This is a genomic window from Alphaproteobacteria bacterium LSUCC0719 (genome assembly GCA_040839025.1).
Classification (GTDB): domain Bacteria; phylum Pseudomonadota; class Alphaproteobacteria; order Puniceispirillales; family Puniceispirillaceae; genus UBA8309.
Map to the genome: position 1 here is coordinate 57,672 of JBFPJN010000006.1, position 113,577 is coordinate 171,248.

Here is a 113,577-nt window from a genome sequence, read left to right on the forward strand (position 1 = left end):
TCTTCAGAGATTAAGGACAGTTGAGTTAGTCCAATCAATCGATGTGTCCAAAGAGACCTTTGTTCGGTCTTTCATAATGTAATTTAACCAACCATCCTCTCTTTGTTGGGAGGATGGTTTTTCTATATGGATTTGGTCATATCCAAAGTTTGTGGATCTCCAAATCCGATGAACCAATCTTTCGAACTCTTCGAATTGGTATCGGTTCGGTTGTTCGAAAATACAGTGGAGATGATGACGTTTGTTTGCACTCACTTCTCTGATGACCAACATTTGTAGTTGTTGACCAAAACGTCTGTAACTGTTTCCAAACACTTTGGTGTTAAGGACGTTTTTGAAGTGTCGAAAGTTTTGTTCAGACCTACAGTTATCAATCTCAAACCCATTGAAATGTTGTCGTTGGGTAAGGGTTATGTTGATTGGGTTTGTTACTCTCTTTGACCACAAATAGTGTCTGATTTCTTTATTAAGACGGTTGGGATTCATCGATCACTCTATTTCGTAATTTTTCTATATCTGTTCTATTCACCTCTAATTTATTTATATTTATGCAGTTCCCAACTAATCAAAATTCTTTGGGATAACAGTCACATAAGTCTTCTATCCCTTAAATTATCTTAAAGGATGAAGGTGCGTTGTTTTTCGGAGAAATGTGGCGATTCCGATAGGATTCGAACCTACGACCCTCAGATTAGGAATCTGATGCTCTATCCAACTGAGCTACGGAACCAACCACAAAAAGGAAAATATCACAGACCAAAATTTCTATCAATTTTAACAAACGAATTTTTAACAATTCATTAACAAACAATTTTATTCATTTTTCTTTGTTTATAATCAATATATTATGATCTATTGAAATATTAGGAATCTGTCGCTCTATCCTGATGAGCTACGGGACCACACCGCGCCAATATGCCGGAATTCACGACCGATTGCCAGCCATGCCGTGCGGCGGGCAGACAGCGCGCGGGCCGCCGGCACCCTGGCCCTCGTCCTCCACGTCACAGCTGTCATGCCGGGCCGATTCCCATCCGATAATGGCCTGTTTGCGGGATGCGCCCCACATATAGCCCCCCGCCTCGCCACTCTGCCGGATCACCCGGTGACAGGGGATCAGCAAGGCCACCGGGTTCGCCCCGATGGCGGTGCCGACGGCGCGTCCGGCGCCGGGCCTGCCAATGGCGGCGGCAACATCGCCATAGCTTGCCAGGCGGCCGGTCGGGATTTGCAGCAGCGCCTCCCACACCTTCATCTGAAAGGATGTGGCGCGCAGATGAAGCCGGATGTCGGCCACCGAGGACCAGTCCATCCGCAGCGCCGCCTGCACCGCCTCGGCCTGTGGCACTGGCCCGGTGGGCACAAAATCCGCCGCCGGAAAGGTGGCGCGCATTCGGTCCAGCGCCGCCTCGCGGTCATCGGCGAAAGCAAGATGACAGATCCCGCGCGGCGTCGCGGCGACAAGCACCTCGCCAAACAGGCTCTCGGCAAAGCCGTAGCCGATCTGCAGACCGGCACCGCCACGCCCATATTCACCGGGGGTCATCGCCTCGATCCGCACAAACATGTCATGCAGGCGGCCCGGCCCCGACAGACCGGACTCATAGGCGGCATCAAGGCAGCTGACGCCATCCCGGCGCAGCAGCGCCCGCGCATGGTCGAGGCTCAGATAGCGGGCAAAGCGTTTCGGGCTGACGCCGGCCCAGCGGGTGAACAGCCGCTGGAAATGGAACGGGCTGAGATGCACCGCCGCGGCCAGCTCGTCAAGCGATGGCGCGTGAAGATAATGCGCCGCGATATGGGCGATGGCCGCCTCGATCCGGCGGTAGTCGCGCTGCGCCTGCCTACGGCGCTTGGCGGTGGCGGGGCCGGGTTGATCGTGCCGGGATTTATCGTGCCGGGATTGGGTTCGCCGGGATTGGGTTCGCATGGGAGCCTCCTGCCAGAATGGCGTTGTCAGCCAACGTCACCCAGCAAGACTAGCCGCCGGTAACCAGCCCGATCGACCCGTTTCTTGCGGTGTTGAGATGTCCCTGGGCGCTCAATCACCCCGCCTCGGTTACCTTCTGGCGCAGCACGAATTTCTGGATCTTGCCTGTCGAGGTTTTTGGCAGTTCGCCGAACACCACCTGTTTCGGGCGCTTGAAGCCGGCCATCTGGCCCCGACACCAATCGAGGAATTCGTCCTCGCCGAGTGTTTCACCCGGCTTCAATTCAACAAAGGCACAGGGAACCTCGCCCCATTTTTCATCCGGCTTCGCCACCACGGCAGCCGCCGCCACCGCCGGGTGGCGATAGAGATAGCCCTCGACCTCGACCGAGGAGATGTTCTCGCCGCCCGAGATGATGACATCCTTCAGCCGGTCCTTGATCTGGATGTAGCCGTTCCGGTGCCACACCGCCGCATCGCCGGAAAAGAACCAGCCGTCACGAAGCGATTCGGCGGTCGCCGCCTCGTTCCGGTAATAGCCCTTCATAACCGCGTTGCCGCGAAGCACGATTTCGCCCTGCGTCTGGCCGTCACGCGGCACCATCTCGCCAGTGTCGGTGTTCATCACGGCGGCGCCCTCATGCATCGGAAAGGCAACGCCCTGCCAGCTCTGCAGGTCGGCCTGTTCATCAAACGGCAACCCGTCCCATTCCTCGCGCCAGACGCATTGCGTGACATGGCCATAGGTTTCGGTCAGCCCATAGACCTGCATCACCTCGAAATCCATCTCCGCCATCTTCTGCAGGATCGCGGCTGGCGGCGGGGCACCGGCGGTAAAGGCCTTGACCCGGTAATCCAGCTTCGGGCGCATCTCCTCGGGCGCGTTCACAAGCAGGCTGAGAACAATCGGCGCGCCGCCGAAATGGGTTACCCGGTGCGTGCCGATGGCACCAAAGATGGCGGCGGCGCTGATCTCGCGGATCAGCACTATGGTGCCGGCCATCATCGTCATCGTCCAGACATGGCACCAGCCATTGCAGTGGAACATCGGCACGATATAGAGATATGTCGGATGCTGTGGCAGCTGCCATCCGGTGGCGGTGCCCATGCTCATCAGATAGGCACCGCGGTGGTGATAGACGACCCCCTTTGGCCGCCCGGAGGTGCCAGAGGTATAATTCAGCGCCAGCGCCTGCCATTCATCTTCCGGCATCGACCAGGCGAAATCCGGATCGCCGGTGGCAATAAACGCCTCGTAATCCTCATCGCCAAGAGGTGGCAGATCGCCCATTGCCGGATCGCGAATGTCGATCACGCGGATCCGGGACCGCACCTCGGCAGACAGCGAATCCAGCGCCGCCCCGACCGTCGGCGCAAAGGCGGTATCGGTGATCAGCACGCGGCAATCGCCATGCTCGAGGATATAGGCGATGGTCTCGGCCTCGAGACGGGTGTTGATCGAATTCAGAACGCACCCCGCCATCGGCACGCCGGAATGGGCCTCGAACATCTCCGGCGTATTCGCGGCAATCACCGAAACCGTATCGCCAAGTCCGTATCCCGCCCTTGTCAGGGCCGAGGCAAGCCGCCGCATCCGGGCATAGCTTTCGGCCCATGTATAGCGGCGCTCGCCATAGATCACGGCGGTCCGGTCCGGAAACAGATCAGCGGTGCGGGTGATGAAACTCAGCGGTGACAGCGGCACGAAATTGGCATCGTTCCGCGGCATGGCTTCATAGTGCTGCCTCATGGATATCTCCCTTGGATCCGGCATGCAGGGTGGACCACATTATTTGGCGGCATATGATCCCGACAGTATGATGACGGCTGCATAGGGGGTGTCAAGCCATCCGGCGGCGGGCCGTTATCCGGCAAGTTCCACCGCCACAGCGCCGGCAAGCGCCGCATTGTCGATGATCAACCGCTTGTTGGCGGCAAGGCTTCGCCCGCTCGACCGGCGCGCGATTTCCGCCAGCAGCCAGGGCGTTGCCGCGGCGCCGGCAGGGGCGTCATCAATGCACCCCGCAATCCAGCCCTCAATCTCGTCAATCTCCAGCGCCCGCGACGGATCGACCGGATTGCAGATCAGCACCGCCCCGCCAATACCAAGCCCGGCCCTGGCCCGAACAATGTCGGCAAGTTCGCGCGGATCATCAGCCCGGCAATCAACGGCAAGTCCGCTATGCCGAGCCCAGAAGGCCGGCATGTCGTCGCTCCGGTAGCCGACAAGCGTGACACCCATCGTCTCCAGCACCTCGCGCGTTCGGGGCAGGTCAAGGATCACCTTTGGGCCTGAACAGACAACCGCCACCGGCGTGTGCGCCAGCTCGAACAGATCGGCTGAGATATCCATGCTGGCCTCGCCGCCGCGATGCACCCCGCCAATGCCGCCGGTCGCAAAAACGCCGATGCCGGCCCGCTCGGCAAGGATCATCGTCGTCGACACCGTCGTCGCGCCAAGCATCGGCGCCCTGGACACCCCGGACAAGGCGACGGCAAGATCGCGTCGCGACAGCTTTGCCACACCGGATTCTGTGGCAAGACGCATCATCTCTTCCTCGGCAAGGCCGGCATGCGCCCTGCCATCGAGGACCGCCATTGTCGCCGGCACGGCTCCAGCCGCGCGGACAGCCGTCTCGGCTGCCTGTGCCACCTCGATATTCTCCGGATATGGCAAGCCGTGGCTGATCAGCGTCGATTCAAGGGCGACAAGGGGCACGCCATCGCGGCGCGCGGCCGCCACCTCGTCAGACATCTGGAAATCAATCATCGGTTGTCCCGCCATCTTCACACCTCTGCCTCCGGGGCTGCCGCATACGCCGCGCCCGCGGCCAGCGCCGCCTGCAACAGATCGGTCAGGGTGGCACCGGGCTGGCGGACAAGGTCATAGAATAGCCGTGCAGCCATCACGTCGCCAGCACCGTTGGCATTCACAAGGTCAATCCGTGGTGGCTGCGCCGTGACCACCATCTGCCGGTCCGCCAGCGCCGCCATATCCGCGCCGTCACTGACCAGAACAACACCGCCATCCGAAAGCCTGGCAGCAAGTGCCCCGGCCATGACATCCACCGGCAGGCTGTCGCCAAGCAGTGCGGCCGCCTCGTCGCGGTTCAGTACCAGCGCATCGAGCTTTGGCAGCGCAGCGGCCAGTCTTGTTACCTTGGCGACCGAGGTACCGGCGGCCAGCAATGGCCGCATACCGGCAAACGCGGCGGCCATGTCGGCAATGGTGTCAGCCGGAAAATTCGCATCAAGGATCAGCGGTGCCAGCGGGGCCTCGATGCCGGGTCGGATCATCGGCACCGACACATGGTCATAGATGTCCATGGTCGCCGCGCCCATGATCAATTCGCCATCGGGGGCCAGCACCGCAGTATAGCTTGGCGGATCAGCTTCCAGCGAAACCATCCACGGGTCGATACCGGCTGCGGCAAGCCGTGCTTCAACAGCCGCAAGACTGCCCGCCGGCTGGACACCGACAAGCCGGACAGACGCCCCCTGGCGGGCCAGCTGGACAGCGATATTGGTTGCGACGCCGCCAAGCCGCTCGGAAAGCTGGGCGGGGTTGGTGCGGCCCGGCTGGGGCGGGGCTGTCAACCGCAGCTGCCGGTCGATATGGCATCCCCCACAGATGATGACATCAGGCCCGTCCGGCATCTGCGTACTAGACCCCATGCCCGCGTCTGCGCCAGGTCCGCCACTGGATGATGGCAACGATCGCCGAACCAACCCCCATGATCAGGATCGCCGAGGACCATGCACCCATCGAGCTGCCTCCCCCGCCAAGATCAAGCATCATTCCGACCGCCGGTCCGCCAAGCGCACCGCCGGTAAAGCCAATCATCGAATGTACCGCGAGAAGTGCGCCGCGTTCATGTGCCGCCGCCGCCGCCACCGTACCGGCCGTCAGCGCGCCGCTGTCGAGCATGATGCAGACATTGTAGATCCACAGACAGCCCAACGCGAGCCAGACCGGCCCGTCGAGCGCCAGTGCCGACAACACCGCAAAGCTGACAGACAGCGCCCCGATGATCGCAATCACCCGGTGGCGACCATAGGCAAGGCAGAAGCGCGCACCAATGATAGACGCCGCCATGCCTGTCAGGGTGAGCAGGCTGACCAGCGTCGTCACCACGGACAGCGACAGCGCCGGCTGTGCGGTGGCGCCGATAAAGGCGAACATGGCAAAGCTCCAGCCGCGATAGGCAAAAAGCTCGTAGGTATGCGCGCCATAGGCGAAGATGTAGCCAAGCGCCAGCCTGTTGCGAAACGCCGGCCGCAGGTCAAGCGGGTGGCGTCTGGCTTCGGCCTTGGGACGTTCGGCAGGTGGCGCCCCGCGAACAAGACACAACATGGCAAGCGCCGACAGCAACGCCCCGCCACAGCCAATCCAGGCGGCAACGAAATGATCAAAATGGATCAGTAGATAGCCATTCAGGTAGAAGGAGCCACCCGTGCCAATACCAAAACATGAGGTATAGAAGGGCACGGCCTTCAACCGCTGCTTGTCTGACAAACGGGCATTCAGGATCTGCAGACCCGGCATATAGGTGCCGGCAAGACCGGCACCGACCAGACTCCACGTAACCGCAGCCCCCCAGAAGCCATCCGTGACGGTGGCGAATCCAAGGCTACCGATGGCAGCAGTCAGACTGCCACCAATGAATATCCGCTTGGCGTCAATGCTGTCGGTCAAGCCGACAAGCACCGGCGTGGCCAGCACATAGCCAAAGAAATAGGCACCGCTGATCCAGCCGATCTCGGTATTGGACAGCCCCCATTGTGGCCCAAGGGACACAAGAAACACCGGCCAGATCGCATAGCTGACCATCGCCAGGACAGCGGCGACACAGGTGATGACGATCAGCGCCGTTGGCCGGGTTCCGTCAATGATCCCGAGAGCTGATCCCGGACGCACCGAACCGCCTAGCCGCCAAGGAACAGGCGACCAACATCCGGGTTTTCGAGGAGTTCGTCACCATCGCCGGCGATGGCCGTTTCGCCAGACACAAGCACATAGCCGAGATCGGCGAAGGCCAGACCCTTTTTCGCGTTCTGTTCAACCATGATGATGGTCTTGCCATCCTTGCGCTGAAGATCATCGAGAATTTCGAAAACCATATCGATGAACCGAGGCTCAAGCCCGATTGACGGTTCATCGACAAGCAGCACCTGTGGCTGCATCACAAGCGCCCGCGAAATCTCCAGAAGGCGTCTCTCGCCACCCGACAGCACACCGGCAGGCTTGTCCCGCCGGTCGGCAAGACGACTGTATTTCGAGAACACCTGCTCGGCCGCGGCTTTCGCCTCGGCAGGCTTGTTCTTCAGGAACCCGCCCATCAGCAGGTTTTCCTCAACAGTCATCTGCGGGAATACCGACTTGTCCTGCAGGATATAGGCGATGCCGGCTTCGGCAAGTTTCTGCGATGGCGTCAGTGCTGTCACATCCTTGCCGTTGACAATGATGCTTCCGGAAAAGATGTTGGTGAAACCGAAGATCGAATGCAGCACTGTCGATTTGCCAGCGCCGTTCGGCCCGATCAGGCAGAGCGACTGCCCCCGCCCGATCCGCATGTTGAAATCATGCAGGATTTCCATCTTGCCATAACCGGCGCGAAGGTTGTTGATCGTCAGGAAGGTATCGCCGTCGACCATCGAGTCGAGTTCACCCACCGTCGGCGCGTTGGCCGCGATCGAGGCGGCTTCCTTGGCCACCTGATCAACCGACATCACAACATCGACGCCGCCACTACCATAGCCGCTGACGCCGCCTGCTTTGGCGGCACCCTTGACTGAAGCCTTTTTCGCCACGGCCTTTTTGGCAACCGTCTTTTTGGCGGCAGCCTTCCTGGCGGCTTTCTTAGCAGCTTTCTTAGCGGCAGGCTTCTTTACGGCTTTTGCCTTTTCGTCCTCGGCCATCAATGTCCTCCAAGATAGGCGTCGATGACGCGCTGGTCATTCTGCAGTTCTTCGGGTGTGCCATCAGCCAGCATGCGGCCATTGGCAAGACAGTAGATATGCGAGGCCAGGTTCATGATCACTCGCATGTTGTGTTCAATCACACACAGGGTGATCCCCAGCTCCTCATTGGCACGGCGCAGCCTGTCGATCAGACCGTTGATCAGGGTCGGATTGATCCCCGCCGTCGGCTCGTCAAGGAGCAGTACCTTTGGCTCGTTCATCAGCGCCATCGCAAACTCAAGCAGCTTCTGCTGACCGAATGACAGGTCACCCGAGATCAGATTGCGCTTGGAATAGAGCCCGACAAACTCCAGCAGATGTTCGGCCCGATCCTTGATCTCACCGCTGCGGCTGGCAAACATCGAATAGTTCGAATCCTCGCGATGCGAGATCGAAATCTGCATGTTGTCGACACAGTTCATCTTGCCGTAGATGCGGGTTTGCTGGAAGGTCCGCAACATGCCGAGACGGGCGATATCACCCACCCGGAGATGCGATATCTCCTGGCCATCGAACTGGATCGAGCCATTGTCTATGGGATGATAGCCGACAATCGAGTTGAACAGCGTGGTCTTGCCACAGCCATTCGGCCCGATGATGCCGGTGATCGATCCGCGCTCGACGCCCATCGAGATGTCGACATTCGCCTTCACCCCGCCATAGGATTTCGAGACATTTGCTACTTTAATGATCGAATCCGACATCATGCAGCTCCCTTTTCATCCGCATCGGTGACGTTCGAGGAATCGACAACGATACCGAACCGTTCCGGGAACTTGCCCTGCAACCAACCCATGATACCCTGCTGGAAATAAACGATGTTGATAATCAACAGCAGCCCGAGCGCTATCCACTGGAACCCAAGAAGGAGGGTCCAGGCCGTATCCTTGATCACATGGAAGACGATGGCCCCCAGAACCGGGCCCCAGAGAGTGCCTTTGCCACCAAGCAGCGCCGCTGCGACCATGAAGATGCCAAAGGTCGGAATCGGATAGGCGACTTCCTTGTCGATGAAACCGATCATATTGCCCACTACAGCACCGATGCAGCCCATGAAGAAGGCAGCTATGGCCCAGCCAATCCGCTTGTAGGCCAGGGTGGGAATACCCATCGCCTCGGCCTTGTCCTCGTCATCGCGAATGGCGTTGCTCGCCAGTCCGAACTGGGTCGAATACAGCCAGCGCAACAGGAAATGTGCGGCGATCGCGAACCCGAAGCATATGAGGTAGAAGAAAGTGGACCGGAATTCGATATCACCCGGAAACAGCGGCATCTGAATGCCTGACGGGCCGCCAACATAATCTATTGTGATGGTGATTTCAGCCGCGGCAATTGCCAGGCCAAGCGAGCCAATCGCGAAATATGGCCCGCGAAGTCCAAACATGAACGAGCTGAACAGCAACGACAACAGCAACCCGACAATACCGGCCGCGATGATTCCGAAGAACAACCCCCAGAAATATTCGGCGGCGGTGAATTCGGGTTTGATCGATCCCATCGCCGAGGTGTATTCGCCGACGCCACCTTCATAGAAGAACGCAATCTGGACAATGGCCGAGACATACATCCCCACACCAAAGAAGGTGATGTTGCCAAGCGAGTTATACCCCATCTGGCCACCAAGCGTATCCCAGGTGGTGGCCATCAGTACCATCACCCACAGAAAGGCGATGGACAGGGTATAGGCCGGGAACAGAACCGGCCCCAGAATGCCCAATACCGCGAGACCGCCGTAAATCGCCAGAGAATTCTTGTCTTTCATCGTACCACCTGCCTGTTACGACGCATTGAAATTTGCCGCCACATCAGGACCGAAAGCAAAACACCAACGGGTGCCGCATATTCGAGGGCGGATTCGAAGAAGCCACAATATTTCGTGAACAGCCCGATACCAAAGGCCGAAACAATCACCGCTGGCAAATTGCCGAGGCCAGCCGCCGTGACGATGGCAAACGACCCCATCGAATAGGTGATTCCGTAAAAGGGCTGGATCACGAAGATAATCGAGACAAGAACACCCGCCGCCCCACACAAGGCTGAATTGAAGGCGAATGTAAAGGCATAGACGCGGTCGGTGTTAATGCCCAGCACACGCGCCGCACGCGGATCCTGCGCTGTGGCCCTGATTGCCTGCCCCATGCGCGAACGCTTCATGAAGAACACCACGCACACCGCAATGAAGGCCGCCAAACCAAGCGCCAGCAGCTTGGATGACGGCACAGTCACCATGCCATCAAACGCATCAAAGACCGGAAGCTGCATATCAATCGTCTGCACCTCCGGACCAAAGATCTGATTGATCATCTGCTGCATCACCAGTGACAGACCAAAGGTTGCCAGCAGCGACACAAACATGTCCTGGTCAAGGATACGCCTAATCATCAATACATAGACAGCCCATCCGAAAAAGAACATCACAGGCACCACGATCAACAGGATCACCAGCAGCGGCACCTGCATCTGGTGCAGTGCAAACGCCATATACCCGCCCATGATCACGAAATCACCCTGCGCCAGGTTCTTGATGTTCATCACACCCCAGACGAGGGCCAGACCGTATGCGCTCAGTGCAAAAATGGCACCGATAAACACGCCTTCCAAAATGAGCTGTATATTGACGACGGGCGCCCATACCAGCAACAGCTGTAGATCATCCCACATGATTTCCTCTTTTCAAGAGACAGTGATTTGTCAGGGGGTTGTCAGAAATTATTGATTAAGGTGTCTATTTTGAAACGGGGGGAAGCCATTGGCTCCCCCCCGCAAAAGGATCGGATGATTTAGTACGCCACGTTGCGTGGGAAAATCATATCGCTGAACTTTTCAACCAGCTTGTATGAGCCATCGGCCTGGATCTGGCGCATGAACATCGGCTTGGCGATATTGTTGCCAGCCTCGGAGAACTTGATGTCACCATAGAAGGTTTCCATCTCGACTGCCGAAATGGCGTCGCGCACCTTGTCCTTGTCAAAACTGTTGGCAGCCTCGAATGCCTCCTTGAAGACAATCACAGCGGCCGAAGCCTGAGCCGACTGGTAGGGCACCTCGGTTGGGTAGAACTCACCATAGTCACCCTTGAAGCCGGCATTCCATTCGGCTGCCGTTCCAAAATATTTGTCAGACTTGGACAGTGTTTCCACCCACTGCGTCGGGCACAGAAGACCGGTCGCCGTCTTCGGGAACTTTTCCTGAACCTTGGCGGCCTCGCAGTGTGTCAACGCGACGATTGGCACATTCACCTTCATTTCATCAAGTTGACGCACGGCCGTGGCGGCACCCTTTGAGTGACCAGACACAATCAGCATATCGGGTTTCAGTGCCTTGACCTTGGTCAGCGTGGTCGACATGTCTGACAGGTCGGCAGGAAGCTGATCGTCCACAATCACCTGCATGCCGAATTCCGCAAGCTTTTCCAGAACACCAATACGAATGTCGGCGGTGAACGGGTCTCCCTCGAAAGCTACCGCTACACGAAGCTTGGTCGGATCATTGGTGCTTGCTGCAGCCATTTCAATGGCAGCCGGCAGATACAGGTCAGTGGTCGACAGCACACCAAAAAGATACCGGTAGCCCTGGGTGAAGAGCGAGCGCGATGCGCCCTCTGCCTCGACCATCGGCACACCGAACTTTTCAGACACCGGCGCGATTGCCTTGGTAAGGCCCGAGCTGTATGGCCCAAGCATATATTCGACGCCATCCTGCTGGATCAGACGCTCTGCAAGCTGGGCGCCACGAGCCGGGGTCGATTCATCATCGTAATATTTGACGGCGAGCTTGTAGCTCTTGCCACCGACCGTCACGCCACCAGCTTCGTTGATCACCTTGACGGCATAATCGTAACCGCGCTGCGTATGCAGACCGTTGGTTGCGTATTTACCAGTTAGTGAAATTGCTGATCCGAGGATGATGGTGTCACCCTCGACCTTTGCCATAGCTGGCGTCGCAAGGCTGACCGCAAGGGCGATGCCTGCCACAATACCATGCTTCATGAACATTTGGTTTCCTCCGAGAAAATCCTGAAGTCATCGTTGAGCGGAAGAGTATGAACAAAGAATCACCACGCGCCAAACAATTTTGGGCAGATGTGACGATTTGAGCACATTTGTCGCGGCGGATGGCAGCCGGAGGTGGCAATATTTACCCGAGAAGCACCATGATGATCGACACCGCCAACAGCAGCATCGCGAACAATTCACGGCCCGAGGGACGCTCGCGGAAATAGAAGAACGAGATCGCCAGCGCCAGAAGCAGTTCGATCTGGCCAACGGCGCGGACCGGTGCCACGGCATATAGCGAAAAGGCGGTGAACCAGCAGGCTGTCGAAATCGCCCCTGACAGGCCAACAATGCTGCTGTCGCGCCAATGGACAAAGCTTGCCTTCAACTGGTCCGGCGCGCGGCGCCACATCCACAGCCCCATCAGCACCGCCTGAATCAATACCGCCACACCGGCTGTCATGCTGGCACGGGTAACCAGATTGTCGCTTTCCAGAGAATCACTTGCCGCCTTGTAGGCAACCGTGCAGAAACCGAGGAAGGCACCGCTGCCAAGACCGATTGCCGTCTGCCGTGTCAGAAGCGAGGCCAGCAGGTTGCGCAGGGTCAGGCTGCTTTTCGCCAGCGACAGCAGGAACACCGCGACAACGCCGATAAAAATGGCCAGCCCGACCTGAAAACTGACCACATGTCCGAGAATCAACGCCTCGAACAATGCTGCCTGGATCACTTCGGTCTTGGAAAAGGCGGTGCCGGCAGCAAAGGACCGGTGCGAAAACAGGGTCACCAGAAGCACGGTGAAGATGATCTGTGTCACGCCGGCGACGGTGGTCCACAGAAGAAACGGTATGTTCAGAGCTGGCAGCGGTTCGCCGGCCCAACTGCCATAGATGAAGACCCACATCCAGGCAAAGGGAAGGGCATAGGAAAATCTGACATAGCTGGCCCCGAGGTCGCCAAGCGGTGTCTTCAGCTTCTTCTGATAGGTGCTTCGTACCGTCTGCGACAGCGCGGCCCCGATGGTCACCCAGATCCAGAGCCAGGTCACACGCTATTCCCCCCCTATATATATGTGCAGGGTCACAGCCCTAGACCGGCCTGTCGCCCTTCAGGGTGATCCGATGCAGAAGACGCCGGTGCCCGTGATAGTCATTCAATGGATAGTGAAGCGTACTGCGATTGTCCCAGATTGCGATATCGCCAACCCCCCAGCCGAGCCGGCACTGGAATTCCGGTGACATCTGAAACTGGAACAGATAGTCCAGAAGACCGGCGCTTTCCTCTTCGGTCCAGCCGTCAAAGCTGACGGCATGTCCGGGGCTGAGATAAAGCGATTTACGCCCGGTTTCGGGATGCGTGCGGACCACGGGATGGATCGCCACCAGTTCATTCACATCCGTTCCCTTGCCGGATTCCTCGATCCGCGCGGTCCGTGTTGCGGCAACCTTTGCCTTGTTGGCGGCGCAGACAACCCGCAGCCCCTCAAGCGTTGCCTTCAACCCGTCGGAAAGCTGGTCATAGGCAAGTTCCTGATTGGCAAACAACGTATCGCCCCCGATCGGCGGCAGTTCGATTGCCTGCAGCATTGTCGCCATCGGCGGCTCGTCCTGATAGCTGGTATCGGTGTGCCAGACGCCACCGAAATTGACCTTTTCATGTTCGCGCTTCAGCACGGCGGTGATTTCGGGAATGCCGTCGACACCTTCCAGAAACGGATAGATGGCCGGCTCGCCAAAGGCCCGCGCCAGCTTCAGCTGTTGCTGCGGGGTCAGGTTCTGATCGCGAAGCACAACCATGTGGTGTTCCAGCCAGACGGCCCGTATTTCACCAATCATATTGTCCGAAAAATCACTTTCGGAAAGATTGATACCGGTGATTTCAGCGCCCATCGCCGGCGCCAGCTTTGTTACCTTCACAGGGGATTCCTCACTCTTCACACATCGCAATCAGACAGTAGGACAACCCGGCTCGCCGACATTGTCAGCTTGTGACGCTATCGTGAAGCCGAGGGCGACGCAACCACCGCCACAGCGGGGCGACATTTGGCACCAGTGACATCATCACAAACTGGACCTATGTTTCCGTCTATCTGGCTCTAATGCTTGATCGAGATGCCTGCGATTGATTACCAACCGGGACAGAATTGGGGGACGGTGCTGGCGCCAGCTGGAAACGGGCGACGGTGTGCGGACTACCATATCGGACCCACAACCATACAGAACATACTATCAAAGCAAGACCACAACCGACGTAAGGGGTGACGCATCATGAAGATGACTACCGAAGAGGCTTTCGTAAAAGTCCTGCAAATGCACGGAATTCAGAATGCTTTTGGCATTATTGGGTCGGCGATGATGCCGATCTCGGACCTGTTCCCACAGGCCGGAATCACATTCTGGGACGCCGCACATGAATGCAATGCCGGCATGATGGCCGACGGGTTTACCCGCGCGACAGGCCAGATGTCGATGATGGTGGCCCAGAACGGTCCCGGAATCACCAATTTCGTGACCCCGGTCAAGACCGCCTACTGGAACCACACACCTCTTCTTCTGGTCACACCGCAGGCCGCCAACAAGACCATCGGCCAGGGCGGGTTCCAGGAAGTCGAGCAGATGGCGCTGTTCAAGGACATGGTCGCCTATCAGGAAGAGGTACGCGACCCGGTCCGGATCGCGGAAACACTGAACCGCGTCATCCTGCAGGCCAAGCGCGCCTCGGCACCGGCCCAGATCAACGTGCCACGCGACTTCTGGACCCAGGTGATCGACATCGAGCTGCCGGCCATCGTGGAATTCGAACGCCCGTCCGGCGGTGACGATGCCATCAACATGGCCGCAAAACTGCTGTCCGAAGCCAAGTTCCCGGTGATCCTGAACGGTGCCGGTGTGGTGATCAGCGGCGCCATCGGCGAATCGATGAAGCTTGCCGAACAGCTGGACGCACCTGTCTGCTGTGGATATCAGCATAATGACGCCTTTCCGGGCTCGCACCCGCTGCATGCCGGCCCGCTCGGCTACAACGGATCAAAGGCCGGCATGGAGCTGATCGCCAAGGCCGATGTCGTGCTGGCACTGGGCACGCGCCTGAACCCGTTCTCGACCCTGCCGGGATATGGCATCGATTACTGGCCACGCAACGCCAAGATCATCCAGGTCGACATCAATCCCGACCGGATCGGTCTGACCAAGCCGGTCAGCGTCGGCATCGTCGGTGATGCCAGGCAGGTTGCCGCCAGCCTGCTTGACAAGCTGGCCCCGAATGCAGGTGACGCCGACCGTGCCGCCCGCCGCGAGATGATCGCCAAGACCAAATCGGCCTGGGCGCAGGAACTGACCTCGATCGATCATGAGGATGACGATCCGGGCACCACCTGGAACGAGCGTGCCCGCAACCGCGAGCCGCAGAAGATGTCGCCACGCATGGCCTGGCGGGCAATCCAGAGCGCGCTGCCGAAGAACGCCATCATCTCGTCCGATATCGGCAACAACTGTGCCATCGGCAACGCCTATCCGACCTTCGAGGAAGGCCGCAAATATCTGGCACCGGGCCTGTTCGGCCCGTGCGGATATGGTCTGCCGTCGATCATGGGTGCGAAGATCGGCCGCCGCGATGTGCCGGTTGTCGGCTTTGCCGGCGATGGTGCCTTTGGCATTTCGATGAACGAGATGTCGGCCATCGGCCGCGAGGAATGGCCTGCCATCACCATGATCATCTTCCGCAACTATCAGTGGGGCGCGGAAAAGCGCAACACCACCCTGTGGTATGATGACAATTTCGTCGGCACCGAGCTTGACGAGCAGGTTTCCTATGCCGGTGTCGCCAAGGCGTGCGGGCTGGAAGGTGTTGTCGTACATTCACAGCAGGAACTGACCGACGCGCTGAACACCGCCGTCGATGCGCAGATGAAGGATGGCAAGACAACCTTTATCGAGGTGATGCTGAACCAGGAGCTTGGCGAGCCGTTCCGGCGCGACGCGATGAAGGCACCTGTTGCCGTCGCCGGGATCGACCCTGCCGACATGCGCACCCAGCCGCTGGCCTCGTAACCGCGCCGTCTGGTGCGCCATCTGGTGCGCCAAACAATAATGTGAAAATGCCTCGCCTTCGCGGCGGGGCATTTTTTATGGGCAACAGCCGGCGCGTTAACGTTCCCTTAGCCTGACACGGGCTAGAGTATCGGGATGATATCGACATTCCGACATGGTGTTTGTGTTTGCCTGACCGCGCTGGCTCTGGCGCTGTTCCTCGTGATATCGCCACCGGGCGCCGCAGCCGATGATTTTGAATGCGGCCTGAAGGCGTATATGGCGGGTGACTATGAATCTGCCATCGCCGAATGGTTGCCGCTTGCCGAACAGGGCGATGCAATGGCCGAGTTCGGGCTCGGCGTCATGTATCACAAAGGCGAGGGCGTTCCGCAGAATCAAACCGAGGCGATAAAATGGTATCGCCGCGCCGCAGAACAGGGTTATGCCAGTGCGCAATACAATCTTGGCCAGATGTATAGCAAGGGCCAGGGTGTTCCACAGAATTATGGCGAAGCGGTGAAATGGTACCGCCGCGCCGCCGAACAGGACGATGCCGACTCGCAGACCAATCTCGGCTTCATGTATAGCAAGGGCCAGGGTGTTCCACAGAATTATGGCGAGGCGGCGACATGGTACCGCCGCGCCGCCGAACAGGGCCATGCCAGTGCGCAACACAATCTTGGCCTCATGTATCACGAGGGCCGGGGCGTGTCGCAGGATCATGCCGAGGCGATGAAATGGTACCGCCGCGCCGCCGAACAGGGCCATGCCGACGCGCAGACCAATCTTGGCTTCATGTATGACAACGGCCGGGGCGTGCCGCAGGATTATGCCGAGGCGGCGACATGGTATCGCCGCGCCGCCGAACAGGGCGATGCCTACGCGCAATACAATCTTGGCTTTATGTATGACAAGGGCCGGGGTGTGCCGCAGAATTATGTGCTGGCGCATATGTGGTACAATCTGGCCGCGTCTCAGGGCGATGAAGAGTCGTCACGCTCGCAGAACGAGGTGGGCAATCGTGACAGGCTAGCTGCTGTAATGACCCCGGCGCAGATCGCCGCGGCACAGGCGCTGGCGGCGAAATGCCTTGCCAGCGATTACCGGGACTGCGGCGACTGACACCGCCGCCATCGCTGGCATATGCCTGACTGGCTGCAGTTTCTGATTATCAACAGGCTCGTCTTAACGATTTGTTAATCTTCCGGTGGCTAGACTGGGCCATGACCGGAAGATCAAAACCATTCTGGCATCTGCGTTGGCATGTGCCGGGTTTGCCATTCCTGCCAGTGCCGCTGGTCCTGTCGGCGCTGTTCGCGGCGCTGTGGACCGGGACAGCCGGCACGCATGCCGCGGCGCAGGAAACAGCAGACACAGCGATGGATTCGCTGGTCGAATCCTTTGTCATTCTTGGTGAGAATTACGAGGCCGGAGATTGGGTGCAGCAGAGCGATCTGCTGGCCTATATGTGGTATCTGCTGGCAACCACTGCCGGGTATGGGCCGGCCGATGCGGCGCGGCACCGCCTGTCACAGCGTCTGACAGCTGCCGAACGCGCCGCCGCACAGGCGCTGGCAAGACAATGCCACAATACCGGTTACCGGGAATGTGGAGAGGCCACCCAGGCCGAAGACCTGGCCAGCCTGTCCGAAGGCGAGGACGACGGGCAACCGTAATGGCGACCGGCGGCAATGGCGACCAGCCGGATATGACAACCCGGGCATGATTACAATCCTGACGGCCTATACCGTCAGCACGGTGCAGCCGGTTGTCCGGCGGGCGGCAAGTGCCGCATGGATTTCGGCCACCGATTCCAGCGGCGCGCGGTTGTTGATGCTGACATTCAGGGTGCCGTCGGCGACCCTGGCAAACATGTCGGCGCTTGCCGATTCCAGCCACGCGCGTTCGGTCGCGAAATGGAACAGGGTCGGCCGCGTCAGATAGAGCGAACCTGCCGCAAGATCCTTGATCTGGAAATCGGTATAGGCACCGGATGACTGACCGAAATTGACCACCGTGCCATGACGGCGGGCACAGCTCAGGCTTTTTGCCATGGTGTCGCGACCAACCGAATCATAGACCACATCCACGCCCGCGCCGTCGGTGAGTTTCATCACCTCTTCGGCGAAATCCCGGCTCTGGTAATCGATGACGTGATCATAGCCATTGGCGCGCGCCAGCGCGCATTTCTCGGCCCCGCCGGCGGTGCCGATGGTCGTCGCGCCACGCGATTTCATCCACTGGCCGGCAAGCAGCCCGACACCGCCTGCCGCAGCATGGAACAGCACCGTGTCACCCTCGCCAACGGCATAGCTTCGCGAGGTGAGATAGGCAACCGTCAGCCCCTTCAGCATGATGGCGGCGGCGGTGTCGCTGGCAATGGCATCCGGCAGCCTGACCACCATGTCGGCATTGATTGCGCGGTGTGTGGCATAGGCCCCGTTCGGCAGCGTGTAGGCAACCCGGTCACCAATCGACAGATGGGTCACGCCCGCGCCAACAGCAGTCACAATCCCGGCACCCTCGCTGCCGAGAACCAGATCCTTTTCGACAGGCCAGGGATAGGCACCGGTGCGGATATAGATATCGATGAAGTTGACGCCGATGGCCTCATGCTCGATCACAACCTCGCCCGCTGCCGGGGCGATGTCGCCAATCTCGATCCGGTGAATGACCTCGGCGCCACCCGGTGCCTTTGCTGCCATTGCATATCCCATATTCATCTCCATCCGAGGATTCCAGCCGATGTCGGCCAGCCTGTTTTCGTTATGGGAAACATATGGGACGCGTGCTACCTGTTGTCCAGTAACATCACATGGCACGATGATCCGGACATGCCTGTCAACACCCCTGCTGATCCCAGCCCTGAAACAAGATCCGATCTTGGCATAGAGCATGCCCGCGCACGCGACAATGCGGACCGGCTTGCCGGCCTTCGGGACAGGTTCATGGTGCCGGACGATGTGATCTATCTTGACGGCAATTCGCTGGGGGCGTTGCCACGCGCGGTGCCGGACAGGATCGCCAGAACGGTGACCGATGACTGGGGCACCGGGCTGATCCGAAGCTGGAATGACGCCGGCTGGATTGACGCGCCGCGCCGCGTCGGGGCCGCGATCGCCCCCCTTGTCGGTGCCGACCCGGACAATGTCATTGTTGCCGACAGCACAACAGTCAATCTGTTCAAGGTTCTGTCAGCGGCGCTGGCGCTGCGCCCGCAGCGGCGCAACATCATCACCGAGACCCGCAATTTCCCGACCGACAACTATATCGCCGAAGGGGTGATCGGGCAGACCGGCGGTCATCACCGGCTGATCCATGCCGATCATCCACAGAGCATCGCCGATCTTCTGGATGATGATGTGGCGGTATTGATGCTGACGCATGTGAATTACCGGGACGGCAGTGTTCACGACATGGCCGCGCTGACGCGCGCCGCGCATTCGGCCGGGGCGCTGGTGGTCTGGGATCTGGCCCATTCCGCCGGGGTGATGCCGCTCGACCTTGCCGGCTGCGACGTCGATTTCGCAGTTGGCTGCGGCTACAAGTTCCTGAATGGCGGCCCCGGCGCGCCGGCCTTTGTCTATGTCGCGCCCGATCATCTTGGCGGTGCCGGACAGCCGCTGACCGGCTGGTTCGGGCATCGCGATCCATTTGCCTTTGATTCCCGTTACCAGCCGGCAAGTGACATCACGCAATATCTGTGCGGCACGCCCCCCATCATCAGCATGGTGGCGCTGGAGGCGGCGCTGGAATTGTGGGACGGGATCGAGATGCAGGACGTCCATGCCAAGGCCCAGCAGCTGACCGGCTATTTCATCGACCTTGTGGAGGCGCGATGCGCCGGTCACGATCTGCAGCTGATCTCGCCGCGGCAGGCGGCACGGCGCGGGGCACAGGTATCATTCACCCACCCGGAGGCAAGCCATGCCATCATCAGCGCGCTTATCGCCGAAGGGGTGATTGGCGACTTCCGCGCCCCGGACATTATGCGGTTCGGGTTTGCGCCGCTCTATACGCGGTTTGTCGATGTCTGGAATGCCGTTGACAGGCTGGCCGGCATTCTTGCCGAACGGCGCTGGGACCAGCCCGTATTCCACGCCCGCCGGAAGGTCACCTGATGCCGACACCACGATCCGGACCAGCCCTGCTCGACTGGGGTTTGCTGGCGATGCTCGGCCTGATCTGGGGCGCCGCATTCCTTGGCGTAGAAGTGGCCCTTGAAAGTCTGCCGCCGCTTTGGGTCGCGGCGGGTCGTATTTCGCTTGCCGCCGCACTTCTTGTCGGGGTGGCCTATCTGACAGGTGACCGGCTTCCCGGATTTCAGACCGCCACCCAGCGTCGCATCTGGCTGCACTGTCTTGGCATGGGTCTGTTCACCAACGCGATCCCCTTCAGCATGCTGTCCTGGGGACAGCAGATCGTTACCTCCAGCTTTGCCGGAATCACCATGGCGGTGGTGCCGCTCTTTGTTCTTCCCTTGAGTCACTTTCTTGTTCCCGGAGAGCGGCTCAGCCCGGCGCGGGTGATCGGCTTTCTGACCGGGTTCGGCGGGGTGGTTCTGCTTGTCGGGGGCGACCGGCTGTTCGCATCCACCAGCCAGGGCGCAGACAGCAGTGACGGCATGATGCTGATGGCCCAGCTTGCCTGTGTCGGGGCAAGCTGCTGCTATGCCTGCGGGTCGATCATCACCAGACTGTGCCCGCCTGTCGGCACGCTGACCTTCGCGGCCGCCGGCCTGTTATGCGCCAGCATCGGCATTCTGCCGCTTGCCTATATCGTGCATGGCCTTCCAGCAGCGGTCAGCACCAGCAGCTGGCTTGGCATGGTGTTTCTGGCGTTGCTGCCGACCGGCCTTGCGACGATTCTGCTGACCATCATCATCAGACGTGCCGGTCCGCCCTTCCTGTCGCTGGTCAATTATCAGGTGCCAGTGTGGGCGGTGCTGATTGGTGTCGGCATACTTGGCGAGGCGCTTCCCGGCCATTTCGTCGCGGCACTGGTGACAATCCTGATCGGGTTGGCCGTCTCGCAACGGCTGCATCGCGCAAACGCTGTCTGATGACCGGCGTCAGACCGCGTCGAAATCCACCTTCACACTGTCTGTCTTCGGGCGCGCCTGACAGGACAGGATGAAGCCCGCCTCCATCTCCCATGGCTCAAGCGAGTAATTCGCGTCCATATCCACCTCGCCACTGACAAGTCGGCAGCGGCAGGTACAGCACATGCCGGCCTCGCAGGAATAGGGAAGTTCCACCCCGGCGGCCTGACCGGCGGCAAGAATGGTCTGACGGGCCGGATCCATGGCAAAGCTGCGGGTGATGCCATCAGCCCGCAATTCAACCATACAGTCACCTGCCGGCGAATCATCAACCGGTTGTCCTGACGACGGGCTGCTGGCGGGCGCCCCGGCGGGTGGCGAAGCCGGGGTAAAATGCTCGGTGGCGATCAAACCGCCATCCATGCCAGCAGCGGCCAGCGCATCGCGGCAGCCTGTCATCATGCTGTCGGGCCCACACAGATAGGCCGCCGAAAGATGTGATGGCGTGATCAACCCGGCATCGACAAGCGCCGCTATCTTGCCGGCATCGACACGCCCGTTCAGCAGATCCGTATCACGGGGTTCACGCGACAGTACGTGAAGCACGCGGCAGCGCTCGAGATAGCGGTCCTTGAGATCTTCAACGCGATCGCGGAACATGATCGAAGCGGTGGTCCGATTGCCATAGACAAGCGTGACGCGGGTGTCCGGATGACCTGTTGCCAGCGCCGTTTCGGCGATTGACAGGATCGGCGTAATCCCGGACCCGGCGGCGAGAAGCAGGACATCGCCAGCCGCGCCATCATCCTGGTCGGCATAGATGAACCGACCCTGGGGCGTCATCACATCGATCCTGTCGCCAACCGAAAGACCGGTCAGCGCGTGGCCGGAAAACCTGCCACCCTCGACATGTTTGATCCCCACCCCGAGCCGGCCGCCATGCGGTGTTGTGCAGATGGAATAGGGACGCCGTACCTCATCGCCATCAATGACGGCGCGAAGTGTCAGATACTGTCCGGGGACAAAGCGATAGGCCTCGACAAGATCATCCGGAACGGCAAAGCCGAGCGCCACGGCAAAATCACCGAAACGCTCAATGTGGTTGATTGTCAGCTGGTGGAACTTGGGACTCATCTGTGGGGGATCCGGCTCATTTCAGAGGCACTTGAAATAATCAAAAGGCTCGCGACAGGACAGGCAGCGATAATGCGCCTTGCAGGCGGTGGCACCAAATGCGGACAGCTCTGCTGTATCAAGGCTCTCACAGCGGGGGCAGGCAACCTGCGGGCGGGCGAAATATTCACTGGCATCCTGCCTGTTTTCGGCGCGGCGCGGCGGCGGTGCAATGCCGGCCTGCTTCAGCTTTTCCCGGCCAGCCGGGGTAATCCAGTCGGTTGTCCAGGCCGGTGCCAGCACACGTCTGATCCGCGCATCATATCCTGCCTTGGCAACGGCTGTTTCAATGGCAAGCTCGATGGCGAGTGTCGCCGGGCAGGCCGAATAGGTGGGGGTGACGTCAATCTCGACCACACCACCATCGCGGCGCAGGTCGCGGATGATGCCAAGATCGCCAACCGTCACCACCACCAGTTCCGGATCAGGCACAGATTCGGCGATGCCGCGCACCACCGCCAGTGACGGGTCATGAATGACGTCGTCGGTCCCTACCATGTCAGCCCCGGATAGGCTCTCTGCATGAACTGCATCTCGGCAAGAAGGTGACCAAGCACCTCGCCGTGACGGCCCCTGCGGCCACCGGAAATTCCGGCGGTGACATCAAGTGGCGGCAGCTGCGCCATCGCAAATGTCCGCGCAACCGTGCTGTCAAAGGCCGCCCTGACCACAGCCGGATCAGGCAGCAGCCCGGCCGCGACAAGCCTGTCCGACGTCTCGTCACGCTCGAACATCTCGCCCAGATAGGGACCAAGATCAGCCAGCGCCGCCAGCATCCGGTCAGCGCTTTCCTCGGTGCCGTCGCCAAGCCGCACCACCCATTCACCGCCATGCCTGACATGATAGGCCATTTCCTTGACCGCCTTGCCGGCATGTTCAGCAAGACGTTGATCGGCAGCGGCTGTCAGGCCGTCCCAGACGGGGTGCATGTAGGCGGCAAACAGGAACTGGCGAAGAATGGTGAAGGCGAAATCGCCATTTGGTCGCTCAACCATCAGCATATGGCGGAACGCGGTGCCATCACGAAGGAAGGCATAATCATCCTCGCTGCGGCCATCGCCCTCGATTTCGGCAGCATAGCCATAACACATCCGCGCCGTGCCGATCAGATCAAGTGCCATGTTCGGCAGCGCCAGATCCTCTTCCAGCATCGGCGCATGGCCACACCATTCGCTGAGCCTGTGACCCAGAATCAGATGGTCATCGCCAATGCGCAGAAGAAGCGCCAGAAGATCGTCACGGTCGGCCATTACATGTGACCCACATCATCGGGAATGTCATAGAAGGACGGATGCCGGTAGATCTTCGAGGCCGACGGATCAAAATTCTCGTCCCGCTGGTCGGGATCGGAAGCTGTGATGCTGGCAGACGGCACAACCCAGATCGAGACACCCTCGCCACGGCGCGTATAGACATCGCGTGCCGCCTGCAGCGCCATCACCTCGTCGCTGGCATGTACCGAGCCGACATGGGTATGGGCAAGGCCGGTCCGGGGGCGAATGAACACCTCCCATAGCGGCATCAGCTCCGAAGCTGCTGGATTCTGTCGATCGTCATTCATGATCTCTCTCCACCGGATGTCATTCCGCCGCCTGCGCCTGCCGTTTGGCAGCATGCGCCAGCGCCGCCTCGCGCACCCATGCGCCGTCATCCCAGGCCTTGCGGCGGGCCGCCACCCGTTCCCGGTTCATCGGCCCATTGCCCTTGACGACACGCCAGAATTCGTCCCAGTCGATGGGACCGAAATCATAGCTTTGCCGCTCTTCGTTCCAGGCCAGATCCGGATCGGGGATGGTCAGCCCCAGATATTCGGCCTGCGGCACCGTGGCATCGACGAATTTCTGGCGAAGCTCGTCATTGGTGAACCGCTTGATCTTCCATTTTACAGACTGGTCGGTATTCCGGGATTCGCTGTCAGGCGGGCCGAACATCATCAGCACCGGCTGCCAGAACCGGTTCAGCGATTCCTGCGCCATGGCCTTTTGTTCAGGCGATCCCTGGGCCAGCGTCATGACGATCTCATAGCCCTGGCGCTGATGAAAACTTTCCTCCTTGCAGATGCGGATCATCGCCCGTGCATAGGGGCCGTAGGAACAACGGCAGAGCGGTATCTGGTTCATGATCGCCGCGCCATCCACAAGCCAGCCAATGGTACCGATATCGGCCCAGCTCAGGGTCGGGTAATTGAAGATCGAGGAATATTTCGCCGTTCCGTCAAGAAGCTCTTCGGTCATCTGTTCACGGCTGACACCAAGCGTCTCGGCAGCGGAATAGAGATACAGGCCATGCCCGCCTTCATCCTGCACCTTGGCAAGAAGCGAGGCCTTGCGGCGAAGCGACGGGGCGCGGGTGATCCAGTTGCCTTCGGGCAGCATGCCGACGATCTCGGAATGGGCGTGCTGGCCGATCTGCCTGACAAGGGTGCGCCGATAGCCTTCCGGCATCTCGTCATTCGGCTCGATCTTCTGTTCATCGTCGATCCGCGCCTGAAAGCGGGCGAGAAACGCTTCATCCTCGACAGTGCGCCCGTCGGCGCCGATCAGTCCCTGCGAATACATAGCCGTTGGTCCTTTCCGATCTAGATGGCCACCATGGTCAGCAGCTCGTAACGCGCCACGAGGTCGCCCTCGTGATCGCGAAGTTCAACATGCCAGCGCACCTCGCCATATTCATCGGTGCGCCTGGTCTTGCGCTTTACCGTCAGATGGACGGTGATGTCGGTCCCCGGGGTCACCGGTTTTTCAAAGCTCAGCCCGTTCAGCCCTGTATTGGCCAGGACCGGTCCCGGCGCCGGGTCGACAAACATACCGGCGGCAAAGCTGAGAAGAAGATAGCCATGCGCGACAATGCCGGGGAAGAACGGGTTGTCTGCGGCGGCGGCGGCATCGGTATGGGCATAGAACTGGTCGCCCGTGAAATCGGCAAACGTCGTTATATCCTCGGCGGTGATCCGGCGTGGCGGTGTGACCAGCGTCTCGCCAAGCTCCAGATCGTCAAACCTGCGGCGGAATGGATGCGCCGGTCCCTGATGCGTCGGGCTGCCGGCAAGCCAGGTTTCACCGGCGGCCGACAGCAGAGCCGGCGGCCCCTGCAAGGCGGTGCGCTGCATATAATGTTTGACCGCACGGATGCCGCCAAGTTCCTCGCTGCCACCGGCGCGGCCGGGACCACCATGCACCATGTGCGGCAATGGTGATCCATGGCCCGTGGCCTCGGCCATCGAATCGCGATTGTTGAAATAGAGTCTGCCGTGATGACTGGCACTGGCGGCAACAAACCGATGCGCCACTGTCTCGTCCCGCGTGATCACCGACGTCACAAGCGCCCCGCCACCCCGATTGGCAAGTGCCGCTGCATGGCCGGGGTCGCGGTAAGGCATCAGACAGGCCACCGGCCCGAAGGCCTCTCTTTCATGAAGGTGGGTCGCGGCATCCGGATCGTCACAGTCAAAGATCGTCGGCGCCATCCAGGCACCGCCATCCAGCCCCTCGCCGGCAAGCTGCGGCGGCGCACCGCCGATGATGCAGCGCGCCTCGTCGGCAAACAGCGCGCATGTGCCAAGCACATCCTGTTTCTGACCGGCCCCGGCAAGCGCGCCCATGCCGACATCCGGCAGCCGCGGATCGCCAAGCGTGACCTCGCCAAGCCGTGCAGACAGCGCCTCGGCAATCGGACCACGAAGCGGCTCCGGCACCAGAATCCGCCTGACAGCGGTACATTTCTGGCCGGCCTTGGCGGTGATTTCGGTCACCACCTCGGTGACGAACAGGTCGAATTCCGGATCACCGCACGCCACGTCGGGACCGAGAACGGTGGCATTCAGACTGTCCTGTTCGGCCGCGAACCGGACCGAGTTGCGAAGCAGGTTTCCGGTTCCGCGAAGCGCCAGCGCGGTATCGGCCGAGCCGGTAAAGCTGACCGCATCCTGGGGGCCAAGCCTGTCAAGAAGCGGGCCGAGCCTGCCGGAAACGAATTGCACCGCCCCTTCGGGAAGACAGCCGGATTCCAGAATCATCCGAAAGGCCGCCTCGGCAACATAGCCTGTCACGGTGGCCGGTTTGACTATTGCCGGCATGCCGGCAAGCAATGTCGGGGCCAGCTTTTCCAGCATGCCCCAGACCGGAAAGTTGAATGCGTTGATATGAACAGCCACGCCCTGCATCGACGTGTAGACATGCTGGCCGACAAAACTGCCGGCCCGTGACAGCATTTCGACATCGCCATCGAGATAGACACGCGAATCCGGCATTTCGCGCCGCCCTTTCGAGGCAAAGACGAACATCGTGCCGATGCCGCCGTCAATATCGATCCAGCTGTCGGATTTGGTCGCGCCTGTCAGATAGGACAACTCATACAGCTCGTCCTTGCGGGCTGTCAGATATTGCGCCAGTGCCTTGAGCATGCGCGCCCTGTCATGAAAGCTCATCGCGCGGAGAGCCGGCCCACCTGTTGCCAGCGCATGGTGATACATCGCCATGACATCGGGCGCCGCGGTGCCAGCATGGCCAATCACAGCGCCCGTACAGGCGTTGTGAAGCGTTGCCAGATCCGATTCTGGCGCTACCCACCTGCCGGCGACAAATGACTGGACCTGCATCAGGCTCATGGCTTTGCTGGCTCTCTGTTCCGCGCCCCTGCCCCTGAAGCAAAGATGCCCCTGAAGCAAAGACGTCCCTAACGCAAAGACGTGGCGGCGACGTGCTGTATCCGAACGACGCCTATGGTTCCACATATCCTGTCACTATTATTGACCGACCGGTCAGTCTATGTAAAGCCGTAACTATATCTATGGGAGTGCCGGGACATGCGCCGGGGCGCGTGCCAGTGTGGGTAGCAGGGTGCGTGTTAGCTCCGCGAACAACTGCGGACATTTTTTGCTGGCCAGTCATGGGCCGGCTTGCCTAGGCTCTGCAGTCTGGAACCCTGCGGTTGATCACCCCACCACAGCGAGGCGGAGACAGCTTATGAGTGATACCATTCTGGTGACGGCAGATGGGCCTTTGAGAACGATCACGCTCAACCGGCCGGACAAGCTCAACGCCTTCAACGAGGACATGCATCTTGCCTTTCGCGCAGCGCTTGAAGCAGCACGGGATGATGACAGCTGTCGTGCGGTTCTGCTGACCGGGGCCGGTCGCGGCTTCTGCGCCGGTCAGGATCTCGGTGATCGCGATCCGGCAAAGGGCGAGGTGCCTGATCTTGGTGAAACGCTGCGCAACTTCTTCAACCCGAATATCAGGCTGATCCGCGACATGCCAAAACCGACCATCGCAGCCGTCAATGGCGCGGCGGCCGGGGCCGGGGCCAATATTGCGCTGGCATGCGATATCGTGGTGGCGGCCAAAGAGGCAAAATTTCTGCAGGCCTTTGCCCGTATCGGCCTGATTCCGGATGCCGGTGGCAGCTGGACCCTGACCCAGCTTGTCGGTCCGGCGCGCGCACGCGGCCTTGCCATGCTGGCGGAACCGCTGACCGGCGAAACAGCAGCACAATGGGGACTGATCTGGAAGGCGGTTGATGCCGAAATGCTGATGGCCGAGGCAACCGATATGGCAACCCAGCTTGCCAACGGCCCGACCATTGGGTTGACCCTGACAAAACAGGCCATTCTGGCAGCAACCGAATCGACGCTGGAGGAACAGCTCGACCGCGAGGCCGAGCTTCAGGCCCGTGCCGGCACGACCGCTGATTATCGCGAGGGCGTGTCCGCCTTTCTTGAAAAGCGCGCGCCCCGATTCACCGGGCGCTGAGCTGGTGTCGCCGTGCCATGATGTTTGACCTGACAAGACTTCCCGACGGTTTCATCGACAACCCGCATCCGCATTACGCGGCGCTTCGCGAACACAACCCCGTCTATGAACTGCCGGGGGGCGGCCTGTTTTTGTCACGCCATGCCGACCTTGTCCGCGTCTACAAGGACCGCAAGACCTTTTCGTCGGACAAGAAGATCGAATTCTACCCGAAATTTGGTGACTCGCTTCTCTATCAGCATCATACAACCTCGCTTGTGTTCAATGACGCGCCGCTGCATACCCGCGTCCGGCGGGCCATTGCCGGCGCGCTTGCCCCGCGCGCCATCGCCGGCATGGATGTGGTGGTGCAACAGCTTGTCGACAGGCTGATCACCGATCTTGAAGCCCGTGTGAAGACCGGAATGCCAATCGACGCGGTGGCGCATTTCGCGCAGAACATTCCCATCGAGGTCATTGGCAATCTTCTGGCCATTCCCCGCGCCGAACGAGACCCCCTTCGCGACTGGTCGCTGGCCATACTCGGCGCGTTGGAGCCGGAAATATCGAAACAGCAATTTGACGATGGCGAGACAGCGGTGCGTGAATTTCTGGCCTATCTGGAAGCACTTGTCGCCCGACGGCGCGCCGAAGGGCTGGATCAGGCCGGTGACATCATGGCGCGGCTGATCCGCGAAACCGGCGAGGCAGGTGAAGACGCCAACCTGCTGCCACACGAGCTTCTTCAGAACTGCATCTTCATTCTGAATGCCGGCCATGAAACCACAACCAACCTGATCTGTTCGGGAATCTTCCTGCTGGCGCAGCGACCGCAGATTGTCAGCCGTCTGGCTGACGCCCCGGAATTGTGGCCGGCCGCCATCGAGGAAATCCTGCGGATGGAGAGCCCAAACCAGCTTGGTAACCGAAGGGCCGTAGCAGATTTCGACATGGGTGGCCGGCGTTGGGCAGCCGGCACGCTGATCACACTTGGCATGGGGGCCGCCAACCGCGATCCCGAGATTTTTGATCAGCCCGATGAATTCCGGCTTGACCGTGGGGACAACCAGCATCTTGCCTTTGCCGGCGGGGTCCATGTCTGTGCCGGCAACAGCATCGCGCGAATTGAAGGGCAGATCGCGCTGGCAAGCCTGTTTCGCCGGTGGCCCGATCTGCAGGTGATGGACGGGCTGCGCCGGTCACCGCGGGTGCGGTTCCGCGGCTTTGAATCCATGCCTTTGCAGCTTGCCACCATCGCATGAGGAGGCTGGACTTTCGAAGGCGAAGCAGGGCATGTTGACGGGGTAGAGAATGCCGGAATATGCGGTGCGACAAAGCAGGGCACAGGGTCAGGAGGACAGCACGCAATGGACAAGCGAAATCTGATTGTCATGGTAAAATGCGAGATCGGGCGCACATATGATGTTGCCGCAACGCTGGCCGATCTGCCCGAGGCGCCAATCGTCTATTCGACCTCGGGAGATTATGATCTCTTCACCATGTTCAGGCTCGATAACAATGATGATATCGGCCTTTATGTGTGCGAAAGCATCCAGAAGATTGACGGGGTCAGGGATACCAACACCATCGTCTGTTTCAATCCGTTCACCAAGGACCGGGGCATCTGAGTGATGCCGGCCGATTCCGCCCCCGACGCCCCCATTGAGGACAATTGGCTCGACGCCTTTGTCGAATTGTTTTCCCTGTGTCGCGCCACGGCAGATGAAACCATCACCCTGATAGCCGAAACACAGAGCCGACAGGTGAATGTCACACTGGCGCGCCGCGCTCTGGACAGTATGAATCTGGCATATCAGACCATCACTGTTGCCAGCAAACAGACAACATCCGGCCCGATCATCAGGTCGACGGGTGCCTCGACGGCACTGACCGGCGAGGCGGCGGCTGTCCAGAGCCTGTGCCAGTCACATCTTGTGGTCGACCTGACGGTCGAGGGGGTGATGCATGCGCCGGAAACTGCCGGCATCCTGAAAGCCGGCGCGCGGATCATGACCATTTCGAACGAACATCCCGAAATCCTGTCACGGCTGCGCCCCGACCCGGCGATGAAGGATATTGTGCGCCACGCCGTTTCAGCCTGCCGCGCCGCCAGCAGGATGACGGTCACATCGCCTGCCGGCACCGACCTGACCATCGACATGACCGAGATCCCGACCGTAGGCGTCTGGGGATGGACCGACAGGCCGGGGACATTGGCACATTGGCCGGGCGGTCTTGTTGTCAGCTTTCCGCGCCAGGCAGCCTGCAACGGCACCATCATCTTTGCCCCCGGCGATATCAATCTGACCTTCAAACGCTATTTTGAGAGCGAAGTGCGCTGTGTGATACGAGATGATTTCATCACCGAGATCAGCGGCACCGGTACCGATGCCCAGCTGATGAAACGCTATCTTGACGGATTTGACGATCCGCTGGCCTTTGCCACCAGCCATGTCGGCTGGGGGTTGAACCCGGCGGCACGGTATGAAGCGCTGACAATGTATGACAAGGCCGATCTCAACGGCACCGAACTGCGCGCCCTTGCCGGCAATTTTCTGTATTCGACAGGTGCCAATGAATTTGCCGGCCGTTTCACCGAAGGGCATTTCGACCTGCCAATGATGGGATGCACCATCAGCCTCGACGATATGGTCGTGGTCCGCGACGGCGTGCCGGTATGACAACCACTCACCGCGGGTGGCGCAGATTGCAGGCCGCCGGGACAGGTTTTCTGGCTGCCGGAGACCGCGGCGGCACCGCGCCGACGCTTGTCTGTCTCCACGGCATTGGCGGTGATGCAACAAGTTTCCGGGCGCAGATCGACGGCATGGCCGGGCCACGGCAACAGGTACTGTCCTGGGATATGCCCGGCTATGGCGAATCAGCGCCGCTTGCCGGGATGGATTTTGCATCACTCTGCGCCCGGCTTTGCGCCGCGCTCGACGAGCTTGGCCTCAGCCGCGTCGTTATCGCCGGCCAGTCGATCGGTGGCATGATTGCCCAGGAAATGGCGATACGTCACCCTGAAAGAGTCGCCGGACTGGTGCTGATTGCCACCGTTCCGGCCTTTGGCGGACGCGATGACAGCTTCCGGGATTCCTTTCTTGCCGCAAGGCTGGCACCGCTTGATCGGGGAATCGGCATGGATCAGCTTGCCGCCGAGGCGATCCCGGCGGTGCTAGGCCCCGGGGCCGATACGGCCATGCGCCAGGATGCCATCGCCGTCATGGCGGCCATTCCCGAGGCCGCCTATCGCCAGGTCCTGGCGACGCTGGTCACCTTCAACAGGCGTGAGGACCAGCATCTGATCACCTGTCCATGCCTGCTGATCGCCGGCGGCAGGGACGACAACAGCCCCGCACGGGTGATGGAGACAATGGCCGCCCGGCTTTCAGATGCGGCATTGGTGGTGATTGAAAATGCCGGCCATCTGGTGAATAGTGAGGCAGGTCGGGAATGCAACAGGGCGATCACCGCCTTTTTACAGGATCTCGACCAGAATTTTTGACCACGCTGGCAATACTGATTTCGACGGGGACGGCGAAAGCCGGAAACAGCATGCATGATGGCAGCACATCACGACTTGATGAACAGCTTGTTGACGCGCCGATTTTCAATCCTGACAGCTGGAACCTGACCGATTTTGAAGCCGCGCTATGTGCAGAGACGCGCCAGCTTGCACAGTCGAAATTCGCGCCCCGTGCCAGCGAGATCGACCGCGAGGCGCGGTTCCCGACCGAGAACTACGCCGATCTGAAGGCGCATGATCTGCTTGGAATCTGCATTCCCACAGCGCATGGCGGGCGCGGCGCCGATCTGCGTGCCTATATGCTGGCGGCTGCCGAAATCGGCCGCTATTGCGGTGCCACCGCGCTGACCTTCAACATGCATGTCAGTTCCTGCCTGTGGACCGGCGTTCTGGCCGACGGCGTCGATATGAGCGCCGCACAGCGCGAGGAACACGCCCGGATGCGGGCCCGCCATTACAGGCGCATCCTCGATGAAGGCGCAATCTATGCCCAGCCCTTTTCCGAGGGCGGCGATGCGGCGGCCGGCAAGGCGGCGTTCGCCACCACGGCGCTGCGGACCGAGGGCGGCTGGATCGTCAATGGCCGCAAGATTTTTGCGTCATTGTCGGGCCATGCCGATTATTACGGGGTGCTGTGTACCGAGCTGGAGACGGCTGACAGCAGGCCATCACGCGCCAACACAATGTATGTCGCCGTGCCACGCGACGCCGCGGGCGTGTCTGTCGAGGGCCACTGGGACCCGCTTGGCATGCGCGGGACCGTGTCGAGAACGTTGATCTTCAAGGATGTCTTTATCCCGTTCGAAGAACAGCTGATGCCGCGCGGCGTCTATTTCAACGCCGCCAGGCAATGGCCACACATGTTCATGACCTTGACCCCAAGCTATATGGGAATCGCGCAGGCGGCCTATGATTTCACGGTCCGCTACCTTCGTGGCGAGATGCCGGGCACGCCGCCGGTGAAACGCCGCATGTATCCGACCAAACAGCTTGCCGTCGCGCAGATGAAAATCATGCTGGAACAGACAAAGTCGCTCTGGTTCCAGTCGATCAGCGAGGCGCGCCCCAATCCGGGCAAGGATTCGCTGCTGCGGGCCTGGGCGGCGCAGTACAGCGTGATGGAAAATGCCAATGAAATCGCACAGCTTGCCATTCGCACCTGCGGTGGTCAGGCGATGCTGAAATCGCTGCCTCTGGAACGGCTCTATCGCGACAGCCGCTGTGGCGCGCTGATGCTTCCCTGGACGGCCGAGCTGTGTACGGACATGCTTGGCAAGGGTGTCCTGTATGAAGCCGGCGAATCCGACGAGGATCAGGCCTAGGGTGCTGAACCGCAGGATTGACAGCCTGGTAGCGGCGCATGCCGCCGCAACCCCGAACCGACCGGCCCTCTCCTTCGAGGGTGCAACCCTCGACTATGCGGCGCTGGACCGGGCTGTCGGCGCGATGGCAGGGTGGCTGGCGGCACAGGGGATCGGCCCCGGCAACCGCGTTGCAATCTATGCCCGCAATCATCCCGACAGCTTTGTGACCCTGCTTGCCGTCTCGCGCCTCGGGGCGATGATGGTGCCGCTGAACTGGCGGCTGTCAGAGGCGGAGCTGTCATGGCAGATGCAGGATGCCACACCATCGCTGTTGATCCACGGGCCGGAATTTGCCGACATGGCAATCAGGCTGGCGACCCGTTCGACCTGCCCGCTGATCGAAATCGGCGATGCGCTTGCAACAGCCCGCAACGGCCACTCATGTTCCGAGGCGGATGGCGCCGGCGAGCCGAATTCCGAACTGATGGTTGTGTACACTTCGGGAACGACGGGCCGGCCAAAAGGCGCCGTGCTGGCCCAGCCGGCGATGATCGCCAATGCCGTGATGAGTCATGACGCCTATGCAATGACTGCCGATGATGTGGTGCTGAACATCCTGCCGCTGTTTCATGTCGGCGGGCTGAACATCCAGCCACTGCCAGCGCTGCTGTGCGGGGCGCATGTGGTGATCGCGCCGGCCTTTGATCCCGCCGCCACACTGGCGATGATTGCAAGGCATGGCGTGACCCAGATTACAGTGGTGCCGACGGTGCTGGCGGCAATGCTGGCCCAGGATGACTGGCCAACAGCGGATCTTTCCAGCCTTCGCATGATCGCCATCGGGTCGACCGATGTGCCGGTGCCGATGATCCAGGCCGTGCATGACCGCAAGATCCCGGTGGTCCAGGTCTATGGCGCCACCGAAACAGCCCCGACGGCAATCTACCAGACGGCCGAAATCGCGTTCCAGACCGCCGGTTCGATCGGGCGTGCTGGATGCGCCTGCGAGATCCGGATCGTCGGCCCGGACGGTACCGACAGGCCAGCTGGCGAGGTGGGCGAAATCTGGGTTCGCGGCGACAATATACTGACACGATATTGGAACAATGACGCGGCAAGCCGGACCAGCATCACCGACGGGTGGTTCCACACCGGTGACATGGCGCGGATCGATGATGACGGTCTGTACTGGTTCGCCGACAGATTGAAGCATGTCATCATTTCAGGCGGCGAGAACATCTATCCGGCAGAACTGGAACGGGTGCTTCGCGATATGGACGGGCTGGCCGAATTCACCATTGTCGGGCGCGACGACCCGCATTGGGGCCAGGTTCCCGTCGTCGTCGCGGTGCGCGATGACGACATGGTGACCGGTGCGGCGGTGCTGGCGCATTTCGACGGCCGGCTGGCCAGGTTCAAACGCCCCAAGGATGTGGTGTTTGTGGCAGCGTTGCCACGCAATGCGCTTGGCAAGATTGTCGCCGACGAGGTGCGGGCACTGCTGACGTGACGATGCGCGCCTAGCTCATCATCGAGGGCAGGAACAGCGCAATTGTCGGCACCGCCGCCAGCAGGATCAGGCGGATGATGTCAGCAACCCAGAACGGCGTCACACCCTTGAAGATGGTGCTGACCGACACATCCTTCAGCACGCCCTTCAGCACAAACACATTCAAGCCGATCGGCGGGGTGATCAGGCTGATCTCGGTCACCACCACCACCAGAATGCCGAACCAGATCAGATCGAAGCCGAGATTCGCCACCACCGGCGCAAAGATCGGCACGGTCAGAAGAATCATCGACAGCGATTCAAAGACGCAGCCAAGCAGCACATAAATCAACAGGATGATGAAAATCACCCCAAGCGGCGACAGGTCGAACGCTGTCACGATATTGATCAACCCGTCCGGAAGCCCGGCCCGGTTGACAAAATTCGAGAAGATCAGCGCGCCGAACAGAATGAAGAACAGTTTGGCGGTGGTGATTGTGGTTTCGCGGAGAACCTGCATCAGCGCGCCATCCTTCAGCGCGCCCCGCCGCCAGGCAATCAGCAGCGCGCCTGCCGCACCCATTCCCGATGCCTCGGTCGGGGTGAACATGCCGGCATAGATACCGCCGATCACGAAGATGAAGAGACCAAGCGTTGTCCAGACATCACGAAGGGCCATGAATCTGTCACGCCAGTTTGACCGTTCACCAGCCGGCCCAAGCGCCGGATTGCGTGTCACCACAAACACCACAGCCAGAATGTAGAACAGGATCCCGAGAATCCCGGGCAGCACGCCGGCGACAAACAGCTTGCCAACCGACTGTTCGGTCAGAAAGCCGTAGATCACCAGCATCACGCTTGGCGGGATCAGGATGCCGAGCGTGCCACCGGCCGCAATCGAGGCCGTGGCCAGCGAATCGTCATATTTATAGCGCCGCATCTCGGGCATCGAGACTTTCGACATCGTCGCCGCCGTCGCCAGAGACGATCCGCAGATGGCTGAAAACATGCCACAGGCCGCAATTGTCGACATCGCAAGGCCGCCACGTCGATGGCCAAGAAAGACATAGGCCGCGCGATACAGTTCACGCGCCATGCCACCGCGTTCGACAAGAAGCCCCATCAGGATGAACATCGGCAGCACCGACAATTCATATTTCTGGCCCGAATCGATGACCAGCCGCGCGGCGTTGGAGATGGCCGCCCGTTCGCTGGCCAGAAGCGAGAACCCGACACCGCCAACAATGCCAAGCGCAAGCCCGAGCGGCATCCGCAGGAACGCAAGGAACAACAGGGCCGCAAAGCCGATAAGAGATACGATCATGACCTATTCCCCCGGGACCCGGCTGCCGGTTTCATCCGGCAGGATCCGCCCCGGCCGCAACAACATACGAAGCCCGCGAAAGCCGGCAAAGACCGCCGACAGGTAAACCATTGCGGTAATCAGACCGACAATGAGATAGCGCGGGATGTGGAGATAGATCGTCTTGTCACCATCTTCCCATGCCCGCACCGCGTAATCGAACACCCGATCGGCAACAATAAAGACCGCGATGACGGTCACCACGCTGAAGATTATGCTGACCGCCCAACCGAACCAGCCCTTGCGGACAAAGCTGAAGAGATCGACCACCACCTGGTCATCACGAAGGAACATCGCCGGCAGCGAAAAGAAGATCGTGCCGGCCATCGCAATCTGCACCAGTTCAGTGGCGCCAACCACCGGCGCCCGGAAAAAATACCGGCCGATGACATCGACACAGGTCAGCGCCACAAGCCACAGCAGGACAAGACAGGCCAACATCAGACAGATATCGGCAATCTTTCCGGCGGCCCGGTTCAGCCGTGCGATCAGCGGGTGATCAGTTGCGGCATCATTCATCGTTATCCTTCTCCTCAAGCACGCATGCCCGACAGGCCCAACACTTTGCCTTCACACAATTCGAATAGCAATTGTTCGTCCGACAACCAAGCTGGATTTCCGACCTGTCTAGCGTGCGCGGTCTGCGCTTACCCTGGAAAAGCCCGCCTTTGCCGCATAGCCTGACACAATGGCCTTGCGATCATCGTAGCTGAGAACATCGTCGATATTGTCGAACCCGGCTGGCGCCCGTTTTTCAACCTCGTCGATCACACCCTCGGGACCGCCTTTCCTGTTATTGACCACAATGTCAGCGGTGACCGGCAGTCTCTGCTTTTCATAGAACCACAGCGCGGCCCGGGGATGTTCGGCCTGCTGCAGATTGTCACTCAGGCACCGCGCATCGAGAATCGCCTGGCTGGCCCCGTTGGAGCCAACCGGGTACATCGGATGCGCCGCATCGCCAAGCAGGGTTACCCGCCCGAACGTCCATCTTGGCAACGGGTCACGATCGGCCATCGGGTATTCGAAAATCCCGTCAGTGGCCCGCACCAGCCCTTCGATGTCAAAATCCGGAATGACGAAGCGAAGCGCATGCGGAAGCACCGTCGACAATGACACGCCGCGCGACCAGCTATTGTCAGGCGGCGGTGTGACAGCCGGGTCCTTGGTACGGATATTGACAACCCAGTTCATCAACTGCTTGCCATTCCTTGCCGTATCGATCGGATACAGCACGAATTTGCCGCCAAGCCCGCCACCGATGGCCATGCTTTCGCCGTCGCGCCATGATGGCCATTCGGCGGCACCGCGCCACATCATCACCCCGTTCCAGCTTGGACTTGCCTCGTCGGGATAGAAGAGTTTCCTGCCGCATGAATGAATGCCGTCGGCACAGACAAGGATATCCCCCTTGGCCGTAACCCCGCCGGCACCTTCCAGCGTATCGACAAAATTGGCGGTCACCCCGGCTTCGTTCTGGACAAAACCGGCAAGCCGCCTGCCGGTAATGACCGCATCGGGACCGGCGCGTTCGACAAACGCATCAAACAGAAGTTTCTGCAGCCTGCCGCGATGGATCGAAAATTGCGGCACTTCGTGACCGGCATGCATGCCGCGAAGCTCGGACCAGACTTCCTGGCCGGACTTTGTGAAATAGGTCAGGCTGCGGGTCCGCAGGCCGACCTTGTCCAGTTCCGCAAGCAGACCAAGCGCTTCAAGCTCGCGAATGGCATGGGGCAGGATGTTGATCCCGACCCCGGCCTCGCGGATTTGCGCGGCAGCTTCATAGATCTGCACATCGATGTTCCGGGCGCGCAGCATCAGGGCGGTGGTCAGGCCACCGATCCCGCCGCCGGCGATGATGACCTTCATGTCAGCCGTCCTCGGGAGGTGGCAGGAAATCTACCTCATGCTTGGCGGAAAGCTCGACAACCTCGGCCGGATTGGCACCGGGACCAAGATTGTGGATGCCCCAGAACAGATCATAGAGCTTGCGGGCGGGTGACACCCAGAACAGGCACTTGTTGGTTTCTTCCGATTTGTTGAAGATCCCGTGTGGAATGCCCCTTGGCAGCCGGATCAGATCACCCGGCGTGGCGATGGCTTCCGATCCATCGAGAAGCAGGTCGAACTTGCCCTCGAGAACATAGATGAATTCATCCTGTTCGGGATGGATATGCGGCGGCACGAAAGTGCCGGGCGGCAGCGTTGCGTGCCAGGAAAAGGAATTCTCGCTCCATTGTTTCGGGACATAGGTCTGGCCAAGAATGTTCCAGGTAATGTCCTCGATGCCTTCATTCGATTTCGTGACACCGGCTGTCATCTGCATTTGTCCGTCTCTTTCACCAGAAATTGCTGCGCTCGGCACAGACCGTACCAGACGACCCGACTTACGGCAATCAGCCAAGCTGGCTGGAACGCTGGATTAAGATTGCCGTCACGCCGGTTTTTTCTTGACTGCAAGGAAAGACCCATCACAGGCTAGTGCCTACCTATTCGACCACCTTGGGCGGCACAGAAGGGGTGTTACGAAGACATGCCGTGCGGCCCGGAGTTACCCTTGAGGAGGAATCACATGAAAAAGATTATTGCTGGCCTTGTCATGGCGCTGCCGATGCTGGCGTCTAGTCAGGCAATGGCCGCTGAAAAGGAGCTGATCATTGCGTCCTGGGCAGCCCCTGTTCACACCATGAACAAGGATGTTTTCCCCTGGATGATTTCGGAGATGGAAAAATGTTCCGGTGGCAGCCTGACGGCCAAGATCGAATACGGGCTGGCTCCACCGCCGGCACAGTACGATACCGTTCGTGACGGCGTCGCCGATTTCGGCTGGATCGTCTATGGCTATACACCCGGCAAGTTCGAAACCACCAAGATCGCCGAGCTTCCGGGCAACAGCGGCAATGCCGAGGACATGTCCGTTGCCTTCCAGATGACGCATGAGAAGTATCTTGCCGCGGCCAAGGAGGCCAAGGGAGTCAAGATTCTGACCAACTATGTTCATGGCCCGGGTCATTTGAATTCGGTGAAGAAGGTCACCTCGTACAAGGACGTCATCGGCATGAAGCTTCGCGTTGGCGGCGGTGTTGCCAATGACATCGGCACCGCACTTGAGGTTGCCGGCGTGAACATGCCTGCACCGGCGGTTTACGAAGCCGTATCATCGGGCGTTACCGAGGGTGTGTTCTTCCCGATGGAAACCATGTATGCCTTCAAGGTCGCCGAAGTCGCGAAATACACCTTCCGCAACCCGGAGGGCATGTACACCACCGCCTTTGGCCTGATCATGAACAGCGACACCTATGATGATCTGTCGGCAGCCCATAAAAAGTGCATCGATGCCATGACCGGTGTCGACATGGCCCGCCGCGTCGGCAAATGGTGGGACGAGGCAGACAGGCTTGGTTACGAGAAATTCGCCGAGATGGGCGGCACGGTTACCGATGCCAGCCCTGCCGAACAGGCCTATTTCCGTGAAAAGACCGCTGGCGTTGAAGCCCAGGTTCTGGCCGCCATCAACGAGCGTGGCGTCGACGCTGCAGCCGCCCTGGAATATTTCCGCTCGCAGCTGAAGTAAATCGGGTCGCCGGCACCTTCATAACGCTTTCGACCATACCACTTTCGACCATACCACTTTCGACAGGCGGCCCACGGGCCGCCTGTTCTGTTTCACCACAGATCGGACTCTATTCCATGACCGCTTCATCACCGCTGGCAGCCTCGGATCTGCCGCTGACCCTGTTGCCACCCGTCAATTGTGACGACGCCTATGAAAACAGGCTTTACATCCCGAATGCCGACCGGCATCTGGCAGCCTGGCCGGTGGATGCCGCCGCCTTTCGCGATCACCATCCGGACAGCCAAATCGATCTGTCCTATGGCGATGACGCGCGTACCGCCTATGACCTGTTTGCGCCTGTTGGCGGCATCGATTCGGCAAGGGGTGTCGTTGCTTTCATTCATGGCGGTTACTGGGTGGCACTGTCGAAGAATGATGTCTCGCATATGGCAGCCGGATTGCTGGCGCGTGGCTGGGCGGTGGCGATGATCGGCTACAGGCTGGCACCGCAGGCCCGCATTGCCGGTATTACACAGGATATTGCCGCCGCCATCACCAGCCTTGGCGGGGTTGGTCACGGGCCGCTTCGCCTGGCCGGACATTCGGCTGGCGGTCATCTTGTCGCCCGCATGATGTGTCAGGATGTGCCGCTTGGCGATGCGGCGCTGGACCGGCTCGACAGGGTGGTCTCGATCAGCGGTCTGCACGATCTGCGGCCCCTTCGCAAATTGGCGAAGAATGATCTCTGGCAGCTTGATGATCCAGAAATGATCCAGGAAAGCCCGATTCTGCAGACACCGCGACAGGGTGTTGATCTTGTCTGTATTGCCGGTGCCGACGAACGGCCGGAATTCATCCGCCAGAACGCCCTGTTGCCACTTGTCTGGCAGGGGCTCGGTGTGCCGGGGCATTGCCAGCTTCTGGCCGGCCAGAACCATTTTACCATCATTGAAACGATGACCGATCAGAACAGCCAGCTCTGTCACCTGATCGACGGGCCGCTCGGCTGACCGCCGGCCGGAACTAGAGCCGCGCGTAAGTGCTTGTCAGGTCGGCGGCCAGCTTGCCGCTTGCCCGGTCGGTGATGGTGATCCGTCCGACGACAAGCCGCCGGCCAGCCTTCAGAATATCGACCGTGACATCACCACCTTCATTGCCAAGCGGGCGCAGGAACCGGCTGGCGATATCCACCGTCGTGATCGGGTCATAGCCGCCAATGGCCGCCGTCACCGCCGCAATCATCGCCGTATCGGCAGCGGCGACAATGGCCTGTCCACAAATCATCCCGGCATCGCGCGTCAGACCATCACTGAAGGGCAGATAGAAGCGTGATTGCGTCGGCGACACCGCAATCACGCGAAGCCCGAGGTGATGAACCCAGGGGGCCGTCACCTCATCGAGAAGCGCCTGTGCCGCGATGGCATCAAATGCCGGTTTTGGCATGGCTGTATCGCTGTCCGACATGCTGTGATCTCCTGTTGCTGTTCAGAGGTTGATTGCCTGCCGGCACACTTGACTAACCGGACGGTCAATCTTTACCGTTGGATCATTACCTTTGGATGATCCTGGCCGGCTTTGGCATGGCCGGTCAAGGTGATGGCCCGGCTCGCCGACACCAAGTGACATCGAGCAGGTGTCATCGGGCAGGTGTCATCGGGCAGGCGTCATCCAACAGTCGCAGGGACAGGGGAGATTGGCAATGGCTGAACAGACCACGCCTTCCACGGAGGCCCCAGCGGCGGCCACTGCGGCGGATACTGCGGCGGATACTGCCAGCCGGGTCGCCGAGGCGATGATCGGGAAATGCGGCCTGTCACAGCTTCTTGGCATGAAGATTGTCGATTCCGGACCCGACTTTGCGGTGATCGGGATGACGCTTGAAGAGCGGCACCTGAACGGATTTTCGATCGCCCATGGCGGGGCCATTTTCGCGCTTGCCGATACCGCCTTTGCCCATGCGTGCAATTCCGAGAACATTGTCACGGTGGCTCAGCAATGCCAGATCAATTTTCTGAAGCCCGGCAAGGCCGGCGACAGCCTGATCGCCACCGCGCGCGGACGTACCCGAAGCGGCCGAACCGGACTCTATGACGTCACCATCACCACTGAAGACGGTCTGGTGATCGCCGAATTCCGTGGAATGTCGCGAACGCTCAGCGACCCTGTCATTCCGCCGCCTGCATGATTTTTGACCATCCAATCGAACGAGACCCCGATGCGTGACCTGACACCTTCAAAAGACATTCTGGACCCCATTGAGACAGCCTCGCGGGACGAGATCCACGCCCTGCAGCTTGGCCGGCTGAAATGGACGCTGTCTCATGCCTATGAAAATGTGCCGCTCTATCGTCGCAAGTTCGACGAGGCCGGAGTCCACCCCGATGATGTAAAGGATCTTGGGGACATCGCCAGATTTCCCTTCACCACGAAAGAGGATCTGCGGCAAAGCTATCCTTTCGACATGATGGCCGTGCCGCTGGAAAAAGTGGCGCGCATCCATGCGTCGAGCGGCACCACCGGCAAGCCCACTGTGGTCGGCTACACACAGGCGGACATAGACAATTGGGCGCATCTGGTGGCGCGGTCCATCCGCGCGTCAGGCGGGCGGCCCGGCGACCGGGTTCATGTCGCCTATGGCTATGGGCTGTTCACCGGCGGCCTTGGGGCGCATTACGGCGCCGAGGCGATGGGCTGTACGGTGATTCCGGTCGGCGGCGGCATGACCCAGCGACAGGTGCAGCTGATCGTTGATTTCAAGCCCGACATCATCATGGTCACACCATCCTACATGCTGGCCATCGCCGACGAATTCGAGCGCCAGGGCGTGGACCCGCGAAGCTGCAGCCTGAAGAGTGGCATCTTTGGCGCCGAGCCATGGACGAACGCGCTGCGGTCCGAGATCGAGGAGCGCTTCGATATGCATGGAGTCGACATCTATGGTCTGTCCGAGGTGATGGGCCCCGGCGTTGCCAACGAGGCGGTCGAGGAAAAGGACGGGCTGTATGTCTGGGAGGATCATTTTCTTCCCGAAATCATCGATCCTGAAAATGGCATACCATGCGCCGATGGCGAGACAGGCGAGCTTGTCTTCACCTCGCTGACCAAGGAGGCGCTGCCGATCATCCGCTACCGCACGCGCGATCTGACAAGGCTTCGCGCCGGCGGCGCACGAACAATGCGGCGGATGGACAAGGTGACAGGCCGCAGCGATGATCTGATCATCCTTCGCGGCGTCAATGTCTTTCCAAGCCAGATCGAGGAACATATCGTGCAGATCGACGGCATCAGCCCGCATTACCAGATCGAACTGTGGAAGGATGGACCGCTCGACGCCATGACAGTACGGGTCGAGGCCGCTCCGGGGCACGAGGCCGAGGACCGCCGGGCCGCGCTGGCGGCCACGCTTGGCACCAACATCAAGCAGAATGTCGGCATTTCGGCGACCATTGACGTCACCCCGGTCGGGGCGGTTGATCGATCTGCGGGCAAGGCGGTCCGCATCATTGATCGTCGCGGCGACTGAGAGGCACCCCTGCAATGCCACGACGCCGCGCCGTCAGCTATGACACCAAGCTTGAGCATATCCGCGACACCGCCGCCGGTCTGTTTGCGCGCGACGGTTTCAGCCGCACATCGATGGCCGAGCTTGCCGCCGCCTGCGGCGTGTCAAAGGCGCTTCTCTACCATTATTTCGACAGCAAGGAAGCGCTGCTCTTCGATATCCTTCAGGCCTATCTCGGCGATCTGGAAAAGGTTGTGGCGCTTGACGCCGGCGCGGCCGGGACCGCCCGTATCCATCTTCGCGACCTGATCCGGGGATTGCTGTGGCAATATCGCGAGGCCGGCAATACGCACAAGCTTCTGACCTTTGAATTGCCCGTTCTGCCGGCTGACCAGCAATCCGAACTTCGCGCCGCGGAACGCCGGATCATGTCCCGCTTCGATGTGGCGCTGGCCGCCGCGGCACAGGAGGCGGGACGCACCACACCGCTTGACGGACCGCGCGCGATGATGCTGTTCGGCACGCTGAACTGGACCTATACTTGGTTTCGTGAAGACGGAAAGCTGTCGCTCGACGATTATTGCGAGCTGGTAACCGACAGCACCATTGCCTCGCTTCTGGCGTGAACAGACAGACCGGAGACAAACCGACATGCCGTCAGGCACCCTGCTGATCCGTAATGCCGATCTTCTTTGCACGATGAATCCGGCCGACACCGCAACGCCCACAGGCGGGCGTCCCGGTGACAATGTGGGGGCCGAAATCCGCGATGGCGGTCTGTTCGCCCGCAATGGCGTGATTGAACTGGTTGCGCCGACCAGCGAGCTTCCCGAAAGTGCCGACACCGTCATCGACATGACGGGCCATGTCGTCATTCCGGGCATGGTCAACACGCACCACCATCTGTTCCAGAACCTGACCCGCGCCGTGCCGGCGGCCCAGAACGCACCTCTGTTCGGCTGGCTGCAGACGCTGTATCCGATCTGGTCGCATATCGGGCCGGACCATATCTACTGGTCGACCGCGCTGGGGCTGGCCGAGCTGGCGCTCAGCGGTTGCACAACCTCGTCGGATCATCTCTATCTCTATCCGAACGGCGCGCGGCTTGATGATTCGATGGCGGCGGCAAGTGATCTCGGCATGCGCTTTCACGGCACGCGCGGCTCGATGAGCATCGGCGAGTCCGGTGGCGGCCTGCCACCCGACATATTGTGCTGGGACGAGGCCGACATCCTTGCCGACTGCCAGCGCGTCGTCGAAGCCTTTCACGACCCGGCACGATTTGCCATGCAGCGGGTGGGGCTGGCGCCCTGCTCGCCCTTCTCGGTCTCGATGGACCTGATGCGCGAGACCGCCAGCATGGCCCGCAGCCTCGGTGTCGGTCTGCACACCCATCTTGCCGAAAATGTCGAGGATATCGACTACAGTGTCGCCACCTTCGGCATGCGCCCCGGTGACTATATCGAGGCTGTCGGCTGGACAGGCGCCGATGTGTGGCACGCGCACTGCGTCCAGCTCGACGCCGCCGAGATCGACCTGTTTGCCCGCACCGGTACCGGCGTTGCACATTGCCCCTGTTCCAACATGCGGCTTGCCAGCGGCATTGCACCAATCCGGACCATGCTCGATTCCGGCATGAAGATCGGGCTTGGCGTTGACGGGTCGGCCTCGAATGACAGCGGACACATGCTGAACGAGGCGCGCCAGACAATGCTGCTGCAACGGGTCAATCAGGGCGGCGATGCGATGACGGCGCGCGAGGCACTGGCGACGGCGACACGCGGCGGCGCGAGCGTTCTTGGCCGTGACGACATCGGCATCCTGGCCCCGGGCTATGCCGCCGACCTCGCCGCCTTCGACAGGCGCAGCATCGATTTCGCCGGCAGCGACTGGGACCCGCTTGCCAGTCTTCTGTTCTGCGGACCGGTCAAGGCATCCTATACCATCATCAACGGCCGCCTCGTGGTCGCCGGGGGGCGGTTGACAACAATGGATATGGACCGGCTTCTGGCCCGCCACGCGGCAATGGCACACGATCTGATGCAGCGAAGCGGGTTTGCAAGCTAGGCCATTCAACCCGACCGCCGACCTTACGCGCCCCGTCGCAGCGCTGTCAGCTGGTACCACAGCACCGCCACCAGAATGATCGTGCCACCAAGCACCGTCTGCGGCGATGGCCATTCGGCAAGCACGAGACCAGCCAGCAGGATCGCCCAAGGCGTCTCCGAAACGCTGACAAGCGCTGTCTCGCCCGGCGCCAGCCAGGTCGACCCGGCGGCGAGCGTGACCGATGCCACGACAAAGGTCAGACCAAACAGTGCCATCATGGCGATCTGCCCGGTCGAGGCCGATGCCGGATCACCAAGCCCCCAGCCGAACGGCAACAGCAAAAGCGATGCCGCAACGGTCGGCAGTGTGACCGGGGTGCCGGGCCACCGCCGGTAGATGATCATGATCAACACCATCATCAGCGTCATCCACAGCGCCAGAAGATCACCACTCAGACCCGATCCACCGAAAGACCCCCGGACAATGATCGCGGTACCAGCCAGAACGCTGGCACAGGCAAGCATGAATCCGAACGTCATGCGCTGGCCGAAAATCCACCAGCCAAGCGCCCCGGCGAGAATCGGCGCCGCCGACCAGATCAGCGCCACATTGGCAACCGACGTCAGCTTGAACGCCGGGATGAAGGCCGCCGTTCCCGCCGCATAGATGACGGCAAGAGCGAGCGACGGCCCGCCGAAACGCGACGCCTCGTCCCGTATCCGGCCGGTAACAAGCAACCAGACAACAGCGCCCGCCACGGCAAAGACGCCACGCCAGAAAATGATGCTCCACGCATCCGCTGCGATGCCCTTGCTGAAGAGCCCGGCAGTGCTGAAAAATACCGCCGAAACGGCCACCAGCAACACGCCCTTCGCCCTGCCGCTGTGCCCGCCCCAATGATCTGCTTTTTTGGTCACCTGCCACGCCCCCAAAAAAGAACAAAGCATGAACATTATGCAGCAGTCAGGTTAATAAAGGGTAAATTTTCAATCGCTTTTGCGTGAGATCGGGATGTTCAGGGCTGATAGTCGCTCACAGCATAATCTCGGCCACGATGGTATCCTGCCAGTGTTCCTGAAGGTTGGCGGATTTGTCCTCGCCGTCCGGGCCGGCACGGTCGATGATCAGAAAATCCTGCTCCGCCCGCAGCACCAGAAGCGGGTGATGCCAGACATTGCGGTCATAATTGACGCCAACGGTGCCGGGCGCGTAAAAGCAGCGCAGGCGCGCAAAGTCCGGCGCGCTGTCATCACCATTTGTCGGCGCCACCACCACCAGCCAGTCATGCGCCGCCAGCGGCATGAAGGCCTGTGATCCCAGCGGGTGGCGCTCCATCATCCTGATGGCAATCGGGTCGGGCCGGCGGGTGCCGCGGAAGATCGACAGGATCGCCCGCCCGCCGCCAGCCCCGACATCAGCCCCGCCATCAGCCCCAATATCAATATTGGCAAGATCGTGAAAGCGGGTTGTCGTGCCCTCATTGATCATGATCTGTTCCGCACCATCGGTCTGGATGACCTGACCGAAAGGGGCAAAGGCAGATGCCGTCAGCGGTTCAACAGGCAGTCTGCGCGGGCCGGTCATGACCCGGCCCCGGATGATCCGGCACCGTCATGGGGATGGGTTGCCCGCCAGTGCCGCGCGATATCGATCCGACGCGCCAGCCACACATGGTCATGGCGCTGAACATGGTCGAGGAATTTCACCAGCCCGGCGAACCGCGCCGGCCTGCCGACAAGCCGGCAATGCAGACCAACCGACAGCATCTTCGGTGCCGTCTCGCCCTCATTATAGAGCGTGTCGAAGGCATCGATGAGATAGGCGGCGAACTGGTCACCCGTATGGAATCCCTGCGCCGTCGCAAAGCGCATGTCGTTGGTGTCGAGCGTATAGGGAACGATCAGATGCGGGGTCTCCGTCTGCGTACTCCAGAACGGCAGATCATCGGAATAATCGTCAGCGTCATAAAGGAATCCTCCCTCGGCGGCGACAAGGCTGCGGGTGTTTTCCGAGGTACGACCGGTATACCAGCCAAGCGGACGCTCACCGCAGATGCGGGTATGGATTTCGATCGCGCGCTCCAGATGTTCCTGTTCCTCGCTCGCCGACATGCCGTGGTAATTGATCCAGCGATAGCCGTGCGAGGCAATCTCGTGCCCGTCAGCCAGCGCCCGTTCAATTACCGCCGGATGACGGTCCATCGCCATCGCGACAGCAAACAGTGTCAGTGGCACGCCGCGGTCACGAAACAGGTCAAGAAGACGCCAGACACCGGCCCGCGAGCCATATTCATAGATTGACTCCATCGACATGTGGCGCGCGCCCTCAAACGGCGCGGCACCTATGATCTCGGACAGGAACATCTCCGAGGCGGCGTCGCCATGCAAGATCGTGTTCTCCGCACCTTCTTCATAATTCAGCACGAACTGCACGGCGATCCGTGCCTTGCCCGGCCAGCGCGGATGCAGTGGCGCGGCGCCATAGCCGATCATATCCCGTGGATAGGTCATCCGGCGTCTCCTGTGATGGGTAATCCGCTGCGAAGCATCTGCCGCCATTTCGCCAGCATCGCACGCTCTTCCGGCTCGACCCAGATGACATTGCCGGGCGGCATCGCGTGGGAGGCGGCAACCTGCCAGTAGATGGCATCGACCTGCGCCATGATGTCAGCTTCGCTCTCCAGCACCACGCCTTTCGGTGGAAAGGCCATGCCATCCCATTGCGGCACCGCCGCATGGCACATCGAACAGCGTTCGGTTACAAGGTCAACTGCCGCCAGATGAAGCTCTATCCCTTCGCCATAACCCTGCTCCAAATAGGCGCTTTCATCATATTTCGGCGCACCGGCACGCGACAGCAGGACAGCCGCCACAATCAGCGCCGCGGCAACACCCCATGTCCACCACGGTGCCGGATCGCCCTTGTGCTTGGTGTTGAAGAAATGCCGGATGACCGCGCCGACCACCAGCACCAGCGCCAGAATCACCCAGGCATAGTCGGTCGCGAAGACAGCCGGATAATGGCCACCGATCATCACAAAGATCACTGGCAGGGTCAGATAGTTGTTGTGAAGCGAGCGCTGCTTGCCCCGCCGCCCGAAGGCCGGGTCAGGGCTGTCACCGGCGACCAGCGCCGCAACAACCTTTTTCTGTCCGGGGATGATCACCATCGCGACATTCGCCACCATGATGGTGCCGATGCTGACCCCGATCTGCACAAAGGCACCGCGGGCCGAAAAGATTTCGGTGTAAAGCCAGGCCAGCGCGACAATGAAGACAAAACCGGCAAGGGCCAGAACCCTGTCATCGCGGCCCAGCGGACTGCGGCACATCACATCATAGGCGACCCAGCTCGCGACAATGCCGCCGATGCTGAGAGCTATGGCCTGCCACGGGTCCAGATCGAGGATTTCAGGGTCGATCATATACAGGCCGGACCCGGCATAATAGATGATGGTGAGCAGAGCGAAACCGGACAGCCAGGTGGTATAGGCCTCCCATTTGAACCAGGTCAGCTCATCCGGCATGCGGGCCGGCGCGACCAGATATTTCACCATGTTGTAAAAGCCGCCGCCATGAACCTGCCAGGCCTGACCATGTGCCTCTTCGGGGAGCTGTTTGCCCGGCTTCAGGCTGAGATCGAGCGCGATGAAATAAAAGGATGAGCCGATCCAGGCAATGCCGGCCACAACATGCAGCCAACGCACCAGAAATTCCGACCACATCCACATATAGTCAATCATTGGCTTCCCCTTCGCCAGATATCCGGCACCAGTGTGCCAGCCTCAACCGGTTTCGTCCAATTCCTGTTGCCAGACGGCGACCCCCGCCGCAATCGAAAGCGCCACACGCGCCGGATGTTTGCCGGTGATTGCCGACAGACCTACCGGACAGACAAGCCGGTCAAGACAATCCGGCGCGAGTCCCGCCTTGGCGAGACGTGAACGAAAGCGCGCCGCCTTGGTTGCCGACCCGATCAGCCCGAGCCGCGCAAAGCCGGGGCCGGCCAGGATGCGGTGACACAGCGCCTCGTCAAGCGCATGGCTGTGCGTGATCACGAGGTGAATGGCGTCACCGGGGGCGTGCGCCGCAATCACTGTCGGATCGGTCGCCACCACCCTTGTCGCCCCGTCCGGAATGTCGCCGGGAAACCGCGTCGTTGCAACATCCACCCAGTGCAGATCCAGTTGCAGAGCCACAAGATGCGGCGCCAGCGCCCGCCCGATATGCCCGGCCCCATAAAGGAATATCGGTCTTCCGGGCTGGATGACCGGCGCCACGAACACAGAGCCCCCAGAACCCGGCCCGATTGAGCCCGGCCCGATAGAACCCGGCCCGATTGCGGCGTCACCGGCATCGACAGGCGGCGCATTCCCGGCAAGCGGATGCGCCAGCCGGCGGCAGGTCGCCAGACCCGCCAGCACCGCATCCTCATCCTTGCCAAAGCGTTCAAGAAGCACCTTTACATGCCCCCCGCAGCATTGCCCCATATCGGGGCCAAGCGCCGCGCCGATGATCTGGCGCTGCCAGACTGTGGCCGGCGATGCCAGCATGGCACGGGCCTTTGCCATCACCTCGAACTCCAGGGTTCCGCCACCTATTGTCAGCCATATATCGGTGCCGGTGATCAGCATCATCGCCCCGGCTTCACGCGGGGCCGAACCCCGGACGCCGACAAGGCTGGCCCGCACAACCCCGCCGTCGCGCGCGATCCGTTCGCGGGCCACCTCAATCCAGTTGCGCATCACTCATCCCCAAGCGTGACCCCGGGACCACCAAGCCGGCGCGCTGTCAGACAGACACGTTCCGGCGTGGCTGGCGCATCAAGCATCGGATAGGCACCGGATACGGACTCCAGCGCATGCGAAAGCGCCATCAGGACCGAAATTGCCAGCATCAATGGCGGCTCCCCGACGGCCTTGGATTTGTGGATAGTGTCCTCGATGTTCTCGCCATCCTCGAACAGCGCCACATTGAACACAGGCGGGCGATCAGCACAGGCCGGGATCTTGTAGGTCGAGGGCGCGTGGGTGCGAAGCCGGCCACTGTCATCCCAGACAAGCTCTTCGGTTGTCAGCCAGCCTGCGCCCTGGACAAAGCCGCCTTCGATCTGGCCGATATCAATGGCCGGGTTTAGCGAGCGCCCCACATCATGCAGAATGTCGGTCCGCAGAATCCGGTTCTCGCCGGTCAGCAGGTCGGTGGCAATTTCGGTCACCGCCGCCCCATAGGCATAATAGTAAAACGGGCGCCCACGGCTTCGTGTCTTGTCCCAATGGATCTTGGGTGTCGCGTAAAAGCCTGTTGCCGACAGCGACACCCGCCCCAGGTAACAGGCCATTACCGCCTCGGCGAAAGACATTGTCGCGGTGCCGGCCTTCACCCGGCCATCGGCAAATGTCACCGATTCCGGCACGCATTGATGCTGTTCGGCAAGAAAGTCACGCATCCGCGATTTGATGGTATGGGCCGCCGTCTGGGCCGCCATGCCGTTCATGTCTGTTCCCGAAGATGCCGCCGTCGCCGAGGTATTGGGAACCTTGCCGGTATTGGTTGCGGTGATTTTCACCAAACCGAAATCAATCTGGAATTCATGCGCCACGATCTGGGCAATCTTGGTGTTCAGCCCCTGGCCCATCTCGGTGCCACCATGATTGAGATGCACCGACCCGTCGCTATAGACATGAACCAGCGCCCCTGCCTGGTTCAGAAAGGTCGTGTTGAAGGAAATGCCGAACTTTACCGGCGTCAGCGCGATGCCACGCCGGATCATGCCGCCGGACCGGTTGAACGCCTCAATATCGGCCCGGCGCGCGGCATAGTCGGCATCTGCGGCAAGCCGGGGCACGATGTCCTGAAGGATGCAGTCCTCGACAGGCTGGCCATAGGGGGTGTGCCCCTTGCTTTCAGGGGCACTGAATTTATGCGGGTAGAAATTGCGCTGCCGGACAGTCAGCGGGTCAAGTCCGAGATGATGCGCCACCTGATCAATCACGCGCTCGATCCCGACCATGCCCTGCGGACCACCAAACCCGCGGAATGCCGTGTTTGACTGGGTATGTGTGCGGCACCGGTGCGAGACAACCCGCATATGCGGGATGTGATAGGCATTGTCGGCATGGCACATTGCGCGCGCCGCGATCGCCTCGGACAGATCCCATGACATGCCGCACCGAAGCGCCTGCTCGAACAGCACCGCATGGATCCGCCCCCCGGAGTCGAACCCGACATCGTAATCAATCCGAAAATCATGCCGCTTGCCGGTCAGCATGAAATCATCATCCCGGTCATAAACCGTCTTCGCCGGCCGGCCACAATGCCGCGCCGCCAGCGCCGCCAGCAATGCCGGCAGATTGCCCTGGCTTTCCTTGCCCCCGAAAGCACCGCCCATACGCCGCGTTTCGACAGTCACAGCATGATTTGGCATACCAAGACAGTCGGCGACCTTGTGCTGGATTTCCGAGGGGTGCTGGCTCGAGCAATGAAGAACCATGTCGCCGTCCTCGCCGGGTATTGCCAGCGCCGCCTGTCCTTCAAGATAGAAATGCTCCTGCCCGCCAATCTCGATACGTCCGGACAGACGCAATGGCGCGCTGGCCAGCGCATCGTCCGGGGTGCCGGACTCCATTGTCACCGACGGGCCAAGCCATGATCTGGCCCGCATGGCATCATCAATGGTCAGCACGGCCGGAAGCGGGTCATAGTCAATTTTCGCCAGCGCCAGCGCGTCGCGCGCCGCACGCATATTGTCTGCCACGATGGCAAATACCGCCTGGCCGACATAGCTGACCACATCCTCGGCAAGGATGGGATCATCACCATAGACCGGGCTGCAGTCATTGCGCCCCGGAATGTCGGCATGGGTCAGAACCGCCACCACGCCATCCGCCGCCGCGACCGCCGACAGATCGACATTGACCAGTTTGGCATGGGCGTGCGGGCTCTGCCCTACCAACACCACCAGCGTGTCTTCGGGAACACGGATGTCATCAACATAGACTGCCGTTCCCGAGACATGTTTATGGGCACTGTCATGTTCACGCGGTGTCCGGATATCACCGGCGATGCCCCGGCCAGCCATTACCGTACCTCCGTGGGCGCAACGTCATACAGATCACCGGCGGTCAGTCCGGCACCGGTCAGGCGCGGCACTGCCGCACCGGTGACATCAAGCCCGTATTTCAGCAGCAGATTGGCCGCCACCTGAAGCCGGTAATCGGCAGAGGCGCGCATATCGGTAATCGGCGTGAAATCCGCGCTCAGGGCAGCGGCGGCGGCCTCGAAGGCAGGCAGTTCGACCGCCGCGCCGGTCAACACCGTTTCTGCGGCGGTGGCGCGTTTCGGCGTCGCCGCCATCCCGCCAAAGGCAAGTCGCGCCGAAGTGATCCGCCCTTCGGCTATGGTCAGGGTGAACGCGCCCAGAACAGCGGAAATATCCTGGTCGAACCGTTTCGAAATCTTGTAGGCCCGGAAAAGCGGGGACGGCGCTACCGGCAGCAGCACAGCCGACACGAATTCATCCGCCCGGCGATCCTGACGACCATAATCAATGAAGAAGGATTCCAGCGGCAGCCGGCGGTTCGAGGCTGGACCAGCCAGCTCGATTTCAGCAGCAAGCGCGATCAGCATCGGCGGCAGGTCGCCAATCGGCGACCCGTTGGCGATATTGCCGCAGACCGTTCCGCTGGCCCGGACCTGCGTCGACCCGAAACGCCGCATTACCTCGGCCAGATCGGGACGTCCTTCGGCAAGCGTTGCCATCGCGGCTTCATGCGTTACTGCCGGGCCAATGCGCCAATGCGCGCCGCTTCGCTCAACCCTGTCGAATCCCTTGACCCGCCCGGTCCAGATCATGTCCGGCAGATGACGGTTCTGCTTTGTTACCCATAGCCCGACATCGGTCGCCCCCGACACAATCGTCGCCTCCGGCGCGTTGGCAAAACTCTGCACGAAACCGTCAAGGCTTGTCGGGGCGGTAAAGCTGCGCCGACCGTCACTCAGGCGCACAGTCTCGTCATGCGCGATGCCGGCCATCAGACCGGCCTCTGTTTTGCGCCGCTGACGTTCGAATTCCGGCGGAATGTCCCTTACCTCCAGCGCCGCGGCGGCATCGACAATGGGGCGATAGCCCGTACACCGGCACAGATTGCCGGCAAGTGTCGTATCAATGTCGGCTGGCGCCAGACCATCGCCATTGCACCAGGCGGCAAACAGCGACATGACAAATCCCGGCGTGCAGAACCCGCATTGTGAGGCATGATGGTCGACCATTGCCTTCTGGCAGGGATGCAGTGCGCCATCATCACCGCCCTGCAGCCCCTCGATCGTTGTTACCGATGCGCCTTCCAGCATGCCCATGAATTGAATACAGGCATTGACCGGATGCCAGCGCATTCCGCCATCGCCCTGCCGCCGGGCCACCACCACCGTACAGGCACCGCAATCGCCCTCGCCGCACCCCTCCTTCGAGCCTGTCAGACGTTTTGTCTGGCGAAGCCAGTTCAGCAGCGTCGTGTCCCCCGCGAGGCCGCTGACCTGTTCGATCCGGTTGTTGAGAACGAATGTGATCCTGTCACGCATCGTCGTGCCAACCCCGCCCCGCGTCAGCTTCCGCGATAGGTCGAATAGCCGTAGGGCGACAGCAGCAGCGGCACATGATAGTGCTGGTCCGGCCGATCGATCCCGAAGGCAATGACGATGTCATCGAGAAAGGGCACCTCGGGAAGCGCTGTGCCGCTGGCCCGCAGATAGGCACCGGCATGAAACACCAGCTGATACCGTCCGGCAGCAAGGCCCGCCCCCTCGAGAAGCGGGCCGTCAACCCGTCCATCCTCATTTGTCGTCACCGAGGCAAGAAGCCGGCGCGTTTCGCCGTCAACCCCATAGAGATCAATTTGCAGGCCGGCGGCCGGACGGCCCGCAGCGGTGTCGAGAACATGCGTTGTCAGCCTGCCCATGGCGGGTCACCCTTTCGCGCTCATCATCTGCCCAGAACAGGCCAAGAGTGCCAATTAAAGATTGAAGACGCAAACAAATTTGACCAACATTCAGGACCGGATCTGCCCCGGAATTCACCCCTGCAACGGACAGCACATGATGACGGACCCGTCTTTCACAATCCCCCCTGACAGTCTGAATGAAGCCGATTTCATGACAGCATTCGGCGGCATCTATGAACATTCACCCTGGGTGGCGGCCACAATATGGTCCCAGGGGCTGGGGCCCGATGACAGGCAATTGGCGCATTTTGCCCGGCGCATGCAAACCATCGTTGATGCGGCCGGGCATGACAGCCAGATGGCACTTCTTTGTGCGCATCCCGAACTGGCCGGCAAGCTGGCCATTGCAGGCGGGTTGACGGCGGAGTCCAGCGCCGAACAGGCGGGGGCCGGTCTTGACAGCTGCACACCGGATGAATTCGCCAGATTTTCCAGCCTCAATGACCGCTATTCGGACAGCTTCGGCCATCCCTTCATCATCGCGGTGCGGGGCCTTGACCGGGCCGCCATCCTGTCGGCCTTCGAGGCGCGGATCGACAACGACCCGGAAACCGAATTCGCCACCGCGCTGGCCGAGGTTCACAAGATTGCACGGCTTCGCCTTGAACTGCTCTGCCAGTGACATGTGCCACAGCTGTTTTCACCGCAGCTATATCCAACATGGGGGCTGTGCTATTGTGAGACCCACCGGCAGATGTAGGTTCAGCACGGGATTTTTTGGGGGAGACACGCCATGAATGAAATGCGGCTCGGCGATCTTGCAACACAGTTTGCCGGTATTTGCGGCGCGGCGCATGTGCAGCGCGGCGACAGCATCGAGAAACGCTATCAGAGTGACTGGCTTGGCACCAAGGAATCGGCGCCGGCAATCGTCGTGCGTCCCGGCAAGACGGCCGAGGTCGCGGCGGTGATGAAACTGTGCGCCGAAACCCGCACGCCGGTGATCCCGTTCGGCGGCAATTCCGGGCTTGCCGGCGGCACCGTGGCGCGTGCCGAGGACCAGATCGTGCTGCTGTCGCTGGAGCGGATGAACAGGGTTCGCAAGATCGACAGGGCGGGCATGTATATGGTCGCCGAGGCCGGATGTATCATCCAGAACCTGCATCAGGCTGTCGAGGCCGAGGGGTTGATGTTTCCGCTTGTCTTCGGGGCCAAGGGAACGGCACAGATCGGTGGCGCGCTGGGCACCAATGCCGGGGGGTTGAACGTCATCCGTCATGGCAGCGCCCGCGCCCTGTGCATGGGGCTGGAGGTGGTGACGGCGTCAGGCGAGGTGATGGACCTGCTGCCGGCGCTGAAGAAGAACAATACCGGCTATGATCTGGTCAATCTGATGGTCGGCTCGGAAGGCACGCTCGGCATCATCACCGCGGCCAGCCTGAAGCTGGTGCCGCCACCGCTGGCGCAGGCGACCGCGATGGTCAAGGTCCGCGACGTCGAGGCGGCGCTGGAACTGATGAACATGACCCAGGCCCGCACCGGCGGCCGGATCGAGGCGTTCGAACTGATCGGGCGGCTGATGTATGAATTGCCGGTGAAATATCTCGACCATGTCACCGCCCCGTTTGACGAGGCACCGGATCTGGCGGTGCTGATGGAGATCGGCGCGGCAACGAAGGAAGACGCCGAGATCGGCGCCGATGGCACGGTGGCGCTGGAGGCCCAGCTTGAAGGCATCCTTGCCGATGCGTTAGAGGCCGAACTGATCCATGATGCGGTGATCGCGCGGTCCGCGGCGCAGCGGCTGAATTTCTGGGCCCTGCGCGAAGGCACGCTGGATGCGATGCAGAAACATGGCAACTGGGTGTTGAACGATATCAGCTTTCAGGTGTCGGACCTGCCGGGGGCGATCGCCGATATGGAGGCCGCCTTTGCCGCCATCGCGCCGGGGCCGTTCTGCGTTGCCTTTGGCCATATGGGCGACGGCAATCTTCACATCAATGCCCGCCCCTATGACCGCGACCCGTCGGAACACCCGGACGAGGCAAAAGCGATCAAGGATGCGGTGCGGGATACGGTGATCAAATGGCGCGGGTCGATCAGCGCCGAACACGGGATCGGCACCGACAAGCAGCAGGACATGAAAATGCTGAAGGACCCGGTGGCCTATGAGATGATGAAGGCGATCAAGGCGGCGCTCGACCCGCATAATCTGCTGAACCCCGGCAAGGTGCTGATGTAGGAACCCCGCCTCACACCCAGCTGTGGAGGCCGATGCTGTTGCCCTCGCTGTCGCCGACGATGGCGATGAACCCCATCTCGCCGATCGACTGTTTTTCGACATAGACCTTGCTGCCGCGGGCGGTGGCGCGCGCCGCCGCGGTGGCGCAGTCATCGACGCTGAAATAGACAAGCGTGCCGTGAAGCTCCGGCGGGCGCATCGGGTGCCGGACGAGCGCGCCGGGCGCGCCGGGGGCATCCTCACCGGCATTCTGATCGGTATCAAAAAAAACCATCTCCATGCCGGCATCCGGCCCTTCACCTGCCACCGGCGCGGCGCTGAAGCCGGCCCCGACGACATCTTCATAGAAATCCTTCGCACGGTCCATCTCGGCGACATAGATCTCGAACCAGCCGACCGGGTTTGCCAGCCTCTGTCTGTCGGTCATTGTCCGTCCTTTCTGTCTGTCATGTCTTTCTGTCTGTCATGTCAGGCGGTCAGGCTAGGGCCGGTCAATAATTCGCCGCAAGGCGGAGGGCGGATTTGGTGCGGGCATGAAAAAAGGCCGCCCGGCGGCTGGCGCGGGACGGCCCTTTCGATGATGCCGAACAGGAAGGTCAGATGATCAGACGTCGCTTCCGGCGCTGAAATTGAACACCGCGCCTTCCTTGATGCCGCTTGGCCAGCGCGCCGTCACCGTCTTCAGCTTGGTGTAGAAGCGCAAGCCTTCCATCCCGTGGATCGAATGATCGCCGAACATCGAGGCCTTCCAGCCGCCGAAGCTGTGATAGGCCACCGGCACCGGAATCGGCACATTCACCCCGACCATGCCGACATTGACATTGGTCGTGAAATCTCGCGCGGTGTCGCCATCGCGGGTAAAGATGGCGGTGCCATTGCCATATTCATGGTCGATGACAAGCTGGCGCGCCTCTTCATAGGATTGCGGACGCAGCACCGACAGCACCGGTCCGAAAATCTCGTCGCGATAGACCGACATGTCGGGGGTCACCCGGTCGAGAAGCGTGCCACCGACAAAGAAGCCGTTCTCATAGCCCTGAAGACGCAGCCCGCGCCCATCGACAACCACCTCGGCGCCGTCCCTTTCACCCTGGTCGATATAGCCTTCGATCCGGTCCTTGGAGGCGGCGGTGATCACCGGGCCCATTTCGACGCCAGGCTCGTCATACTGGCCAATCTTCAGCGCCCGCACCTTTGGTGCCAGCTGCGAGACAAAGCGGTCGGCAGTGTCGTCACCAACCGCCAGCACCGCGGAAATCGCCATACAGCGTTCGCCAGCCGACCCGTAGGCAGCGCCCATCGCCGCGTCGACAGCCTGGTCCATATCGGCGTCAGGCATGATGATCATATGGTTCTTGGCCCCACACAGCGCCTGCACCCGTTTGCCGTTCGCACAGCCGCGTGAATAGATATACTGGCCGATCGCCGTCGAACCGACAAAGCTGATCGCCCCGATATCGGGATGGTCGAGAATCGCATCGACGGCCTCCTTGTCGCCATGCACGACATTGAACACGCCGGCGGGAAGCCCGGCCTCGGCCAGCAGACGGGCCAGCATCATCGGCGCGCCGGGGTCGCGCTCGGACGGTTTCAGGATAAAGGTGTTGCCGCAGGCAAGCGCCATCGGGAACATCCACATCGGCACCATGGCCGGGAAGTTGAACGGGGTGATCCCGGCCACCACACCAACCGGCTGGCGCATCGAGAAACTGTCGACCCCGCCGGCAACCTGCGGCGAATATTCACCTTTCAGGACATGCGGAATGCCGCAGGCAAACTCGACAACCTCGATCCCGCGGGCCACCTCGCCCTTGGCATCGTCGAAGGTCTTGCCATGCTGGGCGGAAATCTGCGTCGCCAGCTCATCAAGATTGGACCTGATCAGATCGCGGAAATTGAACATGATCTGCGCGCGTTTGGCAGGCGGCGTACCGGCCCAGCCGGGAAGCGCGGCCTTGGCGGCCTCGACAGCGGTGCCGACCTCGGAGGCGCTTGCCAGCGGTACGGACGTTGTGGCGGCACCGGTAGCCGGATTGAAAACATCCTGTTCGCGCCCGCTGGTTCCAGCGACTTCCGCGCCGGCGATATAATGCATCAAGGTCATGAGTCGATCCCCCAGATTATGCCATGGTTCATCAGCCGTGACTGTAGCCGCTTTTCGCGAAATCGCAAGCTGTGGCGTCGGAATATGACCGTCATGCCGGTGCAATGCACCATCACGCCGTTCCACCGCCAGCCTGACAATTTCCATGCGGCGTCACAGCCCATCGGCACGTCGTCCAGGCAGCCCGCCAACAGACCGGACAGCCGACCGGACAGCAAAGAAGTTGCAAAGCCCCAGATTTTACGAAAATGTGATCGCAGCGGCAGAGACCCGCGTCAGAACCCGGCGCACCAGAGGAGGACCAGACCATGCCATTGACGATGAACCGCGAGGTTTTCATCACCTGTGCCGTGACCGGATCGGGCGACACCACCGGCAAGTCCGACAAGGTGCCGGTGACACCGGCGCAGATTGCGGAATCAGCCATCAATGCCGCCAGGGCGGGTGCCGCCGTCGTGCATTGCCATGTCCGCGACCCGGAAACCGGCCAGCCGTCACGCGACCCGGCGCTGTTTCGCGAGGTTACCGAGCGGATCCGTGATTCCGCCACGGATGTCGTGCTGAATCTGACTGCCGGCATGGGGGGCGATCTGGTGCTTGGCGGCGTCGAAACCCCGCTTCCCCCGCATGCCGAGGGAACGGACATGGCCGGTGCCACCGAACGGCTGGCCCATGTTGCCGACTGCCGGCCGGAAATCTGCACGCTTGACTGTGGCACGATGAATTTCGGACATGGCGATTATATCATGACCAACAGCACGGCGATGCTTGTCGAAATGGCAGGCCAGATGCAGGCGCTGGGTGTGAAGCCGGAAATCGAGGCGTTCGATACCGGCCATCTGTGGTTTGCCAGACATCTTGCCGAACAGGGGCTGATCGACAGCCCGGCACTGGTGCAGCTGTGCATGGGCATCCCCTGGGGCGCGCCGGACGACCTGAACACGCTGATGGCGATGGTCAACAATATTCCCGAAGACTGGGTGTTTTCCGCCTTTTCGATTGGTCGCAACGCGATGGCCTATCCGGCGGCGGCGGTTCTGGCGGGCGGCAATGTGCGGGTTGGCCTGGAGGACAATATCTATCTGTCCCGCGGCGTCTTTGCCACCAATGCCCAGCTTGTCGAGCGGGCCGTGAATGTCGTCGAGAACATGGGTGCCAGCATCATTGGCCCGGATGCCGTCCGCGAACGGCTTGGCGTGACCAAGCGCGCGCCGCTGGCAGGCTGAACAGAACCCGGAGAGCAGGATGGTAGCAACAGCAAAGCCGGCGCGTGCCGCGGTCATCGGTGGCGGTGTCATTGGCGGCGGATGGGTCGCCAGACTGATCCAGAACGGCGTCGATGTCGGCATTTTCGATCCCGACCCCGAGGCGGCCCGCAAGATCAATGATGTGATGGCAAATGCCGACCATGCGGTGGGGCGGCTGACCATGGCACCCTTGCCGACGCGGGGAAACATCCGGTTTGCCGCCAGCATCGCCGAGGCGGTGACGGGTGCCGAGCTGATTATCGAGGCGGTGCCCGAACGGCTGGACATCAAGCAGGCCGTCTATGCCGAAATCGAGGCCGCCGCGGCCACCGATGCGGTGATCAGCTCGTCAACATCGGGCATCCTGCCAAGCGATCTGCAGGCGCAGATGCAGCATCCGGAACGGCTTCTTGTCGGACATCCTTTCAATCCGGTCTATCTGCTGCCGCTGGTCGAGCTTGTCGGCGGCACCGGAACCGATCCGGCCACCATTGACCGGGCTGCGGGTTTTTTTGCCGGGATTGGCATGCATCCGTTGCGGATCCGCAAGGAAATCGAAGCCTTTGTCGCCGACCGGTTCCTGGAGGCGGTGTGGCGCGAGGCGCTGTGGCTGGTCAAGGATGGCATCGCCACCACCGAAGAGATCGACGACGCCATTCGATATGGTTTCGGGCTTCGCTGGGCGCAGATGGGGCTGTTCGAAACCTATCGCGTTGCCGGCGGCGAAGCCGGCATGGCGCATTTCATCGCGCAGTTCGGCCCCTGCCTGAAATGGCCCTGGACAAAGCTGATGGATGTGCCGGAACTGACCGACGAGCTGGTCAAGACCATTTCCGACCAGTCCGATGCCCAGTCGGGGCAGCATTCGATCCGGGAACTGGAACGCATCCGCGACAACAACCTTGTTGCCATCCTGCAGGCGCTGAAGGCGAATGACTGGGGCGCCGGCCAGACTGTCGCGAACTGGGAAAAGTCGCTCTATGACGCGGTGCCGGCACGCACCCGGCAGGCCACTGACGAACCGCTGGAAACCATGCGCCGGCAGGTACCGTCCGACTGGACCGACTATAACGGGCATATGAACGAGGCTCGATATCTCGACTGTTTCTCGATGGCCACGGATGCGGTCATGCGCTGGATTGGTGTCGATGCCGCCTACCTTGCCAATGGCGGCAGCTATTTCACGGTCGAGACGCATATACGGCATCTCGACGAGGTGCGGGCTGGAACCGAGATCTTCGCCACCTCGCAAGTGCTGCTTGGCGAAGGCAAGAAGATGCAGCTGTTCCATCACCTCTATGCCGTCGAGGCGGATGGCGCATCCCGGCTTCTTGCCACCGGCGAACATATGCTGATCCATGTCGACATGACCAGCCGGTCAGCCAGCCTGCCGGAGGACAGCGTCGCGGCACGGCTTGCCGAGCTGGCCGGCGCGCATGCCGCGCTGCCGCGCCCCGACGGGGCCGGACGCGCTGTCGGAGGAGGAAACTAGGATGCAGTTCGGACTGACCGAAGAGCAGGAGCTGATCGTCTCGACCGTGCGAAGCTTTGTCGAGACGGAGATCTATCCCCTGGAGAATGAGGTCGAGTCGCTTGGCCATGTACCTGTCGAGATGGGCAACGCCATTCGGGACAAGGTCCGTGAGATGGGATTCTACGCCGCCAATTTCCCGGAATCGGTCGGAGGCGGCGGCCTGAACAATCTGGAATTCGCGCTTCTGGAACGCGAACTCGGGCGCGGCTCGATGGCACTGACGCATTTCTTCGGCCGGCCGCAGAACATTCTGATGGCGTGCGAGGGCGACCAGATCGAACGCTATCTGATGCCGGCGGTGCGGGGCGAGAAGATGGACGCGCTGGCGATGACGGAACCGGATGCCGGGTCGGATGTGCGCGGCATGAACACAACCGCCCGCCGCGATGGTGGCGACTGGGTGCTGAATGGCACCAAGCATTTCATCTCCGGCGGCGATCACGCGGACTTCTTCATCGTCTTCGTTGCCACGGGGGTTGATGACACGCCGCACGGGCCAAAAAAGCGGATCACCTGTTTCCTCGTCGATCGCGGGCATCCTGGATTCGAGGTGCTTGCGGGATACAAATCGGTCTCGCATGCCGGTTATCACAATGTGATCCTGAAATTCGAGGAATGCCGGCTTGCCGATGATCAGGTGCTTGGCGACGTCGATGGCGGGTTCGAGGTGATGAACACCTGGCTTTACGCCACCCGTATCACCGTCGCGACCATGTGTGTCGGACGTGCCCGCCGGGCCTTTGACTATGCGGTGAACTATGCTGTCGAGCGTAAACAGTTCGGCAAGCAGATCGGCAAGTTCCAGGGTGTCGGCTTCAAGCTTGCCGACATGGTGACCGAAATCGATGCTGCCGACTGGCTGACCCTGTCGGCGGCGTGGCGGCTTGATCAGGGGCTGCCAGCAAACCGCGAGATTGCCTCGGCAAAACTATATGCCTCGGAGATGCTTGCCCGCGTCACGGATGAGGCAATCCAGGTCTATGGCGGCATGGGGTTGATGGATGATCTGCCGCTGGCGCGGTTCTGGCGCGATGCGCGGGTGGAACGGATCTGGGACGGCACGTCGGAAATCCAGCGCCATATCATCAGCCGCGAGCTTCTGCGTCCGCTTGGGGGCTAGCCATGCGCGACCTGTCACGCCTGTTCAGACCCCGGTCCATTGCCGTCCTTGGCGGCTGGTGGGCAGAAAATGTGATCACGCAATGTCTGAAATCCGGGTTTGACGGTGATATCTGGCCAGTCCACCCGACGCGCGACACGATTGCCGGCATTCCCTGTTTGCGGCAGCTTGATGATCTTCCCGCCGCGCCGGACGCCGCCTTTCTGGGGATCAACCGCAATGCCGTCATCGAGGTCACCCGAAGCCTGGCCGGTATGGGATGCGGCGGGGCGGTCTGCTTTGCCTCGGGATTTGCCGAGACCGGTGACGACGCGTTGCAGCAGGCGCTCGTCTCGGCAGCCGGTGAGATGCCGTTGCTGGGACCAAACTGCTACGGTGTCCTGAACTATCTTGATGGTGCCATGCTGTGGCCGGACCAGCATGGGGGACGGACAGTCGATCGCGGCGTCGCCATTATCAGCCAGTCATCAAATATCGCGATCAATATCAGCATGCAGGCGCGCGGTCTGCCAATTGCCTATGTCGCATGTGTCGGCAATCAGGCCCAGACAAGCCTGACCGACATGGCACGAAGCCTGCTGGCCGATGACAGGGTCACGGCAGCAGGTCTCTATATCGAGGGAATCATCGACCCGGTGGATTTCGCCGCGATGGCTGATGAAGCCGCCGCACTGGGCAAATCCATTATTGCGATAAAGGCCGGCAAGACAGCCGCTTCACAGACAGCTGCCACCTCGCACACCGCGGCGCTGGCCGGCGACGCCGCCGCCTCGTCGGCCTTTCTTGCGCGATGCGGGGTGATCGAGGCGGATGCGCCGGAAGATATGCTGGAGGTGCTGAAGCTTGTTCACCTTTTTGGCAGACTTCCCGGACGGCGGGTAACGGCCATGTGCTGTTCCGGAGGCGAAGCCGGGCTGATGGCCGATCTTGCCGCCGGTCACGACCTTGAATGGCCCGCCATTCCGCCGCAGAACCTTGACCGACTTGCCGATATTCTGGGACCGCTGGTGGCGTTGGCAAACCCGCTTGATTATCACACCTTCATATGGGGTGATGAAGACAAGATGACGGATGCCTTTGCGGCGATGATGGGCGACTGGATCGACCTGTCGGTTCTGGTGATCGACTTTCCGCGCGGCGACAGATGCAGCGACGAGGCATGGCATCCGGCGGTGGAGGCAATCCGGCGGGCCGGTGCGATGACCGGCACCAATGTGGCCTGTCTTGGCAGCCTTGCCGAGGGTATTTCCGACAGCTGGGCCACATATATGATGGATCAGGGAATTGTGCCGCTGAACGGCTTTGCCCATGGTCTGCGCGCGATCGAGCTGGCAGCAACGCCTGCTCCTGTCCCTGATGGTGGCGGTGGCTGGCGTCCGCATGTCAAACGCCCCGCGCCGACGACCCGGCAGCTGATCGACGAGGCGGCGGCGAAAGCATTTCTTGCCGCGGCCGGCATTGCCGTTCCGGCCGGTGGGCGTGCCGGTGGACCAGCCGACATCAGCACCGCCATCGCCGGGCTGACACCACCTTTCGCACTGAAGGGGCTTGGCCAGGCCCATAAGAGCGAGGCCGGGCTGGTGAAGCTTGGCCTGAATGAAGATGATCTGGCCGAAGCCATGCGTGAGATGACGGCGGCCACCGGCTTTCTTGTCGAGGAAATGGCCCCGCCGCCGGTGGCCGAGCTGCTTGTCGGGCTGCGGCGCGATCCGGTCTATGGGATGACGCTGACGCTTGGCATGGGCGGTGTTGCCGCCGATCTTCTTCGTGATGTGCAGACGCTTGTGCTTCCGGTCACTGGCGAGGAAATCCGCGCTGCCCTGTTGCGGCTTCGTCTGGCACCTCTGCTGACAGGATATCGTGGCCGCGAAATGGCCGATCTGGATGCCGCCATCGGGGCTGTTCTGGAGTTGTGCGCGGTCATGACCGGCACTCCGGACTTCGACGAGATCGAGATCAACCCGCTGATGCTGGCGCGCCAGGGTGACGGCGTGCTGGCGGTCGATGCGGTGATATGGAAGACTGACGCCGAATAGGGAGGCTTCACCATGAGCGAAACCACAGACAAGAATGTCATTACCCGCACCGAGGGCCATGTCTTTGAGGTAACTCTCGACAGGCCAAAGGCAAACGCCATCGATCTTGTGACCTCGCAACGCATGGGCAAGGTGTTCCAGTCATTTCGTGATGATCCCGAATTACGGGTCTGCATCGTTCGCACGGCTGGCGAAAAATTTTTCTCCGCCGGATGGGATCTGAAGGCCGCCGCGGCGGGTGATTCGGTGGTTGGCGATTATGGAGTTGGCGGCTTTGCCGGACTGCAGGAGTTGCGCGACCTCAACAAGCCGGTCATCGCGGCGGTCGAGGGGATGTGCGTTGGCGGCGGGTTTGAACTGGCATTGTCATGCGATCTGATCCTCGCCACCGAAGCGTCGAGTTTTGCGTTGCCTGAAATCCGCGCCGGCACCCTCGCCGATGCGGCAACGATCAAATTGCCGAAACGCATTCCCTATCATGTCGCCATGGATTTGCTGTTGACCGGTCGCTGGATGGATTGCGAGGAAGCGCACCGCTGGGGCCTTGTCACCGAAAAGCTGGCTGATGGACCGGCTCTCTATGATCGGGCGTGGGAACTTGCCCGGCTTCTGGCGTCGGGGCCACCACTTGTTTTCGCGGCCATAAAGGAAGTCGCGCGCGAGGCCGAGGCGATGAAATTCCAGGACGCGATGAACCGGGTCACCAAGATGCAGCTTCCGACAGTCGACAGGCTGTATAACTCGGAGGACGGGATGGAAGGGTTCCGCGCCTTTGCCGAAAAGCGCGATCCTGTCTGGAAAGGGCGCTAGACCCGGTCCGGGAATGGCGGATCAGATCAATTCGCGGATTGTCTCGACAAGTGTTGCATTGATCGCGCGCGGCCCGGCATCAAGTCGGTTCCGATGTCGTCTGGCGCCGGGAACACGCACCCCGTCAATGCCGGTCAGCCGGTCCATGAAACCGTCAACATGCGACTCCCACCCTTCGCCGGCGATCAGCGCCGGTGACAGTGCAATCACCATTTCGCCGCCACGCGGCGGTCCCCCATCACCATTGTCGGCTTCCTTTGCTTCATAGCTGAATCTCTCGCCAGTCAGACCAGCTGCCAGCAATTCAACCATCAGCGCAATGGCCGATCCCTTGTAGCCGCCGAAGGGCAACAACACACCCTTGGCAATCGCCGCCGGATCCGTTGTCGCGTTGCCATCGGCATCCAGACCGGTGCCAAGCGGCACTTCGCGCCCATCACGGGCGGCGATCTGCAGGTCGCCCATCGCCATCGAGGCGGTAGCCATGTCGTAGCAGACCGGCGTCTTGCCGGGACGTGGCCAGGCAAAGGAAATCGGGTTGGTGCCAAACAGCTTTTCCGACGCACCAGCCGGCGCCATCATCGGCATATAGGCTGTACAGGCAATGCCGACCAGCCCGCGATCAGCCAGATATTCGGTTTCCGGCCATAGCGCCGCAAAATGGTGAATCCCGGTCAGCGACAATGCGGCCACACCGATCTCCGCCGCCGCCTCGGCAAGAACCGGCAAGGCTGTCATCTGGGCCAGCGGCGCGAAACAGCCATGCCCCTCGCAGTGGATGACCGCAGGTGTCCTGCGCGTGACCGTGGGCCGCGCTTTGCCATCGACCTTGCCGCTTCGAAGGGCCTTTACATACCCCGGAATCCGAAACAACCCGTGCGAGTGCGACCCGTCGCGTTCGGCCCGCATGACGATATCGGCCAGCGCGTCGGCATTTGCCTCATCGCAGCCATTCTTCATCATCGCTTCATGCGCAAGCGCATGGATTTCATCAAGTGTCAGGTTGATCTTGTTCATTCTATCTCGCTCTCAATGCCGGTAATCCGGCTCTTCTTCATCAAGGATTGTCCGGATTGCCTGCATGTGTTTCTGCGGACCACCTTCATAGGTCTCCCACTGCTGCGCCGTTTTTTCAGCAACATCATCGCCGAGAACCGCCAATTCGAGGCCGGATGCCAGCGCCGTCAGATAGGTGCGACACCCGCGCTCGTAATGAAAGGCAAGGTCAAAGGCCACGGCTGGCGACTGCCCAACCGTCATGAAACCGTGATTGCCCATCATCATCATCATCTTGTTGCCAAGCAGCGTCGACAGACGTTCCGCCTCGTCGCCGAGACCCATACCGTCAAACCCGCTGTCAATGGCAACCCGGTTGTGGAACCGCGCTGTCGTCTGATCGACTGCTGGCAGAACCGGCGATTTCACGGCGCTGAGCGCGGTCGCGTAATGCGAATGAAGATGCACGATACAGCGTGCCTGCGGGTTGTTGCGATGCATCGCCCCATGAATGGCCCAGGCGGTGGCATCAATATGCGGGCGCACCGAATCATCAAGCCTGCCGGCATCGACAAGCAGCATGTCGCTTGCCTTGATTTTGGAAAAATGAATGCCATAGGGGTTCATCAGGAACATCTGCCCATCATCCGAGACAGCGTACGAGAAATGGTTCGAAATCCCCTCATGCATGTTCTCGCGCGCTGTCCAGCGGAAAATCGCCGCCAGATCGCATCGCGCCTCATGGATATCGGCGTCATTCATGCCAGCAGATGTCATCGCCATGCTTTGCTCCATGCCGGATTGTTGTCTCTAAAACCTGCCGCAGGCCACCCCGCTTCGCAACGCAAAACTGACCACCTGTCCATGACAGGCGTTTTAGCGGTTGCACCCGGACCGGTGGCGCGGTGAAATGGCGGCACGAGGAACAGGAGCGCAAGATGCAGATCTGCAGATCGCTTGTCGGCGGCAAGCCCGTCGCCGGCACATCACCCACAATCGACAAGATATATCCTGCCACAGGTGAAGTGATCGCCAGGATCGAGCCGGCAGATGAAACAATTCTGGACAGCGCGGTTACCATCGCTGCCGCCGCACAGACCGAATGGGCCGCCCGCAGCGGCCATGAACGTGGCCGCATTCTGGGACGGGCCGCACAGCTTCTTCGCGAGAACAATGACAGACTGGCACAGCTTGAAGTGATGGATGTCGGCAAATGTCTTGCCGAGGCGGTGTCAGCCGATGTGCCAAGTGGCGCCGATGCGATGGAGTTTTTCGGCGCGCTGGCCCAGACAGGTACCGGCGACATGCGCCGCTATCCCGACGCCATCGCCTATTGCGAGCGCGTGCCGCTTGGTGTGTGCGCCGGTATTGGTGCCTGGAACTATCCCGTGCAGATTGCCTGCTGGAAGGCGGCGCCGGCGCTCGCCGCCGGCAATGCCTTCATCCTGAAACCATCCGAAATGACACCGCTGAGCGCACATATGGTGGCAGACCTGCTGGCAGAAGCCGGGCTTCCGGACGGGCTGTTCCAGATCGTGCATGGTGATCATACTGTCGGACGCGCCATCTGCGCCCATCCCGGGATTGCCAAGATATCCCTGACGGGCGGTGTCGATACCGGCAGGCTGATCATGGGCCAGTCAGCCGAGACCCTGAAGAAGGTGACACTGGAACTTGGTGGCAAATCGCCCCTGATTGTCTTTGCCGACGCTGATTTTGATCTTGCCGTGCAGACAGCGCTTGATGCGAATTTCTACACCGCCGGCGAGGTCTGCTCAAACGCCACAAGGGTCTTTGTCGAGGCCAGCATTGCCGCCGATTTCGAGGCCGCGCTGGTCGAACGCGCGCGCGCCATGCGGGTTGGCGATCCAATGGCCGATGATGTGCAAATGGGTGCCCTGATTTCCGAACCGCATCTTCACAAGGTTCTCGACTATGTCAGCGGTGCCACCGCGGAAGGCGCCGTGCTGGCCACCGGTGGCAACCGCATCTACCCGCAGGGATTCGAAAACGGGTATTTTATGGAACCGACCATTCTCAGCGGCTGCCGGGATGACATGCGGCATGTCAGGGAAGAAATCTTCGGGCCGGTGATGTCGGTTCTGACCTTTCAGGATGAGGACGAGGCGGTTGCCCGCGCCAACGCCACCAGCTTTGGCCTTGGTGCCGGGTTGATCACGTGCGACCTGGCGCGGGCCCACCGCGTTGCCGACAGACTGGAAAGCGGCAATGTCTGGGTCAACACCTACAACATCCTGCCACCCGGTCTGCCATTTGGCGGGGTGAAGCAATCCGGCTTTGGCCGCGAGAACAGCACCTATTCGCTGGAAGCCTACAGCGAGATCAAGGCCACCTATATTCAGCTTTAGACGGACACCGCGTGACACCTTCATCTGCAACAATCCGGCCATCTGCAACAATCCGGCGCACCGATTTGCGGCTTTTCCAGACCATGGCCGGGGCACGGCATGGCGGCGCAGAATTGTTTTTTGAACGGCTTGCCATCGCCTTTCATGGCAGCGGCATGACGCAGAGCCTGATGATCAAGGATGATCGCGATCGCATGGCACGGCTTCGGGCGGCGGGGCTTGATGTGACAGGTTGCATGTTCTCGCCACTGCTTGGATGGTTTCACCGCCACAGGATCGCCGCCGCCCTGCGCCGCAACAGACCCGATGTCATTCTCAGCTGGATGAACAGGGCAACAATCATGACACCATCAGGCACGTGCCCGCATGTCGCCAGGCTCGGCGGATTCTATAACCTGAAATATTATCGTGACTGTGACTGGCTTGTCGCAAATACCCGCGATATCGCCGACTATCTGATGGCGCAGGGCGTGCCGAAAGACCGCGTCCATTACCAGATCAATTTCGTTCCCGACGGGCGTGACGGACCTGTCCATCACGGGCCACGCGGCAATGGCCCGGTGATCGCCGCGCTTGGCAGACTGCACGAAAACAAGGCCTTCGATACGTTGATTCGTGCCTTTGCGGCGATGCCGGACGGCATGCTGTGGCTTGCCGGCGAGGGGCCGGAACATGGCGCGCTGGCGGCGCTGGCGGCAGAATGCGGCGTTGCCGAACGGGTTGCGTTCCTTGGCTGGCAGGACGACCCGCAATCGGTGATCCGCGGTGCCGACATATTGGTATGCCCGTCACGGCACGAACCGTTTGGCAATGTCATTGCCGAAGGGCTGGCCTGCGGAAAGCCGGTGATCTCGACACAGACAAATGGCGGCCGCGAATTGATCGAGGATGGCGTCAATGGTCTGCTGGTGCCAGTTGATGACGAGGCCGCGCTGGCGGATGCGCTTGTCACGCTGACACATGATCCGGCGCTGGCGGCACGACTTGCCGAGGGCGGCCGACAATTCTGGCACACCACCCTGTCACCACAGCAGGTAACCGGGGACTGGATCGAGTTTCTGGAAAGGGTGGCAAGCTGATGTGCGGGATTGGCGGCTATTTCCTTCGTTCCGGAGGATCGGCGCCGGCAGACACCCTCGACAGGATCGAGGCGGCGCTGGCGCATCGCGGCCCTGACGGCAGCGGACGGTTCACCGACAGTCACGTTGGATTTGTTCATACGCGGCTTTCGATTGTCGATCTGGCCAAGGGTGCGCAGCCCTTCATCGCGCCGGCCGAGGATGGTGGCAAGGTACTGATCGCGAATGGCGAGATCTACAACCACGCCGCCCTGCGACAGGCGCATTGCAGCGGTTACGACTTCCGCTCCAACTCGGATTGCGAAACCCTGCTGGCGTTATGGGCACGCCAAGGCACCTCCGCATTGCGACAGCTGCGCGGCATGTATGCCGCCGCATTCTACGACCCCGGCACGGCCGAGGGGGTTTTGATCCGCGACCCGTTCGGGATCAAGCCGCTCTATGTCTGCGAGACCGCCAACGGGTTGTTCTTCGCCTCGGAGATTGCCGCGCTTCGTGCGATCGGGCTTGCCGATACCGATCCGGACCGGCTTCACGCCGCCTGCATCATTGACCGCCAGTTCGCCCCGGATGACATCGCCGGCTTCCCCGCAATCAGGCGCGTCGCGCCAGGCGAAATGCTGATCATCCGTAATGGACAGATTGCCGGGACAATTATCGATACACCGCTGGAAGCGGGCAAACCGGATCCGATTGTGGCAACCCTGGACGGGTTCGAGGCACAGCTGCATGACAGTGTCGAGGCGCATCTGATGGCCGATGTACCGGTAGGCCTGTTCTTTTCCGGCGGCGTTGATTCCTCTGCCATTCTTGCGTCACTTGCCGATTTGCGGTCACGCGATGGGCATGCCGAACCGATCCTGACCTATACTGTACGCTTTGATGGCGGTGTTGAGGATGGCACCGAACTGGCGGCGTCTCTTGCCACCGCCGAGGGCGCGCAATTTGTCGATGTGCCCTATGGCAAGACCGATTTTATAGCGGATCTCGGCAAGGCGGCGCTGGCCTGTGATGACGCGGTGGCGGATTATGCCATTCTGCCAACGCTGCATCTGGCGCGGCGGGCGGCCCGGGACGTCAAGGTCGTGCTGTCCGGTGAAGGCGGTGACGAATTCTTTGCCGGCTATGGCCGCTATCGGGCCGGGTTGCGGCCGTTTGGTGCGAAATTTCCGACCCGCGCCGGCCCGGCATTGCGGACAGGGCTGTTCGACAGGGATGTCGCGCGGCGGCTGGCCAGGCGCTATGAGCTTGCCGGTGCCACCATGCCAGGGTTCCTGCCCCGGCTTGCCGACCGGCCGGCTGCCCTTGCCGCGCTGCAACGCCACGATATTCACGACTGGCTGCCAAATGACCTGCTGATCAAGCTTGACCGCTGTCTGATGCGCCATGGGCTGGAAGGGCGCACACCCTTTATCGACCGGAGGCTGTCCACCTACGGGTTCCACCTGCCGCTGGCGGCAAAGATCGGGCCGGGCGGCGGCAAGCATCTTGTCAAATCATGGCTTGAAAGAAGACTTCCAGCCTGCATGCCCTTTGCCAGAAAACGTGGCTTTACGGTGCCTGTTGGCGGGTGGATTGCAGAGGAATCGCGCGCGCTCGCACCGCTGGTGGCAGCACAGGACGGTGTGGCCGGGCTGATCGGGCCCGACCGGGCGCGGGCGGTCATCGAATCGGCTGACGGGCGCAACGGGTTGCTGGCTTGGCGGTTGCTGTTCTATGCGGTATGGCACCAGATCCATTGCCGGGGCGTCAGCGCCGAACAGCCGGTTGCCGATATCCTGGCCACGCGCGGCTAGGGTTTTGGATCGGTGGCAATGGGCAATGCGGTGGTGAATTTAATCTCTTCCATGGCAAAGGATGAGCTTACATCGGTCAGCTGAACGCGACTGATCAGGGTCCGGTAAAACGCATCATAGGCGGCCATGTCGGCCACAACGACGCGAAGCAGGTAATCCACCTCGCCACTCATGCGATAGAATTCGACCACTTCCGGCATTTCCGAAATCATTGATGCAAAGGATTCCAGCCAGTCGGCATTATGCTGGTCGGTGCGAAGTGCCACAAAGACCGACATGCCGACACCGACCTTTGTCGGGTCGAGAAGCGCCACACGCTTGCGGATTACGCCGACTTCTTCGAGCCGCTGGATCCGTCTCCAGCAGGGTGTGACCGACAGGCCGACCTTGCGGGCAATTTCAGCGACTGGTTGCGCCGCATTATCCTGCAGATGAACAAGAATTTTTCTGTCGGTTGCGTCCATGGTGGCCATGGGGACGTCCTTTCCTGTATCCGGGCTTTCTTCTATCCGGGTTTGGGATCCGGTGCCTGAAATTGGTTCCGGGATTCCGGCCATCACGCCAGATACCCGGCCACACCGGATATAAGATAAAAGTCACCATAATCCAGAAATTTTGAAAATATATTTTATGAATTTCGCCTTGCGGCGCTCCAGGGGCCAATTTTTCGCGCGTTTCGGCTTTTTCCTCTCTGCGATCCGATGGGGTTGATTTTGCCGGGCGCAGGCGTCATGGTCCGCCAATCAATGACAAGGTGATCCCCGACATGGCCGTCACGACAACCCCGCACCCCCAGCTTCTGGCCGTTGATGACTGGCAGGACTATGCCCTTCTTGATAGCGGCAACGGACAAAAGCTGGAACGATTTGGCAGCTTTACCTTTGTCCGGCCAGAGCCGCAGGCAATGTGGGCACCGCGTCTCGCCGAAGCACACTGGCAGAAAGCCGATGGCCGGTTTGTGGCCAGTCAGGGCCGAAATGATGACGATGATGAGGCCGGGGGATGGACGCTGTCGCCGACACTGCCGGCGCAGTGGCAGGTCAGTTATGACGGGCTGGCGTTCCTCGCCAGACCAACCCCCTTTCGACATCTTGGCTTCTTCCCTGAACAGGCCCCGCACTGGAACTGGTGCGCCGGCCTGATTGACAGCTTTATTGCCACGCATGGGCGGGCACCGCGGATCCTGAACCTGTTTGCCTATTCAGGCATTGCCAGCCTTCATGCGGCGCGCGCCGGAGCCGAGGTGGCGCATGTCGACGCCAGCCGCAAGGCCATTGCGCAGGCCTTTGAAAATCGCGATGCAGCCGGACTTGAGGGCGCGCCGGTCCGGTTTATCACCGAGGATGCCGGACGGTTTGTTGAGCGTGAAATCCGGCGGGGGCGCACCTATGACGGCATTCTTCTTGATCCGCCCAAATATGGGCGCGGCCCGAAGGGTGAGCGCTGGCATATCGAAACCGACCTTGTGCCGCTTCTGCAGGGCTGCCGCACATTGCTTTCCGACACGCCTTTGTTTCTGCTGCTGACCATCTATGCCATCCGCGCCTCGTCACAGGCGGCGCATTATGCGCTTGCCGATCTGATGACAGACTTTCCGGGACAGGTTTCATCGGGCGAACTGGTCAGCATTGAAGCCGGCACCAACCCGCGTGTTGTCAGCCAGGCCAATTTCGCCCGCTGGACATCGCTCGCGTAACGCCTCGTCGTTCAGGATTTTCGAAGCACTTCATAAAGCGCCAACCCACTGGCAACCGCAAGGTTCAGGGAATCGGACCGGCCCAGCATCGGCATTCTCACAAGCTGGCTGCAGGACGCCATCAGCGACCCCGTCAGGCCGGCCTGCTCATTTCCCATCAGCAGGATCAGCGGGCCGCTGTAATCCGCCTCACGGTAATCAACACTTGCCGGCAGGGCCGTACCGACAACCCGTCCCGGCCAGCCGGTGGCAAGGGTCAGGAATTCCGTTTCCGACATATGTGCCAGCGCGACATTGAACACTGCCCCCATCGAGGCACGAACCGCCTCGACCGAATAGGGGTCCGTGCAATCACCGATCAGGATCACACCCTTTGCCCCGGTCGCGTCAGCCGTGCGCATGATGGTGCCCAGATTGCCCGGATCACGCACCCGATCAAGCGCGATCCAGCACCGGTTGGCATCCGGCGCAATCTCATCGGCGGCAAGCCAGCGTTGTTCAAAGGCGCCAAGCACCATCTGCGGATTGTCCTTGCGGCTGACCCGCGCCAGCAGCGTTTCGGTAACCGGCAGCGCCCGCCCGCCGTCGCGCGACAACGCCAGGAGCAACGCACCAAGCTGGTCGTCATGGGCACGTGCCGCCAGATAGGCAAGCCTGTGCATGCGCCACCCCAGCGCAACAGCTTCGGTACAGATCCGCATGCCTTCAGCCAGAAACCAGCCTGTCTGGCGACGGAATTTGCGCTCGTGAAGCGATCGAAGCCGCTTTACTTCGGCGTTCCCGGCACTGGTAATGATGTCAGATGAAGCATCGGTCATGCTGGTTGTCCTAGCAAAATCCATCCCAAGGCCCAAATTTTTTGTTTCAATTCCGACTTTTTTCGTCGTACAAAAATCTAGAGAAAAAATCGGGTCACAGGCTGTATGCGTCTCTGGCTCTGCTTGCGGGGGTCATCTGCGATGAGCGTGCAGACCATCAAGTCACTGCTGCAGCATGACAGTAACACGTCGCCGCAAAAAATCGGGTTCCTTCTTCTCAACGACTTTTCAATGCTGGCCTTTGCCTCGGCGATCGAACCGCTTCGGGCCGCCAACAGGCAGAGCAACCGTGATCTGTATGCCTGGGTCATTGCCAGTCCGACCGGCAACGCGGCCGTGGCAAGCAACGGTGTCGAGGTGACAACGGACGGTGATGCCGCCGTGCTTCAGGATTGCAGAATGGTCTTTGTCTGCGCCGGGCTGAATGTGCGCGAAAACACCGATCGCAATGTGTTGAATCTGGTGCGCCGACTGGACCGCAACGGTGCCATCATGGGGGCGATCTGCACCGGCACCTATGTGATGGCGGCTGCCGGACTGCTTGACGACCGCCGCTGCACAATCCATTGGGAAAACATCGACGGCCTTGCCGAGGAGTTTCCCGAGCTGGACATCACCAATGACCTGTTCGAAGTTGATGGCACCCGCGTTACCTGCTCTGGCGGCACAGCATCACTCGACATGATGCTGAACCTGATCGCGCAGTCGCATGGCGCGACGCTTGCTGCCGAAGTGTCGGACCAGTTCATCCACGATCGAATCCGCGAACCCACCGACAGACAGCGGATGGAACTGCGGTCGCGGCTTGGCGTCAGTCACCCGAAATTGCTGGCCGTGGTGAAAACGATGGAAGACAATCTGGAGGAGCCGCTGGCGCAGACGGATATTGCCAGGATGACCAATCTGTCGACACGGCAGCTTGAACGGCTGTTCCGCAAATATCTCAATACGACGCCAACCCGCTATTATCTGAATCTGCGGCTGGCCAGGGCCCGCCACCTGTTGCGGCAGACGTCCATGTCGATATTGTCGGTGGCACTTGCCTGTGGGTTTGTATCAGCGTCGCATTTCTCGAAATGCTATCGCGAATGCTATGGCCGCACCCCGCGGGCGGAACGCGCACCTGCCTGACCTGGCTGCGACCGGCGACGACGGCAATCGACCATGACAGGGCCTCAGTCAGCTGCCGCCTTGATGGCCGTCAGCATGCTGGCAAGACCGGTCTTGCGGGTCGGTGACAGATGCGAATCCAGACCGATCTGTGACAGGAACACCGCCTCGGTATCGCGGATTTCATCCGGTGTCCGCCCCGAATAGACACGCAGAAGCAGGGCAATCAGCCCCTGAACAATGGCCGCGTCGGATCCGGCATGAAAGGTGATTTCGCCATTGGCAGTCTCGGCCGCAAAATGCACCACCGACTGACAGCCACGAAGCCGATATTCATCCGTCTTGTATTGTGCCGGCAGCGGTGGCACACGGCGCCCAAGATCGATCAGCAGCTGGTAACGGTCTTCCCAGTCATCCAGAAATTCGAATTCATCAACGATCTCGTTGGCAGCGTCTTCGGCGCGGTTCATGTGGTGACTCCTGATGGCGGTCGGTGCCTGATGTCAGGCACTTGCCGCGATATTGCGACGGCGCGCCAAAAGATCAAGAAGGCGGCTTGCCGCATCGGTCGATTTCGTGCCGGGCGGAAACACCGCCGCAGCACCGGCCTTTGTCAGCGCCGGCACATCGCCTGGCGGAATGACGCCGCCAACAACAAGTTCGATATGGCGCCCCTTGCCCGCATCAAGCCGGCGGCGCAGGCTTGGCACCTGGCTGAGATGGGCCGCGGCAAGGGTGGAGATTCCAACCGCATCCACATCATGTTCGATCGCCATTTCATAGACATCGTCCGGGCTGGCGAACAGCGGTCCGATGGTGACCTCAAAACCAAGATCGGCAAAGGCCGACGCAATCACCTTCTGGCCACGGTCGTGACCATCCTGGCCAAGCTTGGCGACCAGCAGGCGCGGTGCGCGACCAGCCGCGGCACGAAAGGCCGCAACCCGATCACGAAGAATCTCCAGATCGGCATCGGCTGCCATACGGGCTTTCCAGACACCCCGTACGCCCTTGATCTCGGCCTTGTGGCGTCCCCAGACACGGCTCAGCGCATCCGAAATCTCACCGACCGTGGCACGATTGCGGGCCGCCTCGATGGCAAGTGGCATCAGATTGTCAGATCCCTGCGCCGCCGCCGACAGGGCATCAAGCGCCGCCGTCACCCGGGCCTGGTCGCGGCCGGCTCGCACCGCCGACAGGCGGTCGAGCTGCTGCGCGCGCACCTGGCTGTTGTCGATACGGCGCACCTGCACCTCTTCACCATCACCGGCTGTTGGGGTCGGCTGAAAGCTGTTGACGCCGATGATCCGCCGACGACCGGAATCGATTTCCGCCTGCGACGCGGTGGCGACCTCCTCGATCCGCATCTTCGGGATTCCGGCCTCGATGGCAGCCGCCATGCCACCAAGCGATTCCACCTCGGCGATATGTTCTCTGGCGCGGGCCACCAGCCCCTGGGTCAGTCTTTCGAGATGCCACGAGCCGCCAAACGGGTCGATGACATGCGCCATATTGCCTTCGGTCTGAAGATGAAGCTGTGTATTGCGGGCGATCCGCGCCGAATAGTCGGTTGGCAGTCCAAGCGCCTCATCAAGCGAATTTGTGTGAAGCGACTGTGTGTGTCCGGCCACCGCAGCGCTGGCCTCGATACAGGTACGGGCGACATTGTTGAAAACATCCTGCGCCGCCAGCGACCATCCCGAAGTCTGGCAATGGGTCCGAAGCATCAGCGATTTCGGATCCCTGGGGGCGAAATGCGTCTGCATCAACTCGGCCCATAGCAACCGCGCGGCACGAAGCTTGGCAATCTCCATGAAGTAATGCATGCCATTGGCAAAGAAAAAGGACAGCCGCGGCGCAAACGCATCGACATCAAGTCCGGCGGCGACCCCGGCCCGGACATATTCCAGCCCGTCGGCGAGCGTGTAGGCAAGTTCCAGATCGTTCGACGCGCCAGCCTCCTGCATGTGATAGCCGGAGACCGAGATGAAGTTGAATTTCGGCATGGCTTCTGCGCAATAGCCAAAAATATCCGACACGATCCGCATCGAGGGCGACGGGGGATAGATGTAGGTATTGCGAACCATGAATTCCTTCAGAACATCGTTCTGAATGGTGCCCGCCAGCGCCTCTGCTGCGACGCCCTGTTCTTCGGCAGCGACGATGAACATCGCCAATACCGGCATCACCGCACCGTTCATTGTCATCGAGACGGACATCCGGTCCAGCGGAATATCGCGAAACAACAGCGCCATATCGGCAATGGAATCAATCGCGACCCCCGCCATACCGACATCATCGGCAACCAGCGGATTGTCTGAATCATAGCCCCGATGGGTCGGCAGGTCGAATGCCACAGACAGCCCCATCTGCCCGGCGGCAAGATTGCTCTTGTAGAAGGCGTTCGATTCCTCGGCAGTCGAAAACCCGGCATATTGGCGGATCGTCCAGGGGCGGCTGGCATACATCGTGGCATAGGGGCCCCGCATGAAGGGCGCAATACCGGGAAGCCCCGCAACGGCGGCGGCCTGTGCAACCGGATCGGGCGTGGCCAGCGGCGGAATATCGATACCTTCGTCGGTTGGCACCGGCGCCGGCAGATCAGGCAGCGGCAGATCGCGCGGTGCTGGCAATGGCAGTGATCTGAAATCCGGATATCGCATCATTCAGCACCCCGCGCACCGGCAAGCATGGCCAGCAAAGCCAGCCTGTCGTCTGCCCGCAGCAGATCCTCACCCTTGATGAAGCGGGCCGCCGGCAAACCGGCAGGCGGCGCGTCGACACCGCAGCCAATCACCCAATCGGGGCGCGCCGCATCAATGCCGGCGTCTCCTTGTGGCAGGGTCACGGCATCAAGCCCGGCGATGGCAAGATGACGGCGGATGGCGTCCTCCCCGGCGGCCTCTGCGCCACGCAGAATCAGCAGCCGAGGCGTGTTTTGGCTGGCGGCACGCCGGATATCCTCGACCAGGGCGGCCGGGCGTCTGACATCGGCAAATGCTGGCAGCACCGCCGAGACCATTTCGCTTCGCGGTTGCAGCGTCACGCCAAGAATTCTGGTGTCTCCCTTGCGAAGACTCGATTCACGCGCTGTTGCAGCATTGTCAGCCCATTCATCTATCAGCCCGGATTTGCGTGCCGCAGCCAGCCCGCCAGCCTGTTCAATCTGTTGGAAGCAACGCCACCCTGCGGCAGCAAGCCCGGCAGTGCGCGATTCGATGAACGGCGCGCCGGCTGCCGGATCGAGACTGGCCTGAAGATGCGATTCCGCCATCATCATCACCTGTGCGAGCCGCGCGATACGGCGCGCACCCGCACTTTCACCGGTCAGCACATCATGCCCGAACCCCGCCATCGCATCGGCCCCGCCAATTGCCCCGCCGAGAAGCGCCGTTGTCATCCGCAGCATATTCACTTCCGCATCAAGTACAGACATCATCCGCAATGATGCCTGACCACGGATGGGAAGCGGCATCGGGTCAATGCCGCAGCCCGCAAGCAGCCCGTCCCAAAGCCGCCGCATCGCACGGCAGACGACAATGCCGGCAAACATGTCAGCCGGCAGGGCGAGACGCGCCGCGATCCTCGCCGCCATCCGGGCCATGTCCCGGCCAGCCGCATCAGCATCGCGAAGCACCGCCGCACAGCCGGCCGTCACCAGTCCGATTTCCTGGGCCGCGCTCACCCCTTTGTTGTGCGCTGTCCAGCCATCACTCAGAATCAGCCGATGCGGTGCGGGTGAATCGGCATCAAGTTCCATCGCCGCGGCAAACCCGTCCACCGGGTCGAGGCCAAGGTCGATCCGGGTGCGTGCCGCCCCGTCACCGGCAAGTGCCAGCAGACGCCGATAATGCAGGGGCGTTGCCGCCGCGCCATCAAGGCTCAGCCCCACCGCCGGCAGGACCACACCGTCCAGCTGGACCTCCAATGCCCTGGCATCACCTGTTGTCAGGGCAAGGCCGGTCGCGCCGCTTGCCAGCGATTCAAGAATTTCGGCGTTATCCATATCCGGCGTGACGGTCTGGATGACCTGCCACCCTTCGGCAAGACGGGTCTGCGGGGCCGCCGGAAGGTAAAATGGAGATGCTGTCGCCTGATCCGGAACCTGATACAGGGCATGAATGACAAGGCCGTCCTCGTCACGGCGATCCAGGCTGTCTGGCGTCGCGCCTTTGAGAATCCGCTCGACCTTCGCCGTCCAGTGCGCGATATCGGCCGGCTCAAAATCCACTTTGGTGCTGGAGATGTGCATCGGTTTCTTTCTCAAGCTTGCCGGGCTATAGTCCCGGCAGAAAGCCGCCAGGTGAAACGCAGCTCCGAGGATAGCCAATGCCGGCGGTCAACGCCACATCTGATTGTGCCGAAACGGGGCGCTGGACCCGGCCAGACCGGCTGGTTTTCGGCCTTCTTGTGGCGGCAGCGGTACTGCGCAGCATCGGTATTGTCCTCAGCCCGCTGGAGCTTGGCGTCGATGAAGCTCAATACTGGCTGTGGAGCAACGAATTCGCCTTTGGCTATTATACAAAGCCCCCCCTGACCAGCTGGATCATCGGTATCTCGCACCAGCTGTTTGGCCATCATGTCTGGGCTGTCAGGCTGCCGGCGCCCTGGCTGCATCTTCTGACAGCCCTGATTCTGTGGCGGGCGGCCTTCTGGTCGGGCGGCCCCGCGGCAGGGCGCATGGCGGCGCTGTTGTGGACCTGCCTGCCGGCGGTGGCGCTTGGCAGTTTCGTCATTTCGACCGATACCCCGCTGTTGCTGTTCTGGTCGCTTGGCATGATGGCGCTGATCGGGGGCGTGACAGGCCGCCTTGGAATGAACCGCGCCATGACGTTTGCCGGCGGTGCCTTTGGGGTCGCGCTTCTTGGCAAATATGCCGCCATCTACGGCCTGATCGGGGTGGTGCTGTTCTGGGGGGTGGACCGGCTTTGTGGCAAGCGGACCATCTCGCCGTCAGCACTGCTGATCTTCGCCGTCTCGATGGGCATTGCCGCCAGCCCGAATCTGCTGTGGAACCTTGTGAATGATTTCACCACCGTCAGACATCTTGGTGACAACGCCAATCTGGACCGCCAGAGTCATGATCCGCTGAACAGTCTGCTCTTTCTTGGTGCGCAGTTCGCCACTGCCGGCCCGCTGGTCTTTGCGTTGATGCTGGGCATCGTCACAGCTGGACGGGATCAGATGACGCGGCTGCTTCTGTGCCTGTCATTGCCCGTGATCATCATTATCATGATCCAGGCCTATCTCAGCGAGGCCAACGCAAACTGGGCGCTGGCAGCGATGCCGGCCCTGGTGGTGTGGCTGGCGGGATGGTTGGCGGGATGGCTGGCGGGAGGGGGCGATGATGGTGTGGCGCTGACACGAAGACGCCTTGGCATCGCCGCGCTGGCCATCAATGCGGCCCTGTCTTTCACCATTCTGGCGGTAACGCTGGCCGGTTCGCTCGGCCCGCTGACACCTGATTCCGACCCGCTGCGCCGACAGCGGGGATGGCACCAGCTGGCCGCCGACAGCGCCGCCGCGCTGGCCCGTCATGACGCGACCACATTGATTGCCGACAGGCGCGCCTCGGCCGCATTGCTGAGCTGGCATTTCCACGGCACCGGCATTGATGTGCTGGTACATGATCGGGACGGCGTGCCAAGCAATCATTTCGAGCAGAATCTGGCCTGGACCAGGCAACCGGGCCGACGGTTGATCAGCCTTGGCGACAACAGCGTTCCACCGGCGATCGAGAATATCATCTGGGTGACGTCACCGCCGGCGCTGATCTCGGCCGCCGCGATCAGCCGCAACAGGACGCGGCGCCTGTATCTGCATCAGGGTGTCGAGTCAGACTAGATCCGACCCTGCTCGGTAATTCTGGCAAACACCGCCAAGGTTTCCTCGCTGACATGATGCTCGACCCCCTCGGCATCCTCTTCTGCAATATCAAGAGGCACGCCGATGGTGACCAGAAAATCGCGCACAATCCGATGTCGTTCCCGACTGGCCTCGGCAAGCGCCCTGCCAGCTTCGGTCAGAAAGATCGACCGATAGGGGCGTGTCTCGACAAGATCCTCGCGCTGCAGACGCCGGATGATGGCATTCACAGTCGGGCTGGTCACCCCGAAACGGGCCGCCAGATCAACCGTGCGCGCCTCGCCCGTTTCAGCGATCAGATCGGAAATCATCTCGACATAGTCCTCGGCCACTTCAGACTGATGGGCCCGCCTGATGCGATCGAATCGTGCCGCGCTGTTTGCGACCTCCGGCGTGGTCTTGGCCGGCGTGGTCTTGGGCGTGGTCTTGCTGTCTGACATGATAGGCCTCGGCAGTTTCACTGTTTATAAAGAGGTTAAACAAATTTAGCCATACCGAAATTTTTTGGATTTTTTATATTTTTACCAATTCCGGCGATCGAAACCCCCGGCAGAACGCCGCCTTTGACCTGCCGCAAGGCGGTTGCCTATGCAGCATGACTTGGATAAAGTCCGACCCATTCAGAGCGCCGGCCCACAGGCCACGGTGCCAGCTTTGCGACCGATGGAGTTTCCATGGATCAATCAACGCAGACCGAACTGGAGGCCGCCGCGTTCCGGCGCCTTGTCGCGCATCTTCAGGAACGTACCGACGTTCAGAATATCGACATGATGAATCTGGCGGGGTTCTGCCGGAACTGTCTGTCGCGCTGGTACCGTGAAGCGGCGGGGGAACACGGGCTGGACATCGATGACAAGGCGGCACGCGCCACCGTCTATGGTATGGATTACGCCGAGTGGAAGGCGAAATACCAGACTTAAGCGACGGCCGAGCAGCGGGAAAAATACGAAGCCATTCACAATCACGGCGACAAGTGACGCCGTACGGACTCCACGGGGATAACATATCATGGCACTCATCGCAGGCACCGGCGCCGGCGCCGACCAGCTGACACAATATATCGAGCGGATCGAGCGCCTCGAGGAAGAAAAGCGCGCCCTGATGGCCGACATTCGTGATGTCTATGCCGAAGCAAAGGCAACAGGCTTTGACCCGAAAATCATGCGCCAGCTTGTCAAGATGCGGGCCATGGACCGGGATCTGCTGCAGGAACAGGACGAATTGCTGCAGACCTACCGCGCCGCGGTTGGCCTCGTCTGACGGCGGCACAGCGCATGACGGTGGATCATTTCGGCTGCAGACTCACCGACGCCATCCGCAGTACGGGAACCCCGCTCTGTATGGGGATCGATCCCCATCTGTCGATGATGCCAAAGCTGTTTGGCGATGTCAGCACGACCGCAAGCCCGGCGACAATCCGCGCCATTGAAGATTTCTCGATGGCCTGTCTGGAGATGGCCAGAGGCCGGGTTGCCGCCATCAAGCCGCAAGCTGCCTTCTTCGAGGCCCAGGGCCCCGACGGCATGCATGTGCTGGCCAGACTTGGACGCGCCGCGATTGACGCCGGCGTTCTGGTCATCATGGACGCCAAGCGCAATGATATCGGCAGCACCAACGCTGCCTATGCCGATGCCTGGATTGGCCATGATGCGGCCTTCCCCAGCGACGCCTTGACGGTCAATGCCTATCTTGGACTGGATACGCTGGACCCGCTTCTGGCGCGTGCCGACCGGCAGGGGGCCGGTCTGTTCGTGCTGACCCGCACCAGCAACCCTGGCGCCGGTGATCTTCAGGACCTCAATGTCGACGGCGCGCCGCTGTTCCATCATCTGGCAGCAGGGCTTGCACCACTGGCGGCAGCGCGGGTGGGCGAAGCCGGGCTGTCTTCGCTTGGCATCGTTGCCGGCGCCACCTGGCCGGAAGAAGCCCGCGCCCTGCGCCAGATCCTGCCAAACGCGCCTTTCCTTGTGCCGGGGTTCGGTGCCCAGGGTGCCGGCGCTGCCCAGGCGCTTGCCGGACTGACCGGCGGCCCGCAAGGGCCGGAAGGCGGGCTTGTGAACAGCACGCGGGGATTGATATTCCCAGCCGGCGCTGCTGATGCCGGATCTATCGGCGACTGGCAGGCCGCCATTGGCGAGGCCATCGAGGCCAGCCGAGCCGCGCTTGGCAACGCCTGACAGTTTCAGGACTCTTTCCTCATCTTCACATGCGCGTTACCGGGGATTTTCATCCTTCGGTGCGGGTCTTAACGCACCGCATCCTTGTGTTTCGGTGTGGAGGCAAATTTTGTGGTGCCTGTCACGCCCGGTGTGATGCCCTCTGGTCTGCAGTGACTGTCGGGAGGGGGCGAGGCGATTACCGGTGTCGTGCGCAAGGCTGCCCAGGAAAGACGACTATGACAAAGGATGTGGCAACCCGCGATACGTCGCAGGATATCGAAACCGGCCAGGGGCAATTGGTCTGGTACAATGAACGCAAAGGGTATGGATTCGTCAGGATCGGCGAGGAAGAGATATTCCTTCACCGTTCGACCCTTGACCGGTTTGGACTGGTCCGCCTGCTGACGGGCGATCAGATCACCGTGTCGTTGAGCACCAACGAGCATGGCAAGGTGATCAAGGATCTGCTGTCGGTCGAACGGCCGGTGACCCCGACCCCGCCGGTGGCGTCGGAGCCGGAGGAAGGCGAGGTGCGTGCCGTCGTCAAATTCTTCAATGACCTTCGTGGCTATGGCTTTGTGACCACCGACACCTCTGATGAGGATGTGTTTGTTCACTCGCGCGTTCTGAATGATTGTGGATTCCATTCGCTGATCCAGGGTCAGAAGCTGCTGGTCAAGGTCGATTCCTCCAGCCGCGGACTGCAGGTGAATTCAGTCCGGCTATTGAGTGAGTGAGTAAGTGAGTGAGCGAGCCTGTCTGACGGATCTGTCGGCATGACAGCCGGACACCGCAAGGGCCCGACAAGAAAGCATTTCGCTTTCACGCAGGACGCGACTAGAGTCACATAACGGCGCGCGGTGCGGCCTTGTGCCCGCACGGCAACGAACCACGGCAGCGTCCCATCATGACATCACATTCCTCAGGCGGCACAAGGCCGGATATCTGGCTACGGGTACTCATTGCCAGCGCCGCGCTTGTGACCATCACCTTTGGCATCAGACAGGTATTCGGACTGTTTGTCGTGCCGCTTTCGAACACGCTTGGCAGCGGCGTTCAGCTGGTGGCGCTTGCGATTGCGGTGCAGAACCTTGTCTGGGGGTTTTCCTCGCCATTATTCGGTGCCCTTGCCGACCGGATCGGTGCCTGGAAAGTGGCCATCCTCGGCGCGGCCATCTACACAGCCGGCCTGCTGGCAAGCGCCCTGCTTGTCACCCCGACCGGGCTGTTCCTCGGCCAGGCGCTGATCGGTCTGGGGCTCGGCAGTGCCGGCATTTCCATCGCCATTGGCGCGGTCGGCCGGGTGGTGCCGCCGGCGCGGCGCTCGCTGGCCTTTGGGCTTGTGACCAGCTTCGGTTCCTTTGGCCAGTTCGCGCTGCTGCCGGTGACACAGATGCTGATGAGCGAACATGGCTGGCAGACGGCGCTGCTGTTGCTGTCCTTCCTGACCGCGGCGGGAATGGCGGTGGCATTCGGCATTCGCGGCGCACCAGCCGCCAGGACAACCGATATTGTCGAACTGACAACCGGCGAGGCGCTTCGCGCGGCGGTGGCAAGCCGGGACTATCTGCTGCTGACAGCCGGATTCTTTGTCTGCGGATTGCAGCTGGTATTCACCACCACACATCTTCCGGTGTTTCTTGGCGACCGCGGCGTGCCACCCCACATTGCCAGCTGGGCGCTGGCGCTGATCGGGCTGTTCAACATTGTCGGGGCGTTCATCTGCGGCTGGCTTGGCGGAAAAGTCTCGAAGCGAAAGACGCTTGCCACGGTGTATCTGCTTCGCGGTGCCATTATATGCGGATTTCTGTTGCTGCCCGTTACGCCGGCATCAGCACTTGTGTTCGGCGCCGCGATGGGGCTGCTGTGGCTTGGCACAATTCCACTGACAAGTGGGCTTATCGTCGTATTTTTCGGTCCCAGGCATCTCAGCATGCTGTACGGGATTGCCTTTGCCTCCCATCAGGTGGGCTCGTTCTTCGGCTCGTGGCTGGGCGGCGTGGTCTACGACATCACAGGGGCTTACGATGTGATGTGGTGGCTGAATATCGGGGCGGCGCTGTTTGCCTTTGCCGTCAACTGGATCATCCGGGAACAGGCCGTCAGCGACAGGCCCGCGATGGCAACCTGAACCCCGACATCCCCAATCAGGCCTGTTCGCCAAGCCACCTTTCAGCGTCAAGCGCGGCCATACATCCCATGCCGGCAGCCGTCACCGCCTGACGGTAGATCTTGTCGACACAGTCGCCGGCGGCGAACACCCCGTCAACAGAGGTGCGGGTGCCGCCTGTTTCGGCAAGAATGTAGCCTTCATCATCAAGGTCAAGCACACCGCGGAAAGCCGCCGTTGCCGGGTCATGTCCGATGGCCACAAACATGCCCTGAACGGCGATATCGAGATCGTCCTCGCCCGTCGTTGACGCCAGACGCAACCCGGTCACACCGCTGTCATCGCCAAGCACCTCGGCAACGGTGCGGTTCCATTGCACCGTGATCCTGTCGTGACGCAGCAGACGGTCCTGCATGATCTGCTCGGCGCGGAGCGAATCACGACGATGAATCAAGGTGACCGACTTGCAGATATTGGCCAGATACAGCGCTTCCTCGACAGCCGTGTTGCCGCCGCCGATGACAGCAACATCGCGTTCCTTGTAGAAAAACCCGTCGCAGGTGGCACAGGCCGAGACACCCCGACCGTTGAATGTCTGCTCTGATTCCAGTCCGAGCCATTTTGCCTGTGCCCCGGTGGCCACAATCACCGCATCGGCAGTGATCTCGTCACCTGAATCAAGCGTCATCCGAAAGGGACGGCCGGAGGCGTCAAGCGAGGTCACAATGTCATAGACAACCCGCGCGCCAACATTCTCGGCCTGCTGCTGCATCTCGGTCATCAGCCACGGCCCCTGGATGACATCGGCAAATCCGGGATAATTCTCGACATCCGTGGTAATCGTCATCTGACCACCAGGCTGCAGACCGGCAAGAATCACCGGCGACATGTTGGCGCGCGCCGTATAGATGGCGGCGGTCAGCCCAGCTGCGCCGGCCCCGATGATGACAACTTTTTCATGCGTTGACTGTGGCATTGATACCTGCTTTCGGCCCCTCGACCAGATCTGGAGATACGAGACAGGCACTCATCCTGCCTCGGTTTTTATTGGAAACCGGAACCATCGTCAGCTCCGTTTTGGCGTGCCAAAAACACTGTCAGATGGTAGCGTCAGCGAATAATGATTCCAACCCCGTTCACAGCCATTCTGGCGATTATTGTTCTGTTTTTTGCGCTGCCGGCCAGCGGTCAGCAGGCACGGTTTCCGGATACCGTTCCCGGCATCAGCTGGATTGCCGGCAGCGCCATCGAAGGTGGCATGGTCGTGGCACGCGTGGGGCCGGGTGTCAGCCTGACCCTTGACGGCGAGACCGTGATGCAGAGCGATGATGGTCATGCGCTGATCGGATTTCATCGGGACAGCGACATACCGGCCAGCCTCCAGGTCAGCCATGCCGGCGGCGAGTCCTATCTTGTCACCATCACAGCCAACCAGCGCGACTATGACATCCAGCGTATTGACGGGCTGAAGCAGACCCATGTCACACCGCCTGCAACAGTGCTGGAACGGATAGGCGACGATGCCGCAGCGGTGCGAAAAGCGCGCTCGCAGAGCGATGCCGGGGTGGCTGCCGGTGATTTCCTGCGTGGTCTCGACATGCCTGTCGAGGGTCAAGTCACCGGCATCTATGGCAGCCAGCGCATTCTGAATGGCCAGCCCCGCCAACCACATTACGGGATCGATATCGCGGCGGCGCGTGGAACGCCGGTGCTGGCACCTGCCGGGGGACGGATAACCCTGGTCAGGGATTTGTATTTTTCCGGCTGGACGGTTTTGATGGCGCATGGCCTCGGTCTGAATTCGGCCTTTCTTCATCTTGATGAAGTGCGCGTCGCCGAAGGGGACGAGGTGATGCGGGGCGCCATCATCGGAACTGTCGGGTCAACCGGCAGATCGACCGGCCCGCATCTGGACTGGCGTCTGGACTGGCAGGGTCGGCGGCTTGATGCCGCACTGGTGCGCCAACAGCTTGCCAGCCGCCAGACTCAATAAGAGACACAATAACAGGTACAATGACAGGTACAACAGACGGACTGCATAGACAGGACCTGGAATAATGGCACGGACAATTTTCATCTTTGGACTGGGCTATGTGGGGCGTCCGCTGGGGCACAGGCTGGCGGCGGCGGGGTGGCACATCCGCGGCACCACCCGCACCCCCGAACGGCTGGCCGCAGAGGCCGCGTCCGGCTGGCAGATCCACCGCTTTGCCGATGACCGGCCACTTGCCGACGCCCGGTCCGCGCTGGCCGGGGTTGATGCCGTGCTGTCGACGATCACCGCCATTGGGGGCAGCGATCCTGTTCTTGACGCGCATGGAGATGTGCTGGCCGGGTTTGACGGCTGGTCAGGCTATGTATCCGCGACCTCGGTCTATCCGGACCGGCCAGACGGGTTTTGTTATGAGGACACCCCAACCGATCCCGCAACGGCGCGGGGACGCGCGCGGGTGGTGGCGGAAAACCGGTGGCTGTCACTGTTGCAGAGCGAGATTTTTCGCGCTGCCGGAATCTATGGGCCGGGGCGAAGTCCGTTTGATTCGCTGCGGGCCGGTACAGCCCGCATCATCGAACATCGCGGCCAGGTCTTCAACCGGATCCATGTTGACGATATCTGCCGGGTGATCGAGGCGGCAATGGCCGCGCCACGTCCCGGAAGGATCATCAATCTTGCCGATACACGCCCCGCCGCGCAGGGCGAGGTGATGCGACATGCGGCGGCCCTGCTTGGTGTTGCCCCCCCACAACCGCAGACGCTTGAAGACGCGGACCTGTCGCCAATGGCACGCACCTTCTATGTGTCGCGGCGGCGCGTTGCCTCGCAGGTGATCGGGCCGGAACTTGGCCTGGACCTGCTATATCCCGACTATGAAAGCGGGCTTGCCGCGATACTGGACGCTGAACGCAACGCCTAACCGGCGGCGTGCTGGCGTTCAATTTCGTCAACCTCGTCACGGGATCCAAAGACAAGCGGCACCCGCTGGTGAACCGCCATCGGGATGATGTCGAGAATGTCACGGCTGCCGTCAGTGGCGCGCCCACCTGCCTGTGTGGCCAGAAATGCAATCGGCGCCGCCTCATAGACAAGGCGAAGCCGCCCCTGCCCATAGCCGTCGCGGCCATCGGCGGGATAGAGGAACACACCGCCGCGGCAGAAGATCCGCCACGCATCGGCCACCAGCGAGCCAATCCAACGCTGGCTGAAATTCCTGCCACGCGACCCATCGGCACCGGCAACACAATCGGCGACATAGCGCTGTGCCGGTGCCATCCAGTGACGCTGATTGCCGGCATTGATGGCAAATTCCGCTGTCTGGTCCGGGATCCGGACATTGTCATCAATCAACTGAAATCGACTGTTTGCACCCATCAGGAAAGACGCAACACCGTTACCAACCGTCAGCAGAAGCGTTGTCTGCGGCCCATAGACGAAAAAACCGGCCGCGAGCTGGTCCCGTCCGGCAACAAGACCATCACCGCCGGTCGGCAGAACCGAGAAAATCGTCCCTATCGATACATTGACCCCGATATTGGACGACCCGTCCAATGGATCGCTGGCAATGATGAATGACCCGTCATCGGACAGCGATATTGCCGCCTCGCGTTCCTCTGACATATAGGCCGCCGCACCAGCCTGGCGCGCCGCCTCGAGAATGAGGTCATCAGCAAGAACGTCGAGCGCCTTCTGCGTGTCCCCATCGGCATTGACATGTCCGGCAACCGCATCAAGGGTCTGTCGCGGCGCTCTTATCTCGGCACTGATCCGCGCCGCAGCCCCGGCAAGGGCACTGATCGCGGAAGCCATATCCGGAGATGTGTGCTGCGATAGATAGCTGTCGAGACTGGTCATCCACTACGGCTCCCTGCGACCCAAAAAAAAGCGCGCCCGATGGATAAACCGGACGCGCCTTGCAATGTCTTTCCCGCGCGATCTATTCGCGATTGCCGAACAGATGCAGGATGAACATGAACATGTTGATGAAATCGAGATACAGGGTCAGCGCCCCGAAGATCGACTTCTTGGTCCGCTCGGCCTCGCTGTCACCTGCCATGTACATCAGCTTGATCTTCTGGGTATCCCACGCCGTAAGCCCGGCAAAGATCAGCACGCCAAGCACCGAGATCGCGAGATCCATGGCTGTCGAGGCCATGAAGATATTCACGATCATCGCGATGATCAGGCCGAACAGCCCGATCATCATGAAGGATCCCATTGCCGACAGGCTGCGCTTGGTTGTGTAGCCATACAGGCTGAGAGCGGCGAAGGCACCGGCAGTGATGAAAAAGGCGCGGGCAACGCTTGCGGTCGAGAACATCAACAGCACCGAGGCCAAGGAAACACCCATCAGCGCCGCATAGACGTAGAAGAGATTGCGTGCCTTTGCAGCTGACATCGACTGAATGCGCGCCGACAGCCAGAACACAAGGCCCAGCGGAGCCAGCATCACAACCCACTTCAACGGTGAACCATAGACCAGCTGGCCCACGCCAGCGACGTTCAATACAGCCCATTTCATCGCATAGGCGAAGAATCCTGTCATCAGTAACGCGGTCGTCATGTGGTTGTAGACGCCGAGCATATAGCTGCGAAGACCAAGATCGACCTGTGTCGCCTCGGCAGCCGCAGTATTCATGAAGCGGTTATCAGCCATTTTTACCCCCTGATCGATAATCCGTTGGAAAGAATGTAGTCATCGAAACGCTTGTTTTCAAGGCTTTGCAGCCATAACTGCGCTTGATCATCATGTCGCATCTGCAGCCAGTTCGACAGTTGGCCTGCCGGTGCCTGTTCGCTGGCGGCGCGCCCGTTCCGAGGCTGATTTCAGCTGTCCGCAGGCAGCCAGAATATCACGGCCACGCGGCGTTCGCACCGGCGAGGCATATCCCGCCTTCAACACCTTTGCGGCAAACGCCTCGATCCGACGGTTGCTGGAACATTCATAGGGGCTGCCGGGCCACGGGTTGAACGGAATAAGGTTGATCTTCGAGGGGATGCCGCGGATCAGCTTCAGCAACGCGGCACAATCCTCGTCACTGTCATTGATTCCGTCCAGCATCACATATTCCCAGGTGATCCGGCGTGCATTCGACAGACCGGGATAGGTCCGGCACGCCTCAATCAATTCGGCAAGCGGATATTTCCTGTTGATCGGCACCAGCTCGTCGCGCAGCTCGTCGCGAACGGCGTGAAGCGAGATCGCCAGATTGACCCCGAGTTCAGCCCCGCACCGGGCAATCTCCGGCACCACACCGGATGTCGACAGGGTGATCCGCCGCTTCGACAGCCCGACCCCTTCACCGCTCATGATGATGCGCATGGCGCTGGCGACATTTTCATAATTGAACAGCGGCTCGCCCATACCCATCAACACGATATTGGTCAGCCGCCTTTCAGGCTTGCCGGCCGGCCAGTCACCAAGTTCGTCCATCGCCAGCATCACCTGACCGGTGATTTCGCCAACCGACAGATTGCGAACCAGCTTCTGCGTGCCGGTATGGCAAAAGCTGCAGGTCAGCGTGCATCCGACCTGCGAGGATATGCACAGGGTGCCACGGTCCTTGTCAGGGATATAGACCGTCTCGGCTTCGTTCCCGTCCGGGAAGCGAAGCAGCCATTTTATGGTCCCGTCACTGGATGTCAGCCGCCGCGTGACCGCAGGCCGGTCGAGCGTGAACATCTCGGAAAATGCCTGCCGCACCGGCTTGCCAAGATCGCTCATCTCTTCAAAGGAGGTCAGGCCGTGCCGCCAGACCCAGCGCCACAGCTGGCGGGCGCGGAATGTCGGCAGACCGGCGGCGACCACCGCATCCTCAAGCTCGGCCGCCCCCATGCCAAGAAGATCACGGGGCGCAGTCTGCGCGGCTGGTGTCTGGAGGTGGGCTGCGTCTGTCATCATCCTTGGCCTGGCGCACAGCGCCAATCTGCAGTCGACATGTGGTTGCCGGCACGGCCCGGGACAGGCACAGCTCAGCTACAGGTCTTGTCGATCAGGTTCTTGGTCTTGGTGAAGCCTGACAGTGAATAGGTATCGGTGGTCTTCGTGCCCCGGCTCGATGTGCCGCCAACCGTCATTTTGCTTCCCCGCTTCATCGCCCTGATGATCGCGATGTCATCCTCTTCGGATTCGGCATAGGCCCGCCCCTCGATGGTGAACAGGGTGAATTTCTTGCCATCGATATTCACCGTCACATCGGAATGTTTCTTGTGCTTGTACCCGGCGACAAACTGCACGACGTTGCGCTCGGCCTTGTTGGGGCCGTGCGACACAAACACCCGCACCTCGCCGCGGTTTTCGGGATCATATTTGCCGGTCGATTTCGTTGGCACCGAGCTGATGAAACAGGTGCGGCCCTTATCGTCGTCAACCCGAAAGGCCTGCCAGTCCTTTTCGGTCAGCATGCGTTGTGGTTCCGCCGCCATCGACATGGTGCCGAAAAGCGCGGTCAGCATCGCCGCCATCATCACGAAAAGGAAAGTCTGCTTCACCGTCATGGTCCGATCGTCATCCTCTGTTGCAGGCCTCGGGTTCAGGCCCAAGGCTCGGGGCAGCACGAGAAAAATCATGCCGCAAACGACATGCGGAACAGTGCCGCCAGACTGTGGCAAATTTATGAAAACAGTCAGGCATCCCGCATCGACGGCGGCACTTTAAGACACCTCGCGGGGGGATGCAAAGAATTTTGGGAACAGGTGCGGATCAGCCTGCCGGTCATCTGCCAAGACGTGCCAGAAGGCGTTCAACCACCGGCAGCATGCGGCGGCTGATTTCCCTGATGCCCTGTCTGTTGGGGTGTAGCCCGTCCTCCAGATTCAACGCCGGGTCGAGCGCCACCCCGTCCAGAAAGAAGGGATAGAACTCGATGTCATATTCGCGCGCCAGCGCAGGATATATGGCATCAAAAGCCTCTATATAGGCGCCGCCGAGATTGCGCGGCGCCATCATGCCGGCAAGCAGCACCTCGATATCGCGCTGGCGGAGGCGGCTGATAATGGCATCAAGGTTGGCGGCGGTGCCTTCGGGGGGCAGGCCGCGCAACATGTCGTTGCCGCCAAGCACGATAATCACCGCATCCGGATTGTCGGCAAGTGACCAGTCGAGCCTGGCCAGGCCGCCTGCCGTGGTATCGCCTGACACGCCGGCGTTGATGACACTCACAGACACGCCCTTTGCCGCCAGATCGGACTGCAGCTGGTCGGGAAGCGACTGCCCAGGCGGCAGACCGTATCCCGCGACAAGCGAATCCCCCAGCACCAGCAGCCGCGGCTGATCGGCATGTGTCGCCGCAGCCATCAGAAACTGGCCAAGCAGCAGCATGATCACCGAACCGGGAAAAATTCCCCGGATAATGCGGTTGATTGACCACAGGCTGTTGATTGACATCTGCATGACCACCATATGCGTCGCATCGCCGGTGCAATGCGCCCTTCCTGACTGTGTTGTCATGTCGTCAGTCTATGTAGCTGCAAGAATTTAGTCCAGATGAACAGGTTCCGGGCGACACCAGGATGATGGCACCGCGTCATCGGCGCCAGCCTGCAGGAAAGGATCGACATCCGTGTCAAAAACAGCTCCAAGCGTTAACGCAGACGACAACAGCACGGCTTCACATGACGTGGATGCCGGGCCGATTATCGGGCTTGACGAGGCCTGCCTGTCACTGGCGAGCGCCGATGGCATGGTCGATATCCTGCGCAGCATCTCATTGCGGATTGGCAGCGGCGAGACGGTCGGCGTTCTGGGGCCGAGCGGTGCCGGCAAGACAAGTCTGCTGATGATCATGGCCGGGCTGGAAAGCCTGACCGGTGGCAGGATCCACCTTGCCGGGCAGGACATCACCAGCATGGGCGAAGACGCGCTGGCGGCCCTTCGCCGTGACAATGTCGGCATTGTCTTTCAGGCCTTTCGCCTGATCCCCTCGATGACAGCGCTGCAGAATGTCGCCGTGCCACTGGAACTTGCCGGACGGGCCGACGCCACCGATCTGGCGGCAGCGGCCCTTGATTCGGTCGGGCTTGGCCATCGGAAAACACATCTTCCCGACCAGATGTCGGGGGGCGAACAACAGCGTGTCGCCATCGCACGCGCCATCGCGCCACGCCCGAAAATCCTGCTGGCCGATGAACCGACAGGCAATCTTGACAGCGGCACCAGCGAAAAAGTCATCTCGACCCTGTTCGAAGCCACCGACGCCGCCGGTGCGGCGCTGGTGCTTGTCACGCATGATCCGGGGCTGGCCGAGCAATGCCGCCGCGTTCTGACCATCGAGGATGGTCGGATCGTCGAGGATCGTGCCTCGGCCCATCGCGCCGCGTGACAATGGCAATGACAGAAAATCATCTGACAGGTGGTGACGCCGGCTGGCATCTTGCCTGGCGCATGGCCCGTCGTGAAATCCGCGGTTCGGTCGCGCGCTTTCGGGTCTTTCTTGGCGCGCTGATGCTTGGCGTTGCCGCCATCGGCACTGTCGGGTCGGTTGCCGAGGCAATGCGCACCGGCATCACCGGCAATGCACAGCTTCTGCTTGGCGGTGATGTTGAACTGCGGAGCCTCTACAGACCGACACCGCAGAATGTGGCCACGCTGGCCGAGGGTTTTGGCGCGCTGTCACAAAGTCTTGAAATGCGCGCCATGCTGCAGACCGGCGAGACCCGCAAGCTTGTGGCGCTGAAAGCTGTTGATTCAAACTGGCCGCTTGTCGGCACGGCCAGCCTCGGCAGTGGCGATACCATTGCCGGCGCGCTTGGTGACGGCATGATTGTCGTCGACCCGCAGATGGCGCGCGCGCTTGAACTGACGCCGGGATCGCGGGTGCGGATCGGCGAGGCCGAACTGACCGTCAGTGACACGCTGACCTATGAGCCGGACAGATCGGTCAGTTTCGTCACCTTCGGGCCTCGCGTACTGATGTCACATGCGACGCTCAAGGCAACAGGCCTCAATCAGCCCGGTGCCATGATCACCTATCGAACCAGAATTCTGCTGGACCAGCAGAACAACCGCGAAGCCGCCGTCACCGCGTTGCGGGCCGCCGGGCGGGGCGATGGCGTACGGGTGCGCGATGTGATGAATGCGGCCCCGGGATTCGATGTGTTCATCGACCGGACCGAAGTGTTTCTGGTGCTTGTCGGGCTGACGGCCCTGTTGATCGGCGGGCTTGGCGTTGCCGGCGCGGTCAGGGCCTGGCTTGGCAGCCGGATGCCGGTGATCGCCACCTTCAAATGTCTTGGTGCCCCGGCACGGCTGATCTTCCGGATCTATCTGCTGCAGGTGATGCTGATCGCCGGGCTGGGGGTCGGGCTGGGGGTTTTGCTTGCTGCCGTCGCGCCGGTCTTTGCCGTTGATCTGCTGTCGGCCTATGTCACCGTTCCGATCGAGGTGTCGGTCTATCCGTTGCCGCTGATCGTTGCGGCTGGATTTGGCGTGATCACCTCGTTCCTGTTTGCCCTGTGGCCGCTTGCCAAGGCCGAGGAGGTGCGGGCGGCGAATCTGTTCAGGCGTCTGAACAGCATGCCCGGTGGACGGCCGCGCCCGGTCTATCTGGCAATGGCGTTCGCCGCCCTGCTTGGCCTTTCCGGGCTTGCCTTTGTCGCCACGCGCGATCTGATGCTGACCATGATCTTCATCGGTGGGTCACTGGCGGCCATCGCATTGCTGGCCGGACTTGGCGAGATGCTTCTGCTGGCGCTGCGCCGCATTCCATCGCCGTCCTATGTGCCGGCGCGCCTCGCACTGTCTGCCATCACCCGGCCGGGATCGCCGGTACGCGCGATTGTCATCGCCTTTGGGCTTGGCCTTTCGGTTCTTGTCACCGTGTCGCTGTCGCAGGCCAATATCGGTCGGCAGATCGACACCAGGGTCGCCGAAGACGCGCCAGCCTGGTTCTTTATCGACATTCAGCCTGACCAGATTGACAGATTTGTCTCGATCGCCACAGCGACGCCGGGTGTCACCTCGCTTGCGAAAACGCCAATGCTTCGTGGCCGTGTGACAAATCTGGGCGGAAAGCCTGCGGAGGCATATGACATGAAGGGCGGATCAGCCTGGGTGCTTCGCGGCGACCGCGCGCTGACATGGTCGGCCACACCACCGGACAGCGGCGAAATCATTGCCGGTGAATGGTGGCCGGCGGACTATGCCGGACTGCCTCTGGCATCAATGTCGGAAGAGGAAGCGCGCGAGCTTGGCGTGTGGGTTGGCGACAATGTCACCTTCAATGTCCTTGGCCGGTCGATCACTGCCGAGATCACCAACATTCGCGCGGTTGACTGGGAAAGCTTCAGCATCAATTTCGTGTTTGTGCTTTCGCCGGGGCTGCTTGAATCGGCGCCGCATAGCTGGATGGCAAGTGCGCGAGTGGACAGTGACGATGCCGCCATTGCCGTCGATCGCAATATCGCCGCTGCCTTTTCAAACATTTCGGCAATCTCGGTTCGCGAGGCTGTAGCCACCGCACAACGGGTGATCGGGCTTCTGGGTGCCGCTGTTCAGATGACGGCGCTGGTCACGCTGGTTGCCGGCATCGCCGTTCTTGCCGGCACCGTCGCCAGCACCGAAGCACAGCGGCTTGCCGATTCAGTCATCCTGAAGGTTCTTGGCGCCACTCGTGTTTCCATTGCCATCGCCTGGTTCCTTGAATATGCGCTTCTCGGCATGCTGGCCGCAGTGGCGGCCGCACTTATCGGCAGTATCGCCAGCTGGGGGCTCATCGAAGGCTTCCTGAATGCAGATTTCGAACTGGATTTCACCCTTGTGCTGATGACCACGATGGCTGGCGCGGCGGCGACGGCGATGCTGGGTCTTGCCGGGGCTGTACGAACGCTTGGCCGCAAGCCGGCACCGCTTCTTCGCGACAGCTGACACACCCATTCCAGCCTCGCCTGTTCAACGCTGACATTTCCCGCCATAAAATGGTGGATTCGATCACATTATGGCTTGAATTGCCCTGACAATAATGGCTGTCTTGGATTGACGGACCAGCATTGAAACAGGCGGCACAAAATGAAAAAACAGGGGGGGTATTCCGGGTTCCGGATCCTGCGGGAAGGTCTTACCGGAAACCGCGGATGGCGGCCTGCCTGGCGTGATCCGGAACCGCAGCCTGCCTATGATTTTGTCATTGTCGGCGGTGGCGGCCACGGGCTGGCAACAGCCTATTATCTGGCAAGTCGCTATGGCGAGGCATCGGTGGCGGTGCTGGAAAAGGGCTGGATCGGCGGCGGCAATGTCGGTCGCAACACCACCATCATCCGGTCAAACTATCTTCTTCCCGGCAATGAACCCTTTTACGAATTTTCGCTGAAGCTGTGGGAAGGGCTGGAACAGGACGTCAATTACAACGCCATGGTCAGCCAGCGTGGTGTCTACAACCTTTACCATTCCGATGCGCAGCGTGATGCCTATCGGCGGCGCGGCAACTCGATGATCCTGCACGGTGCCGATGCCGAGCTTCTGGACGCCGCACAGCTTCGCGCCGAAATCCCGTTCCTGAATTTCGACAATGCCAGATTTCCGGTGCGGGGCGCACTTGTCCAACGCCGCGGCGGCACCGTTCGCCATGACGCCGTCGCCTGGGGCTATGCGCGCGGCGCCGACCGGCGTGGTGTCGACATTATCCAGAATTGTGAGGTGACAGGGTTCCGCATCCAGAACGGTCGCTGTACCGGAGTTGAGACAAATCGTGGCTTTATCGCCGCCCGCAAGGTCGGGTGCGCTGTTGCCGGCAGCAGCAGCCGGGTCATGCAGGCCGCCGGGATGCGATTGCCGATTGAAAGTCATGTCCTGCAGGCCTTTGTGTCGGAAGGGCTGAAGCCGGTCATTCCAGGTGTTGTCACCTATGGTGCCGGCCATTTCTATATCAGCCAGTCCGACAAGGGCGGGCTTGTCTTTGGCGGTGACATCGACATGTATAATTCCTACGCCCAGCGCGGCAACCTGCCCGTGGTCGAAGATGTCTGCGAAGGCGGCATGACATTGATGCCAATGATCGGGCGGGCTCGTATGGTGCGGATGTGGGGCGGCATCATGGATATGAGCATGGACGGCTCGCCAATCATCGACCGTACGCCGGTCGATGGTCTGTATTTCAATGGTGGCTGGTGCTATGGCGGCTTCAAGGCAACTCCTGCGTCCGGTTATTGCTTTGCACATCTTCTGGCCACCGACACACCGCATGAAACCGCGACGGCCTATCGGCTGGACAGGTTCCGCCGTGGCATGATGATTGATGAAAAAGGGTCGGGCGCGCAGCCCAACCTGCATTGAGGAACGGCGCGTCATGATAATCGATCACCCGCTTCTGGGGCCGCGAGATTCACAGGAATTCACCTATCTTGGCGATGCCAGCCTTATGCACCGCCCGGACGCCGGGGCCGGCAATGCCGGCGAGGCCTTTCACGACTATCAATATCTTCGCGACAATCCGGCCGGCACGCATCGTGAACTCTGGTACCATGAGATGGGCGACCGCAGCTGGCTGGTGATCACGCGCGATACGACAAGCCACGAGATCCTGAAAGTCGAGCTTGCCAGCGACGTTGCTGCGCAGGGGGGGCGGTCATGACCCAGGTGAACCGGTTGGATGGTGGGCTGATCGACCGCACGGCGCCACTCGATTTTACATTTGACGGGCGTCGATATGGCGGCTTTGCGGGGGACACGCTTGCCTCGGCGCTGGTGGCAAATGGCATCAGGCTTGTTGGCCGGTCTTTCAAATATCACCGGCCACGGGGAATTTTATCTGCAGGGTCGGAAGAGCCGAACGCCCTTGTCGAACTTCGTGAGGGCGCGCGCCGCGAACCGAACAGCCGCGCCACGATGGCCGAGCTGTATGACGGGCTTGTGGCGCAAAGCCAGAACCGGTTTCCCTCGCTTGGCTTCGACCTGATGGCGATCAATGACCGCCTGTCAGCCTTTCTCGGGGCCGGCTTCTATTACAAGACCTTCATGTGGCCAAAGCCGTTCTGGGAACGGGTCTATGAACCGATTATCCGCAAGGCGGCCGGACTTGGCGCGCTGTCAGGCGACCCCGACCCGGATGTCTATGACCGCGGGTTTCGGCATTGTGATCTTCTTGTCATCGGAGCCGGACCAGCTGGGCTGATGGCGGCGCTGACGGCCGGACGCGCCGGTGCCGAGGTCATTCTGGTCGACGAGGATTTCCGTGCCGGTGGCAGATTGACGATGGAGCGTGAATCCATTGCCGGCATGAGGGGTGATGAATGGGCCACCCGGACCGTCGCCGAGCTTGCCGCCATGGCCAATGTCCGGGTGATGCCGCGAAGCACCGCCATCGGTGTTTTCGATCATGGCATATACGGCGTTCTGGAACGTGTTGCCGATCACCTGCCGGTGCCGCGTGAGGGCAGCCCGCGCCAGATCATGTGGCGGGTCTACGCAAAGCGGGCCATTCTGGCCGCCGGCGCCACCGAACGGCTGATCGCCTTTGACAATAATGACCGTCCCGGGATCATGCAGGCAGGTGCGGTGCGTGCCTATGTCAATCGCTGGGCCGCCGCGCCGGCCGAACGGGTTGCCATCTTCACGAACAATGATGACGGCCACCGCACGGCCGCCGACCTTGCCGCTGCCGGGGTCGAGGTTGCCGCCATTATTGATTCGCGTGCAGACGCCCCGGCCAGTGACATCGCCGAGCTGTATGCCGGCGCGGTGGTCAGCAACAGCAGCGGGCGTCGCGGCATTGGGCATGTCACGCTGCGGCTTGCCGATGGGGGGCACAGACATCTTGCCTGCGGGGCGCTTGCCGTTTCGGGTGGCTGGAACCCGAATGTTCATCTGACATGCCATCATCGCGGCAGGCCACGCTGGCAGCCGGACATCGCAGCCTTCATCCCGGGTGACGGGGTGCCTCCGGGCCTTGCCGTCGCCGGTGCGGTACGGGGAATTTTCAGCACCGCCGGGGCGCTGGCGGACGGGCGTGACCAGGCGCTCGCCCAGCTTGCCGAACTTGGCATGAAAGTACGCGCCGAACCCGTTCCCGAGGCGGACGACACGCCCGTCAACATCACCCCGCTATGGCATGTAGGTGGCACCCGCCGGGCATGGCTTGACCAGCAGAACGACGTCACGGTCAAGGATGTCGGGCTTGCGCACAAGGAGAATTTCCGCGCTGTCGAACATCTGAAGCGTTACACCACACTTGGCATGGCAAGCGACCAGGGGCGGACCTCGAATGTCCTCGGCCTTGCCGTGATGGCTGAACTGACGGGCAAGACAATTGCCGAGACAGGCACAACCATCTATCGGCCGCCCTACACCCCGACGCCCATCGCCGCCTTTGCCGGCAGGTCGGTGGGCCGGGATTTCCGGCCAACACGCCTGCCACCGTCACATCACTGGGCGGTCGAGCAGGGCGCGGTATTTGTCGAGGCGGGAAGCTGGCTTCGCGCGCAATGGTACCCGCGTGAGGGTGAAACAGGCTGGCGCGATTCGGTCGACCGCGAGGTGCTGGCCACACGCCGGTCGGTAGGTGTGTGCGATGTCAGCACACTTGGCAAGATCGACATCCAGGGCACCGATGCCGGGGCCTTTCTCGACCTTGTCTACAGCAACATGTTCTCTACCCTGCCAGTTGGCAAAACCCGCTATGGGCTGATGCTTCGCGAAGACGGTATGGTGATGGATGACGGCACCACGGCGCGCCTTGGCGAGTCCCACTATCTTATGACCACCACAACGGCGAATGCTGTCGGTGTGTATCGGCACCTGGAATTTGTGCGCCAGTGTCTGCGCCCGGATATGGATGTGCAGCTGATTTCGGCAACCGACAGCTGGGCACAGTTCGCTGTTGCCGGGCCGAATGCCAGACGCGTCCTTCAGGCGGTTGTCGATCCGGAACATGACATTTCCAACGAAGCCTTTCCGTTCATGGCCTGCGGCACGGTCAGCGTCTGCGGCGGTCTGCCGGCACGGTTGTTCAGGATTTCCTTCTCTGGCGAGCTGGCCTACGAAATTGCCGTTCCATCACGCTATGGAGATGCCATGATCCGGGCGCTGATGGTGGCCGGCGAGGCCTATGACATCACCCCCTATGGCACCGAGGCGCTTGGCGTCATGCGGATCGAGAAGGGTCATGTGACCGGCAACGAACTGAATGGCACCATCACCGCGCGCAATCTCGGCATGGCCAGAATGGTCTCGGCAAAGAAGGACAGCATCGGCGCGGTACTTGCCGGTCGTGAGGCGCTTGTTGCCGAAGACGGGCTGTGCCTTGTCGGTCTGCAGGCCATCGACGACGATGTCGTGACCGCCGGCGCGCATCTGTTCGCCGAGGATACACCTGTCGATCCGGCGCATGATGAAGGCTATGTCACATCGGCCGCCTGGTCGCCACATCTTGACGCCTCCATTGGACTTGGTTTCATCACCCGTGGTGCAGCACGACATGGCGAAATCGTGCGGCTTTTGAACCCCCTTGAAGGGCGTTCGGCCAAGGCCAGAATTTGCAGCCCGCATTTCATCGACCCTGAGGGAGAGCGACTCCGTGGCTAGTCTGACGGCAATCACCGCCCTTGGTGGCAGCGTTCCACGTGATGATGTGATCGGCACCATCCGGATCACCGAAATCACCACCACCTGCCTTGCCTCTCTGGCCATGCGCCGCGGCAGGGCAGCGGCTTTCGCAAAGGCTGCCGCCACCGCGTTTGACACCGATCTGCCGGCACCGGGACAACGACAGGGTGACCACGCGCGCGGCGTGATCTGGATGGGAGCAGACCAGTTTCTTGCCGAGGATGATACCGGAACAGCCGATATGGCTGGCGGTTTTGCGCGCGGGCTTGGCACCACCTTTGGTGATTGCGCCTCAATCACCGACCAGAGCGATGCCTGGGTCCGGTTCGACATTCGCGGCGATGATGCGCCGGCCATGCTGGAGCGACTCAGCGCCGCCGATACGCGGCAGATGGTGGCCGGGGCAGCATTGCGCACGCCGGTCCATCACATGTTGTGTGTTCTGGTCTGCCGTGAAACCGGAACGACATTCACCCTGTATGGTCCACGCGCCTCGGCACAGTCACTTCACCATGCACTGACAGCCGCCGCGGCGTCGCTTTAGCGACGTTCCGGCAGCCGGTCAGAACAGGCCTTCGATCTCGCCGGCGTCGTTCAGGCAGATATTTTCCGCCGACGGAACGCGCGGCAGTCCGGGCATGGTCATGATCTCGCCACAGATCGCAACAACAAAGCCGGCACCAGCCGACAGGCGTACCTCGCGGACCGGCACCGAATGGCCCGTCGGCGCACCGCGAAGATTGGGATCTGTGCTGAAGCTGTATTGCGTCTTGGCCATGCAGACCGGAAGGTGGCCATATCCCTGATCCTCCCACTGCCGCAGCTGATCGCGGATCTTCTTGTCGGCAAGCACCTCGTCGGCACGGTAAATCCGCTTGGCGATGGTTTCGATCTTTTCAAACAGGGGCATAGTGTCGGGATAGATCGGCGCGAAATTGGCCATATCGGCATCGGCAATCTCGGCTACACGGGTGGCAAGCTCCCTCGCCCCCTCACCGCCAAGCTCCCAATGGCGTGAAATGATGGCTTCGCTTCCCTGCTTGGACACATAGGCTTTCAACGCCGCGATCTCGGCATCGGTATCACCGGTGAAATGGTTCACCGCCACAACAACCGGCACACCGAAGGATTTCAGGTTTTCGATATGTCGTCCAAGGTTGGCGCATCCCGCCTCAACCGCAGCGACATTCTCGGCGCCAAGATCGGCTCGCGCGACACCCCCATTCATCTTCATCGCGCGGATGGTGGCGACAAGAACAATCGCACTTGGCGCAAGGCCAGCCTTGCGGCATTTGATATTCATGAATTTCTCGGCCCCGAGATCCGCCCCGAAGCCGGCCTCGGTTACGACATAGTCCGACAGCTTCAGCGCCGTCTGGGTGGCGATCACCGAATTGCACCCGTGGGCAATATTGGCAAAAGGGCCGCCATGAACAAAGGCAGGGTTGTTTTCAAGCGTCTGCACCAGATTTGGCTGCAGCGCCTGCGCCAGCAGCACGGTCATTGCCCCATCCGCCTTGATGTCGCGACAATAGACGGGGGACCGGTCACGGCGATAGGCGACAATGATGTCTCCAAGCCGTTTCTGAAGGTCTTCAAGATCGGTGGCAAGACACAGGATCGCCATCACCTCGGATGCGACGGTGATGTCGAATCCGGCCTGCCGCGGAAACCCGTTCGATACGCCGCCAAGGCTTGTCACGATGTCGCGAAGGGCGCGGTCATTCATGTCGACGACGCGGCGCCAGGTAACACGGCGTTGATCTATTTCCAGCTCATTGCCCCAGTAGATATGGTTGTCGATCATCGCCGAAAGCAGATTGTGCGCCGAGGTAATGGCATGAAAGTCACCCGTGAAATGAAGGTTCATTTCCTCCATCGGCACAACCTGAGCATAGCCACCGCCGGCAGCGCCGCCCTTCATTCCGAAACAGGGGCCAAGCGAGGCTTCGCGGATACAGACCGTTGCCTGCTTGCCGATGGCGTTCAGCCCGTCGACAAGCCCGACGGTCGTCGTTGTCTTGCCCTCGCCAGCCGGTGTCGGGTTGATGGCTGTCACCAGGATCAGCTTGCCATCCTTGCGATCTGCGAGGCCGGCAATGAATTCGGCCGACAATTTGGCCTTGTCATGACCAAAGGGAAGCAGCTCCCGGGCCGGGATTCCAAGCCTGGAGCCAACATCCTGAATGGGCAGTTTGGAGGCGGCGCGGGCAATCTCGATGTCCGATTTGGGGGTCATGATCTGTCATCCTTCAGGATCGTGAACTGGCACTCTATCTGCTGGATTACCTGTCAAAGCCGGCCCACAATATACCCTCATCGCCACAAAACGTCTCATGAACGGCCTTGCCGGTCCCGTGTGGCATATAAAATCTGCGTTGCGGCATCACAGGCGATCCGTTATGAGAAACGCCATGAAACAGGATTCAGTCAAAAAAGTCGTTCTTGCCTATTCTGGCGGGCTCGACACGTCGGTCATCCTGCGCTGGCTGCAGGACCGTTATAACGCAGATGTTGTGACCTTCACCGCCGATATCGGCCAGGGTGAAGAGGTTGAACCTGCGCGCGCCAAGGCCGAAATGCTCGGCATCAGGGAAATCTATATTGAAGACCTGCGCGAGGAGTTCGTCCGCGATTACGTCTTTCCGATGTTCCGGGCCAACCCGCTCTATGAGGGCATGTATCTGCTTGGCACCTCGATCGCGCGGCCGCTGATTGCCAAACGCCAGATCGAGATCGCACGCGAAGTCGGTGCCGACGCCGTGGCGCATGGCGCCACCGGCAAGGGCAATGACCAAGTTCGCTTTGAACTGGCCTATTATGCGTTGCAGCCCGACATAAAGGTCATCGCACCCTGGCGCGAATGGGATCTCGGCTCACGAACAAAGCTGATCGAATATGCCGAACAGAACCAGATTCCGATCCCGCGCGACAAGCGGGGCGAGGCACCCTTCAGCGTCGATGCGAATCTTCTTCACATCTCTGCCGAGGGCAAGGTTCTGGAAGATCCCTGGGTGGCGCCGGAGGAGTATATCTTCTCGCGTTCGGTATCGCCCGAAGACGCACCCGACAGGCCAACCGAAATCGAAATCGAGTTCGAGGCCGGCGATCCGGTGGCCATTGACGGGGTGAAGATGACGCCGGCGCAGCTTCTGGCAAGGCTGAACGAGCTTGGCGGTGCCAACGGCATCGGCCGACTTGACATGGTCGAGAACAGGTTCGTCGGGATGAAATCGCGCGGCGTCTATGAAACCCCGGGTGGCACCATCCTGCTGACCGCGCGGCGGGCGATGGAATCGATCACGCTCGACCGCGGCGCGGCGCATCAGAAGGACGAGTTGATGCCCCGCTATGCGGAACTTGTCTATAACGGGTTCTGGTTCGCACCCGAGCGTGAAATGCTGCAGGCAGCCATCGACAGCTGCCGCGGTGCCGTTCGCGGCGTTGTGCGGGTCAAGCTCTATAAGGGCAATGTCATCGTGACCGGCAGGAAATCGCCGAATTCATTGTATAACGCCGATCTTGTCACCTTCGAGGAGGGCGCTGTCGATTACGACCATGCCGACGCGCATGGCTTCATCCGGCTCAACGCCCTTCGTCTTCGCGTCAACAGCATGGTCGGTGATGGCAGTCCTCAGGACTGACGGGCGCCGGATCTATTCGGCACAGACATCACCAACGGTACCGTCGTTGTTGACCTGCTTCAGGACAACGCTTCCCGACGGCGCGTAGGCATATCCCGACTCGCGAAGGCCACTTTCGCATTCCTCTACATATGCAAAGACATATTGCGCGTTGTGGTTGCTGTGTTCGCGGAACTGGGACATGCCGTCACTGTTGTAGAAACCAATGCCGATGAGCAACATGATGGCAGCTGCAGCCATGGGTGAACTCCTTTCATGTCATGGGTTCGGGGTGTCTAGGGGGTACCTAGGGCTGAGTCGTTTATAACGCTGATTAAGTATCTCAATGTGGCGCGTTTGGGGTGTAATTGCGGCAGGACAGAAAAAACCCCGCCAGACCGATGGCTGGCGGGGTCAGATACAGGATATCCGGTTTGTCAGGGTGTCAGATCGACAATCTGTCCGACCCTAGAGGCGTGACGCCACATTTTCCCAGTTGACCAGCCGGTCAAGGAAATTGGCAAGATAGTCAGGCCGCTTGTTCCGGAAGTCGATATAGTAGGAATGTTCCCATACATCACAGCCAAGAAGTGCCGTCTGGCCGAAGCAGAGCGGGTTCACGCCATTCTCGGTCTTGGTGACCTTGAGTTCGCCGCCAGCCGTCTTCACCAGCCAGCACCAGCCGGAGCCAAACTGCCCCGCGCCAGCCGCCTTGAATTCGTCCTTGAACGCATCGACGCTACCAAAGCTTTCGGTCAGCGCTGATTCCAGCTCGCCGGGCATGCCGGTGTCACCAGGGCCCATCATTTCCCAGAACTGGTTGTGGTTCCAATGCTGCGAGGCATTGTTGAAGATGCCGTTCTGCGCCACCGCACCCGAATCATAGGTGCCGGTAATGATGTCTTCCAGAGACTTGCCTTCCCATTCGGTGCCGGCAATCAGCTTGTTGCCGTTCACGACATAGGCATTGTGATGCAGGTCGTGGTGATATTCGAGCGTCTCCGCGCTCATGCCCAGATTTGCCAGCGCATCATGTGCGTAGGGCAGGTCCGGTAGAGTGAATGCCATGTCAGCCTCCGTAGATTTCCGTTGATTGCTATCTTGGTGCATAAGCCACATTTTTCAATGAACATGAAGATGAAAAATCACTATAAATCGGCATCTGTTGACGGTAAGTCTTAGTATGACGCCCTACCCGAAGGAACGCCGACATGACCTATGACCTGACAGAAGACGGCCCGTCAGGGGCCCATATCAGGCGCGCCTATATCGCGCCTTTCATGGATCTTGTGCCGGAAATAGACGGTACCGTATTCGTGGCGCCAACCGCCGCCATTGTCGGCGCGGTGCGAATCGGGGCAAACAGCAGTGTCTGGCACAATGTGACGATTCGCGGCGACAACAACTATGTCACCGTTGGCGAGAACACCAATATCCAGGACAACAGCTGTATCCATATCGACAGCCGCACCTATCCGACAATCATCGGCAATGATGTCACCATCGGGCACTGCGCTCTTGTCCATGCCTGCACCATCGGCGATGGCGGGTTTGTCGGCATGGGTGCCATTGTCATGGATGGTGCGGTGATCGAACCGACAGGCATGCTGGCGGCCGGTGCGATGCTGACCCCCGGCAAGGTGATCCCGGCAGGCGAGCTGTGGGCCGGACGACCGGCCCGCAAGATGCGCGATCTCAGCGCCGAGGATCTTGTCAACAACCGCCGGTCGGCGGCGCATTATGTCGAGGTGGCGCGGGCCCACAGGCTCGGCTTTGGTGGCGGGCCGTTCGAAGAGATGAACCGTGTCCCGCTGCCACCCAGAGACTGATCTGTTTTTTCCAGGAGACCCCGAACCATGAATCTCAGTGACCCGACCCTGCTTCGTACCGACGCCTATATCAATGGTGACTGGGTGCAGGCACCGCAGAACAGGCGCTTTGCCGTCACCAACCCGGCCACCGGCGAGACCGTCGCCGAAGTGGCGGATCTTGGTGCAGAGGCGGTGACGGCGGCGATCGACGCCGCAGCACCGGCACAGAAGGCATGGGCCGCCCGCACCGCCAAGGATCGCGCGATGGTGATGCGCAAATGGTATGAGCTGATCCTTGCCAATGCCGAGGATCTGGCGGTCATCCTGACAACCGAGATGGGCAAGCCGATCACCGAGGCGCGCGGCGAGATCGCCTATGGCGCCACCTTTGTCGACTGGTTCGGCGAAGAGGCGCGACGGGTCTGTGGCGATGTCATGGAAAGTCCGATCCCCGACAAGCGTTTCCTGACCTTCAAGCAGCCTGTCGGCGTGTTCGGTGCCATCACCCCGTGGAATTTCCCGATCGCGATGATCACCCGCAAGGTGTCGCCGGGGATCGCTGCCGGCTGTGCCTGTGTGTTGAAGCCTGCCGAACAGACACCGCTGTCGGCGCTGGCGCTGGCCGAGCTGGCGCACCGGGCCGGCATTCCAGCCGGCGTGATCAACATCGTCACCGGCATGGATGCGCCGGCCATCGGCAGCGCGCTGTGCAATGACGACCGGATCCGCAAGATGACCTTTACCGGTTCGACCGAGGTTGGCCGCATCCTGATGCGCCAGAGTGCCGACACGCTGAAGAAGATGAGCCTCGAGCTTGGCGGCAACGCGCCGCTGATCGTCTTCGACGACGCCGATATCGACACCGCAATTGCCGGCACGATGGCCTCGAAATACCGCAATGCCGGCCAGACCTGTGTCTGCGCCAACCGGATTTTCGTTCAGGACGGCATCTATGACGAATTCGCAAAGCGGCTTGTCGAGGCCAGCGCCGCGATGAAGGTCGGCAACGGCATGGAGGACGGGGTCGAACAGGGACCAATCATCGATCAGCAGGGGCTCGACAAGATCGAGCGCCATGTTGCCGACGCGCTGGACAAGGGGGCCGAGCTTCTGACCGGCGGCGGGCGGCATGAACTTGGCGGCACCTTCTTCCAGCCGACCGTGCTGTCCGGCATGACGCCGCAGATGCAGATGTTCGGCGAGGAAACCTTCGGCCCTGTCTCCGGCCTGTTCCGGTTCTCCACCGATGACGAGGCGATCGCGATGGCGAATGACACCGAATTCGGCCTTGCCGCCTATATCTTCACCAACAACACCTCGCGGCTGTTCCGTGTCAGCGAGGCGCTGGAATATGGCATGGTCTCGGCGAACACCGGAATCTTCTCGTCCGAGGTCGGCCCGTTCGGCGGGGTGAAAAGCTCCGGCCTCGGCCGCGAAGGTTCGAAATACGGGATCGACGAGTTCCTGGAGATCAAGTTCGTCTGCGTTGGGCTGTAGCGCGCCGTCAGATCATCATCAGGACGCTGAGCGCCAGCAGCACGGCAAGCGACCGGTTGAGATACCGTTCCCAGGGCGTGCCGAGAATCCGGCGCTTCAGCAGATCGCCAAACCAGAGCCAGACCCCGACGCAGGGAAAGCCCACGATCAGATAGATCAGCGCCGGCAGGTAGAACAATTCCGGACCCGCGATGACGGCGGTGCTGGACGCCATCGCCAGCGCCTTTGGATTCGTCCATTGGAACAGCACCATGAACAGGAATCCCGGCGCGGTGCCGGACCGTCCCACCTGAGCGGTCGGCGGGGCCAGGAACAGCTTTGCCGACAGATACAGCAGAAAGGCGACACCGAGATATTTGATCAGGTGCAGCTGCAGGCTGATCGACTCGCCAAAATGCACCGCCGCCAGAGACACGATCAAAACCATCGGCGGAAAGCCGAGACAGATGCCGAGATAGGTCTTCAGGGCAGCACGCCGTGTATCGGACAGGGTTGCCGAAAGAACGATCAGATTGTTCGGTCCCGGCGTGCCGGAGCTTACGATGCAAGTCACAACCAGCGCGCCAATCAGCGTGCCATGCGCGGCGAAGAATTCATTCAGCATTTATCAGGCCATGGGAGGTCTGCTACACATGGCTGGAAGACGCTGAAAAAGCCGGACAAATGCTGCTCCTGCCATCGGTAACAGCTCTCCCAGTGCGATCGATCATGAACATGGAGGTCGGCGTTTCGCTCGCAGCGCACCCCAGCGCGCTTGTCGATTCGAATCTGCCAGATCAGCGGCGACGGCTCTGCGCCGAATCCACGCTCAATAGCCCTTCTATTCTGAATTAGCTTGTTGAAAGATCTAAGGGCCATCAAGCTCTCAGCTCCCAACGGAAAACGTTCACAAATTTTCCGAGCCAAAGGATCATCCAATCCGTATGGTCATTCCAAAGAGAACGGTCAAAAGGATCGCAGTCTCTTTTTTGCATAATCGAACATCGACTGTGTTCTCGCCAAACTGGTGATCTCAGTTCAATGTCTATTTTCTGCTTCCTCTGTTCCAATCGCAGGAAACTGTCCTCGGCTTTTGGTCCCTGCAACATTAAGCCGACCTCAATGCGTTGATGCTTTTTTCCTAAACCAGTCCATAGATGCGCATTAGCTTTTCCAAAGACCAAAGTTGGAATCGCTCGCACAGATTGATTTTGAGGAAGGTGGTCAACCGGGTTATTTCTCAGTTTGCTAAGCAAAAAATTATGAAAATCCATGCGATCCTTGTCGATTTCCATGACAACCTCCTGAATGAAAAACGGCTCCGGTACAATTACACAGGAGCCGTTAAATTTTCGTTCATGGAGAGTAAATTGAAGCGCTAACCCCTCAGCCCTTGCGCAGTCGCCTTATCAGCGATGAGGTATCGCCGCGGCCATGGCCCATTTCAGACAGCTCGTCATAGAAGCCGGCGACAATCTCGGTGACCGGCAGCGGCGCGCCGTTGCGGGCGGCTTCCTCGCGGCAGATCCGCAAATCCTTGCGCATCCAGTCGACGGCGAAGCCGAAATCGAATTCATTCCTGACCATCGTGTGGCCGCGATTGACCATCTGCCATGATTGCGCGGCGCCGCCGGAAATGGCCTCCAGAAGCGCGTCGGTATCAAGCCCGCTCTCAATCGCGAAATTCAACCCTTCGGACAGGCCCTGGACAAGGCCGGCGATGCAGATCTGGTTGACCATCTTGGCCAACTGGCCGCTGCCGGCCTCGCCCATGCGCACAACCCGCGCACCATAACATTCCATCACCGGCAAGGCGGCGGCGAAATGATCCTCGGTGCCGCCGACCATCACTGTCAGCTTGCCATTCTCGGCCCCGGCCTGACCGCCGGAAACCGGCGCGTCGAGAACACCAACCCCGCGCTGGGCCCCGGCAGCCGCAAGTCTGCGTGCCACCTCGGCTGAAACGGTGCTGTTGTCGATATAGATCGCGCCGGCATGCATCGCCGGGATCGCCCCGTCGGCACCAAGCGCAACCTCAAGAACGTCCGGATCATCGCCAACACAGGACAGAACGATATCCGCACCGGCAGCCGCCGCGGCCGGGGTCGGCGCATGCGTGCCACCATTTCCCCCACCATGTTGGGCGACCCAGGCCTCCGCCTTGGCGGCGGTGCGGTTATAGACCGTCACCTCGTGACCGGCGGAGGCGATATGTCCAGCCATGGGATAGCCCATGACACCAAGACCGAGAAAAGCGATTTTTGCCATAATGTCGAGATTCCTGTTCAGATTTCCTGTGTTGGTGCCAGTCGGCCAGAGCGCGGCAAGTGCGCCCGGATGACCGTCGGTTCCCTTCATGTGGGCACACCGGGGATAAAGACAATATGCAGCGATGATATGGACAGGCAATATCAGCAGCGGCGAATTGCCAAAATATTGCATTTCGCAAGCCGGGCCATGATGCCTATACTGTGCCGACGATGACGCACGTATCGTTTTTACGCATGCCCCAGCATATGCCCCCACATATGGTCTTTCAGGGGTGACCGGAGCCAAAGCATGACTGTCCTGTCCGCCGAACATGATATCGAAATCCTGATTTCAGAAACCGAGATCGCGGCGCGAACAACGCAGCTGGCGCGCATGATCTCGGAACAATATCGAGATACAGAACAGCTTGTCGTTGTCGGCCTGCTTCGCGGCTCCTTTGTCTTTATCGCCGATCTGGTGCGTCGCCTCGACCTGCCGGTCGAAGTCGATTTCATGACCGTCTCCAGCTATGGCAACAAGATGGTGTCGTCGCGACAGGTCCGGATCATTCAGGATCTGGAGACGCCGATTGCCGGACGTGATGTGCTGATTGTCGAGGATATCATCGATACCGGCCATACGCTGTCGCAGGTTCATGACATCCTGAAGACCCGCGGACCCAAATCGCTTCGTGTCTGCGCGCTTCTCAACAAGCCGTCACGGCGCGAGGTGGAGGTCGGGATTGACTGGGTCGGGTTCGACATTCCCGATGAATTCGTGATCGGCTATGGGATCGATTTTGCACAGCAGGGACGCAACCTGCCGCATATCGGCATCGTCATCAAGAAATAGCCCGCCGACAACAACTGGCCCGAAACGACTGGCCCGAACCGGCTGGCCCGAACCCTTCCCGTCAGGCCAGAAGTGAGGCTTCAAAGGGATAGCGTGACAGCAGCTCGCATCCCGTTTCGGTGACAAGAACCTGCTCTTCGAGCTTCACGCCCTCATGCCCGCCGACCGCGCCGACATAGGCTTCGACGCACAGTGTCATGCCGGGGGCAAAACACCCCTCATAGCCATGTGCCTCGACATCCTCCGGATAGCGGACACATGGATATTCATCGCACAGCCCCACCCCGTGCGCGATCACCCCGTAACGCTGCGCCCGGTAGGCTTCGGGGAGCCGGTGCGCCTTTGCCGTCATTTCGGCAAAACTCATCCCCGGCTGGATGATGTCGATATTCGTCATCACATGATCATAGGCAACATGGTACAGGGCCCGCTGCCGGTCGGTTGGCGCGACGTCTCCGACAATCCAGCTTCGCGAGATATCGCAGCAATATCCATAGGTGCCGACCAGATCGGTATCGAAGGCCATCATGTCGCCTTCCTGCATGATCCGGGGACCACATTCCTGGAACCACGGGTTGGTACGCGGACCTGATGACAGGATTCGTGTTTCGATCCATTCGCCGCCGCGCTTGATGTTGCCGGCATGAAGCGCCGCCCACATTTCATTCTCGGAAATGCCGGGGCGCATCGCCCGGCGCATTTCATCAACCGCCATCTCGCAGGCATGAATGGCACAGCGCATCGCCCGAACTTCATTCCCGTTCTTGATCGAACGGGCATGCTCGGTCAGCATCTGCCCTTCCAGGACATCGACACCACGCTGGACCAGATTCGCATAACCGACATGTTCGATCTTGTCGACGGCAAGACGTCTGTTGTCACCGGCATGCCGGCGCATCAGCGATATCACCTCGTCAACAAAGTGACCTGCCGCCTCGGCTGTCTTGTTGCCGGTTTCGAAATAAAAGAAGCTGGCACCGTGGCGTACCTCGCCAACCAGCGGCAGATGCGCCGACAGATGTTCACAATTATGGAAATCCCACAGCACCATGCTGCCTTCCGGCGGCACATAGCAGGCACGCGCCGCATTGTGCGCGATCCAGAGCTGCATGTTGGTGGTATCAGTGGCGTAACGGATATTCAGCGGGTCGAACAACAGCAGACCGGCACAGTCATGCGCCCTGATCTGTTCCTGAAGACGGGCCAGCCTGTATTCGCGAAGCGCCGGCATGTCGGGCACCTCGAGGCCAGCCGCCGCCCATTCGGCAAAGGCAAGCCCGGTCGGGCCGATTTCAACCCGGTCATTGTCATCCGGCGTCAGGTCGGGCTTCAGATGGGCCCGCCTTGTCGGATCGATCTTGCGATTGGACCCCATAATGGTCTGGTCCATGGCACACTCCCGATCATCGCAGTTGCGTCATGACCGAAAAACAGTGCGGGCATTATCGATAAACGGCAAGTGGTTTTGCCATTGGCCCCAATCGGCACAAGTGGCGGACCAGACCATGTTCACAGCCTAGCGGTTCACATCAACCACGACACGGCCCCTGACCTTGCCATCAAGAATTTTCCGGCCCTGATCGATCACCTCGCCAAGACCGATTTCGCTGCTCATGCCGGCAAGCACATCCATTGGCATTTCAGCGGCAAGCGCGGCCCAGATTTCGGCCCGCTGGTCCAGAGGCACGGTCACCGAATCAATGCCATAGACGGATACACCACGAAGCAGGAAGGGAATGATGCTTGCCTGCATCGTGGCACCTGCCGTATTGCCGAGCGAGGCAATGCCGGCACCATTTTTCATCTGTTTGATGGCGCGTCCCAGGATCTGGCCGCCGACACAGTCTATACACCCGCCCCAGACAGCCGATTCCATGACCTTGCCCGGATCATCCGCCATCTCGGCCCGCTCGACAATGCGCGTTGCCCCGAGTTCGGTCAGATAATCGGCAATTTCAGAACGCCCGGTCATCGCCGCAACGCTGTAGCCGCGCCCGGCCAGCAGCACCGTTGCGATCGATCCGACACCGCCACCGGCACCGGTGACCAGCACCTCGCCACCATCCGGGTTCATGCCGTTCGCCTCAAGCCGCATGATGGCCTGCATGGCGGTAAAGCCGGCGGTGCCAAGCATCTGTGATTCACGCGTTGTCATGCCGTCGGGAAGATGCACCAGACGTTCGGACTTCTCGCTTGCCTGTGTTGCGTAGCCGCCCCACCGCACTTCGCCGCCACGCTGGCCGCCCATGATCACCTTGTCGCCCGGCTTGAATTTCGGATCGCGGCTGGCAGTGACCTCGCCAGCGAAATCAATGCCCGGAACATGCGGGTAATTGCGGACAAGTCCTGCCATGCCATTCAGGCACAGCCCGTCCTTGTAGTTGATGTTGGAATATTCCACTGCGATATCGACATCGCCATCATCGGGAAGCTGCGACACCTCTATCTCGCGCAGCGCGGCCGAAACGGTCTTGTCCTCGGCCTGCTCGACAATTATCGCCTTCATCATGGTTGCCACCTTCATCAGAAATGCCAGACGTCAGAAATGCCAGACGTCAGAAATACCGGACGTCAGAAATACCAGACATCAGAAATCACCCTGTCCACCATCAAACTGCCAGAACACCTGACAAAGGGGAAGTGATGTTTCGCGCGTCCGCGCCGCCCGGAAGCCTGGCGGCATGACCATGTGCGGTGACATTGACACAGCAAGGCTGACGAGCATGCCAGAGTGGCTTTTCACTGGAATGTCCCGTGCCAGCCGCAATGGCCGCTTGGGAAAGGGCGACCGTCACCACAGGCGTGACAGGGTGCGCATCGTCGCGAGCGGCCGCACGAACCGCGCTTTGTGACAAACATAATTTTCCGTCTGCAATCACATTAAACAGATTATAATCGCACCCGCGATGGCGCGCACCCACAGGCAGTGAACCGGCGTTGTGATGGAGTTTGACAGATTTTTTAAGTTCAGCCAGTTGCTGCTGCGGGATGAATTTGTCCTCAGCTATTCGGGATATGTATCTGAGGATATCCTGCTTGCCGTTGGCGACACATTGCGCGAAAGGCTGGAGGATCATGCCCGCGATGGAACACAGATCAGGAATGTTTTCTCGATCTTTGTTGAACTCATGCAGAACATCATTCGCTATGGCGTTGAAGGGCCACAGCCGGGGCCACGTGATGGCGAGAAACCATCATTTGGTATCGTCATGGTTGCCGAGAACGAAACCGGCATGGATGTCATTGCGGGCAATTTCATCGCCAGCGCCGAAGCCAGACAGCTTGTCAAACGTATTGAGATGCTGCAGTCGAAATCACCGAACCAGCTTCGCCAGATGTATCGGACGCGAC

The 113,577-nt window shown here is 60.7% G+C and carries 107 protein-coding genes and 1 tRNA gene (1 of these 108 cut by a window edge); 49 read left to right on the forward strand and 59 right to left on the reverse strand.

Annotated features, from left to right (window positions below):
* Window positions 1-653 precede the first annotated feature (653 nt).
* The 13 genes from AB3X55_11285 to AB3X55_11345 all read right to left on the reverse strand — a co-directional run bounded on the left by AB3X55_11285 (window position 654) and on the right by AB3X55_11345 (window position 13,802).
* Window positions 654-730 (reverse strand) — tRNA-Arg (locus AB3X55_11285).
* A 195-nt stretch (window positions 731-925) separates the two neighbouring features.
* A complete protein-coding gene (locus AB3X55_11290; GenBank protein ID MEX0504169.1) occupies window positions 926-1,930 on the reverse strand; it encodes a methylated-DNA--[protein]-cysteine S-methyltransferase in 1,005 nt (334 codons plus the stop codon).
* A 115-nt stretch (window positions 1,931-2,045) separates the two neighbouring features.
* Complete coding sequence (locus tag AB3X55_11295) at window positions 2,046-3,680, reverse strand: acyl-CoA synthetase (GenBank protein ID MEX0504170.1); 1,635 nt, start codon at window positions 3,678-3,680, stop codon at window positions 2,046-2,048.
* A 114-nt stretch (window positions 3,681-3,794) separates the two neighbouring features.
* The gene (locus tag AB3X55_11300; protein ID MEX0504171.1) at window positions 3,795-4,715 is read right to left on the reverse strand and encodes a pseudouridine-5'-phosphate glycosidase; all 921 of its coding nucleotides are present in this window, start codon (window positions 4,713-4,715) and stop codon (window positions 3,795-3,797) included.
* Between the two features lie 2 nt (window positions 4,716-4,717).
* Complete coding sequence (locus tag AB3X55_11305; GenBank protein MEX0504172.1) at window positions 4,718-5,605, reverse strand: PfkB family carbohydrate kinase; 888 nt, start codon at window positions 5,603-5,605, stop codon at window positions 4,718-4,720.
* On the reverse strand, window positions 5,595-6,848 hold the full coding sequence (locus tag AB3X55_11310; protein MEX0504173.1) for a nitrate/nitrite transporter: 1,254 nt from the start codon (window positions 6,846-6,848) through the stop codon (window positions 5,595-5,597). The genes AB3X55_11305 and AB3X55_11310 overlap by 11 nt, the downstream gene beginning before the upstream one ends.
* Window positions 6,849-6,856: 8 nt before the next feature.
* On the reverse strand, window positions 6,857-7,585 hold the full coding sequence (locus AB3X55_11315) for an ABC transporter ATP-binding protein (protein MEX0504174.1): 729 nt from the start codon (window positions 7,583-7,585) through the stop codon (window positions 6,857-6,859).
* A gap of 263 nt (window positions 7,586-7,848) precedes the next feature.
* Window positions 7,849-8,595, reverse strand: coding sequence for an ABC transporter ATP-binding protein (locus tag AB3X55_11320; protein MEX0504175.1), 747 nt, complete (start codon window positions 8,593-8,595; stop codon window positions 7,849-7,851).
* The gene (locus AB3X55_11325; protein MEX0504176.1) at window positions 8,595-9,653 is read right to left on the reverse strand and encodes a branched-chain amino acid ABC transporter permease; all 1,059 of its coding nucleotides are present in this window, start codon (window positions 9,651-9,653) and stop codon (window positions 8,595-8,597) included. Before AB3X55_11325 ends, AB3X55_11320 begins: the two co-directional genes overlap by 1 nt.
* Window positions 9,650-10,552: a branched-chain amino acid ABC transporter permease gene (locus tag AB3X55_11330; protein ID MEX0504177.1), complete on the reverse strand. Its 903-nt coding sequence runs from the start codon at window positions 10,550-10,552 to the stop codon at window positions 9,650-9,652. The genes AB3X55_11325 and AB3X55_11330 overlap by 4 nt, the downstream gene beginning before the upstream one ends.
* Before the next feature lie 119 nt (window positions 10,553-10,671).
* Window positions 10,672-11,880, reverse strand: coding sequence for an amino acid ABC transporter substrate-binding protein (locus AB3X55_11335; protein MEX0504178.1), 1,209 nt, complete (start codon window positions 11,878-11,880; stop codon window positions 10,672-10,674).
* Window positions 11,881-12,028: 148 nt separating this feature from the next.
* A complete protein-coding gene (locus AB3X55_11340) occupies window positions 12,029-12,934 on the reverse strand; it encodes an EamA family transporter (protein MEX0504179.1) in 906 nt (301 codons plus the stop codon).
* A gap of 40 nt (window positions 12,935-12,974) precedes the next feature.
* Window positions 12,975-13,802, reverse strand: coding sequence for a TauD/TfdA dioxygenase family protein (locus AB3X55_11345; GenBank protein ID MEX0504180.1), 828 nt, complete (start codon window positions 13,800-13,802; stop codon window positions 12,975-12,977).
* Window positions 13,803-14,153: 351 nt separating this feature from the next.
* Between AB3X55_11345 and xsc the strand changes: the two genes are divergently transcribed.
* The 3 genes from xsc (at window position 14,154) to AB3X55_11360 (ending at window position 17,593) form a co-directional block, all read left to right on the forward strand.
* Window positions 14,154-15,935 (forward strand): sulfoacetaldehyde acetyltransferase, encoded by a 1,782-nt coding sequence (xsc, locus tag AB3X55_11350; GenBank protein MEX0504181.1) that lies wholly within the window; start codon window positions 14,154-14,156, stop codon window positions 15,933-15,935.
* Window positions 15,936-16,070: 135 nt separating this feature from the next.
* Window positions 16,071-17,039, forward strand: a complete 969-nt coding sequence (locus AB3X55_11355; GenBank protein MEX0504182.1) for a tetratricopeptide repeat protein — start codon at window positions 16,071-16,073, stop codon at window positions 17,037-17,039.
* A gap of 101 nt (window positions 17,040-17,140) precedes the next feature.
* Window positions 17,141-17,593, forward strand: coding sequence for a hypothetical protein (locus tag AB3X55_11360; GenBank protein ID MEX0504183.1), 453 nt, complete (start codon window positions 17,141-17,143; stop codon window positions 17,591-17,593).
* Window positions 17,594-17,659: 66 nt separating this feature from the next.
* Here the strand turns inward: AB3X55_11360 and AB3X55_11365 are convergent, their stop codons facing one another.
* On the reverse strand, window positions 17,660-18,622 hold the full coding sequence (locus AB3X55_11365; GenBank protein ID MEX0504184.1) for a quinone oxidoreductase: 963 nt from the start codon (window positions 18,620-18,622) through the stop codon (window positions 17,660-17,662).
* A gap of 129 nt (window positions 18,623-18,751) precedes the next feature.
* Between AB3X55_11365 and kynU the strand changes: the two genes are divergently transcribed.
* Complete coding sequence (gene kynU, locus AB3X55_11370; GenBank protein MEX0504185.1) at window positions 18,752-20,038, forward strand: kynureninase; 1,287 nt, start codon at window positions 18,752-18,754, stop codon at window positions 20,036-20,038.
* Window positions 20,038-20,979, forward strand: a complete 942-nt coding sequence (locus tag AB3X55_11375; GenBank protein MEX0504186.1) for a DMT family transporter — start codon at window positions 20,038-20,040, stop codon at window positions 20,977-20,979. The genes kynU and AB3X55_11375 overlap by 1 nt, the downstream gene beginning before the upstream one ends.
* Window positions 20,980-20,988: 9 nt before the next feature.
* Here the strand turns inward: AB3X55_11375 and AB3X55_11380 are convergent, their stop codons facing one another.
* The 6 genes from AB3X55_11380 to paaZ are packed head-to-tail and all read right to left on the reverse strand — an operon-like array spanning window position 20,989 to window position 26,737.
* Window positions 20,989-22,092 (reverse strand): 2Fe-2S iron-sulfur cluster-binding protein, encoded by a 1,104-nt coding sequence (locus AB3X55_11380; protein ID MEX0504187.1) that lies wholly within the window; start codon window positions 22,090-22,092, stop codon window positions 20,989-20,991.
* A 21-nt stretch (window positions 22,093-22,113) separates the two neighbouring features.
* Complete coding sequence (paaD, locus tag AB3X55_11385; protein ID MEX0504188.1) at window positions 22,114-22,629, reverse strand: 1,2-phenylacetyl-CoA epoxidase subunit PaaD; 516 nt, start codon at window positions 22,627-22,629, stop codon at window positions 22,114-22,116.
* On the reverse strand, window positions 22,623-23,381 hold the full coding sequence (paaC, locus tag AB3X55_11390; protein ID MEX0504189.1) for a 1,2-phenylacetyl-CoA epoxidase subunit PaaC: 759 nt from the start codon (window positions 23,379-23,381) through the stop codon (window positions 22,623-22,625). The genes paaD and paaC overlap by 7 nt, the downstream gene beginning before the upstream one ends.
* The gene (paaB, locus tag AB3X55_11395) at window positions 23,381-23,692 is read right to left on the reverse strand and encodes a 1,2-phenylacetyl-CoA epoxidase subunit PaaB (GenBank protein ID MEX0504190.1); all 312 of its coding nucleotides are present in this window, start codon (window positions 23,690-23,692) and stop codon (window positions 23,381-23,383) included. Before paaB ends, paaC begins: the two co-directional genes overlap by 1 nt.
* A 19-nt stretch (window positions 23,693-23,711) precedes the next feature.
* Window positions 23,712-24,689 carry a 1,2-phenylacetyl-CoA epoxidase subunit PaaA gene (gene paaA / locus AB3X55_11400; GenBank protein MEX0504191.1) on the reverse strand — a complete coding sequence of 326 codons (978 nt, stop codon included), beginning with the start codon at window positions 24,687-24,689 and terminating at the stop codon, window positions 23,712-23,714.
* A gap of 20 nt (window positions 24,690-24,709) precedes the next feature.
* The gene (gene paaZ / locus AB3X55_11405) at window positions 24,710-26,737 is read right to left on the reverse strand and encodes a phenylacetic acid degradation bifunctional protein PaaZ (GenBank protein ID MEX0504192.1); all 2,028 of its coding nucleotides are present in this window, start codon (window positions 26,735-26,737) and stop codon (window positions 24,710-24,712) included.
* 358 nt (window positions 26,738-27,095) lie between these two features.
* On the opposite strand from paaZ, the gene paaG reads away from it, so the two are divergent.
* The 7 genes from paaG to AB3X55_11440 all read left to right on the forward strand — a co-directional run bounded on the left by paaG (window position 27,096) and on the right by AB3X55_11440 (window position 34,203).
* Complete coding sequence (gene paaG, locus AB3X55_11410; protein ID MEX0504193.1) at window positions 27,096-27,881, forward strand: 2-(1,2-epoxy-1,2-dihydrophenyl)acetyl-CoA isomerase PaaG; 786 nt, start codon at window positions 27,096-27,098, stop codon at window positions 27,879-27,881.
* Between the two features lie 17 nt (window positions 27,882-27,898).
* Window positions 27,899-29,122: a cytochrome P450 gene (locus AB3X55_11415; protein ID MEX0504194.1), complete on the forward strand. Its 1,224-nt coding sequence runs from the start codon at window positions 27,899-27,901 to the stop codon at window positions 29,120-29,122.
* Window positions 29,123-29,227: 105 nt separating this feature from the next.
* Window positions 29,228-29,488, forward strand: a complete 261-nt coding sequence (locus tag AB3X55_11420) for an Lrp/AsnC ligand binding domain-containing protein (protein MEX0504195.1) — start codon at window positions 29,228-29,230, stop codon at window positions 29,486-29,488.
* A gap of 3 nt (window positions 29,489-29,491) precedes the next feature.
* Window positions 29,492-30,541 (forward strand): peptidase M29, encoded by a 1,050-nt coding sequence (locus AB3X55_11425; protein MEX0504196.1) that lies wholly within the window; start codon window positions 29,492-29,494, stop codon window positions 30,539-30,541.
* A complete protein-coding gene (locus AB3X55_11430) occupies window positions 30,538-31,368 on the forward strand; it encodes an alpha/beta fold hydrolase (GenBank protein MEX0504197.1) in 831 nt (276 codons plus the stop codon). The genes AB3X55_11425 and AB3X55_11430 overlap by 4 nt, the downstream gene beginning before the upstream one ends.
* Window positions 31,369-31,418: 50 nt before the next feature.
* Window positions 31,419-32,711, forward strand: a complete 1,293-nt coding sequence (locus AB3X55_11435; GenBank protein ID MEX0504198.1) for an acyl-CoA dehydrogenase family protein — start codon at window positions 31,419-31,421, stop codon at window positions 32,709-32,711.
* A 1-nt stretch (window position 32,712) separates the two neighbouring features.
* The gene (locus AB3X55_11440) at window positions 32,713-34,203 is read left to right on the forward strand and encodes a class I adenylate-forming enzyme family protein (protein ID MEX0504199.1); all 1,491 of its coding nucleotides are present in this window, start codon (window positions 32,713-32,715) and stop codon (window positions 34,201-34,203) included.
* 10 nt (window positions 34,204-34,213) lie between these two features.
* Here the strand turns inward: AB3X55_11440 and AB3X55_11445 are convergent, their stop codons facing one another.
* From AB3X55_11445 to AB3X55_11460, 4 genes are all read right to left on the reverse strand, one after another.
* Window positions 34,214-35,506: a TRAP transporter large permease gene (locus AB3X55_11445; GenBank protein MEX0504200.1), complete on the reverse strand. Its 1,293-nt coding sequence runs from the start codon at window positions 35,504-35,506 to the stop codon at window positions 34,214-34,216.
* A gap of 3 nt (window positions 35,507-35,509) precedes the next feature.
* On the reverse strand, window positions 35,510-36,064 hold the full coding sequence (locus AB3X55_11450; GenBank protein ID MEX0504201.1) for a TRAP transporter small permease: 555 nt from the start codon (window positions 36,062-36,064) through the stop codon (window positions 35,510-35,512).
* A 108-nt stretch (window positions 36,065-36,172) separates the two neighbouring features.
* Window positions 36,173-37,417 (reverse strand): flavin-dependent oxidoreductase, encoded by a 1,245-nt coding sequence (locus AB3X55_11455; GenBank protein ID MEX0504202.1) that lies wholly within the window; start codon window positions 37,415-37,417, stop codon window positions 36,173-36,175.
* Between the two features lies 1 nt (window position 37,418).
* Window positions 37,419-37,868 carry a cupin domain-containing protein gene (locus AB3X55_11460; protein MEX0504203.1) on the reverse strand — a complete coding sequence of 150 codons (450 nt, stop codon included), beginning with the start codon at window positions 37,866-37,868 and terminating at the stop codon, window positions 37,419-37,421.
* A gap of 252 nt (window positions 37,869-38,120) precedes the next feature.
* Here AB3X55_11460 and AB3X55_11465 point away from each other — a divergent pair, with 252 nt between their 5' ends.
* On the forward strand, window positions 38,121-39,122 hold the full coding sequence (locus tag AB3X55_11465) for a TRAP transporter substrate-binding protein (protein ID MEX0504204.1): 1,002 nt from the start codon (window positions 38,121-38,123) through the stop codon (window positions 39,120-39,122).
* Between the two features lie 116 nt (window positions 39,123-39,238).
* Entirely contained in the window at window positions 39,239-40,114 is an 876-nt protein-coding gene (locus AB3X55_11470; GenBank protein ID MEX0504205.1) for an alpha/beta hydrolase, read from the forward strand.
* 13 nt (window positions 40,115-40,127) lie between these two features.
* On the opposite strand, the gene AB3X55_11475 is transcribed toward AB3X55_11470, so the two are convergent.
* Complete coding sequence (locus AB3X55_11475; protein MEX0504206.1) at window positions 40,128-40,568, reverse strand: PaaI family thioesterase; 441 nt, start codon at window positions 40,566-40,568, stop codon at window positions 40,128-40,130.
* A 235-nt stretch (window positions 40,569-40,803) separates the two neighbouring features.
* On the opposite strand from AB3X55_11475, the gene paaI reads away from it, so the two are divergent.
* The 4 genes from paaI to AB3X55_11495 all read left to right on the forward strand — a co-directional run bounded on the left by paaI (window position 40,804) and on the right by AB3X55_11495 (window position 44,673).
* The gene (gene paaI / locus AB3X55_11480; protein MEX0504207.1) at window positions 40,804-41,289 is read left to right on the forward strand and encodes a hydroxyphenylacetyl-CoA thioesterase PaaI; all 486 of its coding nucleotides are present in this window, start codon (window positions 40,804-40,806) and stop codon (window positions 41,287-41,289) included.
* Between the two features lie 30 nt (window positions 41,290-41,319).
* Complete coding sequence (gene paaK / locus AB3X55_11485) at window positions 41,320-42,627, forward strand: phenylacetate--CoA ligase PaaK (protein ID MEX0504208.1); 1,308 nt, start codon at window positions 41,320-41,322, stop codon at window positions 42,625-42,627.
* A gap of 14 nt (window positions 42,628-42,641) precedes the next feature.
* Window positions 42,642-43,232 (forward strand): TetR/AcrR family transcriptional regulator, encoded by a 591-nt coding sequence (locus tag AB3X55_11490; protein ID MEX0504209.1) that lies wholly within the window; start codon window positions 42,642-42,644, stop codon window positions 43,230-43,232.
* Between the two features lie 73 nt (window positions 43,233-43,305).
* Window positions 43,306-44,673, forward strand: coding sequence for an 8-oxoguanine deaminase (locus AB3X55_11495; protein MEX0504210.1), 1,368 nt, complete (start codon window positions 43,306-43,308; stop codon window positions 44,671-44,673).
* Between the two features lie 23 nt (window positions 44,674-44,696).
* Here AB3X55_11495 and AB3X55_11500 read toward each other — a convergent pair whose 3' ends face one another.
* From AB3X55_11500 to uraH, 8 genes are all read right to left on the reverse strand, one after another.
* Window positions 44,697-45,572: a DMT family transporter gene (locus tag AB3X55_11500; GenBank protein MEX0504211.1), complete on the reverse strand. Its 876-nt coding sequence runs from the start codon at window positions 45,570-45,572 to the stop codon at window positions 44,697-44,699.
* Window positions 45,573-45,687: 115 nt separating this feature from the next.
* The gene (locus tag AB3X55_11505; GenBank protein ID MEX0504212.1) at window positions 45,688-46,239 is read right to left on the reverse strand and encodes an ureidoglycolate lyase; all 552 of its coding nucleotides are present in this window, start codon (window positions 46,237-46,239) and stop codon (window positions 45,688-45,690) included.
* Window positions 46,236-47,165 carry an allantoinase PuuE gene (puuE, locus tag AB3X55_11510; protein ID MEX0504213.1) on the reverse strand — a complete coding sequence of 310 codons (930 nt, stop codon included), beginning with the start codon at window positions 47,163-47,165 and terminating at the stop codon, window positions 46,236-46,238. Before puuE ends, AB3X55_11505 begins: the two co-directional genes overlap by 4 nt.
* Window positions 47,162-48,397: a urate hydroxylase PuuD gene (locus tag AB3X55_11515; protein MEX0504214.1), complete on the reverse strand. Its 1,236-nt coding sequence runs from the start codon at window positions 48,395-48,397 to the stop codon at window positions 47,162-47,164. The genes puuE and AB3X55_11515 overlap by 4 nt, the downstream gene beginning before the upstream one ends.
* A 42-nt stretch (window positions 48,398-48,439) precedes the next feature.
* Window positions 48,440-49,399 carry a xanthine dehydrogenase accessory protein XdhC gene (gene xdhC / locus AB3X55_11520; GenBank protein ID MEX0504215.1) on the reverse strand — a complete coding sequence of 320 codons (960 nt, stop codon included), beginning with the start codon at window positions 49,397-49,399 and terminating at the stop codon, window positions 48,440-48,442.
* The gene (xdhB, locus tag AB3X55_11525; protein MEX0504216.1) at window positions 49,399-51,735 is read right to left on the reverse strand and encodes a xanthine dehydrogenase molybdopterin binding subunit; all 2,337 of its coding nucleotides are present in this window, start codon (window positions 51,733-51,735) and stop codon (window positions 49,399-49,401) included. The genes xdhC and xdhB overlap by 1 nt, the downstream gene beginning before the upstream one ends.
* Window positions 51,735-53,234, reverse strand: a complete 1,500-nt coding sequence (gene xdhA, locus AB3X55_11530; protein MEX0504217.1) for a xanthine dehydrogenase small subunit — start codon at window positions 53,232-53,234, stop codon at window positions 51,735-51,737. The genes xdhB and xdhA overlap by 1 nt, the downstream gene beginning before the upstream one ends.
* A 23-nt stretch (window positions 53,235-53,257) precedes the next feature.
* Window positions 53,258-53,611: a hydroxyisourate hydrolase gene (uraH, locus tag AB3X55_11535; protein ID MEX0504218.1), complete on the reverse strand. Its 354-nt coding sequence runs from the start codon at window positions 53,609-53,611 to the stop codon at window positions 53,258-53,260.
* Between the two features lie 139 nt (window positions 53,612-53,750).
* Here uraH and uraD point away from each other — a divergent pair, with 139 nt between their 5' ends.
* A complete protein-coding gene (gene uraD / locus AB3X55_11540) occupies window positions 53,751-54,275 on the forward strand; it encodes a 2-oxo-4-hydroxy-4-carboxy-5-ureidoimidazoline decarboxylase (GenBank protein ID MEX0504219.1) in 525 nt (174 codons plus the stop codon).
* A gap of 111 nt (window positions 54,276-54,386) precedes the next feature.
* Window positions 54,387-55,835: an FAD-binding oxidoreductase gene (locus tag AB3X55_11545; GenBank protein ID MEX0504220.1), complete on the forward strand. Its 1,449-nt coding sequence runs from the start codon at window positions 54,387-54,389 to the stop codon at window positions 55,833-55,835.
* A gap of 10 nt (window positions 55,836-55,845) precedes the next feature.
* Here the strand turns inward: AB3X55_11545 and AB3X55_11550 are convergent, their stop codons facing one another.
* The gene (locus AB3X55_11550; GenBank protein MEX0504221.1) at window positions 55,846-56,262 is read right to left on the reverse strand and encodes a VOC family protein; all 417 of its coding nucleotides are present in this window, start codon (window positions 56,260-56,262) and stop codon (window positions 55,846-55,848) included.
* A 177-nt stretch (window positions 56,263-56,439) separates the two neighbouring features.
* Window positions 56,440-57,939 (reverse strand): CoA-acylating methylmalonate-semialdehyde dehydrogenase, encoded by a 1,500-nt coding sequence (locus AB3X55_11555; protein ID MEX0504222.1) that lies wholly within the window; start codon window positions 57,937-57,939, stop codon window positions 56,440-56,442.
* Window positions 57,940-58,247: 308 nt separating this feature from the next.
* On the opposite strand from AB3X55_11555, the gene AB3X55_11560 reads away from it, so the two are divergent.
* From AB3X55_11560 to AB3X55_11580, 5 genes are read left to right on the forward strand one after another with little or no spacing between them, the layout of a single operon-like run.
* Window positions 58,248-59,165, forward strand: a complete 918-nt coding sequence (locus AB3X55_11560; protein MEX0504223.1) for a 3-keto-5-aminohexanoate cleavage protein — start codon at window positions 58,248-58,250, stop codon at window positions 59,163-59,165.
* Window positions 59,166-59,184: 19 nt separating this feature from the next.
* Entirely contained in the window at window positions 59,185-60,678 is a 1,494-nt protein-coding gene (locus AB3X55_11565) for a carnitine 3-dehydrogenase (GenBank protein ID MEX0504224.1), read from the forward strand.
* 1 nt (window position 60,679) lies between these two features.
* A complete protein-coding gene (locus AB3X55_11570) occupies window positions 60,680-61,840 on the forward strand; it encodes an acyl-CoA dehydrogenase family protein (protein MEX0504225.1) in 1,161 nt (386 codons plus the stop codon).
* A 2-nt stretch (window positions 61,841-61,842) separates the two neighbouring features.
* Window positions 61,843-63,876, forward strand: a complete 2,034-nt coding sequence (locus AB3X55_11575; GenBank protein MEX0504226.1) for an acetate--CoA ligase family protein — start codon at window positions 61,843-61,845, stop codon at window positions 63,874-63,876.
* Window positions 63,877-63,888: 12 nt separating this feature from the next.
* The gene (locus AB3X55_11580) at window positions 63,889-64,686 is read left to right on the forward strand and encodes a carnitinyl-CoA dehydratase (protein MEX0504227.1); all 798 of its coding nucleotides are present in this window, start codon (window positions 63,889-63,891) and stop codon (window positions 64,684-64,686) included.
* Window positions 64,687-64,707: 21 nt separating this feature from the next.
* Here AB3X55_11580 and AB3X55_11585 read toward each other — a convergent pair whose 3' ends face one another.
* Window positions 64,708-65,703, reverse strand: coding sequence for an Ldh family oxidoreductase (locus tag AB3X55_11585; GenBank protein MEX0504228.1), 996 nt, complete (start codon window positions 65,701-65,703; stop codon window positions 64,708-64,710).
* Between the two features lie 12 nt (window positions 65,704-65,715).
* Window positions 65,716-66,459 (reverse strand): class II aldolase/adducin family protein, encoded by a 744-nt coding sequence (locus tag AB3X55_11590; GenBank protein MEX0504229.1) that lies wholly within the window; start codon window positions 66,457-66,459, stop codon window positions 65,716-65,718.
* 161 nt (window positions 66,460-66,620) lie between these two features.
* On the opposite strand from AB3X55_11590, the gene betB reads away from it, so the two are divergent.
* Genes betB through asnB form a run of 3 tightly spaced genes read left to right on the forward strand, consistent with a single transcriptional unit; the run spans window position 66,621 to window position 70,926 of the window.
* Window positions 66,621-68,051, forward strand: coding sequence for a betaine-aldehyde dehydrogenase (gene betB / locus AB3X55_11595; GenBank protein MEX0504230.1), 1,431 nt, complete (start codon window positions 66,621-66,623; stop codon window positions 68,049-68,051).
* Window positions 68,052-68,062: 11 nt separating this feature from the next.
* Complete coding sequence (locus AB3X55_11600; GenBank protein MEX0504231.1) at window positions 68,063-69,130, forward strand: glycosyltransferase; 1,068 nt, start codon at window positions 68,063-68,065, stop codon at window positions 69,128-69,130.
* Window positions 69,130-70,926 (forward strand): asparagine synthase (glutamine-hydrolyzing), encoded by a 1,797-nt coding sequence (gene asnB / locus AB3X55_11605; protein MEX0504232.1) that lies wholly within the window; start codon window positions 69,130-69,132, stop codon window positions 70,924-70,926. The genes AB3X55_11600 and asnB overlap by 1 nt, the downstream gene beginning before the upstream one ends.
* Here asnB and AB3X55_11610 read toward each other — a convergent pair.
* Window positions 70,923-71,390: an Lrp/AsnC family transcriptional regulator gene (locus AB3X55_11610; protein ID MEX0504233.1), complete on the reverse strand. Its 468-nt coding sequence runs from the start codon at window positions 71,388-71,390 to the stop codon at window positions 70,923-70,925. The two genes, asnB and AB3X55_11610, sit on opposite strands and share 4 nt — an antisense overlap.
* 302 nt (window positions 71,391-71,692) lie before the next feature.
* On the opposite strand from AB3X55_11610, the gene AB3X55_11615 reads away from it, so the two are divergent.
* Entirely contained in the window at window positions 71,693-72,622 is a 930-nt protein-coding gene (locus AB3X55_11615) for a class I SAM-dependent methyltransferase (GenBank protein MEX0504234.1), read from the forward strand.
* An 11-nt stretch (window positions 72,623-72,633) separates the two neighbouring features.
* Here the strand turns inward: AB3X55_11615 and AB3X55_11620 are convergent, their stop codons facing one another.
* A complete protein-coding gene (locus AB3X55_11620) occupies window positions 72,634-73,440 on the reverse strand; it encodes a TrmH family RNA methyltransferase (protein ID MEX0504235.1) in 807 nt (268 codons plus the stop codon).
* 141 nt (window positions 73,441-73,581) lie between these two features.
* Here AB3X55_11620 and AB3X55_11625 point away from each other — a divergent pair, with 141 nt between their 5' ends.
* Window positions 73,582-74,571, forward strand: coding sequence for a GlxA family transcriptional regulator (locus tag AB3X55_11625; protein MEX0504236.1), 990 nt, complete (start codon window positions 73,582-73,584; stop codon window positions 74,569-74,571).
* A gap of 44 nt (window positions 74,572-74,615) precedes the next feature.
* On the opposite strand, the gene AB3X55_11630 is transcribed toward AB3X55_11625, so the two are convergent.
* Genes AB3X55_11630 through AB3X55_11640 form a run of 3 tightly spaced genes read right to left on the reverse strand, consistent with a single transcriptional unit; the run spans window position 74,616 to window position 78,802 of the window.
* Window positions 74,616-75,020 carry a SufE family protein gene (locus tag AB3X55_11630; protein ID MEX0504237.1) on the reverse strand — a complete coding sequence of 135 codons (405 nt, stop codon included), beginning with the start codon at window positions 75,018-75,020 and terminating at the stop codon, window positions 74,616-74,618.
* A gap of 33 nt (window positions 75,021-75,053) precedes the next feature.
* Window positions 75,054-77,213 (reverse strand): methylmalonyl-CoA mutase, encoded by a 2,160-nt coding sequence (scpA, locus tag AB3X55_11635; protein ID MEX0504238.1) that lies wholly within the window; start codon window positions 77,211-77,213, stop codon window positions 75,054-75,056.
* Window positions 77,213-78,802, reverse strand: coding sequence for a methylmalonyl-CoA mutase family protein (locus AB3X55_11640; GenBank protein ID MEX0504239.1), 1,590 nt, complete (start codon window positions 78,800-78,802; stop codon window positions 77,213-77,215). The genes scpA and AB3X55_11640 overlap by 1 nt, the downstream gene beginning before the upstream one ends.
* Window positions 78,803-78,879: 77 nt before the next feature.
* On the opposite strand from AB3X55_11640, the gene AB3X55_11645 reads away from it, so the two are divergent.
* The gene (locus tag AB3X55_11645) at window positions 78,880-80,394 is read left to right on the forward strand and encodes an ArnT family glycosyltransferase (protein MEX0504240.1); all 1,515 of its coding nucleotides are present in this window, start codon (window positions 78,880-78,882) and stop codon (window positions 80,392-80,394) included.
* On the opposite strand, the gene mntR is transcribed toward AB3X55_11645, so the two are convergent.
* A complete protein-coding gene (gene mntR / locus AB3X55_11650) occupies window positions 80,391-80,855 on the reverse strand; it encodes a manganese-binding transcriptional regulator MntR (protein ID MEX0504241.1) in 465 nt (154 codons plus the stop codon). The two genes, AB3X55_11645 and mntR, sit on opposite strands and share 4 nt — an antisense overlap.
* A gap of 234 nt (window positions 80,856-81,089) precedes the next feature.
* Here mntR and AB3X55_11655 point away from each other — a divergent pair, with 234 nt between their 5' ends.
* The 5 genes from AB3X55_11655 (at window position 81,090) to AB3X55_11675 (ending at window position 84,705) form a co-directional block, all read left to right on the forward strand.
* On the forward strand, window positions 81,090-81,335 hold the full coding sequence (locus AB3X55_11655; GenBank protein ID MEX0504242.1) for a DUF1244 domain-containing protein: 246 nt from the start codon (window positions 81,090-81,092) through the stop codon (window positions 81,333-81,335).
* Between the two features lie 88 nt (window positions 81,336-81,423).
* A complete protein-coding gene (locus AB3X55_11660; GenBank protein MEX0504243.1) occupies window positions 81,424-81,675 on the forward strand; it encodes a DUF2312 domain-containing protein in 252 nt (83 codons plus the stop codon).
* Between the two features lie 14 nt (window positions 81,676-81,689).
* A complete protein-coding gene (gene pyrF / locus AB3X55_11665; protein ID MEX0504244.1) occupies window positions 81,690-82,592 on the forward strand; it encodes an orotidine-5'-phosphate decarboxylase in 903 nt (300 codons plus the stop codon).
* Window positions 82,593-82,810: 218 nt separating this feature from the next.
* Entirely contained in the window at window positions 82,811-83,311 is a 501-nt protein-coding gene (locus AB3X55_11670; GenBank protein ID MEX0504245.1) for a cold-shock protein, read from the forward strand.
* Window positions 83,312-83,481: 170 nt separating this feature from the next.
* The gene (locus tag AB3X55_11675; protein ID MEX0504246.1) at window positions 83,482-84,705 is read left to right on the forward strand and encodes an MFS transporter; all 1,224 of its coding nucleotides are present in this window, start codon (window positions 83,482-83,484) and stop codon (window positions 84,703-84,705) included.
* A gap of 16 nt (window positions 84,706-84,721) precedes the next feature.
* On the opposite strand, the gene trxB is transcribed toward AB3X55_11675, so the two are convergent.
* Complete coding sequence (gene trxB / locus AB3X55_11680; GenBank protein MEX0504247.1) at window positions 84,722-85,660, reverse strand: thioredoxin-disulfide reductase; 939 nt, start codon at window positions 85,658-85,660, stop codon at window positions 84,722-84,724.
* A 144-nt stretch (window positions 85,661-85,804) separates the two neighbouring features.
* Here trxB and AB3X55_11685 point away from each other — a divergent pair, with 144 nt between their 5' ends.
* Entirely contained in the window at window positions 85,805-86,677 is an 873-nt protein-coding gene (locus AB3X55_11685; protein MEX0504248.1) for a M23 family metallopeptidase, read from the forward strand.
* Window positions 86,678-86,741: 64 nt separating this feature from the next.
* Window positions 86,742-87,599 carry an SDR family NAD(P)-dependent oxidoreductase gene (locus AB3X55_11690; protein MEX0504249.1) on the forward strand — a complete coding sequence of 286 codons (858 nt, stop codon included), beginning with the start codon at window positions 86,742-86,744 and terminating at the stop codon, window positions 87,597-87,599.
* Here the strand turns inward: AB3X55_11690 and AB3X55_11695 are convergent.
* From AB3X55_11695 to AB3X55_11715, 5 genes are all read right to left on the reverse strand, one after another.
* On the reverse strand, window positions 87,596-88,534 hold the full coding sequence (locus tag AB3X55_11695) for a class 1 fructose-bisphosphatase (GenBank protein MEX0504250.1): 939 nt from the start codon (window positions 88,532-88,534) through the stop codon (window positions 87,596-87,598). The genes AB3X55_11690 and AB3X55_11695 overlap by 4 nt on opposite strands.
* An 82-nt stretch (window positions 88,535-88,616) precedes the next feature.
* Window positions 88,617-89,336 (reverse strand): Bax inhibitor-1 family protein, encoded by a 720-nt coding sequence (locus tag AB3X55_11700; protein ID MEX0504251.1) that lies wholly within the window; start codon window positions 89,334-89,336, stop codon window positions 88,617-88,619.
* Between the two features lie 90 nt (window positions 89,337-89,426).
* Complete coding sequence (rlmN, locus tag AB3X55_11705) at window positions 89,427-90,581, reverse strand: 23S rRNA (adenine(2503)-C(2))-methyltransferase RlmN (protein ID MEX0504252.1); 1,155 nt, start codon at window positions 90,579-90,581, stop codon at window positions 89,427-89,429.
* A 71-nt stretch (window positions 90,582-90,652) separates the two neighbouring features.
* Window positions 90,653-91,177: an invasion associated locus B family protein gene (locus AB3X55_11710; GenBank protein MEX0504253.1), complete on the reverse strand. Its 525-nt coding sequence runs from the start codon at window positions 91,175-91,177 to the stop codon at window positions 90,653-90,655.
* Window positions 91,178-91,394: 217 nt separating this feature from the next.
* Entirely contained in the window at window positions 91,395-92,129 is a 735-nt protein-coding gene (locus AB3X55_11715) for an arylesterase (GenBank protein MEX0504254.1), read from the reverse strand.
* Between the two features lie 232 nt (window positions 92,130-92,361).
* Between AB3X55_11715 and AB3X55_11720 the strand changes: the two genes are divergently transcribed.
* The 6 genes from AB3X55_11720 to AB3X55_11745 all read left to right on the forward strand — a co-directional run bounded on the left by AB3X55_11720 (window position 92,362) and on the right by AB3X55_11745 (window position 100,758).
* The gene (locus tag AB3X55_11720) at window positions 92,362-93,000 is read left to right on the forward strand and encodes an ABC transporter ATP-binding protein (GenBank protein MEX0504255.1); all 639 of its coding nucleotides are present in this window, start codon (window positions 92,362-92,364) and stop codon (window positions 92,998-93,000) included.
* An 8-nt stretch (window positions 93,001-93,008) separates the two neighbouring features.
* Entirely contained in the window at window positions 93,009-95,543 is a 2,535-nt protein-coding gene (locus AB3X55_11725; protein ID MEX0504256.1) for an ABC transporter permease, read from the forward strand.
* A gap of 141 nt (window positions 95,544-95,684) precedes the next feature.
* Complete coding sequence (locus AB3X55_11730; GenBank protein MEX0504257.1) at window positions 95,685-96,947, forward strand: sarcosine oxidase subunit beta family protein; 1,263 nt, start codon at window positions 95,685-95,687, stop codon at window positions 96,945-96,947.
* A 13-nt stretch (window positions 96,948-96,960) separates the two neighbouring features.
* Window positions 96,961-97,245 carry a sarcosine oxidase subunit delta gene (locus tag AB3X55_11735; GenBank protein MEX0504258.1) on the forward strand — a complete coding sequence of 95 codons (285 nt, stop codon included), beginning with the start codon at window positions 96,961-96,963 and terminating at the stop codon, window positions 97,243-97,245.
* Window positions 97,242-100,193: a sarcosine oxidase subunit alpha family protein gene (locus tag AB3X55_11740; GenBank protein MEX0504259.1), complete on the forward strand. Its 2,952-nt coding sequence runs from the start codon at window positions 97,242-97,244 to the stop codon at window positions 100,191-100,193. The genes AB3X55_11735 and AB3X55_11740 overlap by 4 nt, the downstream gene beginning before the upstream one ends.
* On the forward strand, window positions 100,186-100,758 hold the full coding sequence (locus tag AB3X55_11745) for a sarcosine oxidase subunit gamma (protein ID MEX0504260.1): 573 nt from the start codon (window positions 100,186-100,188) through the stop codon (window positions 100,756-100,758). Before AB3X55_11740 ends, AB3X55_11745 begins: the two co-directional genes overlap by 8 nt.
* Window positions 100,759-100,776: 18 nt before the next feature.
* Here AB3X55_11745 and AB3X55_11750 read toward each other — a convergent pair whose 3' ends face one another.
* On the reverse strand, window positions 100,777-102,453 hold the full coding sequence (locus tag AB3X55_11750; GenBank protein MEX0504261.1) for a formate--tetrahydrofolate ligase: 1,677 nt from the start codon (window positions 102,451-102,453) through the stop codon (window positions 100,777-100,779).
* Between the two features lie 175 nt (window positions 102,454-102,628).
* Here AB3X55_11750 and AB3X55_11755 point away from each other — a divergent pair, with 175 nt between their 5' ends.
* The gene (locus AB3X55_11755) at window positions 102,629-103,858 is read left to right on the forward strand and encodes an argininosuccinate synthase (GenBank protein ID MEX0504262.1); all 1,230 of its coding nucleotides are present in this window, start codon (window positions 102,629-102,631) and stop codon (window positions 103,856-103,858) included.
* Between the two features lie 12 nt (window positions 103,859-103,870).
* Here AB3X55_11755 and AB3X55_11760 read toward each other — a convergent pair whose 3' ends face one another.
* Together AB3X55_11760 and AB3X55_11765 are read right to left on the reverse strand one after the other, a co-directional pair.
* Window positions 103,871-104,098 (reverse strand): hypothetical protein, encoded by a 228-nt coding sequence (locus AB3X55_11760; protein ID MEX0504263.1) that lies wholly within the window; start codon window positions 104,096-104,098, stop codon window positions 103,871-103,873.
* Window positions 104,099-104,305: 207 nt separating this feature from the next.
* The gene (locus tag AB3X55_11765; protein ID MEX0504264.1) at window positions 104,306-104,905 is read right to left on the reverse strand and encodes a superoxide dismutase; all 600 of its coding nucleotides are present in this window, start codon (window positions 104,903-104,905) and stop codon (window positions 104,306-104,308) included.
* A gap of 143 nt (window positions 104,906-105,048) precedes the next feature.
* On the opposite strand from AB3X55_11765, the gene AB3X55_11770 reads away from it, so the two are divergent.
* Both AB3X55_11770 and AB3X55_11775 read left to right on the forward strand, forming a co-directional pair.
* The gene (locus AB3X55_11770) at window positions 105,049-105,666 is read left to right on the forward strand and encodes a gamma carbonic anhydrase family protein (GenBank protein MEX0504265.1); all 618 of its coding nucleotides are present in this window, start codon (window positions 105,049-105,051) and stop codon (window positions 105,664-105,666) included.
* 27 nt (window positions 105,667-105,693) lie between these two features.
* Entirely contained in the window at window positions 105,694-107,145 is a 1,452-nt protein-coding gene (locus AB3X55_11775) for an NAD-dependent succinate-semialdehyde dehydrogenase (protein ID MEX0504266.1), read from the forward strand.
* Between the two features lie 7 nt (window positions 107,146-107,152).
* Here AB3X55_11775 and AB3X55_11780 read toward each other — a convergent pair whose 3' ends face one another.
* The 4 genes from AB3X55_11780 to AB3X55_11795 form a co-directional block, all read right to left on the reverse strand.
* Complete coding sequence (locus tag AB3X55_11780) at window positions 107,153-107,749, reverse strand: LysE family translocator (GenBank protein MEX0504267.1); 597 nt, start codon at window positions 107,747-107,749, stop codon at window positions 107,153-107,155.
* On the reverse strand, window positions 107,743-108,003 hold the full coding sequence (locus AB3X55_11785; protein MEX0504268.1) for a DUF4268 domain-containing protein: 261 nt from the start codon (window positions 108,001-108,003) through the stop codon (window positions 107,743-107,745). The genes AB3X55_11780 and AB3X55_11785 overlap by 7 nt, the downstream gene beginning before the upstream one ends.
* The gene (locus AB3X55_11790) at window positions 108,003-108,419 is read right to left on the reverse strand and encodes a DUF4268 domain-containing protein (protein MEX0504269.1); all 417 of its coding nucleotides are present in this window, start codon (window positions 108,417-108,419) and stop codon (window positions 108,003-108,005) included. The genes AB3X55_11785 and AB3X55_11790 overlap by 1 nt, the downstream gene beginning before the upstream one ends.
* Window positions 108,420-108,510: 91 nt before the next feature.
* The gene (locus AB3X55_11795) at window positions 108,511-109,392 is read right to left on the reverse strand and encodes an NAD(P)-dependent oxidoreductase (protein MEX0504270.1); all 882 of its coding nucleotides are present in this window, start codon (window positions 109,390-109,392) and stop codon (window positions 108,511-108,513) included.
* Window positions 109,393-109,683: 291 nt separating this feature from the next.
* Here AB3X55_11795 and hpt point away from each other — a divergent pair, with 291 nt between their 5' ends.
* The gene (gene hpt / locus AB3X55_11800) at window positions 109,684-110,226 is read left to right on the forward strand and encodes a hypoxanthine phosphoribosyltransferase (GenBank protein MEX0504271.1); all 543 of its coding nucleotides are present in this window, start codon (window positions 109,684-109,686) and stop codon (window positions 110,224-110,226) included.
* A gap of 61 nt (window positions 110,227-110,287) precedes the next feature.
* Here the strand turns inward: hpt and dddP are convergent, their stop codons facing one another.
* From dddP to AB3X55_11815, 3 genes are all read right to left on the reverse strand, one after another.
* Window positions 110,288-111,616: a dimethylsulfonioproprionate lyase DddP gene (dddP, locus tag AB3X55_11805; GenBank protein MEX0504272.1), complete on the reverse strand. Its 1,329-nt coding sequence runs from the start codon at window positions 111,614-111,616 to the stop codon at window positions 110,288-110,290.
* Between the two features lie 126 nt (window positions 111,617-111,742).
* Complete coding sequence (locus tag AB3X55_11810; GenBank protein ID MEX0504273.1) at window positions 111,743-112,735, reverse strand: MDR family oxidoreductase; 993 nt, start codon at window positions 112,733-112,735, stop codon at window positions 111,743-111,745.
* 78 nt (window positions 112,736-112,813) lie between these two features.
* Window positions 112,814-112,969 carry a hypothetical protein gene (locus AB3X55_11815; protein ID MEX0504274.1) on the reverse strand — a complete coding sequence of 52 codons (156 nt, stop codon included), beginning with the start codon at window positions 112,967-112,969 and terminating at the stop codon, window positions 112,814-112,816.
* 199 nt (window positions 112,970-113,168) lie between these two features.
* Here AB3X55_11815 and AB3X55_11820 point away from each other — a divergent pair, with 199 nt between their 5' ends.
* Window positions 113,169-113,577, forward strand: the 5' portion of a protein-coding gene (locus tag AB3X55_11820; protein MEX0504275.1) for a SiaB family protein kinase. Its footprint extends 143 nt past the window's final position; the window shows 409 of its 552 coding nt (coding positions 1-409); its start codon is at window positions 113,169-113,171; its stop codon lies beyond the right edge, outside the window.

What these genes read in the sequence shown, in the direction of transcription:
- AB3X55_11290 (MEX0504169.1), bottom strand. Translation starts at nt 1,930, where the DNA reads ATGCGAACCCAATCCCGGCGAACCCAATCCCGGCACGATAAATCCCGG.
- AB3X55_11295 (MEX0504170.1), bottom strand. Translation starts at nt 3,680, where the DNA reads ATGAGGCAGCACTATGAAGCCATGCCGCGGAACGATGCCAATTTCGTG.
- AB3X55_11300 (MEX0504171.1), bottom strand. Translation starts at nt 4,715, where the DNA reads ATGGCGGGACAACCGATGATTGATTTCCAGATGTCTGACGAGGTGGCG.
- AB3X55_11305 (MEX0504172.1), bottom strand. Translation starts at nt 5,605, where the DNA reads ATGGGGTCTAGTACGCAGATGCCGGACGGGCCTGATGTCATCATCTGT.
- AB3X55_11315 (MEX0504174.1), bottom strand. Translation starts at nt 7,585, where the DNA reads ATGGTCGACGGCGATACCTTCCTGACGATCAACAACCTTCGCGCCGGT.
- AB3X55_11320 (MEX0504175.1), bottom strand. Translation starts at nt 8,595, where the DNA reads ATGTCGGATTCGATCATTAAAGTAGCAAATGTCTCGAAATCCTATGGC.
- AB3X55_11325 (MEX0504176.1), bottom strand. Translation starts at nt 9,653, where the DNA reads ATGAAAGACAAGAATTCTCTGGCGATTTACGGCGGTCTCGCGGTATTG.
- AB3X55_11330 (MEX0504177.1), bottom strand. Translation starts at nt 10,552, where the DNA reads ATGTGGGATGATCTACAGCTGTTGCTGGTATGGGCGCCCGTCGTCAAT.
- AB3X55_11335 (MEX0504178.1), bottom strand. Translation starts at nt 11,880, where the DNA reads ATGAAGCATGGTATTGTGGCAGGCATCGCCCTTGCGGTCAGCCTTGCG.
- xsc (MEX0504181.1), top strand. Translation starts at nt 14,154, where the DNA reads ATGAAGATGACTACCGAAGAGGCTTTCGTAAAAGTCCTGCAAATGCAC.
- AB3X55_11355 (MEX0504182.1), top strand. Translation starts at nt 16,071, where the DNA reads ATGATATCGACATTCCGACATGGTGTTTGTGTTTGCCTGACCGCGCTG.
- AB3X55_11360 (MEX0504183.1), top strand. Translation starts at nt 17,141, where the DNA reads ATGACCGGAAGATCAAAACCATTCTGGCATCTGCGTTGGCATGTGCCG.
- AB3X55_11365 (MEX0504184.1), bottom strand. Translation starts at nt 18,622, where the DNA reads ATGGCAGCAAAGGCACCGGGTGGCGCCGAGGTCATTCACCGGATCGAG.
- kynU (MEX0504185.1), top strand. Translation starts at nt 18,752, where the DNA reads ATGCCTGTCAACACCCCTGCTGATCCCAGCCCTGAAACAAGATCCGAT.
- AB3X55_11375 (MEX0504186.1), top strand. Translation starts at nt 20,038, where the DNA reads ATGCCGACACCACGATCCGGACCAGCCCTGCTCGACTGGGGTTTGCTG.
- AB3X55_11380 (MEX0504187.1), bottom strand. Translation starts at nt 22,092, where the DNA reads ATGAGTCCCAAGTTCCACCAGCTGACAATCAACCACATTGAGCGTTTC.
- paaD (MEX0504188.1), bottom strand. Translation starts at nt 22,629, where the DNA reads ATGGTAGGGACCGACGACGTCATTCATGACCCGTCACTGGCGGTGGTG.
- paaC (MEX0504189.1), bottom strand. Translation starts at nt 23,381, where the DNA reads ATGGCCGACCGTGACGATCTTCTGGCGCTTCTTCTGCGCATTGGCGAT.
- paaB (MEX0504190.1), bottom strand. Translation starts at nt 23,692, where the DNA reads ATGAATGACGATCGACAGAATCCAGCAGCTTCGGAGCTGATGCCGCTA.
- paaA (MEX0504191.1), bottom strand. Translation starts at nt 24,689, where the DNA reads ATGTATTCGCAGGGACTGATCGGCGCCGACGGGCGCACTGTCGAGGAT.
- paaZ (MEX0504192.1), bottom strand. Translation starts at nt 26,737, where the DNA reads ATGAGCCTGATGCAGGTCCAGTCATTTGTCGCCGGCAGGTGGGTAGCG.
- paaG (MEX0504193.1), top strand. Translation starts at nt 27,096, where the DNA reads ATGAGTGATACCATTCTGGTGACGGCAGATGGGCCTTTGAGAACGATC.
- AB3X55_11415 (MEX0504194.1), top strand. Translation starts at nt 27,899, where the DNA reads ATGATGTTTGACCTGACAAGACTTCCCGACGGTTTCATCGACAACCCG.
- AB3X55_11420 (MEX0504195.1), top strand. Translation starts at nt 29,228, where the DNA reads ATGGACAAGCGAAATCTGATTGTCATGGTAAAATGCGAGATCGGGCGC.
- AB3X55_11425 (MEX0504196.1), top strand. Translation starts at nt 29,492, where the DNA reads ATGCCGGCCGATTCCGCCCCCGACGCCCCCATTGAGGACAATTGGCTC.
- AB3X55_11430 (MEX0504197.1), top strand. Translation starts at nt 30,538, where the DNA reads ATGACAACCACTCACCGCGGGTGGCGCAGATTGCAGGCCGCCGGGACA.
- AB3X55_11435 (MEX0504198.1), top strand. Translation starts at nt 31,419, where the DNA reads ATGCATGATGGCAGCACATCACGACTTGATGAACAGCTTGTTGACGCG.
- AB3X55_11445 (MEX0504200.1), bottom strand. Translation starts at nt 35,506, where the DNA reads ATGATCGTATCTCTTATCGGCTTTGCGGCCCTGTTGTTCCTTGCGTTC.
- AB3X55_11450 (MEX0504201.1), bottom strand. Translation starts at nt 36,064, where the DNA reads ATGAATGATGCCGCAACTGATCACCCGCTGATCGCACGGCTGAACCGG.
- AB3X55_11455 (MEX0504202.1), bottom strand. Translation starts at nt 37,417, where the DNA reads ATGAAGGTCATCATCGCCGGCGGCGGGATCGGTGGCCTGACCACCGCC.
- AB3X55_11460 (MEX0504203.1), bottom strand. Translation starts at nt 37,868, where the DNA reads ATGACAGCCGGTGTCACGAAATCGAATGAAGGCATCGAGGACATTACC.
- AB3X55_11465 (MEX0504204.1), top strand. Translation starts at nt 38,121, where the DNA reads ATGAAAAAGATTATTGCTGGCCTTGTCATGGCGCTGCCGATGCTGGCG.
- AB3X55_11470 (MEX0504205.1), top strand. Translation starts at nt 39,239, where the DNA reads ATGACCGCTTCATCACCGCTGGCAGCCTCGGATCTGCCGCTGACCCTG.
- AB3X55_11475 (MEX0504206.1), bottom strand. Translation starts at nt 40,568, where the DNA reads ATGTCGGACAGCGATACAGCCATGCCAAAACCGGCATTTGATGCCATC.
- paaI (MEX0504207.1), top strand. Translation starts at nt 40,804, where the DNA reads ATGGCTGAACAGACCACGCCTTCCACGGAGGCCCCAGCGGCGGCCACT.
- paaK (MEX0504208.1), top strand. Translation starts at nt 41,320, where the DNA reads ATGCGTGACCTGACACCTTCAAAAGACATTCTGGACCCCATTGAGACA.
- AB3X55_11490 (MEX0504209.1), top strand. Translation starts at nt 42,642, where the DNA reads ATGCCACGACGCCGCGCCGTCAGCTATGACACCAAGCTTGAGCATATC.
- AB3X55_11495 (MEX0504210.1), top strand. Translation starts at nt 43,306, where the DNA reads ATGAATCCGGCCGACACCGCAACGCCCACAGGCGGGCGTCCCGGTGAC.
- AB3X55_11505 (MEX0504212.1), bottom strand. Translation starts at nt 46,239, where the DNA reads ATGACCGGCCCGCGCAGACTGCCTGTTGAACCGCTGACGGCATCTGCC.
- puuE (MEX0504213.1), bottom strand. Translation starts at nt 47,165, where the DNA reads ATGACCTATCCACGGGATATGATCGGCTATGGCGCCGCGCCACTGCAT.
- AB3X55_11515 (MEX0504214.1), bottom strand. Translation starts at nt 48,397, where the DNA reads ATGATTGACTATATGTGGATGTGGTCGGAATTTCTGGTGCGTTGGCTG.
- xdhC (MEX0504215.1), bottom strand. Translation starts at nt 49,399, where the DNA reads ATGCGCAACTGGATTGAGGTGGCCCGCGAACGGATCGCGCGCGACGGC.
- xdhB (MEX0504216.1), bottom strand. Translation starts at nt 51,735, where the DNA reads ATGGCTGGCCGGGGCATCGCCGGTGATATCCGGACACCGCGTGAACAT.
- xdhA (MEX0504217.1), bottom strand. Translation starts at nt 53,234, where the DNA reads ATGCGTGACAGGATCACATTCGTTCTCAACAACCGGATCGAACAGGTC.
- uraH (MEX0504218.1), bottom strand. Translation starts at nt 53,611, where the DNA reads ATGGGCAGGCTGACAACGCATGTTCTCGACACCGCTGCGGGCCGTCCG.
- uraD (MEX0504219.1), top strand. Translation starts at nt 53,751, where the DNA reads ATGACGGACCCGTCTTTCACAATCCCCCCTGACAGTCTGAATGAAGCC.
- AB3X55_11545 (MEX0504220.1), top strand. Translation starts at nt 54,387, where the DNA reads ATGAATGAAATGCGGCTCGGCGATCTTGCAACACAGTTTGCCGGTATT.
- AB3X55_11550 (MEX0504221.1), bottom strand. Translation starts at nt 56,262, where the DNA reads ATGACCGACAGACAGAGGCTGGCAAACCCGGTCGGCTGGTTCGAGATC.
- AB3X55_11555 (MEX0504222.1), bottom strand. Translation starts at nt 57,939, where the DNA reads ATGACCTTGATGCATTATATCGCCGGCGCGGAAGTCGCTGGAACCAGC.
- AB3X55_11560 (MEX0504223.1), top strand. Translation starts at nt 58,248, where the DNA reads ATGCCATTGACGATGAACCGCGAGGTTTTCATCACCTGTGCCGTGACC.
- AB3X55_11565 (MEX0504224.1), top strand. Translation starts at nt 59,185, where the DNA reads ATGGTAGCAACAGCAAAGCCGGCGCGTGCCGCGGTCATCGGTGGCGGT.
- AB3X55_11570 (MEX0504225.1), top strand. Translation starts at nt 60,680, where the DNA reads ATGCAGTTCGGACTGACCGAAGAGCAGGAGCTGATCGTCTCGACCGTG.
- AB3X55_11575 (MEX0504226.1), top strand. Translation starts at nt 61,843, where the DNA reads ATGCGCGACCTGTCACGCCTGTTCAGACCCCGGTCCATTGCCGTCCTT.
- AB3X55_11580 (MEX0504227.1), top strand. Translation starts at nt 63,889, where the DNA reads ATGAGCGAAACCACAGACAAGAATGTCATTACCCGCACCGAGGGCCAT.
- AB3X55_11585 (MEX0504228.1), bottom strand. Translation starts at nt 65,703, where the DNA reads ATGAACAAGATCAACCTGACACTTGATGAAATCCATGCGCTTGCGCAT.
- AB3X55_11590 (MEX0504229.1), bottom strand. Translation starts at nt 66,459, where the DNA reads ATGACATCTGCTGGCATGAATGACGCCGATATCCATGAGGCGCGATGC.
- betB (MEX0504230.1), top strand. Translation starts at nt 66,621, where the DNA reads ATGCAGATCTGCAGATCGCTTGTCGGCGGCAAGCCCGTCGCCGGCACA.
- asnB (MEX0504232.1), top strand. Translation starts at nt 69,130, where the DNA reads ATGTGCGGGATTGGCGGCTATTTCCTTCGTTCCGGAGGATCGGCGCCG.
- AB3X55_11610 (MEX0504233.1), bottom strand. Translation starts at nt 71,390, where the DNA reads ATGGACGCAACCGACAGAAAAATTCTTGTTCATCTGCAGGATAATGCG.
- AB3X55_11615 (MEX0504234.1), top strand. Translation starts at nt 71,693, where the DNA reads ATGGCCGTCACGACAACCCCGCACCCCCAGCTTCTGGCCGTTGATGAC.
- AB3X55_11620 (MEX0504235.1), bottom strand. Translation starts at nt 73,440, where the DNA reads ATGACCGATGCTTCATCTGACATCATTACCAGTGCCGGGAACGCCGAA.
- AB3X55_11625 (MEX0504236.1), top strand. Translation starts at nt 73,582, where the DNA reads ATGAGCGTGCAGACCATCAAGTCACTGCTGCAGCATGACAGTAACACG.
- AB3X55_11630 (MEX0504237.1), bottom strand. Translation starts at nt 75,020, where the DNA reads ATGAACCGCGCCGAAGACGCTGCCAACGAGATCGTTGATGAATTCGAA.
- scpA (MEX0504238.1), bottom strand. Translation starts at nt 77,213, where the DNA reads ATGCGATATCCGGATTTCAGATCACTGCCATTGCCAGCACCGCGCGAT.
- AB3X55_11640 (MEX0504239.1), bottom strand. Translation starts at nt 78,802, where the DNA reads ATGCACATCTCCAGCACCAAAGTGGATTTTGAGCCGGCCGATATCGCG.
- AB3X55_11645 (MEX0504240.1), top strand. Translation starts at nt 78,880, where the DNA reads ATGCCGGCGGTCAACGCCACATCTGATTGTGCCGAAACGGGGCGCTGG.
- mntR (MEX0504241.1), bottom strand. Translation starts at nt 80,855, where the DNA reads ATGTCAGACAGCAAGACCACGCCCAAGACCACGCCGGCCAAGACCACG.
- AB3X55_11655 (MEX0504242.1), top strand. Translation starts at nt 81,090, where the DNA reads ATGGATCAATCAACGCAGACCGAACTGGAGGCCGCCGCGTTCCGGCGC.
- AB3X55_11660 (MEX0504243.1), top strand. Translation starts at nt 81,424, where the DNA reads ATGGCACTCATCGCAGGCACCGGCGCCGGCGCCGACCAGCTGACACAA.
- pyrF (MEX0504244.1), top strand. Translation starts at nt 81,690, where the DNA reads ATGACGGTGGATCATTTCGGCTGCAGACTCACCGACGCCATCCGCAGT.
- AB3X55_11670 (MEX0504245.1), top strand. Translation starts at nt 82,811, where the DNA reads ATGACAAAGGATGTGGCAACCCGCGATACGTCGCAGGATATCGAAACC.
- AB3X55_11675 (MEX0504246.1), top strand. Translation starts at nt 83,482, where the DNA reads ATGACATCACATTCCTCAGGCGGCACAAGGCCGGATATCTGGCTACGG.
- trxB (MEX0504247.1), bottom strand. Translation starts at nt 85,660, where the DNA reads ATGCCACAGTCAACGCATGAAAAAGTTGTCATCATCGGGGCCGGCGCA.
- AB3X55_11685 (MEX0504248.1), top strand. Translation starts at nt 85,805, where the DNA reads ATGATTCCAACCCCGTTCACAGCCATTCTGGCGATTATTGTTCTGTTT.
- AB3X55_11690 (MEX0504249.1), top strand. Translation starts at nt 86,742, where the DNA reads ATGGCACGGACAATTTTCATCTTTGGACTGGGCTATGTGGGGCGTCCG.
- AB3X55_11695 (MEX0504250.1), bottom strand. Translation starts at nt 88,534, where the DNA reads ATGACCAGTCTCGACAGCTATCTATCGCAGCACACATCTCCGGATATG.
- AB3X55_11700 (MEX0504251.1), bottom strand. Translation starts at nt 89,336, where the DNA reads ATGGCTGATAACCGCTTCATGAATACTGCGGCTGCCGAGGCGACACAG.
- rlmN (MEX0504252.1), bottom strand. Translation starts at nt 90,581, where the DNA reads ATGATGACAGACGCAGCCCACCTCCAGACACCAGCCGCGCAGACTGCG.
- AB3X55_11710 (MEX0504253.1), bottom strand. Translation starts at nt 91,177, where the DNA reads ATGACGGTGAAGCAGACTTTCCTTTTCGTGATGATGGCGGCGATGCTG.
- AB3X55_11715 (MEX0504254.1), bottom strand. Translation starts at nt 92,129, where the DNA reads ATGACAACACAGTCAGGAAGGGCGCATTGCACCGGCGATGCGACGCAT.
- AB3X55_11720 (MEX0504255.1), top strand. Translation starts at nt 92,362, where the DNA reads ATGGTCGATATCCTGCGCAGCATCTCATTGCGGATTGGCAGCGGCGAG.
- AB3X55_11725 (MEX0504256.1), top strand. Translation starts at nt 93,009, where the DNA reads ATGACAGAAAATCATCTGACAGGTGGTGACGCCGGCTGGCATCTTGCC.
- AB3X55_11730 (MEX0504257.1), top strand. Translation starts at nt 95,685, where the DNA reads ATGAAAAAACAGGGGGGGTATTCCGGGTTCCGGATCCTGCGGGAAGGT.
- AB3X55_11735 (MEX0504258.1), top strand. Translation starts at nt 96,961, where the DNA reads ATGATAATCGATCACCCGCTTCTGGGGCCGCGAGATTCACAGGAATTC.
- AB3X55_11740 (MEX0504259.1), top strand. Translation starts at nt 97,242, where the DNA reads ATGACCCAGGTGAACCGGTTGGATGGTGGGCTGATCGACCGCACGGCG.
- AB3X55_11750 (MEX0504261.1), bottom strand. Translation starts at nt 102,453, where the DNA reads ATGACCCCCAAATCGGACATCGAGATTGCCCGCGCCGCCTCCAAACTG.
- AB3X55_11755 (MEX0504262.1), top strand. Translation starts at nt 102,629, where the DNA reads ATGAAACAGGATTCAGTCAAAAAAGTCGTTCTTGCCTATTCTGGCGGG.
- AB3X55_11760 (MEX0504263.1), bottom strand. Translation starts at nt 104,098, where the DNA reads ATGGCTGCAGCTGCCATCATGTTGCTCATCGGCATTGGTTTCTACAAC.
- AB3X55_11765 (MEX0504264.1), bottom strand. Translation starts at nt 104,905, where the DNA reads ATGGCATTCACTCTACCGGACCTGCCCTACGCACATGATGCGCTGGCA.
- AB3X55_11770 (MEX0504265.1), top strand. Translation starts at nt 105,049, where the DNA reads ATGACCTATGACCTGACAGAAGACGGCCCGTCAGGGGCCCATATCAGG.
- AB3X55_11775 (MEX0504266.1), top strand. Translation starts at nt 105,694, where the DNA reads ATGAATCTCAGTGACCCGACCCTGCTTCGTACCGACGCCTATATCAAT.
- AB3X55_11780 (MEX0504267.1), bottom strand. Translation starts at nt 107,749, where the DNA reads ATGCTGAATGAATTCTTCGCCGCGCATGGCACGCTGATTGGCGCGCTG.
- AB3X55_11785 (MEX0504268.1), bottom strand. Translation starts at nt 108,003, where the DNA reads ATGGCCCTTAGATCTTTCAACAAGCTAATTCAGAATAGAAGGGCTATT.
- AB3X55_11790 (MEX0504269.1), bottom strand. Translation starts at nt 108,419, where the DNA reads ATGGAAATCGACAAGGATCGCATGGATTTTCATAATTTTTTGCTTAGC.
- AB3X55_11795 (MEX0504270.1), bottom strand. Translation starts at nt 109,392, where the DNA reads ATGGCAAAAATCGCTTTTCTCGGTCTTGGTGTCATGGGCTATCCCATG.
- hpt (MEX0504271.1), top strand. Translation starts at nt 109,684, where the DNA reads ATGACTGTCCTGTCCGCCGAACATGATATCGAAATCCTGATTTCAGAA.
- dddP (MEX0504272.1), bottom strand. Translation starts at nt 111,616, where the DNA reads ATGGACCAGACCATTATGGGGTCCAATCGCAAGATCGATCCGACAAGG.
- AB3X55_11810 (MEX0504273.1), bottom strand. Translation starts at nt 112,735, where the DNA reads ATGATGAAGGCGATAATTGTCGAGCAGGCCGAGGACAAGACCGTTTCG.